95 protein-coding genes, 1 tRNA gene and 2 riboswitches (2 of these 98 cut by a window edge) are annotated in these 115,343 nt (G+C 36.8%); of the genes, 19 read left to right on the top strand and 77 right to left on the bottom strand.

The window, feature by feature from the left end; genetic code table 11:
- The 10 genes from GMB86_RS00770 to GMB86_RS00725 all read right to left on the bottom strand — a co-directional run.
- Positions 1 to 634 carry the 5' portion of an SDR family oxidoreductase gene (locus tag GMB86_RS00770; protein ID WP_155215819.1) on the bottom strand. The gene continues 155 nt to the left of window position 1, outside the view, so 634 of the gene's 789 nt are visible here — the first part of the coding sequence; its start codon is at positions 632 to 634; its stop codon lies off the left edge, out of view.
- A gap of 122 nt (positions 635 to 756) precedes the next feature.
- Positions 757 to 1,392, bottom strand: a complete 636-nt coding sequence (gene folE, locus GMB86_RS00765) for a GTP cyclohydrolase I FolE (protein ID WP_155215981.1) — start codon at positions 1,390 to 1,392, stop codon at positions 757 to 759.
- Between the two features lie 92 nt (positions 1,393 to 1,484).
- Positions 1,485 to 2,162: a helix-turn-helix transcriptional regulator gene (locus GMB86_RS00760; protein WP_155215817.1), complete on the bottom strand. Its 678-nt coding sequence runs from the start codon at positions 2,160 to 2,162 to the stop codon at positions 1,485 to 1,487.
- Between the two features lie 211 nt (positions 2,163 to 2,373).
- A complete protein-coding gene (gene asnB, locus GMB86_RS00755; protein WP_155215815.1) occupies positions 2,374 to 4,224 on the bottom strand; it encodes an asparagine synthase (glutamine-hydrolyzing) in 1,851 nt (616 codons plus the stop codon).
- A gap of 342 nt (positions 4,225 to 4,566) precedes the next feature.
- Complete coding sequence (locus tag GMB86_RS00750) at positions 4,567 to 5,715, bottom strand: cation:proton antiporter (protein ID WP_155215813.1); 1,149 nt, start codon at positions 5,713 to 5,715, stop codon at positions 4,567 to 4,569.
- Positions 5,716 to 5,963: 248 nt separating this feature from the next.
- Complete coding sequence (locus tag GMB86_RS00745; protein WP_155215811.1) at positions 5,964 to 6,314, bottom strand: DUF1516 family protein; 351 nt, start codon at positions 6,312 to 6,314, stop codon at positions 5,964 to 5,966.
- A 195-nt stretch (positions 6,315 to 6,509) separates the two neighbouring features.
- Positions 6,510 to 7,790: an ArsB/NhaD family transporter gene (locus GMB86_RS00740; protein ID WP_155215809.1), complete on the bottom strand. Its 1,281-nt coding sequence runs from the start codon at positions 7,788 to 7,790 to the stop codon at positions 6,510 to 6,512.
- A gap of 266 nt (positions 7,791 to 8,056) precedes the next feature.
- Complete coding sequence (locus tag GMB86_RS00735; RefSeq protein WP_155215807.1) at positions 8,057 to 8,338, bottom strand: hypothetical protein; 282 nt, start codon at positions 8,336 to 8,338, stop codon at positions 8,057 to 8,059.
- 25 nt (positions 8,339 to 8,363) lie between these two features.
- A complete protein-coding gene (locus GMB86_RS00730; protein WP_155215805.1) occupies positions 8,364 to 9,701 on the bottom strand; it encodes a TrkH family potassium uptake protein in 1,338 nt (445 codons plus the stop codon).
- Positions 9,702 to 9,889: 188 nt separating this feature from the next.
- Positions 9,890 to 11,323: an NAD-dependent succinate-semialdehyde dehydrogenase gene (locus GMB86_RS00725; protein WP_155215803.1), complete on the bottom strand. Its 1,434-nt coding sequence runs from the start codon at positions 11,321 to 11,323 to the stop codon at positions 9,890 to 9,892.
- Between the two features lie 318 nt (positions 11,324 to 11,641).
- Between GMB86_RS00725 and GMB86_RS00720 the strand changes: the two genes are divergently transcribed.
- Positions 11,642 to 12,472 carry an aminoglycoside N(3)-acetyltransferase gene (locus tag GMB86_RS00720; RefSeq protein ID WP_155215801.1) on the top strand — a complete coding sequence of 277 codons (831 nt, stop codon included), beginning with the start codon at positions 11,642 to 11,644 and terminating at the stop codon, positions 12,470 to 12,472.
- A 58-nt stretch (positions 12,473 to 12,530) separates the two neighbouring features.
- Here the strand turns inward: GMB86_RS00720 and GMB86_RS00715 are convergent, their stop codons facing one another.
- From GMB86_RS00715 to GMB86_RS00670, 10 genes are all read right to left on the bottom strand, one after another.
- Positions 12,531 to 15,935, bottom strand: a complete 3,405-nt coding sequence (locus tag GMB86_RS00715; RefSeq protein ID WP_155215799.1) for an AAA family ATPase — start codon at positions 15,933 to 15,935, stop codon at positions 12,531 to 12,533.
- On the bottom strand, positions 15,932 to 17,134 hold the full coding sequence (locus tag GMB86_RS00710; RefSeq protein ID WP_155215797.1) for an exonuclease SbcCD subunit D: 1,203 nt from the start codon (positions 17,132 to 17,134) through the stop codon (positions 15,932 to 15,934). Before GMB86_RS00710 ends, GMB86_RS00715 begins: the two co-directional genes overlap by 4 nt.
- A complete protein-coding gene (gene addA, locus GMB86_RS00705) occupies positions 17,131 to 20,880 on the bottom strand; it encodes a helicase-exonuclease AddAB subunit AddA (protein WP_155215795.1) in 3,750 nt (1,249 codons plus the stop codon). The genes GMB86_RS00710 and addA overlap by 4 nt, the downstream gene beginning before the upstream one ends.
- Complete coding sequence (addB, locus tag GMB86_RS00700; RefSeq protein ID WP_155215792.1) at positions 20,873 to 24,355, bottom strand: helicase-exonuclease AddAB subunit AddB; 3,483 nt, start codon at positions 24,353 to 24,355, stop codon at positions 20,873 to 20,875. The genes addA and addB overlap by 8 nt, the downstream gene beginning before the upstream one ends.
- Positions 24,356 to 24,551: 196 nt before the next feature.
- Complete coding sequence (locus tag GMB86_RS00695) at positions 24,552 to 25,388, bottom strand: sulfurtransferase (RefSeq protein ID WP_196220081.1); 837 nt, start codon at positions 25,386 to 25,388, stop codon at positions 24,552 to 24,554.
- A gap of 34 nt (positions 25,389 to 25,422) precedes the next feature.
- The gene (locus tag GMB86_RS00690) at positions 25,423 to 25,713 is read right to left on the bottom strand and encodes a thiamine-binding protein (RefSeq protein ID WP_155215790.1); all 291 of its coding nucleotides are present in this window, start codon (positions 25,711 to 25,713) and stop codon (positions 25,423 to 25,425) included.
- Positions 25,714 to 25,871: 158 nt separating this feature from the next.
- A complete protein-coding gene (locus GMB86_RS00685; RefSeq protein WP_141189043.1) occupies positions 25,872 to 26,306 on the bottom strand; it encodes a peptidylprolyl isomerase in 435 nt (144 codons plus the stop codon).
- Between the two features lie 84 nt (positions 26,307 to 26,390).
- Entirely contained in the window at positions 26,391 to 27,047 is a 657-nt protein-coding gene (locus GMB86_RS00680) for a deoxynucleoside kinase (protein ID WP_268987274.1), read from the bottom strand.
- A 151-nt stretch (positions 27,048 to 27,198) separates the two neighbouring features.
- A complete protein-coding gene (locus GMB86_RS00675) occupies positions 27,199 to 27,645 on the bottom strand; it encodes a Dps family protein (protein WP_155215788.1) in 447 nt (148 codons plus the stop codon).
- A 77-nt stretch (positions 27,646 to 27,722) separates the two neighbouring features.
- A complete protein-coding gene (locus tag GMB86_RS00670; RefSeq protein ID WP_155215786.1) occupies positions 27,723 to 28,343 on the bottom strand; it encodes a phosphatase PAP2 family protein in 621 nt (206 codons plus the stop codon).
- A 139-nt stretch (positions 28,344 to 28,482) separates the two neighbouring features.
- Between GMB86_RS00670 and GMB86_RS00665 the strand changes: the two genes are divergently transcribed.
- Positions 28,483 to 28,926, top strand: a complete 444-nt coding sequence (locus GMB86_RS00665; protein WP_155215784.1) for an OsmC family protein — start codon at positions 28,483 to 28,485, stop codon at positions 28,924 to 28,926.
- Between the two features lie 58 nt (positions 28,927 to 28,984).
- On the opposite strand, the gene GMB86_RS00660 is transcribed toward GMB86_RS00665, so the two are convergent.
- Positions 28,985 to 29,290: a DUF948 domain-containing protein gene (locus GMB86_RS00660; RefSeq protein WP_155215782.1), complete on the bottom strand. Its 306-nt coding sequence runs from the start codon at positions 29,288 to 29,290 to the stop codon at positions 28,985 to 28,987.
- 253 nt (positions 29,291 to 29,543) lie between these two features.
- Here GMB86_RS00660 and fabL point away from each other — a divergent pair, with 253 nt between their 5' ends.
- Positions 29,544 to 30,299, top strand: coding sequence for an enoyl-[acyl-carrier-protein] reductase FabL (fabL, locus tag GMB86_RS00655; RefSeq protein ID WP_155215780.1), 756 nt, complete (start codon positions 29,544 to 29,546; stop codon positions 30,297 to 30,299).
- A gap of 706 nt (positions 30,300 to 31,005) precedes the next feature.
- Here fabL and GMB86_RS00650 read toward each other — a convergent pair.
- Positions 31,006 to 31,551 (bottom strand): NUDIX hydrolase, encoded by a 546-nt coding sequence (locus GMB86_RS00650; RefSeq protein WP_155215778.1) that lies wholly within the window; start codon positions 31,549 to 31,551, stop codon positions 31,006 to 31,008.
- 172 nt (positions 31,552 to 31,723) lie between these two features.
- On the opposite strand from GMB86_RS00650, the gene GMB86_RS00645 reads away from it, so the two are divergent.
- On the top strand, positions 31,724 to 31,972 hold the full coding sequence (locus tag GMB86_RS00645; RefSeq protein WP_155215776.1) for a hypothetical protein: 249 nt from the start codon (positions 31,724 to 31,726) through the stop codon (positions 31,970 to 31,972).
- A 115-nt stretch (positions 31,973 to 32,087) separates the two neighbouring features.
- Here the strand turns inward: GMB86_RS00645 and GMB86_RS00640 are convergent, their stop codons facing one another.
- The 5 genes from GMB86_RS00640 to GMB86_RS00620 all read right to left on the bottom strand — a co-directional run bounded on the left by GMB86_RS00640 (position 32,088) and on the right by GMB86_RS00620 (position 38,609).
- Positions 32,088 to 33,566, bottom strand: a complete 1,479-nt coding sequence (locus GMB86_RS00640; protein WP_155215975.1) for an o-succinylbenzoate--CoA ligase — start codon at positions 33,564 to 33,566, stop codon at positions 32,088 to 32,090.
- A 199-nt stretch (positions 33,567 to 33,765) separates the two neighbouring features.
- Positions 33,766 to 34,584: a 1,4-dihydroxy-2-naphthoyl-CoA synthase gene (gene menB / locus GMB86_RS00635; protein ID WP_155215774.1), complete on the bottom strand. Its 819-nt coding sequence runs from the start codon at positions 34,582 to 34,584 to the stop codon at positions 33,766 to 33,768.
- A complete protein-coding gene (gene menH, locus GMB86_RS00630) occupies positions 34,581 to 35,474 on the bottom strand; it encodes a 2-succinyl-6-hydroxy-2,4-cyclohexadiene-1-carboxylate synthase (RefSeq protein WP_155215772.1) in 894 nt (297 codons plus the stop codon). The genes menB and menH overlap by 4 nt, the downstream gene beginning before the upstream one ends.
- On the bottom strand, positions 35,471 to 37,219 hold the full coding sequence (gene menD, locus GMB86_RS00625) for a 2-succinyl-5-enolpyruvyl-6-hydroxy-3-cyclohexene-1-carboxylic-acid synthase (protein WP_155215770.1): 1,749 nt from the start codon (positions 37,217 to 37,219) through the stop codon (positions 35,471 to 35,473). The genes menH and menD overlap by 4 nt, the downstream gene beginning before the upstream one ends.
- Positions 37,212 to 38,609, bottom strand: coding sequence for an isochorismate synthase (locus GMB86_RS00620; protein ID WP_196220080.1), 1,398 nt, complete (start codon positions 38,607 to 38,609; stop codon positions 37,212 to 37,214). Before GMB86_RS00620 ends, menD begins: the two co-directional genes overlap by 8 nt.
- Positions 38,610 to 39,308: 699 nt before the next feature.
- On the opposite strand from GMB86_RS00620, the gene GMB86_RS00615 reads away from it, so the two are divergent.
- Together GMB86_RS00615 and GMB86_RS00610 are read left to right on the top strand one after the other, a co-directional pair.
- The gene (locus tag GMB86_RS00615; RefSeq protein ID WP_155215766.1) at positions 39,309 to 40,220 is read left to right on the top strand and encodes a 1,4-dihydroxy-2-naphthoate polyprenyltransferase; all 912 of its coding nucleotides are present in this window, start codon (positions 39,309 to 39,311) and stop codon (positions 40,218 to 40,220) included.
- 50 nt (positions 40,221 to 40,270) lie between these two features.
- Positions 40,271 to 40,399, top strand: a riboswitch (FMN riboswitch).
- 163 nt (positions 40,400 to 40,562) lie between these two features.
- A complete protein-coding gene (locus tag GMB86_RS00610; protein WP_155215764.1) occupies positions 40,563 to 41,168 on the top strand; it encodes an ECF transporter S component in 606 nt (201 codons plus the stop codon).
- A 70-nt stretch (positions 41,169 to 41,238) separates the two neighbouring features.
- On the opposite strand, the gene GMB86_RS00605 is transcribed toward GMB86_RS00610, so the two are convergent.
- Both GMB86_RS00605 and GMB86_RS00600 read right to left on the bottom strand, forming a co-directional pair.
- On the bottom strand, positions 41,239 to 41,328 hold the full coding sequence (locus tag GMB86_RS00605; RefSeq protein ID WP_155215762.1) for a YjcZ family sporulation protein: 90 nt from the start codon (positions 41,326 to 41,328) through the stop codon (positions 41,239 to 41,241).
- Between the two features lie 156 nt (positions 41,329 to 41,484).
- Positions 41,485 to 42,000 (bottom strand): acyl-CoA thioesterase, encoded by a 516-nt coding sequence (locus GMB86_RS00600; RefSeq protein ID WP_155215761.1) that lies wholly within the window; start codon positions 41,998 to 42,000, stop codon positions 41,485 to 41,487.
- A gap of 227 nt (positions 42,001 to 42,227) precedes the next feature.
- Between GMB86_RS00600 and GMB86_RS00595 the strand changes: the two genes are divergently transcribed.
- Positions 42,228 to 43,109 carry a 3D domain-containing protein gene (locus GMB86_RS00595; protein ID WP_155215759.1) on the top strand — a complete coding sequence of 294 codons (882 nt, stop codon included), beginning with the start codon at positions 42,228 to 42,230 and terminating at the stop codon, positions 43,107 to 43,109.
- A gap of 354 nt (positions 43,110 to 43,463) precedes the next feature.
- Here GMB86_RS00595 and GMB86_RS00590 read toward each other — a convergent pair whose 3' ends face one another.
- The 13 genes from GMB86_RS00590 to GMB86_RS00530 all read right to left on the bottom strand — a co-directional run bounded on the left by GMB86_RS00590 (position 43,464) and on the right by GMB86_RS00530 (position 60,725).
- Entirely contained in the window at positions 43,464 to 44,555 is a 1,092-nt protein-coding gene (locus GMB86_RS00590) for a D-alanine--D-alanine ligase (RefSeq protein ID WP_155215757.1), read from the bottom strand.
- A 73-nt stretch (positions 44,556 to 44,628) separates the two neighbouring features.
- Positions 44,629 to 45,309 carry a ribose-5-phosphate isomerase RpiA gene (gene rpiA / locus GMB86_RS00585; RefSeq protein ID WP_155215755.1) on the bottom strand — a complete coding sequence of 227 codons (681 nt, stop codon included), beginning with the start codon at positions 45,307 to 45,309 and terminating at the stop codon, positions 44,629 to 44,631.
- Positions 45,310 to 45,734: 425 nt separating this feature from the next.
- Entirely contained in the window at positions 45,735 to 46,997 is a 1,263-nt protein-coding gene (locus GMB86_RS00580) for a M48 family metallopeptidase (protein WP_230458938.1), read from the bottom strand.
- A 223-nt stretch (positions 46,998 to 47,220) separates the two neighbouring features.
- A complete protein-coding gene (locus GMB86_RS00575; protein WP_196220079.1) occupies positions 47,221 to 48,051 on the bottom strand; it encodes an HAD family hydrolase in 831 nt (276 codons plus the stop codon).
- Between the two features lie 35 nt (positions 48,052 to 48,086).
- On the bottom strand, positions 48,087 to 48,893 hold the full coding sequence (locus tag GMB86_RS00570) for a DUF4931 domain-containing protein (RefSeq protein ID WP_155215751.1): 807 nt from the start codon (positions 48,891 to 48,893) through the stop codon (positions 48,087 to 48,089).
- Between the two features lie 128 nt (positions 48,894 to 49,021).
- Positions 49,022 to 50,008 (bottom strand): lipoate--protein ligase, encoded by a 987-nt coding sequence (locus GMB86_RS00565; RefSeq protein WP_155215749.1) that lies wholly within the window; start codon positions 50,006 to 50,008, stop codon positions 49,022 to 49,024.
- Between the two features lie 175 nt (positions 50,009 to 50,183).
- On the bottom strand, positions 50,184 to 51,131 hold the full coding sequence (locus tag GMB86_RS00560; RefSeq protein ID WP_155215747.1) for an ABC transporter permease subunit: 948 nt from the start codon (positions 51,129 to 51,131) through the stop codon (positions 50,184 to 50,186).
- A 1-nt stretch (position 51,132) separates the two neighbouring features.
- Positions 51,133 to 52,050 carry an ABC transporter ATP-binding protein gene (locus tag GMB86_RS00555; RefSeq protein ID WP_155215745.1) on the bottom strand — a complete coding sequence of 306 codons (918 nt, stop codon included), beginning with the start codon at positions 52,048 to 52,050 and terminating at the stop codon, positions 51,133 to 51,135.
- Positions 52,051 to 52,254: 204 nt separating this feature from the next.
- On the bottom strand, positions 52,255 to 54,630 hold the full coding sequence (locus GMB86_RS00550; protein ID WP_196220078.1) for a YhgE/Pip domain-containing protein: 2,376 nt from the start codon (positions 54,628 to 54,630) through the stop codon (positions 52,255 to 52,257).
- 355 nt (positions 54,631 to 54,985) lie between these two features.
- Positions 54,986 to 56,377 (bottom strand): protoporphyrinogen oxidase, encoded by a 1,392-nt coding sequence (gene hemY, locus GMB86_RS00545; protein WP_230458937.1) that lies wholly within the window; start codon positions 56,375 to 56,377, stop codon positions 54,986 to 54,988.
- 9 nt (positions 56,378 to 56,386) lie between these two features.
- Positions 56,387 to 57,316 carry a ferrochelatase gene (gene hemH, locus GMB86_RS00540; RefSeq protein ID WP_155215741.1) on the bottom strand — a complete coding sequence of 310 codons (930 nt, stop codon included), beginning with the start codon at positions 57,314 to 57,316 and terminating at the stop codon, positions 56,387 to 56,389.
- The gene (gene hemE / locus GMB86_RS00535; protein ID WP_155215739.1) at positions 57,309 to 58,358 is read right to left on the bottom strand and encodes a uroporphyrinogen decarboxylase; all 1,050 of its coding nucleotides are present in this window, start codon (positions 58,356 to 58,358) and stop codon (positions 57,309 to 57,311) included. Before hemE ends, hemH begins: the two co-directional genes overlap by 8 nt.
- A gap of 222 nt (positions 58,359 to 58,580) precedes the next feature.
- The gene (locus GMB86_RS00530) at positions 58,581 to 60,725 is read right to left on the bottom strand and encodes a transglycosylase domain-containing protein (protein ID WP_155215737.1); all 2,145 of its coding nucleotides are present in this window, start codon (positions 60,723 to 60,725) and stop codon (positions 58,581 to 58,583) included.
- A gap of 139 nt (positions 60,726 to 60,864) precedes the next feature.
- On the opposite strand from GMB86_RS00530, the gene GMB86_RS15415 reads away from it, so the two are divergent.
- Positions 60,865 to 61,083, top strand: coding sequence for a hypothetical protein (locus GMB86_RS15415; RefSeq protein WP_196220077.1), 219 nt, complete (start codon positions 60,865 to 60,867; stop codon positions 61,081 to 61,083).
- Positions 61,063 to 61,134, top strand: a tRNA-Gln gene (locus tag GMB86_RS00525). Before GMB86_RS15415 ends, GMB86_RS00525 begins: the two co-directional genes overlap by 21 nt.
- Positions 61,135 to 61,285: 151 nt before the next feature.
- Here the strand turns inward: GMB86_RS00525 and GMB86_RS00520 are convergent.
- The 9 genes from GMB86_RS00520 to GMB86_RS00480 all read right to left on the bottom strand — a co-directional run bounded on the left by GMB86_RS00520 (position 61,286) and on the right by GMB86_RS00480 (position 72,543).
- Entirely contained in the window at positions 61,286 to 62,686 is a 1,401-nt protein-coding gene (locus GMB86_RS00520) for an amino acid permease (protein WP_155215735.1), read from the bottom strand.
- A gap of 367 nt (positions 62,687 to 63,053) precedes the next feature.
- A complete protein-coding gene (locus GMB86_RS00515; protein ID WP_155215733.1) occupies positions 63,054 to 63,734 on the bottom strand; it encodes a TerC family protein in 681 nt (226 codons plus the stop codon).
- A 600-nt stretch (positions 63,735 to 64,334) separates the two neighbouring features.
- A complete protein-coding gene (locus GMB86_RS00510) occupies positions 64,335 to 65,963 on the bottom strand; it encodes an ABC transporter substrate-binding protein (protein ID WP_230458936.1) in 1,629 nt (542 codons plus the stop codon).
- Positions 65,964 to 66,105: 142 nt separating this feature from the next.
- Positions 66,106 to 66,969: an oligopeptide ABC transporter permease gene (opp4C, locus tag GMB86_RS00505; RefSeq protein ID WP_155215968.1), complete on the bottom strand. Its 864-nt coding sequence runs from the start codon at positions 66,967 to 66,969 to the stop codon at positions 66,106 to 66,108.
- 79 nt (positions 66,970 to 67,048) lie between these two features.
- The gene (locus GMB86_RS00500; RefSeq protein WP_155215731.1) at positions 67,049 to 67,999 is read right to left on the bottom strand and encodes an ABC transporter permease; all 951 of its coding nucleotides are present in this window, start codon (positions 67,997 to 67,999) and stop codon (positions 67,049 to 67,051) included.
- Positions 68,000 to 68,023: 24 nt separating this feature from the next.
- Positions 68,024 to 69,013 carry an ABC transporter ATP-binding protein gene (locus GMB86_RS00495; protein WP_155215729.1) on the bottom strand — a complete coding sequence of 330 codons (990 nt, stop codon included), beginning with the start codon at positions 69,011 to 69,013 and terminating at the stop codon, positions 68,024 to 68,026.
- On the bottom strand, positions 69,010 to 70,023 hold the full coding sequence (locus GMB86_RS00490) for an ABC transporter ATP-binding protein (RefSeq protein ID WP_155215727.1): 1,014 nt from the start codon (positions 70,021 to 70,023) through the stop codon (positions 69,010 to 69,012). Before GMB86_RS00490 ends, GMB86_RS00495 begins: the two co-directional genes overlap by 4 nt.
- Positions 70,024 to 70,042: 19 nt before the next feature.
- Positions 70,043 to 71,272: an amidohydrolase gene (locus GMB86_RS00485; RefSeq protein WP_155215725.1), complete on the bottom strand. Its 1,230-nt coding sequence runs from the start codon at positions 71,270 to 71,272 to the stop codon at positions 70,043 to 70,045.
- A 47-nt stretch (positions 71,273 to 71,319) separates the two neighbouring features.
- Positions 71,320 to 72,543 carry a M20 family metallopeptidase gene (locus tag GMB86_RS00480; protein WP_155215723.1) on the bottom strand — a complete coding sequence of 408 codons (1,224 nt, stop codon included), beginning with the start codon at positions 72,541 to 72,543 and terminating at the stop codon, positions 71,320 to 71,322.
- A 491-nt stretch (positions 72,544 to 73,034) separates the two neighbouring features.
- Here GMB86_RS00480 and GMB86_RS00475 point away from each other — a divergent pair, with 491 nt between their 5' ends.
- Together GMB86_RS00475 and GMB86_RS00470 are read left to right on the top strand one after the other, a co-directional pair.
- On the top strand, positions 73,035 to 74,432 hold the full coding sequence (locus GMB86_RS00475; RefSeq protein WP_155215721.1) for a hypothetical protein: 1,398 nt from the start codon (positions 73,035 to 73,037) through the stop codon (positions 74,430 to 74,432).
- Between the two features lie 132 nt (positions 74,433 to 74,564).
- Positions 74,565 to 74,999, top strand: a complete 435-nt coding sequence (locus GMB86_RS00470) for a ferritin-like domain-containing protein (protein WP_155215719.1) — start codon at positions 74,565 to 74,567, stop codon at positions 74,997 to 74,999.
- A 99-nt stretch (positions 75,000 to 75,098) separates the two neighbouring features.
- On the opposite strand, the gene GMB86_RS00465 is transcribed toward GMB86_RS00470, so the two are convergent.
- Together GMB86_RS00465 and GMB86_RS00460 are read right to left on the bottom strand one after the other, a co-directional pair.
- A complete protein-coding gene (locus GMB86_RS00465; RefSeq protein ID WP_155215717.1) occupies positions 75,099 to 76,313 on the bottom strand; it encodes an ABC transporter permease in 1,215 nt (404 codons plus the stop codon).
- Positions 76,301 to 77,053 (bottom strand): ABC transporter ATP-binding protein, encoded by a 753-nt coding sequence (locus tag GMB86_RS00460; protein ID WP_155215715.1) that lies wholly within the window; start codon positions 77,051 to 77,053, stop codon positions 76,301 to 76,303. Before GMB86_RS00460 ends, GMB86_RS00465 begins: the two co-directional genes overlap by 13 nt.
- 308 nt (positions 77,054 to 77,361) lie before the next feature.
- Here GMB86_RS00460 and GMB86_RS00455 point away from each other — a divergent pair, with 308 nt between their 5' ends.
- Positions 77,362 to 77,796 (top strand): HIT family protein, encoded by a 435-nt coding sequence (locus tag GMB86_RS00455; protein ID WP_155215713.1) that lies wholly within the window; start codon positions 77,362 to 77,364, stop codon positions 77,794 to 77,796.
- A 7-nt stretch (positions 77,797 to 77,803) separates the two neighbouring features.
- Here GMB86_RS00455 and GMB86_RS00450 read toward each other — a convergent pair whose 3' ends face one another.
- Positions 77,804 to 77,998: a hypothetical protein gene (locus tag GMB86_RS00450; protein ID WP_155215711.1), complete on the bottom strand. Its 195-nt coding sequence runs from the start codon at positions 77,996 to 77,998 to the stop codon at positions 77,804 to 77,806.
- A 167-nt stretch (positions 77,999 to 78,165) separates the two neighbouring features.
- Here GMB86_RS00450 and GMB86_RS00445 point away from each other — a divergent pair, with 167 nt between their 5' ends.
- Positions 78,166 to 78,504, top strand: a complete 339-nt coding sequence (locus GMB86_RS00445; RefSeq protein ID WP_155215709.1) for a YtxH domain-containing protein — start codon at positions 78,166 to 78,168, stop codon at positions 78,502 to 78,504.
- Positions 78,505 to 78,665: 161 nt separating this feature from the next.
- On the opposite strand, the gene GMB86_RS00440 is transcribed toward GMB86_RS00445, so the two are convergent.
- Positions 78,666 to 79,898, bottom strand: coding sequence for an aminopeptidase (locus tag GMB86_RS00440; protein ID WP_155215707.1), 1,233 nt, complete (start codon positions 79,896 to 79,898; stop codon positions 78,666 to 78,668).
- A gap of 58 nt (positions 79,899 to 79,956) precedes the next feature.
- Complete coding sequence (locus tag GMB86_RS00435; RefSeq protein WP_155215705.1) at positions 79,957 to 80,532, bottom strand: YpmS family protein; 576 nt, start codon at positions 80,530 to 80,532, stop codon at positions 79,957 to 79,959.
- A gap of 562 nt (positions 80,533 to 81,094) precedes the next feature.
- Here GMB86_RS00435 and GMB86_RS00430 point away from each other — a divergent pair.
- Entirely contained in the window at positions 81,095 to 81,958 is an 864-nt protein-coding gene (locus GMB86_RS00430; RefSeq protein WP_329602683.1) for a peptidylprolyl isomerase, read from the top strand.
- A gap of 89 nt (positions 81,959 to 82,047) precedes the next feature.
- Here GMB86_RS00430 and GMB86_RS00425 read toward each other — a convergent pair whose 3' ends face one another.
- From GMB86_RS00425 to GMB86_RS00380, 10 genes are all read right to left on the bottom strand, one after another.
- Positions 82,048 to 82,596 carry an NAD(P)H-dependent oxidoreductase gene (locus tag GMB86_RS00425; protein WP_329602682.1) on the bottom strand — a complete coding sequence of 183 codons (549 nt, stop codon included), beginning with the start codon at positions 82,594 to 82,596 and terminating at the stop codon, positions 82,048 to 82,050.
- A gap of 166 nt (positions 82,597 to 82,762) precedes the next feature.
- Positions 82,763 to 83,056 (bottom strand): sporulation YhaL family protein, encoded by a 294-nt coding sequence (locus GMB86_RS00420; protein WP_155215695.1) that lies wholly within the window; start codon positions 83,054 to 83,056, stop codon positions 82,763 to 82,765.
- 68 nt (positions 83,057 to 83,124) lie between these two features.
- Positions 83,125 to 84,096, bottom strand: a complete 972-nt coding sequence (gene yhaM, locus GMB86_RS00415) for a 3'-5' exoribonuclease YhaM (RefSeq protein WP_329602681.1) — start codon at positions 84,094 to 84,096, stop codon at positions 83,125 to 83,127.
- Between the two features lie 19 nt (positions 84,097 to 84,115).
- The gene (locus GMB86_RS00410) at positions 84,116 to 85,477 is read right to left on the bottom strand and encodes a HAMP domain-containing sensor histidine kinase (protein ID WP_155215693.1); all 1,362 of its coding nucleotides are present in this window, start codon (positions 85,475 to 85,477) and stop codon (positions 84,116 to 84,118) included.
- On the bottom strand, positions 85,478 to 86,155 hold the full coding sequence (locus GMB86_RS00405; protein WP_155215691.1) for a response regulator transcription factor: 678 nt from the start codon (positions 86,153 to 86,155) through the stop codon (positions 85,478 to 85,480).
- Positions 86,156 to 86,327: 172 nt separating this feature from the next.
- Complete coding sequence (locus GMB86_RS00400; RefSeq protein ID WP_155215689.1) at positions 86,328 to 89,315, bottom strand: ATP-binding protein; 2,988 nt, start codon at positions 89,313 to 89,315, stop codon at positions 86,328 to 86,330.
- 21 nt (positions 89,316 to 89,336) lie between these two features.
- Positions 89,337 to 90,551, bottom strand: a complete 1,215-nt coding sequence (locus GMB86_RS00395) for a metallophosphoesterase family protein (RefSeq protein WP_196220076.1) — start codon at positions 90,549 to 90,551, stop codon at positions 89,337 to 89,339.
- A 150-nt stretch (positions 90,552 to 90,701) separates the two neighbouring features.
- On the bottom strand, positions 90,702 to 91,349 hold the full coding sequence (locus tag GMB86_RS00390; protein WP_155215685.1) for an HD domain-containing protein: 648 nt from the start codon (positions 91,347 to 91,349) through the stop codon (positions 90,702 to 90,704).
- A 335-nt stretch (positions 91,350 to 91,684) separates the two neighbouring features.
- Positions 91,685 to 92,521: a Cof-type HAD-IIB family hydrolase gene (locus GMB86_RS00385; protein WP_155215683.1), complete on the bottom strand. Its 837-nt coding sequence runs from the start codon at positions 92,519 to 92,521 to the stop codon at positions 91,685 to 91,687.
- A 171-nt stretch (positions 92,522 to 92,692) separates the two neighbouring features.
- On the bottom strand, positions 92,693 to 93,052 hold the full coding sequence (locus GMB86_RS00380) for a YlbF family regulator (protein ID WP_155215681.1): 360 nt from the start codon (positions 93,050 to 93,052) through the stop codon (positions 92,693 to 92,695).
- Between the two features lie 207 nt (positions 93,053 to 93,259).
- On the opposite strand from GMB86_RS00380, the gene GMB86_RS00375 reads away from it, so the two are divergent.
- Positions 93,260 to 94,183, top strand: coding sequence for a helix-turn-helix domain-containing protein (locus tag GMB86_RS00375; RefSeq protein ID WP_230458944.1), 924 nt, complete (start codon positions 93,260 to 93,262; stop codon positions 94,181 to 94,183).
- Positions 94,184 to 94,276: 93 nt separating this feature from the next.
- The gene (locus tag GMB86_RS00370; protein ID WP_155215678.1) at positions 94,277 to 95,374 is read left to right on the top strand and encodes an ABC transporter ATP-binding protein; all 1,098 of its coding nucleotides are present in this window, start codon (positions 94,277 to 94,279) and stop codon (positions 95,372 to 95,374) included.
- Between the two features lie 47 nt (positions 95,375 to 95,421).
- Here the strand turns inward: GMB86_RS00370 and GMB86_RS00365 are convergent, their stop codons facing one another.
- The 5 genes from GMB86_RS00365 to GMB86_RS00345 form a co-directional block, all read right to left on the bottom strand.
- Positions 95,422 to 95,619 carry an alpha/beta-type small acid-soluble spore protein gene (locus GMB86_RS00365; RefSeq protein WP_155215676.1) on the bottom strand — a complete coding sequence of 66 codons (198 nt, stop codon included), beginning with the start codon at positions 95,617 to 95,619 and terminating at the stop codon, positions 95,422 to 95,424.
- A 295-nt stretch (positions 95,620 to 95,914) separates the two neighbouring features.
- Positions 95,915 to 96,283: a DUF2294 domain-containing protein gene (locus tag GMB86_RS00360; protein ID WP_155215674.1), complete on the bottom strand. Its 369-nt coding sequence runs from the start codon at positions 96,281 to 96,283 to the stop codon at positions 95,915 to 95,917.
- A gap of 84 nt (positions 96,284 to 96,367) precedes the next feature.
- On the bottom strand, positions 96,368 to 98,974 hold the full coding sequence (locus GMB86_RS00355; protein ID WP_155215672.1) for a DUF2309 domain-containing protein: 2,607 nt from the start codon (positions 98,972 to 98,974) through the stop codon (positions 96,368 to 96,370).
- The gene (locus GMB86_RS00350; RefSeq protein WP_155215670.1) at positions 98,971 to 100,509 is read right to left on the bottom strand and encodes an NADH dehydrogenase subunit 5; all 1,539 of its coding nucleotides are present in this window, start codon (positions 100,507 to 100,509) and stop codon (positions 98,971 to 98,973) included. The genes GMB86_RS00355 and GMB86_RS00350 overlap by 4 nt, the downstream gene beginning before the upstream one ends.
- Positions 100,510 to 101,080: 571 nt before the next feature.
- A complete protein-coding gene (locus GMB86_RS00345; RefSeq protein ID WP_155215668.1) occupies positions 101,081 to 101,281 on the bottom strand; it encodes a cold-shock protein in 201 nt (66 codons plus the stop codon).
- 710 nt (positions 101,282 to 101,991) lie between these two features.
- Between GMB86_RS00345 and GMB86_RS00340 the strand changes: the two genes are divergently transcribed.
- On the top strand, positions 101,992 to 102,315 hold the full coding sequence (locus tag GMB86_RS00340) for a YnfA family protein (RefSeq protein WP_155215666.1): 324 nt from the start codon (positions 101,992 to 101,994) through the stop codon (positions 102,313 to 102,315).
- Between the two features lie 98 nt (positions 102,316 to 102,413).
- Here the strand turns inward: GMB86_RS00340 and galE are convergent, their stop codons facing one another.
- From galE to GMB86_RS00325, 3 genes are all read right to left on the bottom strand, one after another.
- The gene (galE, locus tag GMB86_RS00335) at positions 102,414 to 103,406 is read right to left on the bottom strand and encodes a UDP-glucose 4-epimerase GalE (RefSeq protein ID WP_155215664.1); all 993 of its coding nucleotides are present in this window, start codon (positions 103,404 to 103,406) and stop codon (positions 102,414 to 102,416) included.
- Between the two features lie 292 nt (positions 103,407 to 103,698).
- Positions 103,699 to 105,123: a SpoVR family protein gene (locus GMB86_RS00330; RefSeq protein ID WP_329602680.1), complete on the bottom strand. Its 1,425-nt coding sequence runs from the start codon at positions 105,121 to 105,123 to the stop codon at positions 103,699 to 103,701.
- A 124-nt stretch (positions 105,124 to 105,247) separates the two neighbouring features.
- Positions 105,248 to 105,724: a GNAT family N-acetyltransferase gene (locus GMB86_RS00325; RefSeq protein WP_408033820.1), complete on the bottom strand. Its 477-nt coding sequence runs from the start codon at positions 105,722 to 105,724 to the stop codon at positions 105,248 to 105,250.
- A 128-nt stretch (positions 105,725 to 105,852) separates the two neighbouring features.
- Positions 105,853 to 105,961, top strand: a riboswitch (SAM riboswitch).
- A gap of 102 nt (positions 105,962 to 106,063) precedes the next feature.
- On the opposite strand from GMB86_RS00325, the gene metE reads away from it, so the two are divergent.
- Positions 106,064 to 108,361, top strand: coding sequence for a 5-methyltetrahydropteroyltriglutamate--homocysteine S-methyltransferase (gene metE, locus GMB86_RS00320; protein ID WP_155215656.1), 2,298 nt, complete (start codon positions 106,064 to 106,066; stop codon positions 108,359 to 108,361).
- Between the two features lie 191 nt (positions 108,362 to 108,552).
- Positions 108,553 to 109,980 carry a DHA2 family efflux MFS transporter permease subunit gene (locus GMB86_RS00315; protein ID WP_155215654.1) on the top strand — a complete coding sequence of 476 codons (1,428 nt, stop codon included), beginning with the start codon at positions 108,553 to 108,555 and terminating at the stop codon, positions 109,978 to 109,980.
- A 230-nt stretch (positions 109,981 to 110,210) separates the two neighbouring features.
- Here GMB86_RS00315 and helD read toward each other — a convergent pair whose 3' ends face one another.
- From helD to GMB86_RS00300, 3 genes are all read right to left on the bottom strand, one after another.
- A complete protein-coding gene (helD, locus tag GMB86_RS00310) occupies positions 110,211 to 112,514 on the bottom strand; it encodes an RNA polymerase recycling motor HelD (RefSeq protein ID WP_155215652.1) in 2,304 nt (767 codons plus the stop codon).
- 176 nt (positions 112,515 to 112,690) lie between these two features.
- Positions 112,691 to 114,277, bottom strand: a complete 1,587-nt coding sequence (locus GMB86_RS00305; protein ID WP_155215650.1) for a peptide chain release factor 3 — start codon at positions 114,275 to 114,277, stop codon at positions 112,691 to 112,693.
- Between the two features lie 331 nt (positions 114,278 to 114,608).
- Positions 114,609 to 115,343, bottom strand: the 3' end of a protein-coding gene (locus GMB86_RS00300) for a phospho-sugar mutase (protein ID WP_155215648.1). Its footprint extends 1,008 nt past the window's final position; only the last 735 of its 1,743 coding nucleotides appear in the window; its start codon lies beyond the right edge, outside the window — the gene reads right to left on this strand; it ends in the stop codon at positions 114,609 to 114,611.

Raw genomic sequence — 115,343 nt, 5'->3', positions numbered from 1 at the left:
GATTATCTAGGTCGTTTTTACCCCGTACATCTTCAATATTCATTTCTTTATACTTGCCTTGAATATCTCCTGGACAAACCATATTAACAGTGATTCCATTTTCAGCTTCTTCGATAGCGAGCGTTTTTGTTAAAGAAGCGGTTCCGGATTTTGCAGCAGCATAAGCAGAACGAAAATTCCATGCTGGGGCTGTTTCCACTCTATCAAATCCAATGGTGATCATTCGTCCCCACCGCTTTGAACGCATCAAGGGAAGAACTTCTTTTGACAAATAAAAAACGCTATTTAAATTCCCATTAATTATAAAGTTCCATTCCTCAATCGTGTATTCACTCATCTTTTTCTGCTTTTTTATAAAAGGCCCAGCATTATGAATTAGGATATCGATTCCCCCCATTACAGAACGAGTCTGACTTACGAGTTTCTGAACATCGTTCAAAAGACCGACATCTGCTTGAATAGCGATAGACCTTACTCCATAGGTTTTAGAAATAAAACGGGAAGTTTCCTTTGCCGTTTCTGAACTGTGAACGTAGTTTAACACAACATCGATTCCGTTTTTAGCTAATTCTACGGCTGTACGTCTTCCCAAACCGGTTGCACTCCCGGTTATTAAAGCTACTTTCTTGTTCATAATATTCACCCTTAAACGTTTCAAGATCTTTAGATAACATTTTATCCCGCCTTAACGGCAAGTAAAGACTCCCACTGATGGAAGTTTCACTTTATGAATCAATAATTTTTAGATCCTCATCTTTATTTATAAAGTAAGGATAAAAACTCAGCCCTGGCTTCTGGTTTATCCGCAAAAATCCCCCGAACAGAAGAAGTGGTAGTGGATGCTCTTGATTTTTTTATACCTCTTCCACACATGCACATGTGCTTTGCTTCGACAACAACCATCGTCCCTTTTGGCTCAAGAACTTCTTCAATAGCTTCAGAGATTTGTGTTGTCAACCGTTCTTGAACCTGAAATCTTTTCGCATATCCTTCAACCATCCTAGCAATTTTGGAAAGTCCAGTAACCTTCTGATTTGGGATATACCCAACATGAGCAACCCCAAAAAAGGGTGCAAAGTGATGTTCGCAAATCGAATAAAATTCAATGTCTTTCACTATAACTAATTCCTTATGGTTAACGTCGAATGTTTTTTCCAAATGGAGTTTGGGATCCTCACGATACCCTTCAGTGTATTCAAAAAATGCCTTAAGTACACGATAAGGCGTTTCTTGGAGGCCATTCCGATTAGGATCATCCCCACATAATTCAATAAGATCTTTGAAAGTCTCCATAATATGATGAACCTGATCCAATTTTTTATTAAATTCCAATGGATTATCAAAGGTCTCAGGAAAATTTTTGGTAATTAGTGTATGCTCTTTTTCAATCATTGAGTTAGTTTCTTTAGTTGTATTCACCGACTCTCACACTCCAGTAATCAAGATAATAAAATAATAGTGCTTACATTTTTTATTTAGAGTCTCTATTCCTCAAAAGTAAAACGGTATGAATTTAAATCAACAGGTTGATCAAGTGATATGCGGAAGACGCATCGTCCATCGCCATTTTGAAATCGTTCTTTTCTATCTACCTTGTACCCTAACAACTGGGTAAGAGTAGAGACCGTGACACTGCATAGTGCGGGTCTTTTCGTTGCAACATTTAGAAAGGGGCAGTTATGCTCAATTAAATAAATAGCATTATCCGATTCTTCGATTCCCATAAACACGTCATCTTGAATATAAAGTCCTTTTAGTACCTCAACACGTTCGTTAACGTCTAACCCTTGTAACTGTGGTTCCCATTTTTTGACACGTGTCTTCGTCATTGTCTCTAAAATCTTTAATAAAGCATCTTGGCCTAGGTTATCTGCCACTGTATCAATAATTTCCATGGTTAATTGATCGTAGTTTTTAGGGAAAAGGTGTTCACCTTCAAGTGTTAAATAGTACTGATTGGCGGGTCGTCCACCTAAAGGATCATGACTCTTTTTACTTTTCCTCTCTACAAAACCATTTTGCCTTAGTTGAAGAAGATGCTGCCTTAGAGCCTCACCCGTCATATCTAATTTTGTTTGAAGCGTAGCAATAGAGGCAGAACCGACTTCTTTTAATATTTTGATTATTGCGCGTTTCGTTTCTGGAAGACTATTAATATTCATCTGTCCACCTCCTTTAAGCCTATTTTCATTATAGGCTCTTCATTTTGGTTTTTCAATTTTTTCATTGGAAAACTTGTTTAACGTTTTCAAGATCGACAACGAAAAATATAGATGAATGACGACGAGTGTTTAACAGGAAATCGTCTCAGTTCGTGATAGGAAATTTACCATTATAAATAAACCCATAAAAAAAGCGCCTCATAGGCACTTTTTAACTTTCAATAATTTGAACATCATATGTTTCTAACCAATAGTTGATTTGCGCGAGATGAGCAATAAGTTGTGGACCTGTCATTAATTGACCGAACCAAGGTACTTTGAATGCTGATCCTTGTGTATCAATAATATCTTGCACCCGTCTTTTATCAATTAATTCTAATATAGGCGAAGACGGTTGATCAATAATTGACTGAAGCCAAGTAGATACAGCTTTTGTGTAAGATGGATTAAATGTTTTAGGATAAGGACTTTTTTTACGGTAGAGGACTTCATTAGGTAGTAATCCTTCTAATGCTTTTCTTAAGATACCTTTTTCACGTCCATCTAACATTTTCATATCCCAAGGCACATTCCAGAGATATTCCACTAAACGATGATCGGCAAACGGTACACGGACTTCAAGGCCACATCCCATGCTCATACGATCTTTACGATCAAGTAAAGCGGTCATAAACCAATTCATGTTTAAATAAAAAAGTTCACGACGTTTGGCATCGACACCCGTTTCTCCTGCTAATTTGGGTGTTTCTTTAACCGTTTCATTATACCTCTCTTGCATATAGCCTTTTAAATTTAATCGACTGCTCCATTTGTCGTTTAACAAGGTTTGTCTTTCTTCCGTTGACCTCATCCATGGAAATCCTTCTTTTGAAGATGTTTCAGGACTATGGAACCAAGGATATCCACCAAATATTTCGTCAGCGCATTCTCCAGATAAAGCAACCGTCGCATCTTTCTTGATTTCTTTGCAAAGCCACAAAAGGGATGAATCAATGTCTGCATAGCCTGGCGTATCCCGAAATTTAATCGCTTCTTTTAAGTGTTCAACCAGTTCCTCCGTTGAAATAATTAAGTCATGATGGTTGGATCCGAGATAATTGACGACCTTTTGAATATACGGTGCATCGGAATTTGGTAAGAATTTACTTGCGGTAAAATATTTTTCATTATCTTGATAATCAATGGAATACGTATCTAATACGCCTTTATGATTATTTTTATTATATAAAGAAGCTATAGAAGAAATCGCACTTGAGTCAACGCCGCCTGAAAGAAAAGTCGCAACGGGGACATCTGCATACATTTGTCTATTTACACCATCAAGAAATAACTCATGTATTTTTTCCACTGTTTCGTCGACACTGTCCGTATGAATATCACTTTTTACATTCCAATAACGCCATATTTTCAGACCGTCTTTTGTGTATGTCAAGGCATGTGCTGGTTTTAAGTCATGTATGCCTTCAAATATCCCATGTCCTGGTGTCTTGGAAGGTCCTAATCCAAAAATCTCTAAGAGTCCTTCTCTTGATACCGCTGGTTGAATGCTTTTGTGTGCAAAAATAGCTTTGATTTCTGAACCAAAAAGAAATGTTCCATTCGATTCATAATAGAAAAAAGGTTTCACACCTAAACGGTCACGAGCAGCAAATAATTTTTGCTTTCCTTCGTCCCAAATGGCAAATGCATAAATTCCATTAAATTTTTCTAAACAAGTTTCGCCCCATTCAATGTACGCGGTTAATAGCACTTCTGTATCAGAATGTCCTTTAAACGTGTATCCTTTTTCTATTAAAGCGTGACGAATTTCTTCCGTGTTATAAAGTTCACCATTATAAACTAAAGAATAAGTACTTCCATGTTCTCTTCTATGCATAGGTTGACATCCACCTGCTGGATCAACTACAACAAGTCTTGCATGCCCAAGAGCGGCATGTGGTGACAGCCACGTATTTAAATCATCTGGGCCTCGGTGTTCAATAGATTTCGCCATTCGATGGATGGTGTCATGTTCACCTGTCAAATCTTTGTGCCAATCAATCCAACCTGTAATTCCGCACATCGTGGTCATCCTCTCTTGATGTCAAAAGTCTATACTTCACTCACTTTACTCTAAACGCCCTTAAAAAAGTTTAAAAGTCTGAAGGTGAAGGTTATTTATCTCGTTATCTTATACGTTATTTGCCTACTTTTTTAACATATGAAGAAGTGCCTGTTTACGTGCTAAATTATCTGCTGAATATCTACAAATAAAAACACATGTCAGTGACATCAATAATTTGATGTCATTTTACATGTGTTATATCGAATCTAAAAGCGAAATTTGAATCAGTGGGTTTCTTTCTTTACCCCTCTGATAGTTAGTAAACCTAGTGAACTTCTGTTGAGGCCTAACTGTCTGTTTTTAGGCTGCCTGCTGCTGTTTCTCACCAATAATTGCTTTTAGTAAAGGTGGTGTAATAAGTGTTGTTAAAATAATAACAATAATGAGTGGTGTATAGTAAGCTTGACTTAATAATTTTGAATCTAACCCTATAGAAGCGATAATTAGGGCTACTTCTCCTCGGGAGATCATTCCTGCGCCGATACCAATGGATGAACGTCTGTCATAACCTGTCATTCGAGCTCCTAATCCAGAACCAACAAACTTGGTCATAATCGCTAATAACGTCATACCAATGAGAAACCACAAATGTTCACCTATACCTGAAAACGAAACTTTAAGCCCAATACTTACAAAAAACACAGGAACAAAGAGAGTATAAGCAATCGGTTCTATTTTACGATCAACTTCTTCTTTAAAAGATGTTTGGCTAATCGCAATTCCCCCAATAAAACTTCCAATAATCCCCGCTACTCCGAGGAGTTCAGCATAATAGGCAGAGAAGAGACAAACAACGAGTCCTGCACTAATGACGGGTTCGGTTATTTTTAATAGGCTCAGCAAACGCATCAACAAAGGAATCCCTTTCCAAGAGATGAGAATAATGGACCCAAAGAATAGGATTTTTTCTCCGATAACAAGACCTAAATTAACATCCGATCCGCCAAAAAGACTCATTGAAAAGGCCAGTAGTACAACAACTATAATATCGTCAAGAACAGCTGCGCCAAGTAATGTTGTGCTTGCCTTAGTTTGCAACTGTCCCATTTCTTTTAAAGTCTGGACAGAAATGCTGACTGAAGTAGCTGATAAGATTAGTCCTAAAAAGACCGCCTTATCCTGATCCATTCCAAGTGATATACCAGCTAAATAACCAAATACAAGAGGAAAAACGATGCCTCCAACCGCTACTGCGGTCGAAGATTTAATATTTTTCTTTAATCCCTCTAGATTTGTCTCTAAACCGGCAATAAACATGAGTAAGATTACACCTATCTCACTAAATACTTCAATGACATGGGAATCATGGATCCAACCTAATATTGCAGGCCCAATCAAGATTCCGACAATAAGTTTACCTAGAACGGCAGGTTGACCTAAGCGGACTGTCAGATCCCCTGCCATTTTGGTTGCGATAATAACAATGGCTAATTCTAAAATAATGTGCATGGTATCTCCTCTTTTCTAGATTTTATTTTCCATTACACGTTCCTTAATATACAACTGTCAAGAAAATGGAAATATTTAACCATTAAAAAAGAGATAAGGTTCCCCATTCCTTATCTCAAAAAAGACAAAGAGGGGCCTGCAGTGGCAGGCTCCTCCGTGTGTTTTCCCATATTCATTTGATGTTATTGTAACATATTATTCTTCAATAAATCAATAAAAATATTTACCACAAAAATTTGACACATGCTTTAGTTTAAAATACCATACCCAATTCCAAAGGTTCCTGTTAAGCCAACTGCAAATATAACCCAGTAAACGCTTGTTCTTTTTTGCTTCCTAAGTCTTACTAGAATACCTTCTATTGATAATATGACAAGTAAACCAAAACACATTTTTATTATCGGCCATACCCAGTCATGTTTATCCATTCCATAGTTAGTGACCAAATGTAATCCGGTTAAAAAAACAACGATATAAAAAATTCTTGTCAAAAGATGAACAATCTTCTTTCCTTGTGTGACTTCTAATGTAGTTAACACGAAACCAAAAAAGAATAAAATTAAAAGAATTGTCCAGGATGCTACGTGTATGTATACCATTTACCCACTCTCCCTTTTAGAAGATGTTCAAAAAGTCACCAAACGATAAGCTACGAATCTCGGCGTTGGCTTGTTTTTTCGGTCCTCATGTAGTAAAAACCTACATTCCGGTCCTCAAAACGGCGCCGCCTTGATCTTCTTGCTTCTAGTTTGTCACCTTTTTGAACACGTATTTTAAGATGATGTTACGAAACACTAAATTAAATATCTTAAATAAATATAAATCATTGAAATGAGGACGGAAATGATCATAACAGGTATCCCAATTTTCATAAATTGGACAAATGAAATTGGATATCCTTCTTTTCCGGAAAGACCGGCTACAATAAGATTTGCACTCGCCCCAATTAACAAACCATTTCCACCTAGACAAGCACCAAGGGAAAGACTCCACCATAAAGGTTCTAAGTTGTTAATTCCCATTTCTCCCATATCTTTAATTAGTGGTATCATTGTTGCAACAAATGGAATATTGTCAATAATAGATGAAGCAAAAGCGCTTAACCAAAGAATGAGAAAGGACGTCGTTGTTATATCGCCACCTGTAATTTTTAAAGCGAACGAAGCTACCTTAGCTATTAACCCTGTTTCAACTAAACCCGAAACTAAAACAAATAACCCAACAAAGAAGAAAATGGTTGTCCATTCAATTCGATTAAACACAAATTCTAAATAACTCTCTCCTGTTATGAGCAATAAAACAAAGGCGCCAGATAAAGCGATTGTTGCCGTTTCAAGTGAAAACGATTGATGAAGGAAAAATCCTACTATCGTTAAAAATAGGACTAATAATGATTTGATTAACAATTTCTTATCCGTTATTTCTTCTTTTTCGTTTAATTCCTGTATTCTTTTCCTAACATCCTCACTTGCATGTAATTGTTTACGAAAGAGTAAGACCAAAAATAGAAGTACGACGACCATAACCAATAGAATGACTGGTGTCAAGTTAATTATAAAATCCATGAAACTAAGCGATTTAACTGCGCTTCCGATCATGATGTTTGGTGGATCACCAATCATGGTCGCTGTACCCCCAATATTGGACATAAATATTTCGCTCATTAAATAGGGAATTGGAGACACATTTAATTCACGCGCAATACTAAATGTGACGGGTACGATAAGTAACACCGTTGTGACATTATCTAAAAATGATGAACCTACAGCTGTAATTAACGAAAATACGACGAGTAATGCAATCGGTCTACCACGAACTTTTTTAGCTGCCCAAATAGCGATAAACCTAAAGACGCCTGTTTCAGCCGTTATTGAAACGATGATCATCATCCCAATGAGTAAACCTAATGTGTTAAAGTCAATATGATGGATGGCTGTTTCTTGATCAACGATTCCAAAAACGATCATCAAGACTGCGCCCAGCATGGCTACTATCGTTCGGTGTATTTTTTCTGAAATAATAAAGGCATATGTAAGTAAAAACACAATTAATGCCACGAATGCTTCATTTCCCAAAACTTTCATTTCCTTTCTATTTTTTTATTATATAATGTCTTCCTTAAATCGATAGTAAAAAAAAGAGAGGTCGCCTATCTGTGACAGACTCCTCCTATAAACCATACTATTCGATTCTTTTTATAGTATAGCATAGTCACAAAATTAATAAAGTGAAGCTTCCATCAGTGGGGGGTTTCCTTCATCCCCCACCTATCTTCTTTGAATACTCAGAAGCTTGAGGTGGGGGTCTTTACTTGCCGTTAAGGCGGGATAAATCACTTTATCTATTTCCACGAAACAGATTTTAATAATTTAAATTGAAACATTTTAACCAAAAATGGAACATATCCTTCATATTTTACGATAACTTTATATTGATGATTTGCATGCGGATAAAAGTAAATATCCGTGTATACTTTGTCACTCTCGTAAAATTCACGTATGTTGCGCATTCTCTTTATTGATTCCTCTGTTTTTAAGTGAATAAGGAATTCGATATCATCCTTGTTTTGACTTTCTTCTAGATCAATCATTGAATGATCGATTTCATAATTTAAATTTTTCAATTCAAACACCCTTTTTTATAGCATTTTAACCAATAAATATTTTTGCATCTGGGTAGTGGAAATGTTTTTGCTTTGATTTCGTTATAAAAAAAACAAGTGATATAGGACCAATCTTTCCGAATATCATCATCACTATAATGACAAACTTCCCAATCAAAGACAAATGACTTGTAATCCCCATGGATAGACCCACTGTCCCAAACGCTGACACAATTTCAAATAGAATAGATAAAAACGATGCTTTTTCTGTAATGGTCAATATAAATAATGAAATAAATATAAAAATGATCGAAAAAAAGGAAATAGCTAATGAACGAGTAATTTTGTCATGACTGAGCCTACGTTTCCCTATTACAACATCTTCATTTCCCCTGAGAAGAGATACAACTGCAAATAGAATGACAAAAAAAGTGGTTAACTTGATGCCACCCCCGGTTGATGTACTCCCAGCTCCAATAAACATTAATAGAATGGTAAAAAGAGCCGTTGAAGGCTCTAGCTTCGTCATATCAATGGTATTAAAACCAGCTGTTCTTGGAGAAATACCTTGAAAATAAGCTGCCCATATCTTATCAGTTGAAGATAATGCTCCCAAAGTCTTTACGTTATGACATTCGAGGAAATATATTGTGAAAATGGCAACTAAGTTAACAACCAGTGTACCAACCAACATCACTTTTGAGTGCAATGTCAATTTTTTATATTTCCTTTTATCCCAGATATCACTCAACACTGTAAAACCTATACCGCCTGTGATAATTAAAAACGTTATGGCTAAATTTACGATGGGATCACCAACGAAATCAGACAAACCGTTTGACCACAATGCGAATCCAGCGTTATTGAAAGCACTGATCGAATGAAACAAACTATAAAATCCGCCTTTTGTCCAACCTAATTCAGGAACAAAACGAAAAGATAATATAACGCTACCTGTCAATTCAATGATGATTGAAAAAATAATGAGATTTCTAACGAGACGGATCACTCCACCAATAGAAGGTTGATTCAATGCTTCTTTCATAATTTGACGTTCTTTGATGCTTATTTTTTTTCCTAATAACATGATAAAAAAAATCGCAAAAGACATAATTCCTAAACCACCAAGTTGAATTAAAAACATAATAACTAGTTTGCCAAAAAGCGTAAAACTAGAGGCTGGATCAACGGTAACAAGCCCAGTTACAGTTGCGGCTGATGTAGCAATAAAAAATGAATCAATCCATGAAATAGAATGATATGTGGAAAAAGGGAGTTTCAAAAGAATTGCACCAGCCGTGATTAAACTGAGGAAAAGTAAGACAAGAAATTGAAAGGGATTTAATTTAAATATCTTAGGAATCTTTTTATGATATAAAGACAAACCAAAAACTCCTTATTATGTAGTTATAGATCCTTGCCAATAATTACTACCCATATCATGGACTATCTTTGTTCATTTTATAATACCATCTAACTTATAGTTTTGAAACTTCTAAATCCAATCTAGTGTAATAAAAATAAACTTAGATGTCATGGCATCTAAGTTTATTTTGATTAATCAGTATTCTCTTAGATTTTCATCGAAATGTATTTTGTTTCAAGATACTCTTCGATCCCTTCCGTTCCTCCTTCAGAACCTAGACCGCTATGTTTAATCCCCCCAAAAGGCGCTTCAGCAGTTGAAGGAAGAGCATCATTCCATCCGACGATTCCATAATCGAGTCCCTCAGATAGCTTGGTTCCGGTCGAAACATTCGTAGTAAAGAAATAAGCCGCAAGACCAAATGGTGTATCATTAGCAAGCTCAAGCGCTTCATCAATGGTCTCAAACTTTTGAATAGGTGCTACAGGGCCAAAGGTTTCAATATTCATAATTTCCATATCGCTTGTAACATCTTTAAGGATGGTAGGTTGATAAAAATAAGCCCCATTTTCTGCTCTTCCTTTTCCACCTAGAACACATGTCGCTCCTTTTTCAATAGCGTCATGAACTTGATGTTCGACCTTTTCATAGCCCTTTTTCTCAATAAGAGGGCCAACATTCACATCTTCTTCTAAACCGTTACCGACTTTTAATGACTTTGCTTTCTCAGCAAATTTCGAAATGAAGGACTCATAAATGCTAGATTGCACATACAATCGGTTTGGTGATACACACACTTGTCCACTATTTCGGAACTTCGCCGCAACAATATTTTCGACTGCTAGATCGACATCTGCATCGTCACAAACAATGAATGGAGCATGACCCCCGAGTTCCATCGATGCTTTTTTAACGCCATCAGCACTTTGTCTTAGTAGTAATTTACCAACTGCAGTGGATCCTGTAAATGTAATTTTTCTCACAACATCTTCCGTCATAAACGCTTCCCCAATCCCCTTAGGATCTCCGCATACAACATTAAATACGCCTTTTGGAATTCCCGCCTCCTCACAACACTCAGCAATTTTCAAGGCCGATAAAGGGGTCAGTTCAGATGGTTTCACAATAAAGGTGCATCCCGCTGCCAAGGCAGGAGCCATCTTACGTGTAATCATGGCAGCTGGAAAATTCCAAGGTGTAATCGCTGCAACGACGCCAACGGGTTGTTTTATGACTGACATTCGATGATTTTCTGTTTTTCCTGGTATGGTTCGTCCATAGATTCGTCTCGCTTCTTCACCAAACCATTGTAAAAATGACGTGGCATATAGAACTTCACCTCTTGCTTCTTTTAGTGGTTTTCCATTTTCCAGCGTCATGATTTTAGCTAATTCCTCTTGTCGATCAAGCATAATCTCTTGCAATTTGAATAAATAGTCTGCTCTTTTAATTGCGGGAAGTGCGGACCAAGAACGAAAAGCAGCATTTGCCCCTTTGATCGCTGCTAAGGCTTCTTCTTTTCCTGCAGATGGAACTGAGCCAATTTTTTCACCCGTTGCCGGATTAACCACCTCGATTTTTTTTAAGTCTTCGCCGGTCCATTCCCCATTTATATAGTTTAGTAAAGAATAGTTTGTCATTAAAATCCTCCCTTTCAACCCTTGTCATGATGAGATAAACGTGTCTATCACGCTACTTCTATCTACAACTATAATCTACTCTATAAAATTAAACTAGATATAAAAGATAAAAAAGACCAAAAAGTTCAATAATTTTGTTAAATAGATAACATTAGTCATTTAAATGGTTTATCTTTTGTTTAAAACAGTTTATTTATATTATTCGAATTGAGAGGTTCAAACGTTTAGGTTAAAATTACAGATGGATGAAATAAAGACCATAAATAGGTCAGAACTTTTATGGTGCAAAAAAAGCTTCATTTCTAATGGAGGATGAACATGGGTAAATCATTAGATCAACAATTTTCTTGTCAAATGCCTCGAACCAGGGAGTCGTTAACTCAAGATTTAATAAAATTAGGTATTAAACCTGGTATGACAATAATTGTACATTCGTCACTCCGTTCGATTGGATGGGTATCCGGCGGACCTGTAACGGTTGTTCAAGCTCTGATGGACGTTATTACCCCTGAAGGGACGCTTGTTATGCCAACCCATAGTGCTGATTATTGTGATCCCGAAACGTGGACTAACCCACCTGTTCCAGAAAATTGGATTCAAATCGTACGCGATACCATGCCTGGGTTTGACCCTGATATCACGCCTACCTATTTCATGGGAAGAATCGTAGAAACATTTAGAACCTTCCCTAACGTTTTGAGGAGCTACCATCCACTTTACTCTTTTGCTGCATGGGGAAAAAAGGCTAAATATATAATAGAAAATCATAGTTTGGACTATGGACTTGGCGATCATTCTCCTCTAGCTAAGCTATATCAGAGTGATGCCCATGTACTGTTATTGGGTGTTGGTTATGACAATAACACGTCCTTTCATTTGTCTGAATATCGATATGGTGGTCGAAAAAAATTAAAAAAGGGCTCCCCTGTTCTAATAGATGGGAAGCGTCGGTGGGTTGATTATCACGATATTGAACTTGATCCACACGATAGTTTTTCTAAAATTGGATATGCTTTTGAGAAAAGTTTCCCGAATGCAGTTATACACGGAAAAATCGGGTCAGCTGCCGCCATTTTTTTTCCGCAAAAAAAGGCGGTTGATTTTGCTGTCTCGTGGCTAAGCCAAGACAATCACAGACAACAATACTAATGTTGATAGCAGAAAAAGTGCATCCAAAAAGATGCACTTTTTCTAACTTTATCATAATTTATAGAAGTTCAAGGTGAACCGTACTTCCTTCACCAGAAGGTTTTGCAGGTTCAACGATGAGTTTTCTTGGTAATCTGGCCCGTAATTCCGGAACATGACTGATCACGCCGATTGATAAACGGTTCATATGAAGCTTTTCAAGAGAGGTGACAACCGTATCTAACAATTCAGGATCGAGTGTTCCAAACCCTTCGTCTAAAAAGAAAAACTGTAGTGGTACGTCACCTGTTAGCTGAATTTGCTCGGATAATGATAAGGCCAAGGCTAATGAGGTCAAAAATGTTTCACCACCAGACAGGGTTGAAACAGGTCTTCTTATGCCTCCATTTGCATCATCTCGAATAATAAAACCTCCAGCCGTATCGACTTCAAGTGCGTAGCGACCATGTGTTAAATCACCAAGTCTTCTTGATGCGGCAATACAAACTTGATGCAGCTGTTCTTCTGCGACAAATTCTACAAATCCATTACCTCTAAAAATTTGTTGCAGCGTCTTCAGTTTTGTGATTTCTTTTTCACATGAGTGTTTCTCTTCTTCAAGAGTGACAAAACGCTGATGATTTTTTTCTATTATGTTCTTTTCCTTGCCACAAGCCGCACGTTCTTCAAGAAGAGTATGATACCTCTCTTTTAATGCTTCAGCTTGGCTCTCCAATTTTACTACCGCTTCTTCAGTCACTTGTCGTCCAGACAACTTCTTCTCAATATCTTGCAAGTCACTTGTTAACTTTTCTTTTCTTCGCTCATACACCTCTAGCTTCTGAACCCAAGCCTTAACTTTTGCCTCTTCAGCGTAGGCATTCAGAAAGGCATCCAGAGTATTGAAGATGGATAATTGATAAACTTCGTCCCATCGTTCCTTTGTCTTTTGTTCTTGTAATTCGATTTGGGCTAATCGAGTTAGACCTTTCTCTTTCGTTTTTTCTTTTTCAAATCGATCTTCTTGTGTTTTCTTAAGTAATTCCTCGAATTTAGTTCGATCAGATAGAAGCGTCTCCATTTTTTGCAGTATGTTTTGGAGGTAGGCATGGAGGTCTGTATTTTCATCAAAATTCAATTTTGATAGACTTTGAATTAAATCCTGCTGAGTTTTCGTTAATGAATCTAGTTGAGCTTTATATGAAGCCTCTTTTTGTTCATCCTGATGGACTTCTTCGGAAAGTTTCTTTATTTTTTCTTCAATTTCATCTTGCTTTGTAAAGACATGATTAAGTTGTTCTTCATATTTTTCAACTTTTTGATCTGCTCGCTTAATAGATTCCTCTTTTTCCTCAATTTCTTCGAGAGGGGGATAAGAAGGAGACCAAGACTTCTTTTTTTCTTCTATTTCTTGTTTTATTTGAGCCGCTTTTTCTTCTAATTCCTTTTGTTTGTTAAGATAAAATTCAAATTCAGAGTGACCCTTAGATTGCTCCACGTCATTCTTCTTTTTACTTTCTATTACCTTCTCTATTTGTTCTTTGAGTTCAATCAAATCTTGATAATACGCTTTGACGTCTAATATGTGTTGTTCCATTAATTTTTCTATTGAGTTGGAATCCATTAATTGCTGAGGGTCATTCTCTTCCTTATCGTACTTCGACATCATTGGAACTTCATTTTCGTCTAATATCATCATTAAATTAGCCGCATGAGATTCACATTGTATTTTATAATTTTCAAGACGATTCGATGATTTCGCCAAGTTGTCCAAGAATTTTTCGTACCTGTTTATTTTTGAAACAATAATGTCTTCACTCTCAATTTTTGTTTTCTTAGCTGGATTCGGATGATGCGTCGAACCACATACTGGACAAGCAGACCCTTCCTGAAGATCATGCACTAGGTTAAGTGAAGCTTTTTGTTTATACGCTTCCATTAAATGCAACCGTTCTTCATTTAACCGGTTTGACATGAAATCTTGTAGTTTTACAGCCTGCTGTTCTGATTTCACCACTTTATGATAAAGGACCTCTTGGCTACTAAATAACCTTCTTGCTTTTTCCTTTAATTGATTAGATTTGGAATGACCGTTTTTTAGTATGTCTTCACTCTTAACGCATTGCCGATGTTGTTGAACCCATTCTTGACGTAAACCTTCTAGTTTTTCATTTAAATATTGAATATCTTTCTTCTCACTTAAAGCCTGCTGGATAATAGTCCGATAAGAGTGATCTATTTTGTTCTCGTTTAAAATATGTTGTAGTTCTTTTCGCTTAGATATCAACGCCTCATGTTGGCTCAGTTCTTCATCAAGGACACGCTTCTTTTGTTTTATATTTATCATTAATTCATTAACTGCCGTTTGTTTTATTGCTAGTTCTGGTTTCATTTCCTGAAGTTTTTCTAAAATGTTCAAGCCTTCTTCAGCGATCGTTTTCTTTTGCTGAAGGATGGGCTCTTGATCAACTTGCTTCTGCTTTGCAGTTTCTAATAGCTGAATGATCCTATTTTCTTCTTGCTGAATGTGATGGAACAATCTCTCCTGTTCTTTTACTGTTTCCTTTACTTCTTTAACTGAAGCCTCAGACTCTCGCCAAGCTTCATATATGGGCATCATTTGAATCGCTTGTTCAGCCTGTTTAACTTGCAGCTTTAGGGCTTGCATCTCTGTATCTTGCCGAATCATTTCTTCTAATTCATGATAGTTTTGATTCCAATCTTTTTGCAACTGCCATAACTTTTTAAGTTCTTCGAGTTTTGTCTCGGTATCCTTATTTTTTCGATTGGATTCATCCACCTGTTTTGTTAACAGGTTATATTCCTTTTGAAGTTTTACGAGGGTTTCCTTTGACGCATCGCCAAGTCCTTGCTCTTCAGCCACTATTTCACTTAATCTTTGGTCAAATGCGGTTAATCTTTTTTTTAACTTCTCGATCATTTCATCGCCATAACGTTCGAGATGAAATAAGCGTTGCAGCATTTTTCGTCTCTCGGCACCTTTTAAAGATAAAAATTCAGCAAATTTACCTTGTGGCAAGACAACCGCACGAGTAAAATCGTCGTGAGTCAAGCCTAAAATATCTTGAATGCCCTGTGTGACATCTCGCTCTTTATCTGCTAAGACTTCCGCCGATTCCCCGTATTTTAACAATCGACAGCTTCCAATCTTTAATCCATTATCTTTCGTTCTTTTATACATTCTTTCAACACGATAAATGGTAGGGTTAGCCCCTCCCATCTCAAAAGTAAATCCGACTTGCAGCTTGTCTTCTGCATGATTCAATATGCCTTGTGTATTCTTAGCGGCTCTTTCAACTTTTCCATATAAGGCAAGCGTGATGGCATCTAACAAAGATGACTTTCCACTGCCTGTTGGACCAAAAATCCCAAATATCCCATCCGCACAGAGCATGTCAAAATCAATCGTCTGTTCCTCTCGAAAACTGTTCAATCCACGAAGCATCAGCTGTTTTGGTTTCATTTTTCATCTCTCCCTGCAGCTACCTCTAATATGGCTTCGTCATAGTTCTCGTTAATCAATTCTAAAAAAAGTTGGAGCAATTCTGGGCTCGGTTCAGCACCGTTCGTTTGCTGTTTAAAGAAACGAATAAACAATTCGTGAATCGGCAGTCCCATGCGTTCCAAACGTTCCTCTTGTTCGATATCGTTCAGATAAATTGGCCTAATATTAACAATGCCATCATGGAGTTTTCTTATTTTCTGTATATCATGAATGCTTAAAGCTTCCGATAATTGAATTTCCAAATCAATCCACGAGTGGGAGTCTCTTCCTTCGTCAAGCCAGTGATGTATTTCATTTAGTCCATTTTTAGCTCTCCACTTAACAAGGGGCTTCCCACTGGATAAATAAATTTCATTCATTGTTGCTTTTTCACCAGGTTCTACGTCTAGTATGGTCACCGATTTCGGTTGATTGGCTTCGGAAAAACTATAGGCTAGCGGTGATCCTGCATAGCGTGTTAATGCACTGCTATGTTTCAAGGTTTGTGGACGATGCAGGTGACCAAGTGCCACGTATTGGGCTGTTTTTGGAAAAGCTTGTGGCGAGACAGTATAAGCCCCGCCAACTTGAATTGGTCTTTCTGAATCCGATTCCTTTCCCCCAGCAACGAATAAATGGCTCATCATAATGTTGACAGCTTCCTTTTGGAAAGATTTCGCATGTTCTTTAAATAGAGTGTGAAGTCGATCATTATAGGCATCTTGTATATGCTCATCATCATTTGATAGACTCAAAACTTCATTTAATCGAGATTCGGATGGATACGGGATGGCACTAATATTGAGATGCATTTGTCTATTCGGAATCTTTATTTTTATAAGATGATCAATAGGGTGCCCAACAAGCGTGATACCTTGATATGAAGCTAATGGGCTACTTGCTTGAATACGTTCTGGACTATCGTGATTTCCAGAGATCACGATTAAGGGCCTGGACCCTTCATTTGATAGTTTATGAGCCGTTTCATAAAATAAGCTTTCAGAAACAGCTGGCGGGTTGACCGTATCATAGACATCCCCCGCCATGATAATGGCATCAACCTTTTGATCATCCGCAATTTGGCAGATTTCATCCATGACGGCTTCCTGTTCATTTTGTCTTGATCGACCCTCTAATGTTTTTCCAAGATGCCAATCGGCCGTATGCAAAATTCTCATGGCTTTTCACCTTCTTCTATTTCTACAAAGTAGCCTCCATCAAAGGCATAGAGACCCATTCGATTAACCTTCCGTTTCCAAATCTTTTCAATTGCTTTTTTATATAGATTTAACTGTAGTTTATAACGTTTAATTAATTCGGCTTTTGCCTCAGTTTCCGTTGGATAGCGTGATGTGATTTTATCTGTTTTGTAGTCTAATAGTGTCATCCCATCGTCGTCAATAATGATGCAATCAACCACCCCTTGGACGATCACACCTTCCTCACAATCATCATTCCAACCTGGATAAACTTCTTTTGCATCTAAAATATAGCTAAATGCACATTCTCGAACGACATTTTGTGCATGAAGCACTTTTAATCCAATTGGTGAGGTGAAAAATTTTGCGATGGCCAGATAATCTAAACTCTCTTCTTGTTCGATGGTTAAGATCTCTTTTTCTACAAGTCTCTTACCTTGCATTTTTATGGTTTCTGGTGTCAGATTAATCGCTAAATCCATGTGTTGCATCATCACATGGAGTGCTGTTCCTTTTTCTGTTGCCGACAACTTCCCTTGTTGCATAAATCTTGGTCGATCAACACTGATCCCTTTATCCGATGGGTCTAACAAATGATCTGCTGCACCTTCACTAAAATACGTTTGTTGGGTTTTTATTTCTGTAACGGTTTGCTTTGCCATTGCTTTTTCTGAATGTTGGTATGGATACACCCAGTTCAACCTTTCTTCCACTGCTTGTTTCCATTCATTTGATACACTGACAGATTCGCCTTGACGTACTTTGTTTAACCTTACATGGTCAATCGCTTGGATAGGATGGGCATCAATAGTGGAAGCTAAGACAATCTTAATATCCCATATCGATGGGTCAAGCGAAATCGCTGTCTTCAAGACATCTTCACCTACAATGTCGTGGAAAACGCTAGCGTCTTGGTGCCTCATGATAGCAGGGCCAATCCAGTCGAGGTATGTTTTGGCTTTGTTCCTTATGTGAGTTGGCAAAATCCACTCTTTTTCAAATAACGCCTCTTTCCAAGAATTAATGGTTTTCTCAACGTCCTTTAAAGCTGAAACTAAAATGAGTTTTTCTTTAGCACGCGTCAAGGCAACATATAATATTCTCATTTCCTCTGCAAGCATTTCTTCTGCTAGTTTTTGCTTTATAGCAATAAAAGGAAGCGTTGGTAAACTGATTCGCTTTACGGGATCAATGTATCTTGTTCCAAATCCTAATTGTTTATGGAGGAGAGCTCGTTGGTTTAAATCTTGCATGTTAAAACGTTTTGTTAAGCCTGCTACAAAAACGACCGGAAATTCGAGTCCTTTACTTTTGTGGATCGTCATGATCCGCACGACATCTTCTTGTTCACTTAGCGCTTTAGCTGCACCTAAATCATCCCCACGGTCACGCATTCTTTCTATAAATTTAAGAAAACGAAATAATCCTCTGAAAGAGGTCTTTTCGTAAACCCTCGCACGATCGTATAATGCTCTGAGATAGGCCTGCCTTTCAGACCCCCCGATAAATCCAGCCACAAAATCATAGTAACCGGTATCCCGGTAAATCTGCCAAATGAGTTCACTTACAGCATGTGCTTTACTCATTGAACGCCAAGACCCAAGTTGATTTAGAAAGGTCCGCATTTTTTGGGCTAACTCTGTATTTTCCTCTTCAGCATATTTTTTTACAGCTTCATAATAGTGAAGGTTATCTTTTTCGTGTAATCGTAGTGTCGTTAATTCATCTCCATTTAGCCCAACGATTGGAGACCTTAGAACACTCACAAGCGGGATATCTTGGTATGGGTTGTCGATGATTTGAAGGACAGATAACATCACGAGAATTTCTGTTGCATCGAAATAGCCTGTTGATAATTCTGCATACGCAGGAATGCCGGCTTCCTTTAATATATCAAGCATTAAAGGAGCTGATTTGTGAGTGGAACGCATCAAGATGACTATATCCCGATACTGAATGGGTCTACTCGTCTTCTTTTTCCGATCATAAATCGGATAGCCTCGGTCAATCATCTGCTTGATCTTTTTCGCAATTTGATAACCTTCTAATTCCGTTGCACTGATTTCATTGATTTGATCATCATCTTCTAACTCTTCATCGCCATGTTCACGATCAATTAAAATCAATTCCGTTGGTTCATCCCCCTCGGGATAATCTTTAGCACCAAATTTAAGTTCCGCAGCATCGTCGTAATCGACGTCACCAACCTCTTCGTTCATGATTTGACGAAAGATAAAATTGGTGCTCGTTAGAATGTTTTGACGGCTTCTGAAATTTCTTGAAAGATCAATTTTTAATCCGTTGGGATTTTCTTTTTGACCTGAGTATTGTTTATATTTGTTAATAAATAAACCTGGTTCGGCTAATCGAAAGCGATAAATACTCTGTTTAACATCTCCTACCATAAAAAGATGACCTTGCTCTGACGCTCCTCCAGATACTAACTTGATAATGGTTTCTTGAACAAGGTTGGTATCTTGATATTCATCAACAAGAACTTCATTAAATAATGAGCGAAACTGTTCTGCTACGACAGATGGAATTTCTTTACCAGGCTCTGATTCGGCGGATCTTAAAATCTTCAGACAATCATGTTCAAGATCAGAAAAGTCTGCAACGCCTCGCTCACGTTTAATTGATTGATAACGATCATCAAAATCTTGTATCAGTTTGACAAGCAATTCAACTGAAGGCGCCATTTCTTTCATATCATTTAGAAAGGATTCTGGAGATCGGCTGAACCACTCATTTTTAAGTGTCGTGAGTTCTTTTTTCACTTGTTCTCTAATGGTTTTAACCTGATCCTTCAAATCATCATCGATCGTTTTATCTCGGCAACTTTTCAATTTAGTAAAAGAGACACTTTGAAAAGCTTGATAAATGTCTTCCCAGCTTTCATTTATATGAGTCATTAATTGATCAATCATAACTCGATCTGCTTGAATCGTTTCACCATAAGGTGCAGGGCCACCAGGACTTTGTATGAGTTCGTCTGCTTGACCAAGTCGCTTCATCATTCCAATAAGTTTATGTTTGACGATTTTTATGAGATCTGGTGTAAACGAAAACGAATCAACTTGAGTTCCAGCTTGAACGTGATAAGAAGCAGCCATTTCATTTAACCACTTATTAGGCCAAGGATGACTTCGTGAGAAATCATGTAATTTTAAAATAAGATCTTGAATATAAGCATCATTACGATCACCTGAATAACGATCAACAAGATCAAAAAAACCATTATCTTGACCATTTGCGTAATAGTCTTCAAATAAGTCGTTTAAAATATCGTCTTTAATTAATGCGGCTTCTGTTTGATCAAGCAGCCGAAAATTAGGATCAAGATCCAGCATATAATAATATTTTTTAATCACAGACATACAGAAAGCATGGCACGTCATAATCGAAGCCTTACCTAACAAGGCTTGTTGTCGTCTTAAAAATAGCGAACTTGGATCCTTTAATAACGCCTCATCAATCGCCTGACTAATACGTGATCGCATTTCGGCTGCAGCGGCATTTGTGAAAGTCACAATTAATAATTGATCCACATTAACTGGATTTTCAGCATCCGTCATTTTTTTAATTATCCGCTCGACTAAAACGGCTGTTTTACCTGATCCTGCTGCTGCTGCAACTAAAATATCTTGTCCATGTTCTGTGATCGCTTGCCATTGTTCATCCGTCCATTGACTATTTGTCGGTTTTACGATCGACGTGTTATTCATGGCTTTCTCCTTTCAATAGTTGTTTCATAATCTCTTCATCTTTTTGTTTTTTCAAAAGACGGTAGTTATTGTCCTTTTGCGATTGATCAAATTGGCAAACAGACCGGAATGAACAGAAATCGCACGGCGTACGATCATTAAGACGATAAGGTGAGATATCGACTTGACCATTCGTTAAGTCCGTCCCCACCTTTTGAATGACTTCTCTGACATGTGTCTTCATAGCATCAAAAGCCTCAGTACTTGCAACTGAAGAGGAAGAGTAAAATTCACCATTTTTTTTCAAAGCTAATGGAAGAAGATCTGAATATCCGGTCGTTAACGTTGTGTCCATTTCTCTTACAACCGATTCTTCCGACAAGACTAATCCCTTCATTTTAAAATCTTTTAGAATGGTTTTCTCAATGGCTTCATCCGTTAAAGGCTCATTTATGGATAAAAGTGGGTCATGTACATGAAAATAGAGAACACCTGCAGGCATGGCTTCTTCCCCAAGCCAAGCTTTTGAGTTTGTGATGATCACATCTAAATACGTTAACATCTGCAAGGCTAATCCATAATAAACCTCTGTCATACTTAAATCTTTACTGCTAGATTTATAATCAATGATTCTCAGTAAGACACCTTGGTCATTCGAGCCTCGGTCCACTCGATCAATTCGTCCAATAATTTCCATTTTACAACCGTTTGGTAGTTCAAATGTTAATGGCGGTAAGGGTTGGTTCGGTCCGAAGGGTAATTCTAAACCGACGGGTGAGAAACCACTCCTCTTAGCATGTGAACTCATCACTTTAGCTACACGGGCAACGACTTGACTTAATTTATGTTGTAAATAGTGATGTCTATTTGAGCTCATTAATATTTGCCGCTGCAATTTGGGTGCAAGCGTAGTAACGACCTCTTCAGCCAGTTGTTCACAAGCTTTCTCTGTGAGATCTGCCCAAGATTTATGTTGTCGCATGATCTGGTCTGTCATGATTCTTAACGCTGAATGAAAAAGTTGACCAATATCCGGAGCTTCTAATCGAAACATACTGCGTTCTTTAAGTTTTAACCCGTAAGAAGCAAATTGTGCAAATGGACAGGCATTAAATAATTCCATCCTAGAGACACTTGCTCTTATGGTTTCTCCATATAACTGTTTCGCTGTTTCCGGTTTAATAGACGCTTGATTCCGATAAAATAAACTGCTGATCATATGCCTACATTTATCTTTCCAATCGGGTGTTTCCATGTACCAATTGTACGTATTCCACCAGACATTTTGAAGAGGGTAACCACGTAACCACTCACGTAATCCACCGGCTAGATAGGCCAACGTTTTATTCGGGCGTGTGACAAAAGGCAAATGATCTTCATCCAATAGTGTTTGTGGTTCTGAATGAATGAGTTTTTCCGTTAAAGTAGGAAATAAATGCTTTAAGCGATGAATAAAAGGAGATGGTAGGAGTCCCTGCCCCTCTTCATTTGCAAGCGGGTAAGATAGAATCAGTTCATCACTTGGGCAAGTCAGTCCTCTAAAAAAGTAATACTCTTCATTCATTATTTGCTCATCAGTACCTTCGGATAAAATGACATCCTCATTTTGCAGTAGAATTCGATCTTGATCTGATAAAATGCCATCCTCTGTCGGTTTTGCTGGTAATATCCCCTCATTTATTCCAAGAATAAAAGCGACTTTAATATTAATCGGACGTGAACGGTCCAAGCTGCCTACCACAACTTGATCAATGGCAGGTGGAACAAGAGCAAACTCTAGGGTATCCAGTCCCGTTTCGATCATTTTGTTGAATAAAGATAAAGAAACCCTCTCTTCTCCTGTAGCTTCAACCATTTGATCCATTAAATCCATGACCGCTTTCCATACTTGACGATGCTCCATAGCATCTTCGAGTCTACCTTCCGCCTCGGCCTCTCTTCTCAAACGTTCAATTTTTTCAGGTACAAAAAGATCCATCAGAAATTTATACAATGCAGTACATTTATCTTGAATAGTAGGGGCTTTTTTCATCTGTTCTTGAAGAGATTGAAGTGGCCGAGCGACTTGTAAACGAACACGATTCAGACGTTTTTCAGCCTCTACATCTTCTTTTGTCTTTGGCATGTCACGGTCTAAGTCTTGATATCTTTGATATAGCCAAGGATCTCTGCTTGTCCATTTCTTTCCATAGATTCCATGTGCAATCACATAGTTTTCGAGAATATCCATCTCTTCACGCTGTTCAAATCGACTTCCCTCATAAGAAAACAGCATATCGGTTTTGACACATCTAAAAACGGCGTCATAGCGCCAGTTTTTCTGTATAACTTCAAGTGCCGACCGAATAAATTCGATCAACGGATGATGACACATTGAACGTTTTTGGTCAATGAAAATAGGAATTTGGTAATCTCCAAAAATGGTTCGTATCATTTCACTATAACTCGATAAATCGCGAATAAACACAGAAATGTCTCTATAACGTAAACCCTCATCACGGACAAAAGTTAAAATTCGTCTTGCTGCTAACTCGATTTCTTCACGCCGGTTCGTAGCCTCAAGTAGTGTTATTCCATCATAATCTGTAATCGGTAAGTAAGGACGTTCGTTATATTGAAGAGCGAGATGACGCAATCCACTTTTTTGACTACGCCGATACTCTGTTAAATAAACATTGGATTCTATCTCAACTTGATTATCTAAAGCCTGCTCTTTTATCTGTTTATAGAGTCTCGCTGGTTGTTGATATACAGATAAGGGATGTGGCAACAAGTCATATTCTTGATCGAGACTAAGCGTTACTGTGGTTCGTTCTGTATGTACCATGAGCTCGGTAACGACTTGTCGTTCTTGCGGCGTCATAACATCAAAGCCATCAATCCAAACTTCGGTATCTTTTAAAAATGGTGTTTCTTTTATTTTATCTGTTAAAAGTTGAAGATAATCTTCACTATCTATGAATTTATCGAATATCGCTTTTTCTAATTCAGAATAAATAAGCTGCAAATCAGCTAATTTATCTTGAAGCAAAACATCATTTTGTTCTTCTGAGACAAAGCCTACAGCCTTATTATGTAATTCCTCAGGGGAAATACAATAGCGCTTAAACTCCGTGATGGCTGTATGAAGCTGATCGAAAAAGCCATGTTGATCGGCCGCCTTTTTATAAAGACGTAGTTTGCCTTTATGTTGCTCTACAATTTTTCTAAGAAGCATACTTACTCCGACAGAAGTCAAGTGATATCTAGCCGCTCCTCCTGATTGTTGAAGTACTCGAAGGGCAAGTCGAGGAAAACTATAGACATTGAGTCGAGTCATCCCACCAAGATCTGGTGTTTTGGCTAATAAATATTCAGTACTAAACGTCATTTGTTCTGGAACAAGTAAAATAAGAGGTTTCCCCATCGGATTTTCCTTGAGCTTTTTAATGATTTCTTCATGGCAATACGTCGTTTTTCCTGTCCCGGGGCTACCTAATATACATCTCAGTGACATATAAACTCATTCCTCCGTCCTCTTTTACAATTATATAACTCTATCATAACACATAGAGAATGTATGTTCTATTCTGGTTTCCTAATTTAAGCAATTAAATTTTTCCAGATTAGACATTCCTTAAGTGCATCTTTATCCACGGACAAAAGTTAAAAGCCATGGCATTAATAGGCCATGGCTTCTTTAGTAGATTGTTTTATTCTTCCGTTTGGATTGGATTATTTTCATAGGATATCCAATCACTCCAACTCCCGCTATAAAGTTTGATATTCTCTATTCCAGCTTCTCTCATAGCGATAATATTTCCACATGCCGTAACTCCTGAGCCGCAATAGACAACAATTTGATCCTTCTGTTTTAATGGCTCAAACCTGCTTTTCAGTTCTTCCGCTGTTTTCCATCTACCTTGCTCAGAACGATTATCTTTCCAGAACCAATTCACGGCTCCAGGGATGTGTCCAGCTTTCTTATCCACGGTTTCTACCTTACCTGAAAATCGTTCAGGTGCTCGTGAATCTATAAGTATTGTCTCTCCTTTTGATACGTCTAAGGCTTTAACATCGGACATCGTTAAAACCCAATCCCGATGAATGTGTGGGATAAAATGAGTTTCTTTTGTTACTGGTATTTCCTGTTCAATAGGATAGCCCTTTTCTTTCCATGTAGTAAATCCCTCGTCCATAATTTGAACGTTAGGATGGCCATAGTATTGAAGAAGCCACCATAAATGGGCTGCCATTGCACCGTCTTGATCATCGTAAGCTATGACCGTTTTTGTTTCATCTATGCCGCTCTTGCCAAGCTTTTTGACAAATTCTTCTTCATCCGGTAAGGGGTGCCGACCTCCATGCTCAGCTACTTTAGCAGATAAATCCTTTTCGAGATCAAAGAAAATCGCTCCAGGCAAGTGTCCTTGCATGTAGTGATATCGTCCTTCATCTGGCTTTTGCAAATTAAAACGACAATCAACTAAGACAACCTTTTCATGACCTAATCGACGATTAACCTGATCCATACTAATAATTGAATTCAATCGCGAAACACCTCACTTGGTCATTTACTGAGAATCATGCACGGTATTTTCCAATTTTATCTTCAATGGTAGTGCCTTGTGGTACGTTTATGATTTTAACATTGGTGATGACACTCTCAGCACCTGCATCAAGACACGCTTGTTGCGCTTTCTTAACGATGTCAATCAAATGATCGAGTTCACCTTCCATCACAGTCTCCAGAGGGCCAACTTCATACTTTACACCTGATTCTTGAACCACTTCAATGGCCTTATCAACCAATTCATACATATTGTCTTCTTTGGTAAAAGGAAGCACTTGAAAACCTACATTGATTGTTGACATGACGATTCCCCATTTCTTATGTAGTAAATAAAAAACATGAATATCCTGAGTCTATTTTTATCATACCTATGTCTTAAAGGTATGTCTAATGTTATATAGCTTCTCACTTTAGAAAGACAAAAGTCACCTCATCCTCGAGGTGACTTTTTGCCTTTCACTTATTCTTCCCAAACTTTTACTTCTTTCATAACATCGCCATTTTTCATTTTCAATACGGTGTCAATGCCACTTGTCACTTGGCCAAAAACAGTATGAATACCGTCTAGATGAGGTTGTGGCTCATGAACGATAAAGAATTGGCTTGAACCTGTGTCTTTACCGGCGTGCGCCATAGATAGAGCCCCTTGCTGGTGTTTATGTGGATTGTTTAATGTTTCACATTTAATCGTATATCCTGCTCCGCCAGTGCCGTTTCCATTAGGATCTCCGCCTTGACTTACGAACCCTGGAATCACTCGGTGAAAAGTTAATCCATTATAGAAACCACTATTGGCTAATTTTTCAAAATTGGCTACTGTGTTTGGTGCTTCTTCTGGGAAAAAATCAATTTTAATTTCTTCTCCATTTTCCATTGTAATTTGACCTTTTTTCATCAATGTATCCTCCTACAAATCTAATCTTGTTCGCCCTATTTTATCATAACTCAGTCTGATGTCCCAATTTCTACCCTCTTAATTTTAATCATCATTATTTTTAATGGCCCTTAATTTAGCATTCACGGTCTTAATTAAATGCTGTGCATCTTCCGGATTATTTATGATATCGATTTGATCCATATCAATAACTAAGGCATCCGATGCCTGGTAATGATAATATAACCAATCATCGTAGCCTTCCCACAATTTTTTATAGTAATCAATTAATGCGGCATCCTGCTCATAGTCCCTGCCTCTTAAATTAATCCGTTTAATAACAGTTTCAAAAGAACCCTTAAGATATATCATCAGATCAGGTGCTTTTTTGGGCAGCCCATCTATTTCCCCTAACATATTATGTAAAAGGTCTTCATAAATTTGAAATTCAAGATCTGAGATTTTCCCTAGATCTTTGTTTACTTTGGCAAAATACCAATCTTCATAGATGGAACGATCCAAGATACTACAAGGATGGTGACTCGCTTTTTTTATACTATCGAACCTTGAATTTAAGAACCATAATTGCAATAAAAATGGATAGCGATTGGCTTGAACCGTATCCACCGTCTCCGAATAAAACAACGGTAAAATAGGATTATCATCAACAGACTCGTAAAAAACTGGACTGTTCAAAGCGTTTCCAAGTAATGTCGATACTGATGTCTTACCTAATCCTATCATTCCACCTACAACAATCAATGTATTAACCCCTCTTCATTATTCTTAGGCATTTTTCAGTATACCTTATGAAGTCAAGTTATGACATGGACTGAGAACTTAAAGTGGAATTGAATTTACAATCTTTAAAAAAAGTGGATACGCATAATGGTATCCACTAAGTTAATTTAACCTATTCTTTAGCAAGAATGGCTCTAAGCATCCAAACATGCTTTTCATACTTTCCTTGAAGTGTGATTAACATGTCAATCGTTGGTTCATCGTGTGCATGTTCGAGTGATTCGATGCCGTCTTTTATTTCTTGAATGAGCTGTTCATAATCCTTTTTTAATCGAGTCAGAATTTCTTCTTCATGACTTTCTGTTTGAGCTTCTTCTAAAGTCGCTATATCTAGAAATTTAGACATCGTGGCAACAGGGATACATTCGATCGATAAAATTCTTTCTGCAACAGTATCTAAGTCTTCAGCTACTTCATTGTATAACTCTTCAAATTTTGCATGCAAAGCAAAAAAATGTGGTCCTTGAATCAGCCAATGATATCGATGTAATTTCACATACATGACGTGAAGATTTGCTAATAATTGATTAAGAAAAGGTCTTGCTTCTTTATTTTCCATTTTGATCCACCTTTGCAAATGTAATTCAACATTTCTAGTGTGGATCGGTATCGATGATTTTATCCATAGAGTATGATCTACGTTGTTTTCTTTAATAAGTTTCGATTAACCATCAAATACATGATTAGTGAAACAATCATACCACTGACACAATATCCAGCTATAACGTCGCTTAAATAATGGACATTCAAAACGAGTCGACTCAATCCGACTAAACAGACAAATGTGAAACCGATAATAAGAATGGTAACACGGAGCCATTGAGATTTAATAAATAAGACGATAATGAGTGTTAATAATCCATATACTGACATGGCGTTCATCGCATGTCCACTTGGGAAACTATAACTCGATGCCAATTCATAATGATGTAATGTAGGTCTGACTCTTTGAATACTATTTTTCAATACGATATTAATGAATTTTTCTAACAAAAAACAAATGACCCAAAGTACCATTACTTTAGGTTTTTTTACGATTAACAAGAAAATGGAGACACCAATTAACACAAATGGAAGAATATGTGCTGAAGAAAGGTATGATATCCATTTAAAAAAAGTCAAGCTTGGTGGTGTACGAAATATCTCTAATTTGGTTAAAATAAAAAGATCAAATTGGTTAAACCAGACTGTTTTTGTTAGAAATAGAAGGATAATAAAGAAAAGGAAAAGAAAAATAAGAAGATATGAAGTTCTCATAAATGGTTTCCTCTGATTCACATCTACAAATCCTTTCTGTTGATTGAAATATTTATGTATCCATTTAAAATAGATTTATGGTGTATGCTAAAATTTATTATTACTCTATTAAAATTATTAGGATAAAAGGAGCAGATGTATGACTTCATTTACATTTCATGCAAAGGGATCCTGGCACGGTAGTTGGACCGGTCAAGGTGAAATTCATACACAAGGATTTCATGAGAAGATTGCAATCGACAAATCCATGAATGGACTTGGAATGGGTACAAATCCCGATGAATTACTCTTAAGTGCTTTATGTTCTTGTTACATGATGACTCTTGGTATTCGACTTAATCATGATAATATACCCTATGAAAACATTCAAATAAACTCAAAAGGCATTGTGAAGAAAAAAGATGGCTTACATTTTGAAAAGATTGAGCTCTATCCAGTTCTTATACTAAAAGAGAAACCAACAGAACAATTCGAAAAAGATCTTTATGAAATGATGTACCATGCTGAGTTTGACTGTATGATAGCAAAAGCCTTAAAAAATAATGTAACTATTTCAATCAATCCGGAAGTAACTCATATTTAATTCTAAAAACGCTTGGTCTAACCAAACGTTTTTTATCTCTTCAAATTATTTAGCCGTATTAATCATGAATACGAACAACATCTTTTAATTTGTTTTTCACATCATTTGCTGACTTTTTTGCTTCTATTATAGTTGATTGTACCATGTATTTTTTATTGGCCACATCTTGTTGTATTTTGTCTAAATTTTTATTTAATACTACCTTTTCTTTTGCAATTTCTTCTGTTCTTTCTCTTACTTTTTCAGTAATTTTCGATGCATCTGCAAGTGTCCCCTTTAATTTCTTACCTGTTCGAATAGCGGAAATAACAAATAGAATAATGGCAATGACAACAAGTGCAAGGCTTAAATAGACTATAATCATTTGAACGACCTCCATTAATAAACTCGTATATGTATAGCTTACCTTAATATACCCATTTTATCTATTTTACATGCTTTTTTTCTCATAGATAGCAATGAGAAAATTAGGTTTTATACATCATTCATAAGAGTAGACAGAACTATATACTCGTTCCTGGATAAGGCCGATAGAGTCTTTATTAACCTTTATTGTTGTATGCCGTCCGTATTATTTGCTATACTGTTCAAGCAAACATACGTGAGGTGAACAAATTATGAGTCAAAAAGTTGCTCTGATTACTGGTGGAACTCGTGGTATTGGGAAAGCCATTGCTGAAAAATTTGCCCAAGACGGTTATCATCTTGTTCTTAACTATATGAGAAAACGTTCGGTAGCAGAAGAAACTAAAACTTACTTTGAAGAAAAATATAACATTAAAGTACATACAGTTAAAGCTAATATTGGTGAGGTAGCTCAAATTAAGAGCCTATTTCAATCCATTAAAGAAACCTTTGGTCGATTGGATGTTTTTATTAGTAATGCGGCTTCAGGAGTACAGCGAAAAGTGATGGATATTGAAGAAAGCCATTGGGACTGGACACAAAATATTAATGCAAAAGCCTATTTATTTGCCGCACAAGAAGCTGCAAAATTAATGGAACTTAATGGAGGAGGAAAAATCGTTGCTCTTTCAAGCCTAGGTTCCATTCGTGCTCTCCCAAATTATGTTGTTGTAGGAGTCTCAAAAGCGGCTGTTGAAGCGATTACCCGCTATTTAGCTGTAGAACTTGCACCAAAAAGAATTGTTGTAAATGCTGTTTCTGGCGGAGCTGTTGACACAGATGCGTTAAAGCATTTTCCAAATCGTGACGAACTTCTCGAAAAAGCCGCCTCTCGAAATCCAGCCGGCAGAATTGTACAACCTGAAGATCTTGCTAACACGGTTCACTTCCTATGCTCGGAAGATGCTTCCATGATACGTGGCCAAACTATTATCGTTGATGGAGGACTTTCTCTGCTTGCCGATTAATCATTAAATTTAAAAAGTTTGGCTTTCACTATATCCTAGTCGAAAGTCGTCAATCTTTTCACAATACAAAAGAGGGTGGATGGCCTTGGCTTTCCATCCTTTTTTGTTAAAAAATCTCTCATAATGACTAAGGTCTAAGGTCATTATCCTTTTGCAAATCCCATATAAAGTGAAACTTCCATCGGTGGGGGGTTCTTCATCCCCCACCGATGGAAAGCCTGAACCAATAGGACCTTTACGGGCAGTTGATCCCCTACCTATCTTCTTTGAATACTCAGAATCTTGAGGTGGGGGGTCTTTACTTGCCGTTAAAGCGGGATAAACGGAGATAAGCTATTCGAAAAAATTAATAAAAATTTTACATTATAAATTCAATATTGTGATATATGTACTATAATAAAATGAAATTATCTCTAATATAAATTCAAGTAACATAAATTTGTTTGATAATGGAGTGGCACGGATATGTTAACCCACACAAATTTACTTATTTACCTGATTGGATTTATTATTCTAATATCAGGACTTTATATATTTATAAAACGAAATCATTTCTATCACTCACTCTCACATTATCAACCTCAAAAAATCAAGTCGTTGATTTCCTTGATGAGTATCATCACGACCATCATTGGATTTTTTACTATTATTGCTCCTTTAATGACTTTTTGCATAGGAATAGATTATTGGGTTCTTTATGCTTTCCTTATTTTAGTGAGTTTACTTTTGATTGTGCGTTCACTTTTAACTTAGTAGAAAGTAACGAAGAAATTTCAGATTCCGTTAGAGCTGTACATACATAATCTTTTAATTCATCATCATTAAAATAACAGTGATAATTAAGAAGATCGTTCTCATTTAAAATATGGGATAAAAACAAACGTATGGTGGGAACGACACCTAAATTTTCATCATTTAACAACCATTCAGGCGATTTAAAATCGAGTATCCCTTCACGCGTTTTAAGTGGTGTCGTGATCACTTGCTCTTCCTTTAAATTAACAAGAAAAAGATACATACCGCCATGATCCTTCCCGTTAACCGTCCAAGATACGGTTCCTTTAAAGATAGGCTTTACTGAATCAATTCCTGTCTCCTCTTTTATTTCTCTCTTTACAGACTGTATAGGTGTTTCACCTTCTTCAAGTTTTCCACCAACACCGTTCCAACATCCTTGCCAAGGAGATTTTTGACGGTTCAACATGAAAATTCTGTGATCATAGGTTAGGAATGCTAAAGTATATTGATACATCTTCTAATCCCCTTTTTTAAAATGGCTAGATAAACAAGCAAGGGAATTCTTCTCCCCTTAATGATCTAATGGTTCGCTATATTATATAAATGATGACCATGGTAGGATCAACCAAACCGTTTCAGGCTATACTTAGTAATAGCACTAAAACGTGATGGAGGATTGATTTAGAATGCCAAAGGAAAGAAAATTAGCTTCTATTTTTTGTTTGTTAAGTGGTGCATCAATGCTGACCGGAATTTGCTTAAAGAATTTTCTACCTGTTGCGTTAATTTGGGGTTATGCTTTAGGTATTATATTTTTATGTTTTGCGACAGTCTACGTCTTTATTGATAATGCCAATGTACCAGATGATGACCAAGAGGAAGATAAAAAGAATAAAACAACTAAGACAAATAATAATACAAATCAACCATCTTAATTGAATGACCCTAATTCCTATCGGATTGTAAGCCTGACCCGATCGGGCTTATACGGCAGTTAGTATCCCCATCTAGGAATGTGCTTTAACACTCATGACCTTAAGGTGGGGGGTCTTACTTGCCGTTAATGTGGGATAATAGATCATATAACTTACGTCTCAATAACTTATTAGATGCATTACGAGGAAGTTTAGATATGGCATGAAATTGTTTTGGAACTTTATAGCTTGCTAAATATTTTTTACAGAAATTTTGTATTTCATCTAAAGTTTCCTCAGAATTTTTAAGTTTCACAAAAGCTACTGGGACTTGTCCCCATTTTGAGTCTTCTATACCAATGACACCTGCTTCTTCAATATTAGGATGCCTTAATAACAAAGCTTCTATTTCAGCAGGATAAATATTTTCTCCACCTGATATGATCAGATCCTTTCTCCGATCTAGGACATACACAAACCCATCATGATCCTTATAACCAATATCCCCAGTAAATAGCCATCCATCTTTTAAGACTTCTTCTGTTGCTTTTTCATTCTTTAGGTATCCAATCGTAACATTTGGACCTTTTACGACAATTTCTCCTTCTTCCATTGGCAATGCTTCGCGTCTGTCCTTTATAATTTTACACTCAGTTGGAAACAATGATTTTCCTGCAGAACCTAATTTACTTACCATATATTCAGGTGATAGAGTAATAATTTGTGAGGCCGACTCGGTTAATCCATAGGTTTGGTAAACTGGAATCCCCTTCTCATGGCATTTCTCGAGAATCACTTTCGGAGCATGGCCACCTCCCAAGAGAACACACCGTAAACTTTTCGAGTATGATTCCTCGCCAAGATGATCAAGCATGCGGATCAGCATCGTTGTCACAACTGATATCGCTGTAATGTCTTCTTTTTGCAACGATAGATTAATTTTACTTGCATCAAAGGAGCTAAATAATCGAACCGTCATGCCGTAGATCACATTTTTCATTAAGATTGAAAGACCACTAACGTGAAATAGTGGAACACAGCATAACCATTTATCATTCGTGTCAAGTCCCAAATTCAGTACGGATCCAATGGCGCTCCACCAATGATTGCCATACGTTAGAAGAACCCCTTTCGGATGTCCGGTTGTTCCTGACGTATAAATAATGGTATGTATTTGGCTTAAGTCTAGATATTCCTTTAATTCTGCCGTTTTGTTTTCTTTTACTTTCGTCAATAAGTCCAGTGAAAGATACGATATTGACGGTAAGAGACGTTGAATTTGTTCCCCCATTTGATCATGGGCTGGATCTCCAATTAAAAGATGGACGTCTGCATCTTGACATTGCCAAGACCATTCATCGAGCGTTAACCTCGTATTTAACGGGACCGAGATTGCCCCAATATAGGAAAAAGCATGGTACATCCGAACAAAATCAAGGGTATTATTAAATAATAAAGCGACTCGTTGTCCCTCTTGTACACCATATGAAATCAATTTCATTGCCAGGGACTTGACTTGATTATCAAGTTCAAGAAAAGTCACCTTTTCATCATCAGTTACATACGCAATACGATTGGGCGTTAAATGAGCACGCTGCTTAAGCCAATGAGGCATGATTCTCTCTTCCACATTGAATATCTCCTTATGCTTTACTTCTCACTTAAGTTTCTATTCAAATAAAGAAATGAGCTGCTCATGTCTTCCGAGCAGCTCTCTATTTCAAGTGAGATCGATTTAAAAAATTTATTAAAGATCCTAGAAACCTGCAAAATCTAAAATTAGTTTACTTAATACCTAATTTAAGGCATTCAAGTCAAGGGAATCTTGGGAATTTATCAAAGTCTGGATCACGTTTCTCTTTGAAAGCATCTCTGCCTTCTTTTGCTTCATCCGTCGTATAATACAATAATGTGGCATCTCCGCCCAATTGTTGAAGGCCTGCTAAACCATCTGTATCAGCATTAAATGATGCTTTTAGGAAACGGATAGCTGTTGAACTTTTTGATAAAATTTCCTTACACCATTTTACCGTTTCTTCTTCAAGCTGCTCTAACGGAACAACCGTATTAACGAGCCCCATATCTAAGGCTTCCTGTGCATTATATTGTCTGCACAAAAACCAAATTTCTCTTGCTTTTTTATGACCGACAATCCGAGCTAAGTAACCCGCTCCGTAACCAGCGTCAAAGCTTCCTACTTTAGGTCCAGTTTGTCCAAAAATAGCGTTATCTGCAGCGATCGTCAAATCACTGACGACATGAAGAACATGTCCTCCCCCAATCGCATACCCAGCAACCATAGCAATAACTGGTTTTGGAATCGTGCGCATGAGGCGTTGTAAATCTAACACATTTAGACGTGGAATGTTATCGTCTCCGACATACCCACCATTACCTCTAATTTTTTGATCACCACCAGAACAAAATGCTTTACCTCCTGCTCCAGTTAAAATGATGACGCCAATACTTGAATCATCACGTGCTCTAGAAAAAGCATCAATCATTTCCATGACCGTTTTAGGAGTAAATGCATTGTGTACGTGTGGGCGATTGATCGTAATCTTAGCAATGCCTTCATAAGTTTCAAATATAATCTCGTCATATGTACGTACCGATTTCCATTCAAAAGTCATTTTATATCCTCACTTTCTAATTCAGTAAACATTTTTTTACTGTTCTTATTCTCCTGTCCTGTGTTGCCCTTAATTTCATTATAGAAACGATCGTAGACAAGTCGACTAAACAAACTGGGTACTTCAATATGAACAGCATGGCCTACATTCTTCATACTAAACCATTTTGTATTTGGAAGCATCTCATACATCTTCCGATTAATATTCATAAATTTTGAGTCTAATGTTCCTGTAACTAAAAACAAATGATGTATTTTAGGAAGATAAGGCCAGAGATTGACCTGCTGTCCTGTGCCCATCCCCATTAAGCTTAAAGAAAGCCTACCACCTTGTTGAGAGCATCTCTCTTTTCTAATCTTAAGCTGTGCTCTGTTTGAAAGTCTCTTTTGAGTATGAAACAAGGGTATATTTTCCCAAAAATCAACAAACGATTCAATCGATTCTTTTTGCAATCTAACCGCTAATTGATGATCCGATTTCCGGCGTTTTTCACGTTCAGATTCACTGTCTAACCCAGGTGAACTACTTTCTAGTAGAACATGATCAACTCTATGTGGATAAGCGTACTTCAAATATAAAGCAAGTCTTCCCCCCATAGAATAACCTACAATATGGGTTGTTGAGACTTCTAATTTGTCTAAAAGTCGAATAATTGATGCAGCCTCGTGATCCATCGCATAATAACTCACATCGTCTGGTGATATGGTTTCACCATGTCCAACTATGTCAATTTGAATCGTATAAAACCGCTTTGACCATTGGTCTATAAAAGGTTGCCATGTCTCCATCGTTCCTGTAAATCCATGTAAAAGAAGTAGTGGGGGGTGGGATTTATCTCCATGGATGTTAACAGCATGTTGAACGCCCATATTTTCAATAAATTGAATCATAGCATGAGTCTCGCTTTGATCAGGTCTTTGATGTCATCCCACAGCTTCCTATGGATGGCTGTATTTTCTTGTCGATTTGTTCGAATCTCAATCACTTTAAGACCTTCTGCCCTGTTCGCTGCTTGAAGTTCTTTCCTAAATGCTTCCCAAGTCGTTGGATTTGAGTACCGTCCATTATACATCCGAACGGCATACTCGAGTTCAAGGTCGGTTGACGTACCAAACAAGGCTTCAAAACGATCAGATTCTTTAGCTTGAGGTAAAAATGAAAATATACCTCCTCCATTATTATTCACTACGACAATGGTAATATCAATATTATAACATTTACTCATCAGTAAACCATTCATGTCATGGTAAAATGATAGATCACCAATCACTAGGGTTAAGGATGGTCTTATAGTTGCAGCTCCAAGAGCCGTTGATATGACACCATCAATTCCATTTGCTCCGCGATTAGCCATTGGATGTATCTTTTTTTCTTGTGATATAAAGAACGTATCTAAATCGCGTACCGGCATGCTATTACCTACAAAAAGGGTCGTTCCAGGATGTGCTTCGTTTAGGACCTCAACAAAGACTTGTCCTTCAAACCAATGCTCATCTTCTGAGTAATCTTCTACTCTTTTTTGGATATCCCGATTAATATCGATCCATTCAGATAGCCAGTGTTCATTTCTTGTCATCTGCAAGGTTGATGTCAGAAGTTGACAGAAAGAGATTGGACTCATACCTATCATCTGTGTCGACAAATGGGTTGGATCACGAAAGCTCCCTTTTTCATCAACGACAAGATAGGTTTTTGGCTCGACCTTTGTTAAATAGTTCAAGAAAGATTTCGATACAGGCATCGCTCCAAAACGGATAACACCGTCCGATGCCAATAAGTCAGGTATACTTGGTTCTCTGAAGATCGCATCATACATATCAATGATCTGTGTTTTATCATGGTCACCTGATCTCATTCCAGATAAAGGATCTGCTAAAATGGGAAATCCACATTGTTGGGCAAACGCATTGATATGTGGTATCGCCTCTTCATTCGTCATCGGTCCTACAACAATCAAACCTTTTTTAATGGATTGAATTTCATGTAACAGAGAGAACAACTGGTGTTCTAGTATACTCCCTTGTTCATTTTCATAATAAAATGGTGAGGCATTAGAATGAACCTTAGTCCAAAGATTATCCATATCTAGAGAAGGAATCAAAGGCTCCTCAAATGGAAAGTTTAAATGAACCGGCCCTTTTGGTGAAGCAGCCGATACTGAATAAGCACGTCTAGCCGTCTTACGAACAAACTGTAATGTATGCTTCTCATCAGACTGTGGAGGCATTTCTTTAAACCACTTCACCTGATCACCATATAGTTTAATTTGGTCTATAGCTTGAGGTGCCCCAACATCTCGGAGGTGGTGCGGGCGATCAGCTGTTAATACGATTAACGGGACCCCGGCAAGTTTTGCTTCTACGATGGCTGGATAATAATTTGCGGCTGCCGTACCCGATGTACATAAGATAGCAACAGGTTCCATGCAAGCTTTTGCCATTCCAAGTGCAAAAAAACCAGCAGATCTCTCATCTACATTCATCCAGACCTTAATATTCGGACAGTTATCAAAAAGCATCGTTAAAGGCGTCGAACGAGAACCGGGACTAACGACAATGTGTCTCAATCCAGAAAGGGCTAACTCATCAATAAATGCCGCACAAAATCTTGTAAGTTTTTCTTGATGCCTAGTCATGTGAACCTCCTAATGCAGAAAAAATAGGTTTAAATTTTGCTCTCGTCTCGATTAACTCCTCCGTTACCGTTGAATCTCCAACGAGCCCACATCCAGCAAATAACCATGCTGTTGAATTTTCGATTAAACCTGAACGTATAGCAACGATGTACTCGCCATCATCTTGTTCATCCATCCAACCTATTGGGGCGCCGTACCAGCCACGATCAGCAACTTCTAGTTCTCTGATCCATTGAAGGGATTCTTTTTGTGGATATCCTCCTAAAGCAGGAGTTGGATGCAAAGCCTGAACAAGTTCAAGAATGGTCTTATCTTCTTTTAGTTTTCCCGAAATCGGCGTACATAAATGCTGAACTTGTCCTGCTTTAAGAACAGATGGATTTTGAGGAACTAACAGTGATTGACAAAAGCGACTTAGAACTTGAGAGATCATATTGACCACCCATTGGTGTTCTTGTAAGTTTTTTTGATCACGACGCAGAAATTCAGCCTTCTCTTTATCTTCTTTTTCTGTTTTACCCCGTGTTGTCGTCCCTGCCAAACACATTGATCGAATGTCATGCCCCTGTTTTTTTACAAGTCTTTCTGGCGAGGCGCCAAGAAACGTTGATTCACCCATTGTAAAAGCAAAGACATAATGACTTGCTTGATCGTCAGTCAATGCTTTTAGAATAGCTACTATGTCATAAGGGACTTGACGATCTACACGCATTGTTCGAGATAAAACAATTTTCTGCATTAAGCCCGACTGAATAATATCGATAGCCTTTTTAACACTTATCTTCCACTCATTTAGATATTCCTCCGTTGGGGTTAACTTCCCTTCATAAGCAGATGTTGTTAGACTTTTTTGAGATTTATTTAGAAGTTGTATGCGTTCAGTTAGACGGTTAAATTCTTCATCCGGTTTCTTATCCTTCGTCATTAAACAATTTATCGTCAAAATACTTTTATTTTCCTTTGTTCTAGTCAGTAAAATTTCAGGCAGGATAAAGGTAGCATCCCCAAACGAATGCCATTTTGGAGATGTTTTTTGATTATCTGGATCAAAAGAGAAACCACCGAATAACAATGGTCCACCTGACAAGCCTTGATCCCATTTTTCGATTATTGCATCATTAAATAGTTTCTTTTTTTGATCAGCAATAGAAGAAACACGAGTTTCTCCTTCCGCTGCTAATTTTAAGGCATAACCTAAACCAACACGTTCAATGCCATCTGGATCTGACCAGTATAAGCGCTGCTCTCTATTCCATTTTTCTCCTATACGAAAGATATCGATGGCATCAAATGAATCAAATTCTCTTGTATAGCTAACAAGAATTGACTTTTTTAATTGCTCTTGCTTTAAGCATCCTTTAGCCAAAAGGTCGAATAGTAACGCATCCATTATCAACAAACTCAAATCCTTCTTTATTTATTCATGACTTACGTAAGTCAATGATTTTCGATAACTTTGATTAAGGTACGTTATCAATATAACATCATTTTCCCTAGCACTTAAGCACTTAGAAACTATTCTTTAGGTTACACCTGTTTATTTTCAAGTGTCAATGAAACTGTTTAAGAGGTCGTTCAAAAAGTCACCAAATGATAAGCGGCGAATCTCGGGCGCCCGCCAAGAGGATCTTCAACTAAAATCGCTCACGTCCTGTGGCGGGCGCCTAAAGCCACCACATCCTGTGGAAGGCGGGTCCTCATGTAGAAAAGCCTACATTCCGGTCCTCAAAACTGCGCCGCTCTTACCTTCTTGCTTCTAATTTGTCGCCATTTTGAACACATATTATAGGAGGTCGTTCAAAAAGCACTTTAAGAATAAACAAGAACAATGTCAAAATATTGATAAATAATTGTCAAAAAGTTGACACTTACCATCCGTTTTTTTAAACTGAAAGTAAGGATCCATATATTAAGGGGAAAGTCTTTTACATCGATCAAAAATGTTATGGGATAATAGTATGAGTCATATCTCCGGATTAACTTGTCATACGGCTGGTTATGAAAAAAACAATTAGAATTACTTAGCTTTTCTATTATTTCATAAATGCCATGTGTAGATACAGAGACTATTTTTTAGGAGAGAAAACAGATGAGTGATCACTTAAAGAAAAATACAGGTTTTAAAAAGTGGTGGACCATGTTACGTCCTCATACGCTAACTGCATCCTTCGTACCGGTGACATTAGGAACTGCCATAGCCCTTCCTATAGGAAGAGTCCATTTACCGCTATTTTTGGCTATGTTAATAGCCTCGATGTTTATACAAATTGCAACGAACTTATTTAATGAATATTTTGATTTTAAACGGGGTCTTGATTCACATGAGTCAGTTGGTATTGGTGGTTCTATCGTTCGTGATGGATTCAAGCCTAAAACCATACTTCATCTAGCCTATGCTTTCTGTTTCGTTAGTGCTCTTATTGGTATCTATATTTGTATAGCGAGTAATTGGTGGATTGCCGTTATTGGGACTATTTGTATGCTCACAGGATATTTTTACTCAGCTGGTCCATACCCAATTGCCTATACACCATTTGGCGAACTTGCGTCTGGTCTATTTATGGGTGTTTTTATAATCCTTATCTCTTTTTTTATTCAAACAAATACCATTACCGTTGATAGTATTTTAATTTCTGTTCCAATTGGACTGCTCGTTGGTGGTATAAATATGGCAAACAACATTCGTGATTTAGATCGAGATAGAGAGAAAGGACGATTAACACTACCTATCTTAATCGGTAGAAAAAAAGCCATTAGTTTATTGGCTGGCCTCTTCATTATTTCCTATTTGTGGATTATTGGATTGATGCTACTTCAAGTTGAATCAGTATGGACATTGGTTGTATTTGCAAGTTTGCCAAAAGCCTACAAAGCGACAAAACTCTTCCGAGGTAAAACAAAGTCCATTCAGCTTATGCCAGCAATGAAAGCCACGGCGCAAATGCAAACGGCTTTTGGATTCTTACTTTCATTAGGCATCGTCTTAGATCATTTTATTTAAATGCTAAGCAATAATATTGTCTTTAATGTATACTAATAATAATTTAATAGACGTTCCTTCAGGGCAGGGTGAAATTCCCGACCGGCGGTGTTGAGTATCGACTCTAAGTCCGCGAGCTTTCGAGCAGATCTGGTTAGATTCCAGAACCGACAGTACAGTCTGGATGGGAGAAGGATGATGCGATGTTTATTTTAATTGAATGTCTTCTATTTTCAAGCATTCATATTATTAAACATGCCTTAAATCCATAACTAATGCCCAAGATAGCTATCTTGGGCATTTTTGTATCATAATCATTCGCATCATCAGGACCTAATTATAATAACAACATGGGGTGATCTGATGAAAAACACATCTTTGAAAAAAATGATTTTTATGGCCTTACTCTCAACAATCGGTTATTTAATGATGACTATAGCTTTTCCATTACCTTTACTACCTGTTTTTTTGACATTAGATTTTAGTGATATACCTGCTCTTATTGGAACCATTTTATTTGGTCCGGTTAGTGGAATTGTCATCGAAGGAATTAAGAACCTGATTCACTATATCTTAAATGGTACACCAACCGTTGTTCCCGTTGGAGAAGTAGCGAATTTCGTTACGGGATCGATTCTCATTGTTGTATTTAACTTGATATTCAAAAAGAGTAGAACCACTCGCTCCTTGACCATTGGTATGTTATTTGGAACCATATTAATGACTATTCTCATGACCATAGCGAACTACTACATTATTTTTCCAAGTTATGCTTTATTTCTAGGGTTAAGTATCGATAGTGCGGTGGCAATGGCCCATTCTGCCAACCATACCATTCATAATTTATTTACATTAGTCATACTTGGTGTTGCTCCATTTAATATTGTTAAGGGTATGATACTAACCATCATTATGATTCCGTTATATATTCGATTGAAATCGTATTTCAAAACTTATGCAATCAAGTGATTCAAACATAAAAATGTTATTGAATTAAAAAGGCCACTCATAATAGAGTGGTCTTTAAATATATTAGTTTTTAATATACGTACGCCGTACCAACAATAACCAACAAAATGAAGAGTACAACGATTAACGCAAATCCGTTTGCTCCACTTGGATAACCCATATCGTCAATCGCTCCTTTATCAATATTGTTGAGACCCTATAAAGCATCTCACACTACATCATATGTTATATGTATGAAATGTTGTGTACAGTTGCCCATTTACCCTCAAATGGTCCTTTCTTTTCTATGTTTGCAGGAATATTAGAGAATATCAACCTAATCTTCCCAAGGTGATTTGAGCGTTAATACTTCGTGAAATTCTCGTCTCTCATGTCTTCTTAATTTCCGATGTTCAAACCGTTTTGGCGCCGTTTCATAAAGCCACTTCTCCTCTTCTGTTTCCGGAACGACTTGGGGTACCGGTGATGGTTTTCCTTCCTCATCTACTGCGACAAAAGTTAGAAATGAGGTTGTACATAGTTTTTTTTCACCAGTAATGAGATCTTCTCCAGTAACTTTCACAAATATTTCCATTGAAGTTCTCTTCGTATAGGTCACAAAAGCTTCTAAACATACCGCTGATCCTGCATTAATTGGATGAATAAAATCCACAGAGTCCGTTGAAGCTGTAACAACAAGCTGCCTCGCATGTCTAGTCGCTGCAACAGCTGCAATGTCATCAATGTACATCATTAATTTTCCACCAAATAAAGTGCCGTGATTGTTTGTATCTGTTGGTAAGACATGTGACGATGTCACAGATCTAGATTGACTAACTTTCTTAACTTCCAATGCCTACACCCCTTGAAAATGATTTTCATTAATCCTAGTATACTAGTTTTTGCAAAACGAAATCCATTAAGACAACTTAAAACTTCTATTACTTACCAATATTACAATTAAGAAAAAGTTTGTTATTAAGATGTCATTTTACTAATACACGCTCGTTATCTTGTAACGTTAAAATAGGTCCCATGGCTTACTAATTTTCTCCTGGCTCATAAAGGAGTTTTACTAATATGAATAGATTTATTAGATTTATCATGATCGCTATCGTTATGGTTGGGTTTAGTGTTCTTTCTCCACACCTATCGAAAGCAGAAGTCAACGAACACAAATTCATTCAAAAACGCTTTAGTCAAAACATAGATACGATTCAAAATATTCTTCAAGGTGAAGGCTATTTAATTTATCCTGATACTACTGGGTTTGCTGGACCACATACCATCAAGTCAATCAAAGCCTTTCAACAAGATCACCATTTATTTCCCGCACAAGAGGAAAAAATCATGGACATGTCATTGAAAAATTATCTTAAAACAGAAGAAATTTTGGATGACCGTCACAAATCTATTATTACCAAAGTACAGAGAAAACTATCTACTTTAGGTTACTCCAATAAACTTCCAAGCGGTAATTTAGACGAAGAGACAAGAAAGGCGATATCAAGCTTCCAAGCAAAAAACCAACTTCAGGATGATGGAGAAGTTGATTTATTAACTGAAATTACATTGTTCTCACATAAAGCCCTACCTAATCATAAAGTCAAACAGTCAAAGCATGTTGATAAAAAGCCATCTCATCATGTATCCTCAAAAAAACCGAGCCAGAAGAAACAAACACTGACTGTAAAAAGTACAGGTTATACAGCAAATGATCCTGGTTGTATTGGGATTACAAAAACAGGGTTAAACTTAAAAGAAAATCCAAATGCCAAAGTCATTGCTGTAGATCCATCCATCATTCCTCTAGGGACAAAGGTATACGTTCCTGGTTATGGAACAGCGATTGCCGCAGATACTGGCGGAGCGATTGATGGACATCATATAGATATTCTATTTAATGAAAAATCTGATGCTCTCAATTGGGGTGTCAAAGAAATTACAGTAACAATCCTATAAGTTTGTGTTCAAAAAGGTGACAAATCAGAAGCAAGAAGATCAAGGCGGCGCAGTTTGGAGGACCGGAATGTAGGTTTTTGCTACATGAGGACCGGAAAAACTAGCCAACGCCGAGATTCGCAGCTTATCATTTGGTGACTTTTTGAACATCCTCTATAAGTATTTAAAGAGGGTGCCTTTAAAAAAGGCACCCTCTTCATTATAGGAGGCATGACATGGTGTGTAACAAAAATGAATTAACAGCGAGAAGGAAAAGACTACTCGTGAACAACTTCATTTCATTGTCCACATTAATACTATATTCATTTCGCTCTATTTGGTAAAAGACATGCGTGGAGAAATTGAAAATAAGTCTTAATCCTCAAGTCGAAAGCGAAGCGTTTGTTTCTCTTGGTGACGATCAATACCTAACTGAATTAACTTCTCAATGAGTTTATCATAAGGTAGCCCTGTATGTTTCCATAATAATGGGAACATGCTAAAGGGTGTAAAACCTGGTAACGTATTAACTTCATTCACCATGACTTTATGATCAGACTCTTGGATAAAGACATCAACTCTCGCTAACCCTTTGCAATTTAACACTTTAAAAACTTTTTTGGCAGTTGTTTTCAACTCAATGAGAACATCTTCAGGTAAATCAGCTGGAATGATCATACGACTCTTACCATCTTGATATTTCGATTGATAATCATAGAAAGTTCCAGTTGTTTGAATTTCGCCTGGTACCGAAACTTCAAGCTCATCATTGCCAATAACGCCGATCTCAACTTCACGACCCACGATTTTTTCTTCAACAATGACTTTTGTATCATATCTAAGAGCTTCATCAACAGCTTTAACGATCGTACTTTCATCTAAGCATTGAGATATACCTACACTTGAACCTAAATTCGCTGGCTTTACAAAATTGGGAAATCCAATCTTCTCTTCTATCATTTTAATCATTTCATCTTGGTTATTAGTCCATTCATATTTTGTAACCGACACATAATGTGGCCCTTGAATACCATGAGCTGCAAAAATGTCTTTCATGATGACTTTATCCATACCAGCGGCTGAACCCATAACACCCGAACCTACATATGCGATGTTTAATAACTCAAGCATACCTTGAACCGTTCCATCCTCTCCATTTGTCCCATGAAGCAAAGGGAACACGATGTCAGGTGTTTGCGAAGAAGATGGATCAGATGTTGGAGTTAACCAGAGTGCTGGACTTACTTTTGCTTGTGGTTCATCCAATAATAATTGATCTTTATAAGCTATTTTTTCAAGTATTTCATGACCTTGTATCCATTTACCGTTATTCGTTATGTGAATGGGCAGAACACGAAATTTATTTAAATCAATCGCATTAATCGCTGAGAATGCGGTCTGGATCGAAATGTCATACTCCGCTGACTTTCCCCCATATAATACAGCGACTGTTTTTTTATTAGCCATGATTTGTCTCTCCCCGTCAGATTTATGTTCTATAGATTATTCGTGATATTCGTTATTGTTGTAGCTTTTTCTTTTATTTTTTAAAAATTTTAACGCCATTATTTTCAGCTAATAGAACTTCATCGGTCATGCCAATGAATAATCCGTTCTCCACAACTCCTGGGATTTGGTTCAGGCGGAAAGATAATGATTTAGCATCCTCAATCGGTCCGGTTAAGCAATCAACAATATAATGGCCACTATCCGTAATGAATAACACGTCATCCATCATTCTTAATTCTGGAGTCAACCCAATTTCTTCAATTTGTCTCATCGTATGTTGGTGACCAAATGGTAATATTTCAATCGGAAGTGGGAAAGTCCCTAATTTTGAAACAAACTTGCTACTATCAGCAATCCAAATATTGCGGTTTGATGCTTTAGCAACGATCTTTTCGTACAATAAAGCCCCGCCTCCACCTTTTATACCAGTAAAATTCACATCAAATTCATCAACACCATCAATCGTAAGATCCACTTGCTTGACTTCATTAAGATCAAACACAGGGATATTTAACGACTGGGCTAGTTTCGTCGTTCTATTGGAAGTCGATACAGTGGTAATATGTAAATTCTCCTCTTGAATTTTCTTTCCAAGACGTTGAACCATATAAGCAATGGTAGTTCCTGTACCTAAGCCGACAATCATACCATCTTCTACAAAATCTGCCGCTCGCTCTCCCACCATCTTCTTCTCATATGCTTTGACGTTCATTAAACTCGCTCCTTATTCAGTCTTCACACTTTAGTTCCTTCTCTTTTTTGTGGTTAGTAAGTTGATATCTTCATATTCATGAATTAATTTTAGTTACATCTGTATATCCGTTTGTTTTTCAGTGGAAAAGAGATACAACCGATACTTATCCAATTCCCTCTTTAAAGGTCGGTATATTGCTTGTTAAGCTAGATCTTACTTTTGGTCATCACATCTATTAGTTTATCACAATCGACAGAAAAGGAGAGAACATTTTTTGATGGAATTTAGGTTCGAACTTCCGTTTAATGAACAATAATAATTATCCATATATCATAAATAGGTCACTAATAATAATGGTATATTGAAAAGGGAGATTTAGGGCAAGTTGAGGCTCATATGGATACCTATGAGCCTAAAGAAATGGGCGTTTTTACAAATAAAAATTACTTGTTTTTCGTCTTCATATGTTCTAAATATTCAATTCTTTCGAGCATTGTCGGATGATCGTAAAGCATAAATTTGACTAAGGCAGGAGGATTTATTTCATCCAGTCCAGATACTGCCAATTTTTGAAACGATGTAATACCTGCTTCAGGATCCTTCGTTAACTGAACAGCATACCTATCTGCTGAGTGCTCGACATATCTCGATATCGTATTTTCAATAGGTCCACCTATAAACGAAAGAAGAGAAAATAATAATAGAAGGACAGGAAGTGAGGCTATGTCTCCTGGATGATTGATTCCCACTTTATAACCAAAGCGACTTACTACCCACAATAAACCCTTAGCACCTATATATAAACCAATAAGGATAAAAATGATCGATCCGACCATCCCCCAAAAGAGGTGATGCTTCACATAGTGTCCCATTTCATGAGCCATGATAAATAAGACTTCTCGATGATCCAATCGGTGGACGGTTGTATCCCATAAAACAATTCGTAAATTTGAACCGATACCGTTAACATAAGCATTCATTGCATTTGTTTTTTTAGACATATCCACTTCATAGACATTATGGGCTGGAATACCTGCCCGATCAGCTAGCTGAAGTATTTCACTTTTCAATTTACCGTCCTGGAGATTTCCAAAGTGATTATACAATGGATCAATTACAACAGGCTGAATAAACATTAAGAAAATGACAAAAGGAATCGATACTAACCATACTGGAAGCCACCAACGCTTCGGATTTCTTCGAATAAACCAGTATACGACCGTCATAGCCGCGAATGATATTAACCAATTCACCCAAAAGGAGGTTAATTGATCTTTAAACCAGCTTGAAAAGGGTTGAACAGAGATACCAAAATGAATCGATACCATATGTGCTCCTATATCAATAGGAAGGACCACGATCCACGCGATAAGGGATAATGTTAGAAAGTAGATGAGCATTTGAATGACGTATAAACGCGAAACACTTTCCGAACGTTTTTTCAGCCACTTTGAAAGTCCAAATATCAATACAAAAAGATAAATACCCCAATCTAATGGTATAGATATGAAATAAATAAAGTTTTGTATTTGGCTGTAAATTTGACTTTGTTGTAATTGATCTTTCGTCATAAATATCGAAGGATCCGCAGCTGTCCCTTTGACCGTTACCGGAATGCTTTGATGTGACCAAAAAAAGAAATAAACAACCATTAGACCAACATATACAAGGTAAATACCGATGAACCAACCTGCTATTTTTTTCAATGATGTTCCTCCTTACACTTGCCTTATCATGATTCCGTAAATTCTTCTCTCTATAGTCTAGTCCAGAAAAACAAAAATTAGAACGAGCCTATCATCTATAAATAACCTCTAGGAATGGCTAGTCTTAAATAGAATGATATTTCTTTATCTCCATTTCACTTCATTTACGAACGGTATCCGGTTAGGCAAGTAAAGTATCAATCGATTGTCAATCATTGAAAAATCAAATCTGATTTGCAAGCGTTTTTACAACGGTGAGATTTGCGCTTTTATAAGGGAAATCATTTTGAGTAATATAGACACCCTTCATTCCAAGTCGCAGAGCGGGAGCGATTTCATTGAAAAAATTATCTCCAACAGAGACCACATCTTCTGGTACTAGATGATACCTTTCTAAAATATTTTTAAAATTTGCCGTTGATTTAAACGGTTTTTTGGCTGACGTTAATAAATAGTTAAAACAGGAGGTCAAACCAAGTGCGTCTAGTAGACGTCTCACATCGGCTTCATCACTATTTGTCATTAAAATTAACGTTTTAGATGCTTTTTTTAAGCGCCATAACCCTTCTTTAAGTCCTTCTGTGATAGGTAATTTGTAATCCTCACCTACCATCTTTTCCTTCACTTGATGATAAACTGCTCTGACAATTTCAGGTGAGAGTCCGTACTGAGCAGCTACGGCTACAGGCGGAGACCACCCATCGCCTATAAAGGTAAATTGGTGAACATTATACTTTATTTTAGAACCATATAGATCTAAAACTTTATCTTCAGACAGTTTATTTCCTAACCAATCTGTCACTTTCTTGATATCAAAAGTAATTGGATCTACCGTTAAAATGTTCCGTCTTTTTTTATCTAATACGGTTCCTATTCTCATAGGATGTTTTCCATTTAAGACATCTCGGACTTCTTGAACATACTGTTTTTTATCCTTTTCTTGGGACAGTTTTTCAGATGTTAGTTTTACATAGAGTTTAAAATGTTCATCGCCTTCATACAACGTTCCATCTAAGTCAAAAATGATTGCTTTTGCTTCATCTAGTGCTTTCACTATTAACCCCTCCATTTCTTGCTAATGAGTAATTATCATGTTAGAGTTTTACGAAAATATAGTGACTTCATTTTTTCTAGTAATTGATGCCGTTGTTTATTTTCGTCGAGGTAACCATATCCAAAAGTCAATGGATCAATAATGGGTCTAGGAAGAATCCGAACGATCATCTTTCCCTTTGATTCATAGAAAAACATATTGTAGCTTTTACCACTCTCATTTAAATGATGAAGTATAAAATGACTCACAGCTTGGCAATAACTTGCGAGCTGATCAATATTGTCGAAAGTTAGTAGTGATTCATCTAATCCTAACCGATCACTGTTTTCCCACAACATCGCTCTATCCTTACCTCGACTTTCCACGGTGATAACAATTAAAAACTCATTTCCCGTGATAACAGGTGTTGACTTCATGTAAAGCTTAACTTGTCCATTTTCATCTATTAGATCCACATTGTTCAAGCTTAAATCTACATAATGATGATAATCAGATCCTTCGTAAGTGATAAGTTGCATATGAGTATATGCGGATCGTTGTCCAGCCTGCGTCCCGTAAGCATACGTTAATGCCACAGAATGATCTGGAAATTTGATGATATGGTCTTTCCACATTTTACAAGCAAAACGATACCATTGAACAAGTTCATATAAAGAACCTCCAATTAAATCCACATTCTTTATTTGATTGGTAATGAGCCTAGCATTCTTTACAGATGCCTTTGACTTCAAATGAGGGAAGTTAATGCAAACCATTTCTCCATCTTGATCAATGACCTTCCAAGAACTTTTATGTAACAACATGTCATTTACTTCAGATTTATAAGCAAGAAGGTTGTTCATAGAATCACTCTCCAATCTTATTTCTATTAACTCTATTCTTCTTGAACGGCAAACTTGCTACTAAGATGTGAAATAGAATAGAGTGATTAAGAAATTGCCCAACAATTTGACTAGAATTAGCCCATTTATTAGAGCATCGAGAGAATATCTTCTTTTGTTATACTTCCAAAATAATAGTTTGTATCAATTTTATTAAACACCGCTTTAATATCTTCATCTGTATATTTAAGACCTTTTAACATCTCTTCAAGCTCTGAGATATCTCCCACAGCAAAAAAATCACCGAATATTTTAGCTGATGAAATATACCCTTTTTTCACATTGAGCCTGATATCCACCCTTCCCCCAGAAAAGCGTTTGGAATATTTTACATTGAATTCTGGTGACCGACCATAGACCCAATCCCAATTACGGTATCGTTTATCAGCTATTTCATATATTTTTTCCCATTCTTTTTTTGAAAGTTTATATTCTGACATTCCCCCTTCTTCTTCGAATATTTTGTTTAAGAGGTGTTGCTTAAACTCCAGAATATCCATATCTTTTGACATGAGTTCACGAATATTGACTACTCGGCTTCGAACTGATTTTATTCCTTTTGATTCAAATTTTTCAATATCAGGATTGAGTGCTTTTGCGACATTATCTAGGTTCACATCAAATAATAAAGTTCCATGGCTAAATATGCGTCCTTTTGTAGCAAATTGAGCATTTCCTGATATTTTCTTACCATCAACAACCAAATCATTTCTTCCTTGAAATGAAGCATTGACACCAAATTGGTGGAGTGCTCTAACGATCGGATCCGTGAATTTGCGATAGTTGGAAAAACTATTGCCATCGTCCTTAGTTATAAAACTAAAGCTTAAATTTCCTTCATCATTGTAAACCGCTCCGCCTCCTGAAAGACGTCTTATGACATTAACATGATGCGATTTTACATAATTCATATTAATTTCTTCTACAGTATTTTGATTTTTCCCAACAATAACCGTTGGCTTCATTCGATAGAAAAGAAAATAGGTTTCGTTTGGATCTAATTCTGTTAATGCGAATTCTTCAATGGCAAAACTCACAGCGATATCTAGATTGTCTTTATTATCAATATATTTCATTGTTCTCCACCTCAATCTTATAAATTCATGTCCGAGTATGATTTACAATCTTATATATAACAGTTCGGATCAAATTAATCGAAAAGTCCTGATTCTATTATAAAGGCAAAAAAAGAGTCTATGCCTTCGAACCTCTGTCCTTAGCATACACCCTTATAGCAAAAAGAATCATTAATTAGGCGACGTCACGTTTTTCAAAAGTTAAAAATGAGACACCCATGAAAATTATAAAGTAAACAAGTAAAATGATAATTGAGAACCCTATCGTCATACCCTTTATGGATGGTGAACCCTCTATATACTGCATGAGATCCGTATTAACAAAGAAGAGATATTTCACATAGTTTTTGCCAAACATTGCAAGAACGCTACCGATGATGGATCCTGCAAATTCAATAAAGATGCTTAACGCGATAGCGAGGGCATTGTTTTTGAACAACGTGGAGACCATAAATGCAAAGGCTGCTATCATGATCATTCCGATATAGTGAGACAATCCAAATAGGAAAAAGTGTGTAAAAACAGACGTTTGATGGATAATTCCGTTTCTTTCATAAACATATTGAAAGCTTGTATCCTTAAACCCAAACACAATGGCACCAACAATGAAGGCTAAAATGCCTAAGAACACAAGAAGTAGAAGGGCATTAAACAGAACAGATAAGTATTTCGAAAGCAAAACCTTCCATCGTTGCACCGGTCGCATTAAAACTAATTTCATGGTCCCCCATGCATATTCTTGTGAGACAATACTCGCAGAAATAATAATAATAAAGAGTGTAATTAAACCAGATGTACCAATGACATTATCCACAAATCCAAGTGCTGTGTCGTCAAAGAGAGGCGCAATATTATGATCTAATCGATACTGATCAACTTTCATTTGTGCCGCAATTTGATCCTTGGCAGCCTTCGGGACCCCTTTTTGATTCATCAATTTTTGGTTTTCCGTAATTTCTTGCTGGGCTGTTTGTTTCCAATTGTCTGGATGTGAATCACTCGTCTTTAGAGTAATAACAAGTGTGAGAATAACGGAAGCAACAATAAGAGCTAACATAATCCAAAGCATTTTTCGTTTATATAATTTCATATTTTCATTTTGAATAAGCCGTAATACTTGCATCTTAGTCACGTCCCCCTTTCGTTTTAGCTAAGAAGCGATCCTCTAGTGAAACGCGGACTTTTTCGATTGTATAAATATTGACACCTTCATTAACTAGTAATCGATGAATATCCGGAAGTTTAGCATACGATGTTTGAATCAAAAGATGATCCTCTTCACTTCTTACAATAACGCCTTGTTCGCTTAAAATATCGACTGCTTTATTTTGTGGTTCACAAGTCAAGGCTACAGTCATTGATTTATCAATAACGTCTTCACTTGGGTGTAATTCTTCGGTATCTGTTATTTGTCCTTTCTGTATAATGACAATTCGATCACAAAGAAGTTCCATTTCAGAAAGTAAATGACTAGATACAAAAACAGCGATACCTGTTTCACGTGTGAGTTTTTTTAAATACTCTCGAATTTCCCTGATACCTTCTGGATCTAAGCCATTCGTCGGTTCATCTAGAATGAGCAATTTGGGATGATCTAATAATGCTTGTGCGATCCCAAGACGTTGTTTCATCCCAAGTGAATATGTACGCACTTTATTTTTGATAGCCTTCTCCAAACCAACTAATTTAACCACTTCTTTAATCCGTTCTCCATTAACTGGCCCATTCATCCGTTGGAAATGGACTAAATTATCATACCCACTTAAAAACTTGTACATTTCCGGATTTTCAATAATCCCGCCAACATGTTTTAAAGCTTGTTCCTTATTTTTTTTCACACTAAAACCGTTGATTTCCACATCTCCGCCGGACATCTTCATTAGCCCAACCATCATCCGCATGGTTGTTGTTTTCCCGGCACCATTAGGCCCCAGAAAACCTAGAATCTCGCCTTGGTTAATATCAAAATTCAAAGATTTGACGAGTTCTTTATTCCCAATTTTCTTGGATAATTGGCGAATTTTCGCAACTGCAACTGTCATTCTTTCACCTCTCAACTAAGTATACGGTTTACCTTTTCATCGTTTTATACGTAAATGAAAAGGTAAAAGTTTCATATTAGACCTGCCAAAAGTAGACCGTTGTTACTAGTATAACTCAAGAACGGCTGAAATTCATAATTTCATAATTTCCTTAATTATAAAAAACAATAAGAGAGATTCATGATTCATCTCTCTTATCGTCTATTAACTAAAATTGGTATCCATGTTAACTTCTTTATTTGTTGTGACATCTCGATACTTAAAGATATAAACTAATTGGGTTAAAACGAACATAGCCACAATGAGGATGATCAGTACAATCACGTTATTGGCTAATAAATGATATTGACCAGCAATGATATTTTTAAATCCATTAATGGTATAGGTCATCGGAAGCCAATTCGGTAACAATTGAAGCGGTGTCGGTAGTAGTTCAATGGCATATGTTCCGCCACTTGTCGTCAACTGTAAAATTAACAATAAAACGGCAATGAATCTTCCGTAGTTACCAAAACCAACCGTTAAAAACTGAATAATAGTTACAAAGGTTAAGCTGGTTAGAATGCTAAAACCTATAAAATATAGAGCATGATCAACGGGTAAACCTAATCCATATAAAATGATGCTATCTGCGATACACGCCTGAAAAATTCCTAACAGACCCATCATAAGGAACTGACTTATTCCTAGACTTAGTCCCGAATAAATTTGGCTAGGTCTTTTCATTAAATCATAGATAACTGTTATGATTAATCCACCAACAAATAAACCTAACGATAAGAAATAAGGGGCAAATCCAATGCCATAGTTTGTTACTTTAGCATGAGTTCCATCTGTTAAGACAACTGGTTTGGCGAATAAATTGGCATGTTTTTCATCTGTAGGTGTGCTCCCCAATTGATCATGTGCCTTTCCTAGATGATCTGATAAAGTTTGACTGCCATCAGTTAGTCTTTTTGTACCATCAAGTAAAGGAGTCGTTGATTGATTAATGTTCCCAATGCCCGTAGATAATTGTGACATACCTTGCTGAAGGTCATTTAAATGACGAGACATAGTCCCGCTACCTTGAGTTAATTCATTTTGTCCATCCTTTAATTTCTGCAAACTCGACACAAGCGTATCCCAATTTTGATTAAGTTGAGCATTTCCATCAGCAATTTGACTTGCCCCTTTAGAAAGTTGATCCGTTATCGTAGGAAGGCGGCTTAAATTCTCTTGAACCTGTTGAATACTGGTAATAAAATTTTGATACTCTTTTTGGGTTCCTTTATCAGTTGAATCAAAGTGTTTTAGTCCTTCTACTAATTCATTTAGTTGATTATCGAACTGGATCATTTGAGGTCTTAGGCGATTAGCTTCATCAAGTTGAAATTGAAGTAAATTTATCGCTTCTTTTGTACTCTGATCATTGAGCATTTCTTCTTTTAATTGACGATACTCAGGATCTTGCTGTAAAGTAGGGTCTTTTAATTCAATATAATTAAATAAGGCTTGGTCACTTTCATTCATTTTCTGACTAGAGGTTTCAAGTAATGAGAGTATATTTGAATAGCTGTTAGTCATCTGATTTAGTAGATTAGAAATTTGAGGCAAAGTTTGCTCCAGTTGCCCTGTTGTTTCGCTGAATGAGTTAAGGTCTTGAGATCCATTACTTTGCTTAGACATGTATGGTTTAATTAAACCTTGAAATAGCGAAACATCTTTGGTTAAGTGATCATTAACCTCTTTAAGGTTTGATGCTTGTGTATTTAACGTCGCCAATTCGGCTGCTAAACGATTTGAACCCTCCGATAGATTTTGAATATCTTTTGCTTTTGCTGATGCTTGGCTGTATAACTGCTCTGTTCCTTTCTTTTCTTGAAGAAGGCCGTTATATAACTTGGTCCCACCTTGACTTAAAGAAGAAGAGCCTTCTTGTAGTATTAAAGTGCCTCCTTCAATCTTTCTCAGGCTTTGACTTAGATCTGTGATGGCTTGGTTAACTTTTTTATTACCTTCAGATAGAGTTAAAGCATTATTATGTGCATCTTGTAGCCCATCTTTCATTTGACCCAGTTGATCGTATATTGATTTTATATACATTTTGGTAATGGTCTTGGATATTTTCAGTCTGATTTCTTTCATTCCCGACTGGCCCATCTTGGCTGCGATGTAATTAAAATCCTGATTGACCTTATAATCGATGTGTGCCGTTTCCGCTCTATTTTTTTGGATGGATACTGTATTTTCTGAAAAGTCATGAGGAATCTGAACGATCATAAAATATTTATTATCGTTAAATCCTTCTACCGCTTTCTTTTCATCTACAAATTTCCAACCAAAATCATTATTTTTCTTTAATATATCAACTAATGTATCACCAACTTGGATATTTTCACCTGAAAGTTTAGAACCATTATCTTGATTAACAACAGCAACTGGTAGGTTTCCCGTTTGACCATATGGATTCCAAAAAGCATAGAGAAACATACCAGAATATAAGATCGGTATTAAAGTCACTCCAATTAATTGGATAAGTACTTTTTTATTTTTCCAAATGCCAATTAGTTCCCCATAAAATTGTCGAAATGGATTCATTCTCGTTCTCCTTTTAACTATTTCTTGTATAAATAGCATCTGTTTGAATTTTCTTGAAAATGAAGCGAAACTTCCATCAGTGGGGGGTTTCTTCATCCCCTACTGATGGTTAGCTGAACCGGGATAAAAATTACAATTATACATTTTGACCTACTTTATCACATGAAAAAACGATTGACAATAGAGGAAATTAATCCGTCTATTACCAACCGTCAAAAAAAATTTATATCATTGACATTGTTAGTTAGTTAATAATGCGTTTTTCATCACTAATCCTGACTCATCCGTGTACATGCCTAAAGGGTCAAAATCATCTTGAATCTTTAATGTAGCCCTATCGATATTTAATTAATCGTTATGCATCAACTAAAAGTTCATTAAAAAGTCGTTTTGCTGCCTTATTCCCCTGACGTATACAATCCGGCAATCCAACTCCATCATAAGATGCTCCAGCAAGATACACATGAGGATAGTCATGTCCTAAAGTTTCTTCAATTTGTTTAAGCCATTGTGTATGACCAACAACGTACTGAGGCATCGACTCACGTAGTCGTGTGACAACTGAAAACTCAGGATTACCATCTATATCAACGACATCTTTCAAATTATCAAGCGAATTTTGAATGATGATTTCATCGGATTCATCGAGAATCGCTTCGTCGCCTTTTTTACCCACATAACATCGGATGAGGGCTTTTCCTGATGGCGTTGTGTGTGGCCATTTAAGATGTGTATAGGTTGCTGCTGTGATCGCTGATGGTTCCTTATTAGAAGCAACAAAACCTGTTCCTTCTTTTTGTATTGTCACTTGCGCAGCATCGAAGGCCATGGCAACCGTCCCAACACTTGTACACGGTTCTGCATTTGGTTGTTTGAGATATGGACAGTCTGACAGGATGTCTTGAGTCTTTTCATGTGGAAGAGTAAAAACAATACCGTCAGCTACCAAAGTTTCACCATTTTTAAGAACGATTTTATAACGTCCATTCATCTTTTCTATTCTTGTAACACATGCATTTTTTAACATTGGAAAACGAATGGCATCGACTAAACGATCAACAAGACTACTTAAACCATTTTTCAAAGTCGCAAACTGGCTTGTTTTCTTTTTATTTTTAGGTAAAACCTGTTTGGCGCCTAGAATAAGACTTCCTGTCCTTTTCTCCAGCTCAATAAATTGTGGCAGTGTTGCTCTTAAACTTAGTTTGTAAAGGTCACCAGCATATATCCCTGAAAGTAGTGGATTAATGATGTCATCCACCATTTCTTGCCCCAATCTTCCAGCAAAAAAATCACCGACTGACATATCATCAAAAGGAGGATATGGTGGGATAAAAAGGTCATTTAAGGCACGCGCTTTTCCATCTTCAGAAAGTAGCGACGAATCGAGGAGTGGCTTGAGTAAGCTTGGCACTCCCATAAAAGAATACTCCGGAATAGGATGTAACTCGCGATTTTTTAAAATATAGGCTTTTCCCAAATTATTAGACACTAATTGATCTGATAATCCGAGCTCTTCTACTAGATCTAATGCTTCTCTTTTACGTTTCAAGAATGAGTCAGGTCCTCTTTCAATTGTAAACCCCTCTCGTTGTAGCGTTTCAATTTTACCGCCAAAACGATTTGAGGCCTCGATGATCGTGACATCAACCTCTTCTTTTGTCTCATCCATCATTTTTTGTAGCCGAAAAGCAGCCGATAAACCTGTTATTCCTCCGCCTATAATAGCCATGTGTTTCTTATTCAATGATATCACCTAGTTTACTTTTTTTAATACGACATCTGCTAGTGCATCGATGAATTCTTGATGACTATTTGGCATTTCAGGACGATGGTAGCTTACCCCAAGTTCTTCCGTTACCACCCTGCATTCATAGTCATTATCGTACAATACTTCAAGATGTTCTGCGATAAATCCAATAGGACAGTAAATAAAATGTTGGTAGTGATGTTCGTTATAAAGTTGTCTCGTTAAATCTTGAACATCTGGACCAATCCAAGGATCGGGTGTATTCCCAGCACTTTGCCATCCAATCGCCGTATGCTTTAGACCCGCTTCTTCCGATATCAATTTCGCCGTCTCTTTTAACTGATCTGGATAGGGATCGTTATTTTGTAATATTTTTTCTGGTAGACTATGTGCTGAGAAAATCACCACAGTTCTGTCGTGTTCAGCTTTTGGTATTTTGTTTAGTGTGATATTGATTTGGTCGACCCAATATTGAATAAACTTCGGTTCTTTATACCAACTTTCAATTGGATGGATGGTCAAACCCCCAAGTTTTTCGGCTTGAGTCACAGCTCTATCATTATAAGATTTCACGCTGAATGACGAATAATGAGGGGCAAGGACAAGGCTAATTGCTTCTTTAATCCCATCATGATGCATTCTTTCAACAGCATCTTCTATGAATGGATGGATGTGTTTAAGACCTAAATAAGCCACAAACTCTACTTTGTCTTGCCGATTATGTAAGGTCTCCTCTAAACTATCGACTTGTTGAGAGGTAATCCTTCCAAGTGGAGAAACGCCACCAATCGCTTGATACCGACTTGTCAAATCATCCAGTAATTCTTGACTTGGTTTTCTTCCATGACGAATATGAGTATAGTAAGGTTCGATGTCCTCTGGTTTATATGGTGTACCATAGGCCATCACGAGTAGACCTATTTTTTTCTTAGTCATTTACAGGATCCTTTCTTGTGTATTGATGAATATAATCCGTTAATTTTTTAAGTGTGTCCACTTTCACACTAGGGAATATTCCATGCCCTAAATTAAAAATAAAACCTGGTTTATCCTTTCCTTGATCTAAGATGGCTTTCGTTCGTTTTTTTATTAAATCAAAAGGAGCTAGAAGTAACGATGGGTCAAGATTTCCTTGTAAGGCTTTATCAATATGCTGATTTCGAACTTCTTCTATCGTCGTACGCCAATCAAGAGAGATCACATCTACTGGAAGTTCGTTCCACTCCTTTAGTAAATGCGTTGCACCACTGGCAAAATAGATCGTCGGTACGCCTGTCTTTTTCAATTCAGAAAAAATATAGTGCATGAATGGAGCGATATATTGATGATAGTCTTCAGAATTTAACGCACCGACCCATGAATCGAAAACTTGGACAATCTGTGCACCAGCTTCAATTTGTGCCTCCAAATAGCTGATTGTCAGATCAGATAAACGTGCCATAAGGTTCTGCCAAAGGTGTGGCTTTGAGTACATAAACCCCTTTGTTATATGGTATCCTTTGGATGGTCCACCTTCAATTAGATAACTTGCAAGAGTAAAAGGAGCTCCCGCAAAACCAATGAGAGGAACGTCTAATTTATCTCGAAGAATTTTTATCGTTTCTTGGACAAATGGAATATCATTTCCGGGATTAAGCAATCGGATACCCTCAAGATCCTTCTCTGAACGGATCGGATTTTCTATTACGGGTCCTATGCCTTCTACGATATCCACATTTATTCCAATCGATTTTAATGGTGTCATAATATCAGCAAATAAAATAGCCGCATCAACTCCGAGTTGCGTTACAGGCAACTTGGTTACCTCAGCACATATCTCAGGATTATGGCTAATTTCAAAAAAAGAATATTTTTGCCTAATCGCTCGGTACTCGGGTTGATAGCGCCCAGCTTGCCTCATATACCATACAGGAACATAAGGCACCGGTTCCTTTAGGCAAGCTTTAAGTAATACATCATTTTTTTTCACTTTAAGCAAATCTATGTCATCCTTTCCACTTCACATATCGGAGAACTTCCGCCTTCAAAGGTTACACTTATTTAGACTAAAGCCCTAATAAAAAGACTTTTAAAAATGAATGAATGATCCATCTTTATGACCTAACTATTCTAATCTTCCCATTCTCATCGCCAAACTGTAAACTTAAACGCTCCTCATTTTCGACATTTTACCTTTCATTGTTCACGTTTTTGACACAATTTAAAATCCAGGGAACCAATCAACTTCAACTTGTTTTGAAGTTTCACCTTTTTTTAATGTTTGACTGTTATAAGGTGTAACAAAATAAGTGGCTGAAGATAGTGGATTCGCATAATTAACAACAAAACTGTTTTTCCCTTTTACTTCCCCAATAAATTCTATTCCGTTTTCATTTTCTTTGTAGATCCGGTAGATGATCCGTTTGTCTTGAATTTTGTCCCACGAAATTTTTACAGCTGGCAAGCCAAAGTGCCCCACGGTCCCTTTAGCTCTGATATTCTTAATCGGTACAAGACGAATTGGTGATTCCAAATCTTTGATACCCTTAGGTTTAATAAAATGATTTCCAGTTTCCCTTGGAACGTTATTGATAATATTTTTAAATAAAGTCGTCGCATTCTCACTTCCACCCGTGACATATTGCTTTTTTGTTGTTTTATCGTAACCAATCCAGACCGCTCCCGTTGATTTTGGTGTATAGCCAACAAACCATGCATCTCGCAGTCCATTGTCAACCCCTTCATACGCTGTAGAACCTGTTTTTCCGGCTAAATCCGTATTAACTGATCCTGCACTCCCAGTACCATTTTTTACAACGGACATAAGCATTTTTGTCATATACCAAGCTGTTTGTTTTGAAAAGACTTGTCGGGTTTTTGGTTTCATAGATCCAACTAAATTTCCCTTGTGATCGACTATCTTTTGGATAAAATAAGGCTCTACCTCTTTTCCTTCATTCGAAAAAGCGGTAAATGACGTTGCCATTTGAAACGGGGTTACACCTTCTTCTAAACCACCGAGCGCAATGGATAAACCTTTGTCTGGAATATTCAAACCTAACTTAGAAAGATACTGCTTACTTTTTGAAATGCCAATTTGATTTAATAGCCAAACAGCCGGAACATTTTCAGATACTGTAATCGCATCATACATCGTCATTTCACCAGGATATTTATGGTTATAATTTTCAGGCTTGTAGTGACCGAACGTGAGCGGTTTATCAACTAACATGGAATATGGGTGAAACTTTTTGGATTCCAAAGCCGGTCCATAAACAGCTAATGGTTTAAAAGCAGAACCAGGTTGTCTTTTGACATTCACTCGATTAAAACTCTTTTTAACGTATGAACGCCCTCCTTGAACGGCTTTCACACCACCCGTTTTATTATCGATTAAAACAAAGGCACCATTCGGTTTTTCTTTAGTATTTGAGCCTCTAAAATAGTGATTTTTCTTAAATTCTTGATAGGAAGCTTCTTGAATTTGAGTATTAATAGGAACAATAATTTTATACCCACCACGCAGTACTTCATCTGCGCTAAGATGATATTTTTTAGCTGCCTCATCTAATACCATATCCACATAGGTATCATACTCAGGATCTTTATTTAACTGATGGACATCAAGACCTAAGGTTTTTCCTTTTAAATGCACTTCTTCTTCTGTCGTGATATATCCTTGATTCTCCATTAATCCTAAGACAATATTCCGCCTTTTCAAAGCTTGATGAGGATGTAGTATTGGTGAATAGGTTGTTGGAGCTTTTGGCATAGCGGCAAGCATAGCTCCCTCTTCAACCGTTAATTGACTCACATCTTTATTAAAGAAAAATTTAGATGCAGATTGAATACCATAAACACCATGGCCAAAATAAATTTGGTTCAAATACATACCAAGAATCTGCTTCTTACTATATTTTCTCTCCAAATTTGTTGCAATAGCCGCTTCCTTGGCTTTTCTAAACCATGACTTTTGATTCGTTAAAAAGACATTTTTACTAAGCTGTTGGGTAATGGTACTACCACCTTCTGCTTTACTACCCGAAAAAATATCACGAGTCAAAGCCCTTACCGTACCACGAAAATCGATTCCAGAATGTTGATAAAAACGTGAGTCTTCCGTAGCAATAAAAGCTTCTTGAACAAATTTAGGTATTTTATTAATAGATACCGTTTCCCGATTTTCTAAATATAATTTAGAGATCTCATGACCTTGCTGATCTTCTATCTTGGTTGTAGCATCCAAAACAAGATGATCTTTATTAGTATAATGATTGCCAATTAATAATAAAATGAGGTACCCACATAACCCAAGAATGATCATTCCTAATAGAATATAGGCACCCATAAATAATTTTTTTGTCATACGGTTCACTCCTTTCTGTCGATCGACAATTTTGAGGTAGGAGAGGATCATGACTTTCCATTCAATTTTAGTGTATATACATTTAATATTCTACAAAAGGAGCAAAAACATGTTATGGAAATGAAGAATCTTTTTATTAGTGCGAGTTCAAAAAGGTGACGAATCAGAAGCAAGAAGGTCAAGGCGGCGCTGTTTTGAGGACCGGAATGTAGGTTTTTACTACATGAGGACCGGAAAAACGAGCCAACGCCGAGATTCGAAGCTTGTTATTTGGTGGCTTTTTGAACATCCTCTAATGTATAATCCTTGTCAATTTGGTTATATTAATAACTGTCGATGGGATATAGCCAAGCGGTAAGGCAACGGGCTTTGACTCCGTTATTCGTAGGTTCGAATCCTGCTATCCCAGTTAAATATAGCAAAAGTCATAAGAATTATATACAGTTAACAAATTTTTTTGACAAAGAAAAAAGAGGATGGATTTAGCCCATCCTCTTTTTCTTATCTCAAAGTTCATAAGTTACGATTCGTAAATAAGTTTTTAAAAGTTTATAACTTAATTAAGCAGATTTCTCTTGATCGTTTAATGTGCTGTTTTTTCTTCCATATAGGAAATATAATACAAGTCCAATGGCTAGCCAAACAACAAAACGAATTATCGTAATTGGGTTTAAAGAAATTAATAAGTAGCCACATGAGATTATAGCAAGAATCGGAATAACTGGTACAAATGGTGTTTTAAATGGTCGATGAAGTTCAGGACGCTTATGTCTCAAGACCATAACACCTATTGATACAATGATGAACGCAGATAGCGTACCAATGTTAGCAAGCTCTGCCACGATAGATATTGGAGTGAAACCAGCACAGACAGCTGTAACAATACCTACAAGTAATGTTGAAGAAACAGGAACCTTTCTTTGTTCACTCACTTTACCAAAGAATTTAGGAAGCAAACCGTCACGGGACATTGCAAAGAAGATTCTAGTTTGTCCGAACATCATGACGAGTAATACAGACGTAATCCCACAAATAGCACCTACGGCAACAATAGCTGAACCCCAATTGATTCCGATTTGTTGAAGAGCATAAGCAACTGGTGCAGACGTATGAGCATAGGCCGTATATTTGACCACTCCTGTTAGGATACCAGAAACGACAATATACAACACAGTACAAATTAAAAGAGAATAAATAATACCTTTTGGTAAATCTTTTTGCGGATTTTTAACTTCTTCAGCAGCCGTTGAAACGGCATCAAAACCTAAATAAGCAAAGAAAATGGTTGCTGCCCCAGCCGCTACTCCACTAAATCCAAATGGCATAAATGGGTGCCAATTAACCGGCTTCACATGCCAAACAGCTAATACAATAAATAATAGAATAACCGCCACTTTTATAACAACGATAATTCCATTTAAACGAGATGTTTCTTTAACTCCAGTTAATAAAAGCCATGTGATCAAACCAATAATGATGATGGCTGGTAAATTAATGAATCCTCCATCACTAGGAGCGACAGTCAATGCTTTAGGTAGTGTTATTCCCATACTATCTAATAAACTGACTGCATAGCCTGACCAACCAATAGCAACGGCTGATATCGCAACAGCATATTCTAAGACGAGATCCCACCCAATGATCCAAGCCCAAAATTCACCGAGCGATGCATAACCATACGTATAAGCACTTCCAGCAACCGGAACCAACGCTGCAAATTCAGCATAACATAAAGCAGCAAAGATACACGCTAAACCAGAGAGAATGAATGATAAAATTAGTGCAGGTCCTGAAAAATTAGCAGCTGCTACTCCGGTTAATACGAATATACCTGTACCAATAACAGCACCAATACCGAGTAATGTAAGGTCAAATGCCCCCAAAGCCTTTTTTAGACCTTGCTTTCCTTCGGTTTCTGCGATTAAAGTACTGATTGGCTTTGTCTTAAAAATACTACTCATGATCCAATCCCCCAGATGATTAAATATTTTTAATATTACTGAACATGCACAATTATACTTTTTTTCTGAAATCAATTCAAGAAAAAATCAACAAAAAGCATCAAATTGTAACAAACTAAGAATAATTTGATTATAAGGTGTTTTATCCACCTTCAAACTGAAACAGTTAAATTGAGTTTTTAAGCTAATAGCAGTTTATGTATTGAAGTTAATTATATAGAGTTGCTAAAAATGGAAAAATCCCTTCAAGCGAAATGAAGGGATATAGAAGCCTTTATTAATAAAACATGTCTTATTACCCAATTGAACCAAAGTTTTGTTTACCATGTGCCTTATACTAATTCTCTAAATTAAAGGAAACCTCAATTTATTCACTAGCATGAGACATTTGTTTTGCATTTTTCCGTAATCCAATTAATATCACACCTACGATGAGTAAACCAATTAAAATCCATTTAATGATCTGAAGATCCTCAAACACATTAACTAAGAAAGGCTCAGCCATGATCATTTTTCCTGCCGTTAAAGCTAGAACGGCTGATCCCACATAAGTAATCCAAGGATACTTATCAACCAATTTTAAAAATAACGTACTTCCCCACATGATGAGCGGTACGCTTATCAATAATCCTAGAATAATGAGTAGATAACTCCCATGTGAAGCACCGGCTACAGCAAGAACATTATCCAAGCCCATTAGTGCATCTGCAATAATGATCGTTCGAATGGCGCCCGATAAAGAATTAGCTTCTTTCACTTCTTTGTGATCATTATGGTCTACAAGCAATTTATAAGCGATCCAAACAAGTAAAATGCCACCTATGAGATGTAGACCTGGTACTTTCAACAACCAAACGACAACAAGTGTTGCAACAGCACGTATCAAGACCGCTCCTACGGTACCGTAAATAATAGCCTTTTTTTGTTGATCTTTAGGAAGTTTACGAGCTGCTAAAGCAATGACAATAGCATTATCACCAGCCAAGATCAAATCAATCCCAATAATTAATAGAAGTGATGTTAAAAATGTTAAGGATAAAATGTCCAACGTTCCACTCTCCTTTTTAATTTTAAATTAAAAAACAGCCCCTCCCACGCTTTGTCGGAAAAGGCTGTTTATAGAAGAGAATATACCTTTACCTGCATAGCGTGCGAGGTAAAGGTCTTGCTAACAACGGAACGTTGCCAACAAAGGCCGGGGACGAATCCCGTAATGACGACACTTTGCTGTAGAGCTACTCCCCTTTAAAGACTATTTTGTTACTTTAATCATATGTGATTATTTCAAAATTGTCAATAAGGTTTTAGTTTAATTTTTTTAAAATTTAATGGTCATCAAACAGATACTGTTAATATGAACAAATTACCGATCGTATTTAGTTGAACCCTGCTAATTTTCCTACCGGATGTCTAACGTGTGTTTGCCAGTAAACCATACCCCAAATTCAGTATTTGTTTTACCTTGTGATACTGACCTGTCATGACTAAAGTCACGAGTGTTCTCGGCTATTTCATAAATTTAAAATCTCATTTTCACGGCCTATCAAATATTTATGTGGTTCAGAGTTTTTTTTTAATGAACGTAATATAAAAGGGATTACCATTTAAAAACTTGGTAATCCCTTTTATTTTAGTTTGGCTAACTTTTTTATTTTGACTTAAGATCCCAGTCTTGTAGATCATATTGTGTACCAAATGGTTTTGGTCCACCATGGGTAACATTTTTCGATACAGCTACAATTTCTTTCATAGAGTAAAGTGTGATAACCGGCATATCTTTTTCCCATAAGTTTTGTAATTTATTATAGATTTCTTTACGTTTTGTTGCATCTGGTTCTGATTTTCCTTGCTTTAGAAGGTCTGTATTTTCTGGATTATCGTATCCCATAAAGTTATATGTCCCGCCTGGTGCATATAGGCTCGACAAATCTGGATCGAGATTCATTGTAAATCCGATGAGGAGGATATCAAAATCCCCTGCTTTCCCTTTTTGCATAATCGTTGGGAAATCATATGTGGTTGTTTTTACTTTTACACCGACAGCCTTTAAGTTTTCAGCAATAATGTTGGCTGAATCTTCACGAATTTTATTTCCGATTGGTACAACAAAGTTGATGGTTTTATTGAAATCAAAACCAGCGTCTTTTAACATTTGTTTAGCTTTATTTGGATCATAAGGAATTGGTTTAATACTTTTATCGAGATAAGGATTTAAAGATGTGTAGGGCCCGTCAACAATTTCACCTTGGCCTTTAAGAAGTTTATCTACGATTTGTTGACGATTAATCGCATAGACAAATGCTTGACGTACTTTGGCATCTTTAATCGTTTTTGTATTAAATTGCATGGTTTGGAAACCGATCTGTTTTTCAACTGATGTATTGACGTTAGATAGTTTTTTAACAGTATCTAAATCTTGGAACGTAATGTCCCCAATACCGAATGACGCGTTCATTTGGATTTCACCCGATTGAAGTTGTGCGACTAAATTTGGAGCAGGCATGATTTTAATATACATGTTTTTAATTTTAGGTTTGCCTAAGTAATATTTATCATTTGATACGTACTGAACATATTGATTCTTGCTATATTTCACAAATTTGTATGGACCTGAAGTTACATTTGGTTTGATCATAAATGGATCTTCGGCTAACTTATCAGGAGCCACATCTTTTAATACATGCTCAGGCAACGTAATGACTTTAGTCCCGATCATTTCTTTAACATAATTTGGATCAACTGGTTTTTGGGTTTTGAACTCGACAGTATGTTCATCAACTGTTTTTAGTCCAGGGATAGTCGTTTGTCCGGCTGGAAGTTTGCCAGCGCCATCAAGTCCTTGAAGCGGTGATAAGTTCCCTCCGACATGTGTTTCAGTTTTTGGGTTTGCAATCAAATTAAATGTAAAGACAACGTCATCTGCAGTGATCGATTGACCATCTGACCATTTAGCTTTAGGATTTAGCTTAATCGTATATGTTTGATTATCTGTTGTATCAATAGAATCTGCTAATTTCGGTTTAAATTCAAGAGCAGATGTCATATCTAGAAAACTATCAAACATAAATCTTTCGGCATATTGTGCAGCAATATCACTTGAGTTAATAGGATTGAAGCTTGCTGGTGGGTTAACCATCCCAATATACATGGTTTTATCTCCTTTATTCGAAGAACCACCAGAACCGCCACATGCTGTTAAAAAAACTAAAGAAATAAGGCTTAAAAATAATACCAATTGCTTCATCATTTTCTTAGATTTTTTCTGGATATAATCCAACTTCTCTTCCCCCTATTGATTAAAGTTGAACTGTCCAAAGGTTCAGGCAAATATTCCAAGATTCCGAGTGAATTCTCATATTCTCATTCCATCTTGCCCTTCACCTTGAACATTTCGTTAAAATTTATATTGTAGTTCATCACTACCTAGATTGATTTGATTCTAAGGCATCTCTTAACCCATCACCGATAAAGTTGATGGATAAAACGGATAATAATATCATGAGTCCAGGTGGAATCCAAAGCCATGGCTGCGAAGATAGTACCGTTAATGACTGGGCTTGCGTTAGCATATTTCCCCAACTTGCCGCTGGAGGTCTAACTCCCATACCTAAGAAACTTAAGGATGCTTCCATAATAATGGCAGAGGCTACACCAAACGTCGCATTAACCAAAATCGGTGCAAAAGCATTGGGTAAAATATGTTGAAAAATAATTTTTGGTGTTGAATAGCCTAATGCTACGCCAGCTTTGACATAATCCATTTCTTTAATCGACAGCACACTCCCTCGCACTAGCCGTGCGACTTGTGGCCAACCGAGAATACCTAGAACCAATGTGATATTAAAAAGATTAGGTCCTATAACACTAACTAGAACAAGAATAACCATCAAATATGGAAATGACATGAAGACATCAGTCACACGCATAATGATATTGTCCACCCATTTACCAAAGTATCCTGCAAGGGCACCAAGAACAGTGCCTATAGCAACATAAATGGCTACAGCACCTAAACCAACAGTAATAGATACACGAGAAGCGTAAACTAAACGGCTAAAGACGTCTCTACCAACCTGATCTGTTCCAAGCAAATGATCGGCTGAGGGAGCTGCTTCAAATGTGTCGGATACAGCATTGGGATGATGTGGTGCAATAACTTGAGCAAAAATGTCCATTAAAATAATTAGAGTAAAGACAATAAGTCCTGCAACGGCCAATTTATGTTTAAAAAATCGCCTAGTCACCAGTCTTAGGTAACTTTCTTCTTTCCCTAGTTCTTCCATAACTAACGTTTTAGATTCGAGGCTTTGTTTTGTTAGAGGCTCATTTATGTTAGGTAAAGACACATTGACTCACTCCTTTCTACTCATATTTAATACGAGGGTCTACAATTGAATAAACCACATCCGTTAATAGGTTAGATACCAAAACAGCGATAGCGGCAATTAAATTTAAAGCCATTAATGCAGAGTAATCTCGTGACCCAATTGATTGAATCGTTAATTGTCCTAATCCAGGCCATTGAAACACTTGTTCAGTAACAACAGCGCCACCGATGAGAAGCGGAATATCCATTCCAATAATCGTGATGATAGGGATTAACGCATTCCTTAAGGCATGTTTATTTGTGACAATAAAATTACGTAGCCCTTTGGCTCGAGCGGTCCGTAAATAATCTTTACCGAGTACATCAATCATGCTGGATCTCACATAACGAACCATATTTCCTGCGATTCCAGTTGCTAGAACGAGAACAGGTAGAATCATATGAAAAAAAGTATCTCCAAAGCCAGTCGTTCCACCCAAGGTATTCATCCCGCCCGTTGGCAATAACTCAAGTTTACTTGCGAAAATATAGATGGCCCCAAGTCCCAAGAAAAAGTGTGGAATTGATACACCTAGGAACGAAAAACCAGTGGTTAAATAATCAATCCAAGAGTATTGACGTGTTGCACTTAGGATACCTAAAGGAATCGCAATTAGGTAAGCCACGATTAACGAAGTTCCCATTAATAATAAGGTAGGCCCTAACCGCTCTATTAGCATACTTGTAACAGGTTCACGTGTAGAATAAGAAAAACCTAAATTCCCTTGGAAAAGTTGTCCTAGCCAATGGCCATATTGAACCCATAACGGATCGTTTAGGCCCAACTGCTCTTTTGCTAGAGCAATTTGCTGCGGCGTTGCAGATGGATTGACATACATATCAACCGGATTACCAGGCGCCATATTGATTACAAAAAATGTAAATACAGTGACCCCAAATAATACCGGGATCGCAATCAGTATTCGGCGGATAATGTATTGAAACAAATGAATTACCCCTCTCTCTTTTATTTAAGTAAGTGGAAAATGGCAAGCGACTTGATGATTTTCACCATCTAATGGTGGCGTTTTTTCTCGGCAAATCGGTTGTGCAAAGGGACAACGTGTATGAAAAGCACACCCTTTTGGCGGATTTGCAGGACTAGGGACATCGCCTTCTACTACGATTTGTTCACGATTACGCATATGCGGATTTGGTACCGGATAGGCACTTAATAAAATCTTCGTATAAGGATGTCTAGGCTGATTAAAAATCTCTTCTGTTGGTGCGATCTCCACAATTTTACCGAGATACATTACTGTAATCCGATCACTAATATATTTCACTGCTCCAAGTCCATGAGCAATGAACACATACGTTAAATTAAATTCTTTTTGAAGATCTTTTAATAAGTTAAGTACCTGCGCTTGAATAGAAACATCTAAAGCTGAAACAGGTTCATCACAAATAATAAGTTTAGGATTTAAGATAAGTGCTCGAGCAATTCCAATTCTTTGTCGTTGCCCACCTGAAAACTCATGAGGGTAACGACTTTTATGGTACTTTGTAAGACCGACGATTTCTAAAATATTGTTAACTTTACGTTCTATTTCTTCTCCTTCTGCTAGCTTGTGAGCTCTTAAAGGTTCAGCTAATAAATCACCAATTCGTTTACGTGGATTAAGAGAAGAGTAAGGATCTTGAAAAATAATTTGCAAATCGGTTCTTAATTTTCTCATCTCATTTTTTGATAGGTTAGCCAAATTCTTATTTTGGAAGATGACGTCACCATCTGTTGGATCATCTAATCGAACTATAGACCTGCCGGTTGTTGATTTTCCGCAACCAGATTCACCAACCAGTCCCATGGTCTCGCCTGGATAAACAGAGAAACTGATGCCATCGACCGCTTTGACGTGACCTACAGTTTTTGAAATAATCCCTTTTTTTATAGGATAGTATTTTTTTAGATTGACAACTTCTAATAACGGTTTTTGTTTCTCTTTTATCTTCGGGCTCATGAGTTCACTTCCTCTCTTACATCTTTATCCAATTGTTCAGAATCATATAAGAAACATCTAACACTATGTGATTCATTTTCCTTAAGTTGAAGTAAGTCAGGTTTTTCATTGATGCAACGCTCTGTAGCAAAAGGACATCTTGTATGAAAACGACAGCCTTTAGGCATATGCTGAAGTGTAGGTACAGTACCTGGAATTGAATCCAAGCGTTCACTTGAATCATTATCAAGATGAGGAATAGATTTTATTAATCCTTTAGTATAAGGGTGTTTTGGGCTATCAAATAGAGTATAAACATCTGCTTCTTCAACAACCTGACCAGCATACATAACAATGACTTTGTCAGCCATTTCAGCTACAACACCTAAATCGTGAGTGATTAAGATAATCGCAGTGTTAAGTTCATTTTTCAATTTTTTCATTAATTTAAGAATTTGGGCTTGGATCGTTACATCTAAAGCTGTTGTAGGTTCATCAGCTAAAATTAAATTGGGTTTACACGATAAAGCCATGGCAATCATGACCCTTTGTCTCATCCCGCCAGATAAGGCATGAGGATACTCATTTATGATGGCTTCAGCCCTTGGAATCCCTACTTTTTTCAACATATCGATAGCGTACAATTTGGCTTGTTTCTTTGAAAGTTTTAAATGAAGACGGATTCCTTCCATTAATTGATTACCAATGGTTAAGAGAGGATTCAACGATGTCATAGGTTCTTGGAATATCATCGAAATATCATTACCTCTTATATTGCGCATCTCCTGTTCAGAAAGATTAGTTAATTCTCGATCCTTAAACTTTACTGAACCATGTTTTACTCGTCCACCTTTACCAAGTAGGCGCATAATCGAAAGTGACGTAACACTTTTTCCACATCCAGATTCTCCTACAATACCTAATGTTTCACCTTCTTTTAATGAGAAGCTGACTTCATCAACTGATGTAACTTCCCCTTTATCCGTTCGAAAGACTGTTTGAAGATTATTCACATCAAGTAAGTTAGCCAAGTTTATCACCTCTTTTGAATTAATGATCTTTTGCGGCATATTCTGCATTAAGATTTTGTATACAATCCTGTATACCATTATGAGAGCCTAAATAATAATGAACGATACTTAAAAAGGCTTTTCCCGTCATTAGCATAGCTCGTTCATCAAAATCAAATTTCGGATGATGATGGGGATATTTTGCTCCTATCTCCGGGTTACCTGCACCCGTGAAAAAGAACATACCAGGTATTTCTTTAACATAGTGGGCAAAATCTTCTCCACCCATTTGAGGCGACATCATAACTGCTACGTCTTTTCCAAAATCTTTATCTATTATTTCTTTAAATTCACGCGTTTCTTTTTCGTGATTATATAAAGCGGGATAACCACGGTTATAGTTCACAATGCCTTTCGCTTGAAAAGCTGAGCATACATTTTCTACTAATCTAGTCAATTCTCGTTCAATCAAGTCACTTTGTTCTTCATTGAATGTTCTAACGGTTCCTCGTAAAGTCGCTGAGTCTGCAATGATATTAAAAGCACTCCCTGAATGAAAAGTTCCAATAGAGACAACGGCAGATTTCAATGGGTCAATTTGTCTACTCACAATAAGTTGAAGTTGAGCAATGATTTGTGAAGCAACAGCAATGGCATCAACTGATTGATGTGGAGCTGATCCATGTCCACCTACCCCTTGTATGATAATTTCTATACGATCAGAGGCTGCCATAATATGGCCTTTATTAAAACCAAATGTGCCATATTGAATGGTACTCCAAAGATGGGCTCCAAAAATGGCATCAACATCTTTTAAACAACCAGCTTGAATCATTTCTTTAGCTCCACCAGGAGGAGTTTCTTCAGCGTGTTGAAAGATTAAAACAAGTTTACCCGCCAATTCATCTCGATGTTTTTGGAGAACCTTAGCTACACCAAGTAATGTAGCAGTATGACCGTCATGACCACACGCATGCATCACGCCGGGTATCGTCGATTTATATGTAACATCCTTTTCATCTTGTATGGGCAGTGCATCAAAATCTGCTCTAAGGGCAATCGTCTTTCCCGGTGACTTCCCTTTAATGACACCTACAATGCCTCCACCAACAGGTTTTGCTTCAATGCCAACGTTTTCTAAACAATGGACTATAAATGCCTTTGTTTTTACTTCTTGAAAAGATAATTCTGGATATTTATGTAGATGCCTTCTCCATTCAACCATTTCATCATAATAAGTGTCTAAAACATCATGCCACTTATTTAACAAGAAAAACACTCCCTATTATTAAGTTAGTTTGAATTTAGCTTTATGATTTATAGATCTGCTTTTTCGAACTTTTCATCTTCTATGGATTGATTATCTTGAGGACAGAGGTAGTAATCAACAATGCTTAGGAATGCTTTTCCAGCCATCAGCATGGCACGTTCATCAAAATTAAATTTAGGATGATGATGTGGATATTTTGCTCCTACCTCTGGATTTCCTGCACCAGTTAAAAAGAACATGCCAGGTCTTTCTTGTAAATAGTATGCAAAATCTTCACCACCCATTAGAGGTGGAACTAACGTAGCGACTCCTTTTCCAAACGTTGAATCAATAATTTTTTTAAATACTTTTGATTCTTTTTCATGGTTAACAACGGCGTCATAGCCTCTAGAATACGTGACTTCACACGTTGCATGAAAAGCTTCACAAACATGTTCTACGATATGTGGAATTTGTTTCTCAATATGGGCTCTTACACTTTCATCAAATGTCCGAACGGTTCCTTTAAATGTTGCTGTATCAGCTATAATATTGGCTGCACTACCTGCTTGAAAAGAACCAAAAGAAATAACGGCAGACTTTAACGGGTCAACTTGTCTACTTACAATTAACTGCAGTTGGTTAATCACTTCGGCGCCAATAACTATAGCATCAACAGATTGGTGTGGAGCAGACCCATGTCCACCTAATCCTTGAATTTTTATTTCTAATGCATCAGCAGCTGCCATAAAATCGCCACTATTATATCCAAATTGACCATACGGGATTGTACTCCATAAATGAGTTCCAAATACCAAGTCAACACCGTCTAAACACCCATCTTGTATCATAGGTTTCGCCCCACCAGGATGCATTTCCTCTGCATGCTGGTGAAGAAGTATGACATTTCCTTCTAGTTCATGACGATGCTCACTTAACACTTGGGCTACATTCAATAAAGTCGAAGTATGCCCGTCATGACCACATGCATGCATCACACCCGGAACAGTTGATTTATATGGGACATCCTTCTCATCTTGGATGAATAAGGCATCAAAATCAGCTCTAAGAGCAATTGTTTTCCCAGGTTTTCCGCCTCGAATGATGCCGACAACTCCCCCTCCACCAACATTATCTTTTACTTCAATACCAAACGACTCTAATTTTTCAACAATAAAAGCGCGAGTTTTAACTTCTTGATAAGAGAGTTCTGGATGTTGATGTAAAAACCGGCGCCATTCTACCATTTGGTCATACAATTCTTCAATTCTTTCATGCCATGTACTAATCAAGCTCAACACTCCTTATTGAGTTTTCATTTTGGAAAGAAGATTGAATGTAAAGCAATTCAGAATATTATTAATGTTTTTCCTTGTTGAAATAAGTATAAAATACATATTTTTAATTGTCAAAACTTTTTTTATATTTACATTTTTCTCTACTTTTTTACATTTTTTGGCGTTACAGTATAAAATCCTCTATTTTTACTTAATTATATATTAGTAGTGCGGATTGCATGATACTTCTGAACTGGAAATAGGCAATTTTGAGGTATATTGAAAATTTAAGGGGTAATCTTTTGCTAAAATCAATCGAAAATTGACATAATTTTTCAACATATTGTCTTGGATCTAAAAATATTTAAGAACTATAAATATCAAATTAAGTAACGTTTTGTCGATCCTTTCTTCTTGTACTCAACTTCTAATTGGGGGCCATTCACACTTGTCAGGACTTTAGCATATTTTATAGGCAAATGACTAACTAATAGGGGAGATATTCCATGTATGCGGCATTAACATCACTTCATTGGGTCTATTTGCTATTTATCATCTTAATTATTGGTGTCATGGTTCTAAGGCGCGATACAACACTTGTTTGTATTATTGGTATTTTTCTGCTTGGTTTAATCGCTACATCTTCCTTGACAACTGCCTTAACCGGTGTTTTTTCCAGTCTAATCTATGCTATCACGCAATTATTAGGAACCATTCTTGTTATTTCTATCATTGTTTCTTTGAGTCATATTATGACCCATACTGGAATCAACGAAGTTATGATTTCTCCATTTACTAGACTTATAAAGACACCGAACCATGCATTTTGGATTATTGGTTTACTTATGATGGTGGTCTCTTTCTTCTTTTGGCCATCTCCTGCCATAGCCTTGTTAGGCGTCGTGCTTTTGCCTGTTGCCCTTCGTGTCGGTCTTCCAGCGCTGGGAGCAGCAATAGCGATGAACTTATTTGGTCATGGCATTGCACTTTCAGGTGATTATGTCATTCAAGGAGCACCAAAACTAACGGCTGATGCCGCTGGGATTCCTGTTGATCAAGTTATTCAAGCAAGCATTCCACTGGTTATTGTCATGGGTTTAGTTACAACCATAACTGCTTTTATCTTTATGAAACGAGACATGAAAAGAGGTATCTTGACAGTAACATCAACTGATTTACAGCATTTTGACGAACAAATGAATCAAAGAAAGGCTCCGTTATCTAAGGGCTTAAGACTTTTCTTTGCCGTTTTAATTCCAATTTTGCTCATTCTTGATGTCGTTGGAATGATTATTTTTCACCTGCAAGGCGGAGATGCGACGGCTCTCATTGGTGGAACCATTATTTTTATACTCATGGCTATATCTTTAACAGCTTATAAAAATAAAGGTTTAGAAAAGATTACGGATTACTTAATAAATGGTTTTCAATTCGGGTTTAAAGTATTTGGTCCAGTTATTCCGATCGCGGCTTTCTTTTATATGGGAGATGCTGGCTTTATCGATGTTTTTGGTAAAACACTCCCCGCACACTCACAAGGGATTGTGAATGACTTAGGAAATGCCTTAGCTCATATTGCTCCTGTAAACACTGAAGTTGCAACGGCAACATTAACGGTTGTTGGTGTCATTACTGGCTTAGATGGATCAGGTTTTTCTGGTATTTCATTAGCTGGATCAATCGCTCACCTATTTTCTGCAACTTTAGGAGAAGGTATCGCCACTTTGACCGCGCTTGGGCAACTTGCAGGTATATGGGTAGGAGGGGGAACGCTCGTTCCTTGGGCGCTCATTCCTGCAGCTGCGATCTGTAACGTTGATGCTTTCGAACTTGCAAGGCGTAACCTCATACCTGTTATTTTTGGCCTTATCGTAACCACCATTGTTGCCATGTTTTTAGTCTAGCTAATCAGAATTCTAAGAAGTTAGTATCGTCATTCTCTAATAAACAATGTTTATAAGTGCATCCTTCCGTTTATTTTATCTAAGTAAGGGTATCTAGATTAATGTGAGGATATAAAAGAAAGGATGACGAAAATGAAACCAGAAATGAAAGAACTAATTGATGGATTAAATGAAGACTTGGCGGCAGAGTATGGTGCTGTTATCCAATATACGTATTATGCAGCAACAGTGACAGGCCTTTACTATCAGGTCTTTAAACCGTTTTTTGAAGAAGAAATTCCTGATGAACAAGGGCATGCCCTCTATTTATCTGAAAAAATATCAACATATGGTGGAACTCCTACGACAACTCCAGCTCCAGTCAAACAAGTGACCGATGTTAAAGATATGTTAACTGAAGCTAGTAAAGCTGAACTTGATACCATCAAACGTTATGAAAAACGAATCGAAAAAGCGAGAGAACTTGGATTGACTGAACTGGCTGTGACATTAGAAGATATGATCACTGATGAGACCCAACACTATGAAAAAATGGAACGGATGTTGAAAGACCCTCGTCTTTCGTAATCCATCCATTTCAACTCTTTTTTAAAGAAGACGTTCCAGGGCCCAAAAAGAAAAAGGATTGCTTAAGTTGCAATCCTTTTTCTTTTTACTTATTTTTCACTAATCATTAATTAATTTTTTGTAATAATATCCATAGCTTAAACCTACACTTACAACCATCGTTATGAGTATTGACAAGAGAACGAACGAAATCCTTAGATGTGAGATAGTTGTGATGATCGATAAAAAGAGCCCCTGAACGATCAAACAAATCAAAATGATAGAACAATAACTCTTTACTTTTACTGTCTTTGTAATTGGGTACATCCCCGCTAATGCTTGAGGCACCGGTCTAGTAAAAATTCCAAAGAGTTGAAGCCCTGTAAGATATAGAACGGAAAGTATAATAAATAAAGCAAATACATCATGGTCTGTATAAAAAGATAAAATCGCTCCAACAAGGGTCAATCTCAGATAAATACCTAGATAATCTTCTGCCCTTAAGAAAATTGAGAAGTATAAGTACCGGAAAACGTGAACCTTATCAAATTTACGGAATTTCAGAAATATATTTAACCAAGGACGGGATTTTACTCGACCCTTCAGCTGCGGGACGTCAACAAATAGGTTCGCAAATCTTAACAGAAGCATCATTTGATGATTTTCCATTGCGATTAGCCTGTCCCAATGTAACACCCCCCCTGCTTTCTGCCGATGAAAAAGAAAGTAAGAGACTAAACCCATCACTATGACATAAGAGATGACAAGGACGATTGATTGCTTACTAAGTACGGCATAGAAAAATAAAAGCGTCAAACAGCTACGAATGACTCTTAATACTAATGGATTCTCCGAATATTGCTCATACCATTTACAATCCATATTCCAGGCTTTAACAAAAAAAGCAAGGATTAACGTTAGCAGATACGACGCTACGCTATGCATCGGATATTTAAGGTAAAGTGGTGAAAATAGAACAAAAACAACGATGAGTGTGGCACACTGCAGCATAAAACTATATCGACAACTTTTATAAAAATAACGTCCCATCTGACTCTCTAACGGGAGTAAAAAAACGACATCTGCCTGTTGAACAAAGGTTCGTATCGGTGTCCTAATTACAAAAAAGCCAAAAATAACAGTTAAAATGAAGGAAACGGGAAATGTTTCTGGTAATTGATCCAATGTTTTTTTATAATAAACGCTTCCTAAAATAATAAGAACATAGAGCGTAAACATGAGTCCACTATTTTTCCCAATAATGCCCCAATAACGGCTCGCCATGGTCCAATAATCTCTTACACGTCTCTGCCATAAAGATATTAATGAATCCATGCCGTATCTCCCTTTGCAATAGCAACATAAATATCGTGAAGGGTCGCATGTCGTTTACCGTACTTTTCCTTAATCTCTTCAAGTTTTCCTTGAACGACGCATTTTCCATCATGTAAAATGATAAAGCGGTCACAATATTGTTCAGCCGTTGATAAAATATGAGTCGACATGAGAATCCCGCATCCTTTTTCTTTCATTTCGATCATTAGATCAAGGAAGGATTGAATGCCAATTGGATCTAACCCAACGAAAGGCTCGTCTACAACATAAAGGGAAGGGTTCACTAGAAAAGCACACATAATCATGACTTTTTGCTTCATCCCTTTTGAAAATTGACCTGGAAACCAATTAAGCCTTTTCTCCATTCGGAAACGAACCGCCAAATCTTCCACACGACGTTCAAAATCGCTCTTATCTATCCCATAAGCCATTGCTGATAATGATAAATGCTCTTTTAAAGTTAGATGCTCGTATAATTCTGGAGTTTCTGGAACATAAGCAATTTGTCTTCGATAGTGTTCCATATTTTCTTTAATACCAACTCCGTTAAGGTTAATGTCTCCTGAATGTGGCTGTAGTAGACCTAAGATATGTTTGATGGTTGTACTTTTCCCAGCACCGTTCAAACCCACAAGTCCAACAAGTTCACCTGGTTTGATTTCAAATGAAATATCATGTAGAACGTCATTTTGCCTACTGTATCCTCCGACCAGATGATTAACTTCCAATATAGAATTCATGTCTATTTCACTCGCTTTCAACTTTATGATTTACCATTCTGTTCTTATGTTCAAGGATATTACTCGCTCAACACTTTCACAAACGGAAAGACTAATGGTTCATCCTTAGAAAGTTGGTAAGGATAAATGGAAGAGCGACTAATTTGACACTCACTTCATAAGCTCATATGTATAGAAAAAATGTTATTCAGGTATACTTCCTTTACTATCTTAACTTAGTTTATCAAAAATAAATGAATTCAGCGAATAGATGAGGTAAAATGGAGATTATAAGATGAGTCCATACATAAAAGAAAGGATGACTTAAAATGTCGCATGATGAAAATTGTGTTTTTTGTAAAATCATAAAAGGTGAAATCCCAAGTGCTAAAGTTTTTGAAAATGAGGATATATATGCTTTCCTTGATTTGAGTCAAGTGACGAAAGGCCATACGCTCGTAATTCCTAAAAAACATCAACAAGATATCTTTCAACTTGATCCAGAAACAGCGGCTGCTATTTACAAAAAAGTTCCTATGATTGCAAATGCAATTAAAGATGCCTTTAAACCAGCTGGTATGAATATCATTAATAATAATGGTTCAATTGCTAGCCAAACTGTTTTTCATTACCATGTACACCTCATACCACGGTATGATGAAACTGATGGGTTCACACCTGTTTTTCAATCCCATATGGATGATTATACTGAGGCTGATCGAAAATCGATTGCAGAGCAAATTAAAACTCATACCGTTAAATAATATTTCTTTATCCTGAACGGAGCAACAACCAGCCAAATAAAACAAAGATGATACCTATTACGCCAATCAACTTAATTTTCTTAACGAGCTTTTGCTGAACGACATTTCTAAAAGGAAGCCGGGGATTATTTAAAATATTAGTAATAGAATAAATAATGCAAGCAAAGCCGAATATGAATAGTAACATAAGCAAGATGATCATAATGCATTCCTCCTGTAGTGATAAGCTATGCAAAATGTATTATAATCATGTTATATTTAAACTATATTTTTTGGGAGCTCAGTTGATGTAGTACCGAATTAAACGTATTAGATATTAGGCTATGTCATAGCTTTAGAAACAACAAATTTAATCATGAGGTGATCAAAATGGGAAAATTTTCGTCCTACCTTCTTGGTTTCAGTATTGGTGGAATCGTTGGTGGAGTAACTGTTCTCTTAACAACCCCCAAAAAAGGGTCAGATCTTCGTCAAGATTTAAAAACAAATATCCAAGAACCAATTAAAGATGTTAAGACCTCGATTGTACAAGTAAAAGATCAAGTCCAGCAGTTAACTCAAGAAAGTATTCCAACCATTAAATCAACGGTAAAGGATGTCAGCGAGCTGGTTAGCACATGGAAAGCAGATGTTCAGCCGCATCTTGTTAAATTAAAAGAAGCGATTGGGCAGTTCGATATACCTAAAATCCCTCATAAAAAAGATTAAAATTAAGTTATAAAGCGAAAAACACCACCTTTTAATTAAGAGGTGGTGTTTTATCGTCTATATTACGAGATATTCATAGTTAATATGTTGCGAACACGGCTACTCAAAAATCACTTTTCAAGGCTTTAACCTTGCCTGCTAGCCATGTTGACATAATCTAATCAAAACGCCCAAAGACCTTGTCGGAATACAGGTTCTCTTTCACCACTGTTCGTTATACCATCAATTGAAAGTTCTTCTGAACCCACCATGAAATCGACATGCACAAGGCTCGTATTTGCTCCATGTTGATCTAATTCTTCTCGGGTCATATTAGCTCCATTCTCTAAACACTTTGGATAGGCTTTCCCTATAGCAAGGTGGCAAGAGGCATTTTCATCAAATAAGGTCATGAAAAAGGTCATGCCTGATTGAGAAATGGGTGAATTATACGGTACAAGAGCAACTTCACCAAGGTAGTGAGAACCATCATCGGTATTTATCAAACGTTTTAACGTCTCTTCTCCCTTATCAGCATGTGCTTCAATAATTCTTCCATCTTTAAATGTTAGCGATATTTTTTCAATTAAAGTTCCATTGTAATTTAATGGCAGAGTACTTGTGACTGTTCCATTTACTCCTGTTTTTAACGGCAAAGTAAAAACTTCTTCTGTCGGTATATTGGGCATAAAATGATGTCCTTCTTGATTCGTCGCTGCACCCCCAGCCCATAGATAGTCTTTGTCAAAAGTTATCGTTAAGTCAGTACCTGGAGCTGTATAATGCAATTGATGATATTTTTTTTCATTCAAGTAATTCATTTTTTCTTCTAACGTTTTTTGATGTTTTTCCCATGCTCCAATCGGATCGTCTTGATCTGCACGTGTCATTTTAAACAAAGTTTTCCATAATTTTTTTGTTGCAGTCTCTAGGTCTTCATTTGGGAACAATTTCAAGGCCCATTGATCCGATGGAACAGCTATGATATTCCAGCTAACCTTATCTGACATTCGATATTCTCTATAGTCAAATAACGCTTGATTTTCTGTTCTAATTTCCGTTTCCAATTTAGTGGGATCAATATCTGAAAATAGGTCCAATGAAGGTGTCCGAATCAGAAGAAACGCCGCTCCTTCTGACGCCAACTTTTCAAATCCTTTCGCTTTCCAAGTTGGGTATTCTTTAAATGTTTCATTTGGTGCATATGTAAGTTTCGTTAATTGAAGGTCATGATCTGTCCAGTCGAAATAGACGTGTTTCGCTCCCTCTTGATACGCTATTTCGGTTACCTTTTCTACAAATTGAATGGCTTTGACTGGGGCAATAATGACAAGATCTTGTCCCTTTTGCAGATTTATCCCTATTTTAATAGCTAGCTTTGCATAGTTCGTAAATTGGTCCTCAAACGATATCATACTTTTTACCTCCTCAATTATTTTAGAATTCCATTTTGAGACAAAGGGCGATTACGACTTATTTTTGATAAACATCAAAATTAATCTTATCCTTTTGAAGTTGAATGTCTTTTGCTTTTAAATAAAATTGATCATTTAGAGGCATTTCATTCAAATTAACATAGATTTGTTTTTTGCTTGACTGAATAACAACCCAGTCAGGGAAATTCGTCCCGTTGTCGATAAATTGCAGGACCTGTTCGTCAGGTAGATTAACTCTTCCCAAGGTTACAGATTTTTCTTTCAGGATAATGTCGCCGCTAGCTGTCACTTTTGGATCAAATGACATAGTAAATGGTATGCCCATTCCTAAAACTTTTAAATCACCTGTTAATGTCACATCATTATTTAATTCTACTTGGTAAGTTAACTGGTCATTTTGGTGGTCCTGAATCTCGCTATTGATCATATCCGTTAACCGTTGTTTATTCGCATTGACGGAGAAGATCGGTCCACCAACATGATGAGGTTCCGTGATAATGTTTTGATGGGAAGTATGTACGACGAAAAGATTGTAAAATAATACTGAAAGTCCAACGCATACCAACACTATAAGTGTGATTAAAGCAAAAAACGCACTTTTCCATTTATTCATTCAGGCTGCCACTCCTCATTAATTATCCAGTTTAAGACTATCATTTTTTCGCCTCTTTTGATAGTCTAATGGTATGCGTTTGTAAATTTACCGGAGGTCTAGGTATGGTTCTCTTATTATTTATTTTATTTGCTATCTTTATTATATATTTATTCAATTACTTAACTAATGAACTCTGCACAAAGAAAAGCATTCCCAAAGAGCGACATGAACTTATTTTTAAAAGAGTAAATGTTAGTATCCTTTTATTGCTAATGTCTAGTTATTACGAATTGTTTTTTTATTAATTGTTGATCACATAGGTTTGTCATCCAATCATTCAGACCTAATGCTACGATATACCATGTGAATTTTCCCATTTTCTCGACAAGTTGGTCATCTATCAGTTAGAATGGGACATAGTTGCTTGATGACCCACCATTATATGTTTTCCAATACATAAATGAATATAGCAACTCGCATTCAAATGAATTTGATTAATTGTATATGATAGGTTTACAATATTAAACTGAATGGGAACCCAAACAGTGGGATAAATATATAACTAGGAGTGAGACAACACGTGAAGAAATTAATTATCATTCTTGCTGCTGTCATTGGTCTCTCAAGCTTAGCTGCTTGTGGCAACAATGATACAATTGTAAGTACAAATGCAGGTAATGTGTCTAAGGATGATCTCTACAATGAGATGAAAGACACTTATGGAAAACAAGTCTTACAACAAATGGTTTATGATAAAATTCTATCTAAACATTATAAAGTTACCAAAAAAGAAATTGATGCTAAAATTAATGAAATTAAAAAATCAGTTGGATCAGATGAGCAGTTTCAATTGGCTCTCCAACAAAATGGGTTGACGGAAAAACAATTTAGAGACAATGTAAGACAACAACTCTTACTCACAAAAGCAGAAACTGATGGGGTTAAAGTCTCGGATAAAGAAGCTAAAGATTATTACAACAAAAACAAAGATCAGCTAAAACAGATTAAAGCAAGTCACATTCTTGTAAAAGACAAAAAGACAGCTGATAGTATCGAAAAACAATTAAAAGAGGGCAAAAAATTCTCAGATCTTGCTAAAAAATACGGTACTGATGCAACAAAAGATAAAGGCGGAGACCTAGGCTGGTTTAAAAAAGGAGCCATGGACGCCGACTTTGAAAAAGCTGCCTTTAAACTTAAAGTTAATGAAGTAAGTTCACCAGTAAAAACCCAATTTGGTTACCATGTCATTAAATTAACAGGTGTTAAAGATTCATACAATGATTTAAAATCAGCAGCTGTTGATGCTGTAAAACAATCAAAATCTAAATCACAAGAGCAGGTTCTCCAAAGTCTTATTAAGAAAAGTGATGTTGACGTGAAAGACAAATCTTTCAAAGGATTATTTGATAGTCCAGCCACAAGCACTTCTACTGGAGAATAAGTTAAGGATAAAAAAGTAACACTCGTTATGAGTGTTATTTTTTTATCTTATTTTTATAAAAATGGGGTAGATTCGTGTGATTAAAACGGTTATTTTATGGTGATCTCTAAATGTTTCTTCAATTCCTCTAAGTAAATGTCGATTTGTGGGTGATGAACAACATCATGTACTGTGAATGTTTCTAACTTTTTCATACCTACGAACTCTTGGGTTTTGTGAAATCCTAAGAAAATGTCATCGACTGTTTTACCACCTAAAAAGGCCGTTTCATTTTGAAATGCCTCTCTTGGAGCATTCCAGGTTGTTGATAGCATATAATGTTTATCCTTAAACAATCCCCCGCGTCCATATTCACCTCTACCAGAGAAGAAAATTCCAGATCTGTAAACTTCATCAATATACGTTTTCAATAAGCCAGGTACATTAAACCAATAAACTGGTGTTTGGAAGATAATCGTATCTGCCCAAACAAACTTCTCTTGCTCGTCACTAATCTTATAGCCTTTATCAATATTAGTTCGTTTAATTTCATGCTTTCCCTTGAGTAATCGTTCCATTTCATCTGCGAGTGTTTCATTCAATTTACCCTTAGGTTCACCATAAGTTTGATAACCATTAATAATCAATATATGACTCACTAGACACCCTCCACTTTTCATTTATTACGCATACAATACCTATTATTCTCTTTCTTCGAATTTATGTAAAGTGTGCACCCGAACGAGCTTATTTCTATTAATATCTAAAGAATGAAAGATAGAGTGGTCAGTGTCATCTCTGAACATAACAAGAAACAACGGATGCTTAATGTATCGCATCCGTTGCTTCATTTGTTTTGCGTTTGGCTTTCTCCATTTCCATTCTTTCAATATAGACATGACCTTGCTCTTCAACCCACTTATCATCAATTTCTTTATCTTTTCGTGATAAAGTAAAGGCTTGATACCCGCTAAATATTATTCCTAAAACAACCATGATCCCCCACCATGGAAGAGTTTCGATTTGCTCTATCATAGACCCAAGTAGATGAAATTGCTGTAAAACGAATAGAGTTAAAATAACCCCAATCAAGAATAGTGACCGTTTTGTCCGTTTCATCAGTAGTCCCTCCATATTAATTTGTTACTCTACTATATGCCTTAGGGGACCAGATTATGAATAGCTTGTCAATTCCGTTCGGGTTGCATTTGACTACTTATAGAAATCGTCTTTGGGCGGTAAAGGGCACGTTGATCCAGGGCAAACAATCGCTCTGTGAATTCACCCGGCTTTACTTTTTCAAGAGCGCGATCCATCATATTCATTTTAGCATCCAAATTATCTAACATATGAATAATCTCGGCCTCTTTAATTAAGGGCGGTTTGGGGCTTCCCCACTCTGGCTTCGAGTGATGGCTTAAGACGATATGTTGTAGAATAACAAGTTCTTCTCCATCGAGTTCTAATTGTCTTGCCATATCGCCAATTTCATTGACCATGATCGTTATATGCCCGAGAAGCTTACCTTCTAATGTGTAACTTGTCGCTGTTGGTCCTGAAAGTTCAATGACTTTTCCCATATCGTGAAGAATAATCCCTGAATAAAGTAAATCAGTGTCTAGAGATGGGTATAACTTCGCTACAGATTCAGCCAATTTAAGCATTGATACAACATGATAAGCGAGTCCCGACATAAACTCATGATGGTTCCGAACGGCAGCCGGGAATTCAAAAAATGCTTCATGATGTTTTTTTAGCAAGGCCCTAGTCAATCTCTGTAAATTAGGATTTTTAATCTCAAACACATATTTGGTTATACTTTCAACCATGTCTTCAATACTTACAGGGGCTGACATAATAAGACTGGATTTCTTTATGTTGTCTTGTTCATTCGTTAAACGGATCGCATGAAGACGCAATTGCTTTTTACCACGATATAGGGTTATTTCGCCATGTATCTTCACAATTTTATCAGCAGCATAATCAACGATATCTTGCTCTGAACAATCCCAAAGTTTGGCATCAATTTCACCCGTACGGTCTTGTAATATCAAGGTTAGAAACGGCTTCCCCGTTGACGTAGTTCCCTTAGTGACAGATTTTATAAGAACAAATTGATTCACCTTGTCTCCTTCATTAAATGAACTAATTCCGCTCACACATGATTCCTCCTCTATTTTATTTATTTAACCATTTGCTCGTTTGTTTATGGCTGATTGTAACAATAAAAGCAACTCCATTTGGTTGTTCATTTTGAATAGAAATGGTACCCGAATGTCGATCTACAATTCGTTTCACGATGGATAATCCTAACCCAAATTGTCCTTGTTTTCCTTTTCTAAAAGGCTCAAAGAGATTCATCATTTCATCATCAGGAATAGAATTGCCATCATTTTTCACAATCAGTCTAGTATATAAATCGGTGCTTTCCGTCGTTAGCCAAACGTTTTCTTTTGCATAACGAAGCGCATTTTCAAGAAGATTTTCTAATAAGATCCTCCATTGTTCTTCGTCCACATACCACTCATTCTTTTCACCCTCAACATGTATCTTGACAGAGGGACGCTGTGTAGCGAAGCGCTCTTTTAATTCATTAGCAAGATCACCAAAAACAACGCGTGTAAAAACAGGTGCTTTTTCTCTCAAAGAATCGACTTTTGCATAATAAATAAGTTTTCTTACTCTTTTCTCCATTTGTGAAGCTTCGTTAATAATGACATCCATCGTATCATCTAAATCCCCTTGTGGGTAGATACCATCTTTTGCAGATTGTGCATAACTCTGGATAATCATAATTGGGGTCTTAAGTTCATGTGAAGCTTGCTGCAAAAAGTATTTTTGAGATTCATCATAGCGTATTAAATTAACACGCATCCGCTCAAATTGGGCGGATAGCTGGCCAAATTCATCATTATTTTTCCATTCAAAAGGCTTTTGCCAATTAAAATGCGCAATCTCATCAAAATGTCGCCCAAGAATATTTAGTGGTCGTTTTAAATAACGAGCAAGCCAAGCGGCAATAAACAAACTAAAGATGCCTGCTAATATAAAAATAAACAACAGTCTAGACCATAATTTATGCATCATAATCTGGGTGTACGTATCCCATGTATACGAAATGAGGTATCCACTCTCCGTATTGACTTCTATTTTTCTAATGACGTAGAAAAGAGTGGTGCCTTTTAAGGTTAATTGATATCGTTTACTTTCCTTTTTTTGATCTTTCGCTTGAAGCATCATCGTTTTTAATACGGAATCATTTTCAGGGATTTCGGCGTCTTTGAGTACAACACGGTTTAAAATTGTTCGTGTGGTTTGCTGATTTTCATTGCCTTCCAGCTCTGGATTACCTGAATAATCATTCGGATTTTGATGATGCAGAATAGTCCACTGTTCTTGTTCGATCGTAGAAAAGGTATCATCTATGAGCGTCTCTTGAATATAAAATGGGTAGACAAATGCAATAATTAAACCAATAAGAACAATAAGAATCGCGAAAGATATCCATATCCTTTGTGAAAGTGTGATGGTCCATTTCATTTATGACACAACCCGATACCCCGCCCCGTAGACGGTTTCTAATGAGAGTCTGCATAATTTTCTTCGGATACGTCTAATCACATCATCAACGGCTCGATCAGAACCGACATAATCTTTTCCCCAAACTTCGTGTAAAATATCTTGTCTTGATTTAGAAACGTTTATGTTTTCAACCAAAAATAAGAGAACATCGAATTCTTTCGATGTCAGTTCAATAAGCTCACCATCGTCATCAAACACTTTCCGTTTATGAATATCAAGGGTATATTTCGAAATTATAATGGTATTTGAACGGGTACCTTGTCCATACACTCGATGGAGCAATTTTTTTGCTCGTATGACAAGTTCTTTTGGTAAAAAAGGTTTAGTTAAATAATCATCGCTTCCCATTTCTAAACCGATAATTTTATCTAAGTCTTGATCTCGTGCCGAAATAAAAATGACAGGTTGATCCGAGTGGTTTTCTTTAATTTTCTTTATGAGATCATAACCAGACATGCCTGGAAGCATAATATCTAGAATCCAAAGATGTACACCGTTGTGTAAGTATTTTATAGCTTCTTCCGCCGTATGGAAGACTGAAACCTCCCATCCTTCTTTTACCATATAGGCCTTTAAAATAGAAGACAGTTTCTCTTCATCTTCAACTAAATTAATTTTAAAAGTCATTTGATTCATTTCTATCACATCCTAAAAAATCTTTTCCAAGTTATAACATAACCTATGATTCTTAAATAATATTAAATTAAGAATGATTAAACTCACGGGGTAAACCCATCTCAGAAGGTTAGTTAAGCGAGTGTTTAAATTATAACATGAAAAAATCTAATTCCTCTAGTTAGCCTATTATTCACACCGTTTTGATGACAGGATCTTCAATCTTTTTTTGTGCTAAATCGAGTGAAATGAAGCTTGATTCAGAAACCTCATGACGCCATTCCTTATGACATGTAAATAATATAACTTGATGTTTTTTTGATACTTCTGTTAGTACCGATAAGACTTGTGATCGTCTCTCCTGATCGAAATTGACTAGACTATCATCGATAATAATAGGTAAAGCTTCTTTCGTTTCAACAATAGAGGCTAGAGCTAGTCTAATAGATAAATACAGTTGCTCACTTGTGCCTCTGCTTAATTGACTAACCTCATATTCATTGCCTTTAGAATCTCGGACAATAAATCCCCGTTCTGTATGTAGAAATACAGCTGTGTAGATTTGATTTGTCATTTTACTAAAATACGTTTCTGCTGCTCTCAATACTTTAGGTAATTTTGTCTTACGGTATTCTTCTTTCACTTTATTTAAACTCGTTAAAGCCAATTGATATATGGCCCATTTCCTAGATTTTTCCTGTAAATTGCTATCTAATCTAGCTATATCATAGACGACATCATCATATCGTTCATCTTGTTCAAGGCTTTGTGCACGAGACAAGTCATCAATTAATTGACGATTTAATCTTTCCTCTTCTAACTCAATTTCCTCTAATGAGGCTATTTCATCTTGTTCTTTTTTTGCATCATAAATGTCCTCTATGGGTTCACTTATATAGTTTTCCGCTTTTTCTTTGCTTCCAACACTATTCAATATTTGCTCATATCGTTCGCTGATTTTTTTCTGTAGTTCATGATATTTATCATGCCGTTTCGCTTCTAAACGAAAGTTTTCTTCATCTTCAACACAAGCTAATTCTAACAGGTATTGACATTCTTTTTGGTAGGTTATCACTTTTTCTTTTAAGCTTTTCTTCTGCTGAAAGAAGAGGTGATATTGTTGTTGATAGTTGTTTAGTTTCTCTTTCTTTTCCTTTTCTGTCTTCAGTTTTTGTTCGAGTTGCTCAGTATCTGCATTTAACGCTAGACTGTTAAAAATCTCATCTTTTGTAGCTTCATAGGCCTTTTTCTCCTGCATTCTTTGATCTATTTTCATATTTAAGTAGCTTATTCGATTCAAAGCCTTTTGAGTTTCTTGAATCACTTGAAAACTTTCATCTATTAGACTTAAAGGGATGGATGGAAATCCGTGATTCTTAAGCCATTCATTAAACGCTTGATCAGCTTTATCAACTGTGTTCATCGCTTGATTTAGTTTAAAAAGGGAAACGTCATATTTCTTTTTTACCGTCTCATATTGTTTTTGTTCCATCTCTTGCATCATGGCAAGTTGCCGATCTTTTTCAAGCTTATGACTTAGTTCTTCGTAACTTGATTTGATCTCTGGTTCTTCATTTAAAATGGCGATAATCTCATTCAATCTTTGTGTTATTTTATCAGGTTCATCTTTTCTACTTGATGGTTTTTTCATCAAAAAAGAGGCACAGATGCTAAAGATTATCCCAAGTGCTAAAGCCACCATACCTACAACATGATCAACTAGAAAAAGAAGGCCCCCAACTAACAGAGATAAAAAAACGCCTAAACTAGTGCTCATTGAGCCTTTATTCTTTAATCCGTTCTGTTGATGATCATGTTGGAGAATTTGACTGTTTTGTTCTAGCCATTCTTTTTCTTTTAACAGATCTTGATCATTTTTAATGCGCTGTATTTCTCTTTCCATCATTTCCCGTTCTGTGGTGTGCATGAGTTGACTTTTTCCTTGTTCAATCCGACCTTTGATCTGTTGTAATTCTTCGGATCTCTGGGCAACTATTTTTTCATAATACGCAACATCTTCTATTGCTCTATGTCTTTCATGAAGCAACCGTTTCATGTCTTGCTTCGTCTCTAGATTTGTATTTACCTGACGAATTCGATCAAGTGACCAGTCTGGGCCAAGAATGCGAAGATTTTCTTCAATCTGCTGTTTCTCATCGGTGATAGTATCATTCAGGCTAGAAATTTGCTCACAAGTATGCTCATATTTTGAGGTGGATTTCAAAAGCGTTACAATCCTTTCCTCCATGGATAAAAGAGAATCATCTATCTTAATTGTGTTCATCTCTTGTTTTAATTGTTTCATTTTCTCGTTAATTTCCGCACATTCACCTTCAAAAGCCACAAATTTTGTTTTCCATTTTTCAAATCGTTCAATACCTTGTTCGGGAAAGGGGTGCTTAGGCTGATAAATCTTTTCTTCATTCTTTAAATAATGGTAGGATACAAGTAATGGATGTAGCGTTTTAGAAAGCTTGTATTCTTCTAAACGGATATAAATTTGGCGCTTTTTGGCTTTCAAATTTTCCTGATATTCCTTCGCCGCCTTTATCCTATTTTGAAGTTCACTAAACGTTTTTCTGCTTTTTTCTAATTGTTTTCGTTGTTGTTCTTTATGGTGTCTTTCGATTAATAATTGATTAATCTCCGGTTTCCTTCCAGCGCGTTTATATAGTTCATCTCGTTTCTTAGATAACTTTTGCTCTAATTCGGATAATTCTGTGCTGCCCATCATTCCTGCATTAAACAAAAATTGATTCAAGTCTTCGGTTTTTACTTGATGTAAATCTCTAAGACCATCTAAATTAAAACAAAAGATAGATTCAAAGAAAGTTCGATCAACACCTTTAAACCCAGGTATTTCGTCAATTTCATGTCCAATTTGCTCTATGTAAGTTTTTAGAAATTCATTGGTTTTATAATCTCTTGTATAGGTCCTCATACCTTCTTTTGTTTCGATTTTCAGAGAACCACTAAGCCTTTTAATATCTTTATCTTTTAAATAATTTGAGAGATGATTTTTTGATGGAAATCCAAACAAAACGGCTTTTATGACCTCAAAAAGTGTTGATTTTCCAGCCTCATTGGGTCCATAAATAATAAGAAAAGGATGGCTTGGGAATTGATATATCTTATGATCAAATTGCCCAAACTGTTGAATTTGAATTTCCCTTATTTTCATCGTTTCCCCTCCTAACTGTATCTAACCTTTATATAGTGCTTGTACAATTAATTTTTCTGCCTCATGTTTGATACTTTGTCTTACTTCATCCGTTATGTTACCCAAATAGCGCTTACCTAAATGATGATGATAGAGAATCGATAAAGCAGATCCCATATTAATAGAATCAATCTCTTTTAGTACATCCCCAATAAAGTAATTATTTTGCTTTAATTCATCAATATCCCACAATGGATCTGTTTGATTTATAATGGATACGATCCAAACAAAGTCATCACGTTCCTCTTCTTCGTCCCGAACGGACTCGAGTAACTCTTCGATTTTCTCATCTACATCTCGTCCCTGCAGAAGAGAGGTAGATCCTTCTATATATAGAGTTAGTAGAGTCCCGTTGGTTTGGCTTCGTTTTTCATCCTTTAATTGATCAATTTGATGGATGACTCGATCAATTTTTTCTGTTCTCTCTATATTTAAGTTTGCTTCATCCCAAACAACATCTGATGTTGGAAAAAAGGATGTATGAACATGCGTATGATCCATTTCAACTAATGAAGCTCCCTTAACTCCAGTTTCCTTTTTTGACAGGCCTTGAATGTTTCCTGGATACCAAATGTCATGGTTTAGGGATAGTTTCTCTCTTTTATGAATATGCCCTAAAGCCCAGTAATCATAGTGTAAATCAATAAGTTCTGACGTTAAAAAAGGGGCATAATGATTCTCATTAGATGGTTCTTTTTCTGCTCCGTGAAGGATGCCTATATGGTAGTGAGAGCCCTCTTTTTCGGGGTAAAAAGGGATCATATTATTTTGTATATGTTTTTCTTTATAGCTAAAACCATATAGATCACAACGGTTGTCTCCCGCTTTGCTAAACGTAAATCTCTTTACTTCAGGAGGAAATACATGGACATTATCTGGAAAAGACAGACGATTCCAATCATCATTTAAATGATCATGATTGCCATAAGAAAGATAGACATGAATTCCAGCTTGATGCAGTTTTCTCATTCCTGTAATAAAACGATTCTGGGCTTTAAAACTTCGGTGACTGCCATCAAAGATATCTCCAGCTATAATAATAAAATCTACTTTTGTTTCAATCGCCTTCTTAATGATCGTATCGAAAGCAGTAAACGTACTTTCCCTCATTCTATGATAAATTTTATTTGGTAAATGAGAAAGGCCAACAAACGGACGATCTAGGTGAAGATCTGCTGTATGAATAAACCGAATCATGTGGGAAACCCCCTTTTTTTCCATTTCCTTTATTTTAGCATATTAAAAAGACGATCACACGTTCTTATAAATATTTATGTATGATCACAGACTATTAATTGAACTTACTCATAAAGCAGTCTATCAACCTTTATTTTTATCAAGGTCAATTTAGCTTAGACCTTCCCATTCCTCAAGAAATTCATGTACAAATCTTTCTAACCGTTCATGGCGTTTAATGGCCATTTTTTTACCTAAACGTGTGTTCATTCTATCTTTTAATTTAAATAATTTTTCATAAAAGTGATTTAAGGTCGTCTGGTCATTTGAACGATAATTACGTTCGTTTAATTCGTAACGGGGCTGTATGGAGGGATCATAGAGGACTCTACTTTTGGCCCCTCCAAATGTCAAAGCTCTTGCAATACCAATGGCGCCCATGGCATCTAATCGATCTGCATCCTGAACGACCTTTCCTTCAATGCTCGTCATAGGAGGTCTGTTTCCACCCTTGAAAGACATCTGCGTAATGATCATCATAATGTGTTTTTTTGTTTTTTCATCGACATGATGTTCAATAAGCCAATGACTGACTTTCTGAATCCCTTCTGATTCACTAGCATTTAATTTTTCATCGGCTATATCATGAAGGAGAGAAGCCATTTCACAAATAAATAAGTTCGCTTGCTCTTCCTCGGCAATTCGCATAGCCATATTTCTTACACGATCGATGTGCCACCAATCATGACCCGTATGGTCCTTTTTCAATTCATTTTTAACATATAACTCGGCTTCTTTAATAATATCTTTTGTACTCAATTGAATCCCTCTATCTATTGATAAAATTTTCTTCTTTATGCAGCCTATCAGCATGGCTGAAAAGTGTGTGTGGCCATGATTCACACGAATTGTCAAAAATAGTGTGTATTAACCTGATTCTTTAACAAAGCCTCTATTTCCTTCTATATTTTTCTTAAGTATACAATACGATTGTTCATTCAAGATAATATTTACATTAATGTGTAAATGGGCCTTACTTTAACTTTATGTACGTGATGAACTGCCTCTTTAAATCCATAAAAAAACAGGGATCAGCTAGACCCCTGTCTTTCATATTCTTTTAATATACTAATATTTCATGTACTAACTTCCTATTATAAACTAACACGTAATTGTTTACGAAATACCTCTTTCACCATATAAGCAACACCATTCATATCATTCGATCGAGTTATCCAATCAGCACGCTCTTTCACGACTTTTGGGGCATTATTCATCGCTACGCCAAGTCCGCATTTTTCAATTAATTCTAAGTCCTCTAGTCCATCGCCCACAGCGACTGTTTCAGCTAATGATATCCCAAGGTGGGACGTTAAATGGACAAGAGCATCAAATCGAGACGTTTGATGGTTGGTTAATAAGAGCTGATTATTCGATACTTTTTTGATATCGATTGAAGGAAAGAAATCTTTTAATGATTCAATAACCTCTTCACTGTCTTTCGAATCTAGAGTCACTTTTACATCAGTTGCACTCTCGAAATTTTCGAGTAGGTATTGGCTTAATGAATCCACGTAAGTAACAGGATAAAAAAGTGGTTCACTCATCCCGATGGTCATTTTTGCGATCAAATTCTTTTGTTTGGGACGATTACTGATTGATAATCGTTCATGAGAGATTTGAATATGGTAAGGATACGTTTCTAAGAATTCTACTAACTGCATTAACACGCCATGCTCAATTTTACTTGTGTAAAGTGGATGATCAATGGATGATGAGACAAATGCCCCATTATGTGCAATGATTGGATGGTTTAGCTTCAAAGCTTTGGCAACTTTTGCTGCTGAGTGAAAATGACGATCCGATACAAGAGTTACTGCAACCCCTTTTCTTTTAGCAAAAGCTATAGCTTCTTTCGTTTGTCTATCCAACTTATGATTGCTTCGTAAAAGGGTACCGTCGATGTCTAAAACTAGTAAGCGATATACCAAGATTAATCCCCCTTTAAAAGTCCGTCTTCTACTCACAATATATGGGCTTATCTTTCACAATAGAACCAAAGCATGGACTTTTATTCTGGAGACGATGCTAATTCAGAAGGATTCTTTTATCAACTAAAAAACGGGCATCCATAAAAAGATACCCATTATAAAATGCTGGTTTTACTTGTTTTCCTCTCCAAGTGTCCCATAAAGTTCTTGAAGTGGCTTAGTAATAATCTGATTCAGATCATTAATCAATAAACTCATTCGTTGTTCAGCTGACATAAGGTCTGTTATTTCTTTGTGTTGCTGAATGTTTTGGAAAGACGTTTCAGCATTCTTTGCTTCCTCTTCAGAAATTGCTTCACCTGACATTTGTTTTTGTTGTAAATCTAATTGTAACTGACGAAACTCATCAAATAATTTTTTAGCTTCATCATGTTCATTTACAGTTTGGTACGCTTGTTTTAATTGTTCATATTCATCGCTTTCTCTGATTTGTTTTTCTAAATCATAAGCAATATCATAAGTAGTTGCCATACCCCTACCTCCTCGTATATTAGATATCATCTATATAACCCTAACACAAACGACAAATATGTTCATCCTTGAATGGATAATCTTCTTGGAACTGAAGCGATCTTATTCTATTTGTCATGTAACCTAATAACTTCTATAATAAAATAAAGTGATACTTGTGAATTTTTAATAAAAAAGACTTTTAGTTCAAGGGAGCGAGTTAAATTGATGGAAATCATAAAGAAGCTATATGGCCAAGATGTTATTAAAATCGATCACCTTGTTCATAATCCCGAAGACTATATTTGGTTTCAAGACAAAAAAAATCATGAAAGATTTGGAATAAAAAAAGAGAGGGTTTCGGAGAGTGAATATCAACTTCTTCTGTTGTCTTTTTCCCCCTATAACATGGCTTCAAGCACTCAAATGACGTTCGAACAACAATCGTGGTCAAACTATATTTTTCATAATAAAAAAAATACATATATAGCTAAGAATTTATCACGTTATCCCTCTGTGTCGCTTATCCATTATCATTTTGATCATCTACTAGAAGGTAAGGATGATTTTAAAGAGGCCATAGAAGCTTTCTTAGGACATCAAATAGTCAGTATCGTTTGGAAAACAGAAACTGATGGAATTATCCTGCTCAACTCACAAGAGCTCGAAACGCCTAGAGAAATTGTAGATACTATTGCAAGCGATCTTTTTGCCGATATCAAAATTATGGCTACACCACTTATCAAGACAGATCTTCTCTATGAAAAATATGCTCAGCAATCACAACTGTTTAAACTTGCAATGAGCCAAAAACCAGAGCAGAAATATTTTCACTTTTACCATACATTCAGTTTAGCTTTACTTCATTTTTGTGAGTCGACGATTGTAAAGACATTATTTGACGATCTATGTTTGGCAATATCAACTTTGGATCAAGAAGTTATCCACAGTGTCAAAGTATTTTTACATCATGGTTTTAATATGACAACAGCTTCAAAAACGTTATTCATACATCGTAATAGCCTATCTTATCGTCTCCAACGTTTTTTTGATGTCACTCAACTTGACCCTAGAAATTTCCAAGATGCAGTAACTATTTCACTTTGTCTTGATTATTTAACTGGAGCAAAAGTAAAAATTGAACAAAAATAAGTTTCTTTTTTTATGCAAAATGACAATAGTAAAATGTAAGCGTTATCATTACAATAGAGTAAGTCTTTCACTATATATCAGGAGGCGTAAGATATGGCTGAAATTTTATTAAAGCATATTAATAAAAAATATGAGAATAGTGACACGTTATCCGTTAAAGACTTTAACTTAGAAATTGATGATAAAGAATTTATTGTTTTTGTAGGTCCTTCAGGCTGCGGAAAATCAACCACACTCAGAATGATCGCGGGTCTTGAAGAAATAACTGAAGGCGAGTTATACATTGGTAATGAACTGGTCAATAACATTCCCCCTAAAGATCGAGACATTGCCATGGTATTTCAAAACTATGCCTTATATCCACACATGAGTGTCTATGATAATATGGCTTTTGGTTTAAAACTCCGAAAATACAAAAAAGAAGAGATTGATACACGAGTGAAGGAAGCCGCTCGTATCTTAGGCCTAGAAGAATACCTACAACGGAAACCAAAAGCATTATCAGGTGGACAAAGACAACGTGTGGCCCTTGGACGTGCGATTGTTCGTCATCCGAAAGTATTTTTAATGGATGAACCTCTTTCGAACTTGGATGCCAAATTACGTGTTCAAATGAGAACGGAAATTGCAAAATTACACCAAAGATTAAATACGACGACCATCTATGTTACACATGACCAAACTGAAGCTATGACGATGGCAACACGTATCGTTATTATGAAAGATGGTATTATCCAACAGGTAGGTTCACCAAAGGATGTGTATGATTTTCCTGTTAATGTTTTTGTAGGTGGTTTCATAGGGTCACCCGCCATGAATTTTATACCTGTAAAACTGACAGATCAGCATTTTGAAATTGGTCAATTATCCATACCCATTCCAGAAGGAAAAATGAAAATACTACGGGAAAAAAATTATGTAGGAAAAAATGTGATTTTAGGTATTCGTCCAGAAGATATTCATGATGAACCTCTTTTTATTAAAGCCTCAGAAAACTCTTCCTTTACCGTGACGATTGATGTAGTTGAACTTATGGGATCTGAAAGTATCCTTTATGCCAAACTCCAAGGGCATGATATTATTGCAAAAATTGATGCAAGAAACAATCCATCAATTGGAGACAACCTATTACTCGCACTCGATATGAATAAAGTACATTTCTTTGACGCTGAATCAGAAGAAAGAATATAGAAGGAAGGAAGCAGAGATTTCTGCTTCCTTTAGCCATTTCAATATTATTATTTAGTAGAACCGCCAAGTTGTGATTGAGCTTGTGCAACAAGACGTTTTGTGATTTCACCACCAACGGAACCGTTAGCTCGAGAAGTCGTGTCAGCGCCAAGATTAACACCAAATTCACTTGCGATTTCAGCTTTCATTTGATCAAGTGCTTGTTCAACACCTGGGACAAGTAATTGATTACTGTTGTTTGCCATGTCTTTCACCTCCCTTGTACTACTATTGTGTTTCAAACCAATATTATTATGCCTAAAAACATCATGGAAAATATTTGTATTTAAATCACAATAGATCTGAGCTTATTAAGGGGGTGAATACAAGTAGCCTTTAACTAAAAAACAAAGAGGCCCTATAAGAACACCTGTTGTTTTGTGCTATTACATAGGTGTATAGGGCTTAGACGAGTGATTAACAACGTCTCAATAAAAAAAAGGCTTGAATTTCTATCTAGAATAAAAGATAACTTTTCTTATTCTGGTGAAAAAGGCTGTTTTACGATAATTTGTTTTGCAAGTTATTGGAAAGTTTAAAGACCATAACGCGTTCACCTGTATGTGTACTTATATCAGTGTGAAAACTAATGACTTCTTGATCTGTTAATGTTAATATTATTTTCTTTAGCTCTTCTAGACCTGACTCGACCAAACTATTCCGATTTCTTTTTACTGATAGTAATCCTTCTTTATCTTTTTCGCATACTGTGTATTCAGCAGGGGTTAGGATCCCACGTAACGTAACAATAATCATATCTCTTAAAATGTCTGATTTAACAGATAATGAGCCGCGTCCAAGATAACTTTTTTCCCATTGAGTTAAAGCTTTACTTATTTCAGCTTCGATGATTCCTTTTGATTTATCCATAATAAAGTCCTTTTCCTTTTTAAAAAGTAAGTCATCTATATTTTTGTAATTATATTTTTTTGGAAGGTTTTCTGGGAAAGTAAGTTAAGACCAACTTATCCAGTTTCCTTCAGGATCAATAGATGCTAGTCGAATCCAGCCATTGTGGACTTTTTGATGAAAGGCTTTGTCATGATCTAGCAACCGTTTCACATACTTGTTTGGTGCTTGGATGACAACCAACAAACGTAGAGGAGCATGATAAGCTTCTTGATCCGATTGCATCACGGACTGCCAAGGAAGTCCAGTTAATAAGTCACTGGAGTTCCCTTGCATGACTCCGATACCGGAAGTCACAGTTTGGGTCGTTTTACTTCCACTTCCATAATAATGTGGGGCAACCGTAGATGCGTAATATTGCAGGTTAATCCATTGGGCAACCGTTCCAGGCCCAGCAATAATAGCGGCAAGTAGATCACCATTCAAATCCTTTTTCCAATTATAGTTATGGAGAAATGATCTCTCATTTAAATTACACTCTTTGGTAAGCTCGCGATCTCCGATGATAAACGAAGCATTACGTGCCAACCCCCATTCCGGACGTATCTCACTCCAGTCTTCTGCTAATCGCTCCGCCTCACGTTTTGGGTTTTTGTGGGATGAGTTAATATTTGGTAATTTTAAAATTCGCTCGGCATTTGCTTCTTCACTCACTTTTGGCATTGTCTTTTCAACAAGTCTAAATGATTTCTCCGCAGCATCTGAAAGTTCAGGAACATAAAGCCAGTGTAACTCGTCAAGTGTTGTAATATGCTCAGCAGCTACGAAAACAGTCTCTTTAGGAATCGAAATACCTTCATCGGCGAGTGCTCGTCTTACCGTCTGAAGATTACACAAGGTTGCCAGTACCCGCGCATTGAATCCACTTGAAGCTCCGCCGCAAGCACCGCAATCCAATGAAGAAGCATATGGGTTGTTCGTACTTTGACTTCCATGACCACAAATGACAACTAAAGGACTAAAATGATCTGTCAGACCCATCATTTTTAATGCCTGACGAGCATAATAAACTTTCTGTTCTCCCGTGAATCCAATCGGCAACTCCGTGTCCGATGTGTGCACATGATCGAGCGAGAGTTCAGTAGAAGGTTTTCGTAACCACGTTTTTCGAATTTTACGGAAAACCCGGCCTGACGTGCGAGGAGCAATGCTGCGAGCCAAGGTTTGCAAGCTAAGCCAAGGACCGCTAACTTCAGGAAGGACAAGGCTCGCAAGCATATTATTTTTCATCGACTTAAACATGCTGCTGATTGAATAATCTGTCTGTTCCCGTTCTTCATATTGTTTTAATTCAAGTTCAGGCAAATATTCTTTTATTTTGAACTGTGGCTTTTTCATAACAGGCAAGGAGCTATGACCATGCATACAGCCTAACTCGTTCGTTTCAATGGGTAATCCGAAAAAGCCAGCCGTTCCGAAAGTTGCAAATGGACCTGCTTTTTCAAGTTTACGTCGAAAAAGTTCTGAACGCACATCAATACAAAAGGCAAATTGTGCGGCTATAGGTTTTACGCTTTCTACTTCTGTCATTTGTTTTGATGTGATCATCTTCTTCAATTGATCTTCGTATGTCATTTCCCATGCTTCCAACCAAAGCTGATTGCGAACAATTTTATCAAAACGAAAAGCCAATATCAATCGTGCTTTTTGTTCTGCAGAAGAGAGCTCAGGCCATGCACCGATTGGCAGGTTCCCAAAGTGGACCCAAGAAGCGATTAAGGGTTCTAAAACCACTTTATCCTCACTTCTTTGCTCAGTCAAGTGAAGAAAAGGTTTAACTAAGATAAGTTCTAAGGATAGTCGTATAGCCAAATAGTCAGATAGCAAAGAACGTTCTTCAGCCCGATGCTGCGAACGCCAAAGCAGCATTCCAGCCCAACCTGGCAAGGCAAGTAAATGAGCTTCCAAATAGCCTTGGATCTCTTCATAAGGGACTTCTAGTAACTGTAATGCCTCCTTTAATGCATGGTCAGCATCTTTTGGTAATGTACTGATCTGTTTGCGTGTCATGCGGTTAAGCGCTGGGTCATGCCGAGCAATGCGCCGCCAAGCCTGGTAAAAGCCTTCTTTACGATTGGGCATTGACCAAACGGCTTGTGATTCATCCAAAAATAATTTACACCACTTAATCATATGACGATTGAGATCATGAGCTACCCGCGCTCCGCCCAATAGCTCCAAACGTTGACTATAGGTTCTTACAGAATAGGTCTCTGTCATCTGGAATTTAAAATGACTTAATTTTTTTGCCAGACTCTTTAATTTTGGATCGTTCACTACGTTTGAAGGTCGCTCTTCTTGCATTAGAGTTGCCCAGCAGAACTGCTCCGCAACATCACGCGAGATCTCTAGATCCTGTAAATCAAGCCAGTGCCTAAGACGGCTTTCCAAAAGGTCCTGATTAATCTCGCCTCGATTCCACGCAGACTGAATCACCGAATCGTTTGGGTATATTTCCACGTCACAAATGTCCTTCAACTTGCGTGCTACTTGTTCAAATGACCGATCTTCCAGGCCAGACCACGGGGTACGTGCCCCAAATTTATTGATAGGACCAAATGGTGCTATAACGTTGCTAGCCGATTTCACCAATTCATCCATGTCATGTCTAAGGAAATTACGCACATTTTCCTGGTGTAATGTTGTATTCATCGAACATACCTCCTCGAGTCCCGTGATTGTGTCAGATACTTTGGATGACTTTCGACCGAACCATTCTGAGGCTCACTCAATCGTAGGAGCCATAAATAAATAACCGCATAGGCAACGGTCGAGCGATTGTGAGATAACCAGGCACCTATAATATGCCCTAAAAGCAAGATCAGCAGAAGCCAAATCGCTGCTGATATAGGCGGCTGTACTCCTTGATTAACTGCACCATGTAAAAGATTATAAAAAGCGTTATGAATGACGCTAAATACGATTGAAGTACCGGCAAATAGTAAAAATCCAACCAGTCGACTAATGGGCCCTTTTCCAAAAGCCATGAATTGCTTCCAAGCAATCGATACAGACCACCCCAAAATGACAGCACTAATAAATTGATAAACTTCTCCATGAGAAGTTAGCCAGAATGCAATACCTATTAAAGTGCCTAAAACACCTCCAGCAATGACCCATAAAAACGTGGAGGATTGGGTTGATCTCTTAGATACTGATTTTTCGGTCGTGATCACGGTACCTGCACGTAAGAAAAGAGTAGATTTAAAAAGACCATGTAAAACAGCATGAGTAATGGCTGCTACATAAGCACCTAAGGCACACTGAATCAGCATGAAACCCATCTGTGCTATTGTAGACCCCACGAGTTGCCGTTTATAGTCAACTTGAACCAACATGATTCCAGTACCTATTAAGACTGAAATACTCGACAAAACAAGCAGAATTATTTGGGCAATATTGCCACTAAAAAGGGGTGCAAAACAAGTCAAGATTATGCCACCAGCATTCACGATACCTGCATGCATGACTGCCGAAATGGGTGTTGGAGCAACGACTGATTCTAATAACCAGCGTTGAAGGGGCCATTGTGCAGCCGGAATGACGACGGCGCCAATTAGCAATAGATTGATACACGTTTTCTCCCATGAGGCAAGTTGAGCTAGGCTATCTTCAGTGAGTATATGCAGCAACCGCCAGTGTCCTGTTGCTTGCGAGAGCCAAATGATGGCAAATAATAGGCTAAGCCAACTAAGGGCAAACAATAGACCAGAAAGGTTTGCTGATTTTCTAGCCACTCGCCATTCCTTTTTTAACCTGATAAGTAAGGTCAGTCCCAAGAGGGTAGCGCCCCAGCATATCAACAGAAAGCGAAGGTCGTCACTCATCCAGGCAACTGAATCGACGACTGTAGTAAGCGTTAGTAAGGCAAAATATTTTCGATAATTTCGATCACCGAATAAATAACGAATAGAATAACGTTGTACAATAAAACCGATAGTAAGGACAAACATCGCCAAGAGCCATGATAAAGAATCAAGACGAAAGGGACCAAACATCGTTCTTTCATTGTTAAAGATAAGTGCGAATAGAGCGATTATTGGTGGCAATATAATGATGCCTGTATGAAAACGAACAAAACCTAAAGGAATTCTTGGGTATAATAAAATCAAGCCACTTAGTACAGAAAATGTCAGCAATATAAAAAATAATGTTGGTAGTGAAATAAAGTCAAGGTTATTTATCATCTAGCTTCCCCTCCCCTTTAAAAAATGAATAAAAACTAAAAACAACGAGCTACAATTTCTAGAGTTTTCCCTCTAATGAATATCATTTGTATTTATATAAAGCAAAAAACCGACAATTTCAAATTTTAATGATCAATTAAAATCATTAAATCTGGAAAATTGTCGGTTTACTATTAACTAACTCACGTGTAGTCTTTTAAATAGTCTACCTTTTATATAGGATTATGTTCCTTACCAAATAAGGATACAATTTTTTATCTCTATTTTTATAGGCTTACTTTTTCATACAGCCAATTTTTTATATTAACGATATGCTAAAGCAACCTATTATCTAATAGAAATCGATTATCCATTTACTCTTATAAAAATGATACTATTCATTAAACATTCCGTCAAGGAAAATATCGTTTGACACATCCAAATGGTCAATGATGAACAGACAGAAGCATAACCTTTCTTATTGTTATATCCTTAAAACTTTTATACATAAAAACGGCACCTAATTGTTAGCTATGTCTAACATTTAGATGCCGTATGATTTTTTAGGCTACTGTTTTATATAAATTATATATTATAATTTAGTAACGTTAGCTGCTTGAGGTCCGCGGTTTCCTTCGACAACTTCGAATTCAACACTTTGTCCTTCTTCTAACGATTTGAAACCGTCACCTTGGATAGCGCTGAAGTGAACGAATACATCGTTACCTTCTTCGATTTCGATAAAACCAAAACCTTTTTCTGCATTAAACCATTTTACTGTACCTGTTTGCATTTAGAGAAAACCTCCTAAAAATTTTAAATATGCTCATGTTTTATCCATAATAGTGCATGTTCAAAAAGGTGACAAATTAGAAGCAAGAAGATCAAGGCGGTGCCGAAATTCGCAGCTTATCATTTGGTGACTTTTTGAACAACCTCTAATAATAAAAATTCACATATTATAAAAAGTACCAAAACCAGTTGATCACTCTTTATAATATATAAATTAAAAACATTAAGCATTATTTTGGACCTAATATAAACACCATATTAACACTAAAACGCTGAAAGCCCTGCCTCTCTTCCACTCATGCGGTTCCTTGACCGCGCCAATACAATTAGTCCACATAGATAATACTTTTTTCAACCATCCTAATTCATTCCTTTTATAGATAGCATCCAACTTAGTTTACTTAAATTAAGTTTTTAAATTCACATTAGGTCAATTAATAACATTACACGCTTTTTCAAATTTTGTCAATCCTAATCAATAAATTTGAAATAGCCTACAAAAAGTCACAATATTCTTTCACAGTTATTATACTAACATAGAATTGTTACAATTCAATGTCATCAATGTTATGATTTGTTAAAGAACTGTTGAGTTTTTTTAAGATGGGGATTCATTCAACCATGTATATATTACCACATTTAGAATAATTTTTCAAAAAATATTAAAATGGATTATAAACTCGTACATACTCAAGGAAAGGTTATGATCTTTTGTCTATCATTTTTATTTTTATTTTAGCTGGCTTTTTTGAAATTGGGGGTGGCTATCTTATCTGGCTTTGTGTTCGTGAAGGGGCTCCCCTATACATTGGGATCATTGGAGGTATAATGATGGTTCTGTATGGTATAATAGCAACCTTCCAGGCTTTTACTTCTTTCGGTCGAGTCTATGCTACATATGGGGGGATATTTATTGTTATGGCCCTCTTATGGGGATGGTGGATTGAGAAAAAGACGCCCGATTTCTACGATTGGTTAGGTGGAGCAATTTGTCTGGTCGGCGTGTTAATTATTATCTTGACTCACCAAAGATAATCGATTCTTACATAGTTATCTTATCCAGTAAAAAAAGCATTATTGGGTTCATTTTCTTGGATTCTCCCAATAATGCCTTTGATAGTCGTTTTTTTAACTTATTTATCCCCATAGCCTTCTGGGTGATTTTTATGCCAATTCCAAGCATCTGTTAATATTTCAGGAATAGATGTATGGGTTGGATTCCAATTCAGGACTTTCTTTGCTTTATCAGAAGAAGCAATTAACGTACTTGGGTCTCCAGCACGTCTTGGTCCTATGACTGCAGGAATTTGGTGTTCAGTCACTTTACGTGCTTCTTCAATAATCTCTTTAACAGAGAATCCCGCACTGCTGCCTAAATTGAATACATTACTATCTCCACCGTCTAGAAGATAATTTAGGGCTAAAATATGTGCTGAGATGAGGTCCTCTATATGAATGTAATCGCGAATACATGTACCATCTTGTGTATTATAATCATCACCATATATCGATACCTTTTCTCGTTGTCCGAGTGCAACCTGCAAAACGATAGGAATAAGGTGAGTTTCTGGATGATGATCTTCTCCTATCTCCCCAGTTTTTCTCGCTCCAGCAACATTGAAATAGCGTAAAGCAACATATTTTATCCCGTATGCCTTGTCGCACCATTTCATCATTTTTTCCATTGTAAGTTTAGTTTCACCATACGTATTAGTCGGTTCGGTTTTCATGCTTTCCGTGATTGGAACGACTTCAGGTTCACCGTATGTTGCGGCCGTTGAAGAAAAAACAATCGCCTTTACCCCAAATTCTTGCATCACCTCAAGCAAGATTTGAGCACCGTAAACATTATTGTTAAAATACATCAATGGTTTTTCCATAGATTCACCAACCAGTGAATTGGCTGCAAAGTGAATGACTCCTGCTAGTTTTTCTTTTTGAAAGACCGAAGTAAGAAAATCTTTGTTACGTATATCACCCTCATAAAAAGTAGCCTTAGGATGAATAGCGTCTCTGTGACCTGTTTGTAAATTATCTACAACAACCACATCATAACCTTTATCAATTAATTGATACACAGCGTGAGAGCCTACATACCCAGCTCCACCAAGAACTAAAATACTCATCTTGATAAACCTCCAGTCGTTCAATTGCAACATTCTACATTTTTTCCATCTTCCATTATAACTTAAATGTTCTCTTAATAGGTCAGTAATTTTACTTTTTACAAAATGTTACACTAAGCAATCCATCTACCACACCCCTGATCGTTAAAAATTTAAATGACCGTACACAAAAAACGAACAGCTTTTTTAAACTGTCCGTCAGAAGGTGGTGCATAACCCCTCCTTACCATGGAGGTTCGCCCTTCATAGGCTTGAAGAAGGGGAATTTTTTCGAAAATCTGTTAAACTCTTATTAATCAAGCCGTTTCCGATTCACTTTCTGATTGCTGTCACAACTAAATAAAACGGGATGATCTTCTATTACAGTTTCAATGTGTACCGGTCTTCCCCATAATTGTAAAATATAATTAAGTACGCCTTCTAAATACTTAACATCAAGCTCTGTACCTTCGTAGCGATGTTTAAGGTATAGTTCACCATTTCTTTTGTAATCCCCATTTTCAACAACAATATAAGGAAACCCACCATTCACTCTCATCGATACGAGTTGATCACGTACATTCTTCCACTCTTTACTTGTAATTTTGTATTCGTTTCCTTTTCTTTCAAATAAAAATAGGTCCTCTCGGTCAACGAGACTTTTTGTTAAGTAATTTCGAATAAAAGATTGATCTGATTCTAGTTCCCTTACTTCAAAAATTTTGTCTCGACCCGAATTTTCTTTTATCCCCATCCGTTTCATTTCTTCTGTTGGATGGTTATAGCGTTCTTCAATATCTTCAAATAGTTTAACACCTAAGTAATAGGGATTAATCCCTTGACGTGACGGTTGTACAACGTTAGCGTTCAAGGTCGCAAATTCAATCGCTTCATTAGAAGTTAGATCTAATTCACGCATAATTCTAGCATGCCAATATGAAGCCCAGCCTTCGTTCATAATTTTGGTTTCTAGTTGTGGCCAAAAATACAACATTTCTTCCCGTAACATTGTTAAAATATCCCGCTGCCAATCCGTTAATTCTTTACTATTTTCCTCGATAAATAATAGAATATCCTTCTGTGGCTTTTTAGGAAACCTAGGAACAAGCACCTCATTATGTTCAACTTGTTCATCATCTAGTGATAATAGGTCTTCATATTCAGATAGAGGTTTCCTTAGTTTCTTTTTAGTTTGAACCTCCTCCGTCATTTCAGATACAGCATCTGATTTTCTTACAATTCTTGGATCCACATGTTCTTGTATTGCAATAACGGCATCAATAAATCGTTCAACTTGCTCTTTTCCAAATTCCTCTTCATAATTATGGATTCGTTCTGCAGTTGCACTCATGCTTTCAACCATATCTCGTCTTGTATTAATAAATCTAACGTTGTTTTTAAAAAAGTCACAGTGTGCCAAAACATGGGCTACAATGAGTTTATTTTGAATCAAACTGTTCGTATTTAATAAAAAGGCATAACATGGATTTGAATTAATAACAAGTTCATAGATTTTACTTAAACCCAAATCATATTGCAATTTCATTTTGTAAAATTGCTTACCAAAACTCCAATGCGAAAATCGTGTTGGCATCCCGTATGCCCCAAAAGTATATATGATTTCAGCTGGACAAATCTCATATCTCATTGGATAGAAATCAAGACCAAAACCCTTTGCAATTTCTGTAATTTCATCAATGGATCGATCAAGTTCGCTTATTTCATCTGAATTTAACACGTCGTCACTCCTTCCATCAAGCCAACGATTTATTATCACTATATGTTGAACAACACGTTGTCATGATTAAATGGAACAAGTTATTCGTATTCTTATGCTAAATTCTCAATTTGTAAAACGGGTCTTATAATTGTTTTATGAGCAATATTTCATCACGTATCGGTATATCGGCATAGCCAACAAGTGGGATGTCCGGTTTTTTCTCCCTCGCCTTTATGACTGCTCCAGGAAATACTTGTGAAATATAATAGTCTCTTTTTTGGTAAAACCGAAGTGCATGTAAGTTATCATTTGTGGTAATAACTTGTATTTGATGCAATCCCTTTTGAATTGCCACTTCTTCTACTTTTTTCAAGAGATGTGTCCCATATCCTCGGTTCTCTTTTAAGCTGTCTAATGAAATGATTTCTAAACTTTTCTGATGTAATGTATATGTTATTAGTCCGATCATTCTTTTATCAGAATCAATGCACACGAAGCCATCCAGATCAGTAACAGTATACGTTCCAGTTGATAGAACCATTTCGGGGCTTCCCCAGTGATCAGTAAAAAAATCATGCAGTTTTTTCTGCATATGGATCGTTGTTGGCTGAATTTCCAATCTTTATTTCCTCCTTCTTTATTTCCAGAATTCATTTTCAGTTAAAACTTATTAACATATCAGAAAACATCTGTTGACACCCTTTTTCTGATATGTTAGTATCTATTATACAATTTAAAATATATAAACTCTTATGAAGAGTGGCGGAGGGACTGGCCCAATGAAGCCCGGCAACCTTTCATTATTTTGAAAAGGTGCTAATTCCAGCAATACCCATGAGGTATTGAGAAATGAGAGATTCGATAGATTAACCTCTCCAATTTCTCTGGAGAGGTTTTCATTTTTTACACCACTTCGGATCCGAGCCACTCACATAGGATACAAACAGGAGGAGAAACAATGTCAAAAGTCAAAAGTTCTAACTTAGGTTACCCTAGAATCGGGGAAAAGAGAGAATGGAAACGGGCTCTCGAACAATTTTGGTCTGAAAAACTAACTGAAGAAGCATTTTTAAAACAGATAAAGGAATTACGCTTAAGCTACTTAGAAAAACAAAAAAATAGCGGAATCGATCTCATTCCGATCGGTGATTTCAGTTTATACGACCACATTTTGGATACATCTGTTCTCTTCGGACTCGTACCTGAACGATTTAACCATAAAAACGGCAAAGTCAGCTTAGATACATACTTCAGCATTGCACGAGGAAGTAAGGATGCCGTTGCTTCAGAAATGACAAAATGGTTCAATACAAATTACCATTACATTGTTCCAGAAATTAAACCAGATGCTAAACCTTATATTACTGAAAATCGATTACTTAAGCTTTATCTTGAGGCTAAGAAAGAACTTAATATTGATGGTAAGCCTGTAATTGTTGGACCGATCACCTTACTAAAACTTTCAAAAGGATTTGAAAAAGAGGACTTCCCGAATCTTTTACGCTCCCTCATTCCACTTTATATAGACGTCTTTACGGATCTTCAAAAGGCGGGAGCAACATGGATTCAAGTCGACGAACCGATCCTTTCTACAACGCTTGCAAAGGAAGACCTTAACTACTTCAAAGAAACTTATGAAGCGTTTAACAACGCTGTTCCTAACGTGAATATTTTACTGCAAACGTACTTTGAATCTGTAGATCATTATCAAGAGGTGATATCTCTACCTGTCCAAGGTATTGGTCTCGATTTTGTCTATGACGATGGCGCTAATCTTAAATCACTTAAAAAATATGGATTCCCAGAAGATAAAGTACTTGCTGCCGGAATTGTGGATGGGCGAAATATTTGGCGTACAGATCTTGATCAGACGTTACACCAAGCGACAGATCTTCTCCAATATGTTGACCAAGAACATCTTTGGATTCAACCATCAAGTAGTTTGCAACATGTTCCAGTCACTGTTCGTCAAGAAAATGAATTAGAATCCGTATTAAAAAATGCAATTAGTTTTGCAGATGAAAAACTTAATGAAGTCGTTACACTTGTAAAAGGGCTCAATGAAGGTCATCAAGCCATCTTAAATGAAATAAAACAAAGCAAAGAAGCTATAAATGCATTAAATCAATCATCCCACCGAAACATTGATTCTGTTAAGAATGAAATCCAATCACTTGGAGAAGACTTGCCAACGCGGCCATTGCCATTTTCTAAGCGTCAAGCTATCCAAGAAAAGAAATGGCAGCTCCCTCTTTTGCCAACGACAACGATCGGAAGTCTACCGCAAACAAAAGAGATTCGTTCGGCTAGGCAAAAATGGCGTAAAGGCGAATGGACGGAAAGCCAATATGAGCAATTCATAGATCAAAACATTGAAAAATGGATTAAAATCCAGGAAGATCTAGACATCGATGTTCTCGTTCATGGTGAATTCGAACGGAATGACATGGTCGAATACTTTGGTGAAAAACTTCGTGGTTTCGCTTTTACCCGTTTTGCCTGGGTTCAATCATATGGTTCTAGATGCGTTAAGCCGCCCATTATTTTTGGCGATGTTGATCTAGAATCTCCAATGACCGTAAAAGAAAGTGCCTATGCCCAAAGTCTGACGAAACGTCCAGTCAAAGGCATGCTCACTGGCCCTGTCACGATTTATAATTGGTCATTCGTTCGAAATGATATCAGTCAATTTGATGTAAATAAGCAAATTGCCCTTGCCTTGAAAAAAGAAATTCACGCCCTTGAGGAGAATAATATTCAAATGATTCAAGTGGATGAACCTGCTATCCGCGAAGGGTTACCATTAAAAGAAGAGAAAAAAAGAAAATATCTTCATGATGCTGTCTATGTTTTCCGTTTAGCCACCGTCTATGTCGAAAACAGCACCCAAATTCATACGCATATGTGCTATTCAGAATTCGATGAAATTATTGATACCATCGATCAATTAGATGCTGATGTTATCTCAATCGAGGCTGCTAGAAGTCACGGAGAAATCATTTCTACTTTTGAAGATTATGAGTATGACAAAGGGATTGGTCTCGGTGTCTATGACATCCATAGTCCAAGAATACCAAGTGTTGAGGAAATCAAAACAAGCATTGAACGTGCCCTTCAAGTTATCAATCCTAAATTATTCTGGATTAATCCTGACTGTGGTCTGAAAACAAGAAATCCGAACGAAACGATTCCTGCTCTTAAAAATCTTGTCCAAGCAACTAAAGAAGTTAGGAAAAAACATTTACAGTTAAACTAAAACTATTTGCCTTATAATTAAAAGAGGATGGGAGCTTGAATGAGCTCTTATCCTCTTTTTTATTTATCATAAAAAACTTCTCTATTTAACGTATTATCTGGAGTATGACACGGTTTAATGTGGTATGTAGAAGTTAGAGCCAAGTTGGCTTAATTAATTAGGCGAAATTTGATGAAGGAGGATGTTCCTTTATGAGCGATAATACACAAGTCATTGACAAATACGTAACCGTACCAAATCGACTTCCTCTTATCACAGTCCTGATAATGGGTAATTTTATTGCACTTATAAATGAAACAGTCATGAACGTAGCTTTACCAAATGTAGAAAAGAGCTTTGCCATTCAAACTTCTACTGCTCAATGGTTATCAACAGGCTATATGCTTACCATCAGTATTTTAATTCCCATAAGTGCTTTCTTAATGCAAAGATTTACAACAAGACAGTTATTGATTACTGCGCTGAGTTTATTTTTCGCAGGTACACTTTTAGCCAGCATAAGTCCAACATTTCTTGTTCTATTTATTGCACGTATTGTTCAGGCGGCAGGATCTGGTATTATGCTTCCGCTTGTTACCACCATTATCATTACGATTACACCGTTAGCCAAACGGGGGTCTATGCTAGGTCTCATGGGGATCGTCGTCTCGTTTGCTCCCGCACTTGGACCCGTTTATTCAGGCATCATTGTTCAGCTTCTTTCCTGGCGGTATGTCTTTATCATTGTCCTGCCAATTTCTGCTTTTTTAACTGTATTCGCAGCTTATTATATACGTAACGTTTTAGAGACACGACCTATTAAAATTGATATTATCTCTGTCATATTAGCCACTATAGGTTTTGGTGGACTCGTGATTGGATTTAGTGAGGCAAGTAAATCAGGTTGGCAAAGTGCCATTGTTTTAATTCTTCTCGGATTAGGTATAGCCAGTCTTGTGAGCTTTGCCATTCGACAGAAGAATATGGAGGATCCACTTCTTAATTTAAAGCCTTTTTTAAATAAAAATTTTCTTATCGCCATCTTGTCGACCATTACGGTCATGATGTGTATGTTCTCCGCGATGATCTTACTTCCCATTTTTATGCAAAATGGTTTAAATATCAATCCATTAACTTCGGGTTTATTATTGTTGCCAGGTGGAATTGTGTTTGCCGTCATCGCCTATATCTCCGGAATATTAACAGATAAGTACGGGGCAAAGCCCATTGCAGGAACAGGTTCAATTATATTAGTTATCACGGTATGGTTACTTTCAAATATTTCTACAAAGACTTCAAATTTCCAATTAATGGTACTGTATGCGGGATTTACTTTCGGAGTGGCTTCGATCCTCATTCCCATGATGACGCTAGGATTAAATCAATTGTCAATAGATCTTTATTCTCATGGTAGCGCAGCTTTAAATGCATGGAATCAAGTATCCGGAGCTATTGGACCAGCCTTATTTATTACATTAATGACGAATGAAAGTAAAACAGTTGCTGCATCTAACTCTTCTGAAGCATTGGCTGCAGGAGTGCAGTTTGCATTCTCTACGGCGATTGCTTTTGCAATAGCAACTGTTCTGTTTATTTTGTTTGTTAAACAGAATCCATCTAGAACCCATACCATCCAATAAATAAAACTTCAATGAGTGGGGGTTTTTCCTCCCCCACTCATTGTAAGCCTGAACCAATCGGTCTCATGCGGGCGGTTATACCCCACCTATCTTCTTTGAATACTCAGAATCTTGAGGTGGGGGTCTTTACTTGCCGTTAAGGCGGGATAATTTGTGTGCTAGTCTGCTGCCCGGTTATAAAATGCCCTTTTAATTTTCTTACTCTATTGATTTATGGTCTTTTCTTTCCCTTAATTCAAGTTTTCTATCATCTGAAGAGAAGCATCACTTTCTAATAAGAAAGAAGATGGATCTTCACTAAACAAATGTAATTGATGGAGTGGTCTTGTCATCGCTACATATAGCAATTTAATCTCAATATCTTCCTTTTTGTAAGACTCTCCCATATTAATAAGAATGACACCATCAAATTCCAAACCTTTAGCTAAGGCGGATGGAACAATGACGACATCCTTTTCTCGCAAGTCTTCATCTTCTTTTAGTAAAGTCGTTTGGAGGTTTGACGCTTCATCTAAAAGTTGTTTTATATGGCCACATGCTTGCTCCGTTTTTCCGATCATCGCAAACGTTTTCAAACCTTCATTTCTCATATTATCGACGGTTTTTTCTAGATCTTTGATTAAAGACTGTTGATCTTTTAGTTTATGAAAATAGGGCTTAAGACCATGTCTGACAACTGGGACCGCTTTGATGGTTCCTGGAATGTTAGCTAAACGAATCACTTCATTGGCTAGAGTCATAATCTCAACGGTTGTCCGATAACTTTGTTTTAATAAGCGAATGTTTGCCTTAGGAAAAATTTCTTTCTGGATCTCTTCCCAGTTAGTTGTCCCACGAAAGCTAAAAATCCCTTGCGATAAGTCTCCTAAAATTGTAAAAAGCGATGTACCAAGGACATGACGCAAGGTATAAAATTGAAAAGGACTATAATCTTGCGCTTCATCAATGACAACATGTTTTATCTCTTGTTTTGTTTTTAATCCAAGGACGTCATGTTGAATCAGAATAATTGGAGCGAGATCCTCTATGGTTACCCGTCTTTTTTTCAGATTTCTCATCGTTTCTTTACTCAAAAGTTCAAGTGTTTGTCGATCTATCTGGTTATCTTGACAAAAAGAAACTAATTTATCCGGATCGGCCATAAGCTCTTTGTATAGAGAAAGAGCATTTTGTTTTTTATACTGAGCCATATACGTTTTTATAGCTGTCTTTGCATCATGCTCAACTTCTTTTATGAGTGCTTCTTGCTTATCCATCAGTTTTAAAATCCGTTCATGACGTTTTTGCGGGTCTTTTGAATGAAATCTAACCTGTTCAATCCGATCATCGTATCTCTTCTGAATATCTCTTACGATCAATTTCTTTTTAGCTTTCAATTGCTCACGTAAGATGCGTTTAATTTTTTCTAGACGTTGATAGAAAGGTAGATAAGCATACTCTACTTGAAATAAACGCTTAATCTTTGAAGCTTTATAAATAATAAACCGACCCACTCGAAAGTGTTCCTCACTGATCATGTGCGTTTCAATATCTTTCAAATATCCTATTAACATATCTTTGAAGCTTAAAGAACTTTTTATCTTACTTAAAAGACGAATTGTTTGTGTTTCATTTGAGTCTTGTGCTTCTATTAATGTTTTTAGATCATGATGAAGTGGGATCAATTTTATTTTAAGTCCTGTCGAATCATAGAAAAAATCAATAAATGTGGTTTGCCAAACAGATTCAACTCCGAGTTCGGGGAGAACTTCTGAGATATATTCAATAAAAAGTCGGTTTGGTGCTAAAATCATTAGATTTTCCGGAATAAAAGAGGTGGCTGAGTAAATATAGAATGAAACCCGGTGAAGGGCAATAGTCGTTTTTCCGCTACCTGCAACTCCTTGAACGATGAGAGGGCGTCTCATATCTGCCCGAATAACTTGGTTTTGTTCTTCTTGTATGGTTGCAACGATATCTGTTAAACGACTGGATGCACTTTGAGATAGTGATTCTTGAAGTAAATCATCTTTTGTTGTAATATCAATGTCTCTAAAATCATTAAGGTGTCCCTCTTCGATCATGTATTGCCTCTTTAATACCAATTCACCATGATGCATCTTTTCTTCAGCTTCATAAGAAACCTCACCTAGCCTGCCTTCATAGTATAAGTTGGCTATCGGTGAGCGCCAATCAACTATAATTTGATCCTGTGTTTCCCGATCATAAAGCGATGTTTTGCCTATGTATATCTTTTCTGGATTCTGATCACGATCTCGTAAGAAATCCATTCGAGCAAAATATGGCTTACCTCTAACGGCTTTCAAATGGCGATACTGCTGTTCATTAAGGTGCATGAAGGTCGCATTCAAGAGCATGTCTTGGTATCCTGCACTACTTTCAGAGAAGTCAAGATCCGCCATAGCGTTTTGCATACGTTCTTTCATATCTCCACCCTGATTTTCTCTAGACTGCAAAATCAAGTCAATGTACGCCGTTGTAAATAATAACCGATCGTTCTCTTCTAGATAATCGGGATGCTGTTTAATTGTCACAATTTCTCTCCCCTCACCCTAGTTTATAAGACTAAGAAAAATAGCCGGTCACGTTCTCTATTGAAAGAGCGCTTACCGGCGCAAAAAGTCAACCTATCACCGATAGTAGGATGACAGGTTGACTCGAGTCTTTAATTTCCAAAGTTCTGTTTCTTCATTTTAAATATTTTATCGTCTTAACGCAAGGAAAAACTGGAATCGACTAATTCAATATCAGGATGCTTTTGTTCGAACCAACGCAGTGAGAAATCATTTTCAAAGATAATCACTGGGCGTTCTTGATGGTCCAGCACAACTAAGTTGTTGGATGACTTTCTAAGTTCATCTGCATCCTCTGGTTTAGTAATCCATTTCGCAATTTGGTGAGGCATCCGTTGCATATCAAGATCAACGCCATATTCTGCCTTCATCCGATAGACAAACACATCAAATTGCAGTTGTCCCACAACTCCTAAAATCGTTTCTTCATAAGGGGTGCGATAGATTTGAATCGCACCTTCTTGAGCAAGCTGATTAACACCTTTTAAAAAGTGCTTTTGCTTCATGGCATTTTTCGCCCGTACTTTTGCAAAATGTTCGGGTGGAAATTGTGGTAATTCACCGTAATTAAAGGTCTCTTTTGATTCACAAACAGAGTCCCCAATTTGATAAAAACCTGGGTCATATAACCCTACAATGTCTCCTGGATAAGCATCATCAATAATTTCTCGACTATCCGCAAAAAATTGTTGTGGCTGTGCGAGCTTAACGGATTTCTTCGTCCGATCTAGCCAAACGGTCATACCTCTCTCAAACTTTCCTGAACAAATTCGTAGGAAAGCAATTCGATCACGGTGAGCAGGATTCATATTGGCTTGAATTTTAAAAACAAAGCCGGAAAATTGTTCGGTATCAGGTGTTACCTTTCCTATGCTGGTTTCTCTAGCTTGAGGGTACGGAGCCATTTTTAAATAATGCTCTAAAAATGTTGGAACACCAAAACTTGAAACAGCACTACCGAAGAAAACAGGTGTTTGTTTCCCTTGTTTAACGGCTTCAAAGTCGAAGGGATTTCCTGCTTCATCAAGCAACATTAAATCTTCTTCTAATTGATGAATCGTACCTTCATCCGCAACACCTTTTAGTATTTCCGTTAAATCGTCATCTTCTGTTAAAACTTGAGTTTGGCGTTCACGTTTTTCATTGTACCATTCAATTTTGTGATCCATTCGATCATAAACCCCGCGGAAAGATTGTCCCATTCCGATGGGATAGTTAATCGGATAAGTTTCAATCCCTAATACTTCTTCTAATTCTTCAAAGAGTTCAAGAGGTTCCTTGCCTTGCCGATCAAGCTTATTAATGAACGTAAAGATCGGAATCCCGCGATCCTTACATACCTTAAATAATTTAATGGTTTGTGGCTCTACCCCTTTAGCCACATCAATAATCATCACGACGCTATCTACCGCCATCAGTGTCCGATACGTATCTTCACTAAAATCTTGGTGTCCAGGTGTATCAAGAATATTAATTTTATAATCTTGATACGTGAATTGCATGACACTTGATGTTACCGAAATACCCCTTTGTTTCTCGAGCTCCATCCAGTCTGATGTTGCAAACTTCTCGGATTTACGTGATTTTACAGATCCTGCCGTTCTTATTGCACCACCAAGGAGTAACAGTTTCTCCGTAAGTGTTGTTTTACCCGCATCCGGGTGTGAAATAATGGCGAACGTTTTTCGCCTTTGAATTTCCTGCTGTAATTGTTTCTGATTCATTTTCATACCTATCCTTTTCTATATATAACTTCCTACATGCATGTCATCTATCTATCGTAAGTCCATGCATGTTTAACAAACAACGTTTCCAGTTGATAAACCTCACATGGATTGTCGCTTAAATTGGAAGCATTTTCTCACAACCCTTTTGTATTTTTACGTAAATGATAACACTTTTTGTTCTGACCTCTAGTTTAGAAGAACACCCTTGATTTAACGATGTTTACATTATCATCAAAGACACGAGAAAAGCATTCGCTCGACTTACCCAATTAGGATCATGATCATCTAAACGAATGCTTTTACTCTTATATCCTATTTAATTATTTTATCACTTGTTCACGATTTTTTGAACTCTTTCCATTACAGCTGTTTTTAAGTCTTTGAATTTAGCATCAGAGTCTTGTTTTGTTTCAGCTTTTACACCAAAATAAAATTTAATTTTTGGCTCTGTGCCTGATGGTCTTAAGCAGAACCATGAACCATCTTCTAGCTGATATTTTAATACATTAGAAACTGGTAATTCAATTTTGGATGTATCCTTATTCAAAACGTCCTTACGTTCCGATGATTGGTAGTCTTCTATAACCGCAATTGAAACGCCCGCCATTTCAACGGGTGGTTGTTGTCTAAACTCAGATAGAATCCCATTGATTTGCTCGACTCCTTGCTTACCTTTTAATGTAAGTGACTCGAGTCCTTCTTGATAATAACCGTATGTTTCAAAAATATCATTCAAGGCATCGTATAACGATTTCCCTTGTTGTTTGTAGTAGGCAGCCGCTTCAGCAGCTAGAAGACATGCTTGAACCGCATCTTTGTCACGGACAAAATCTCCGACGAGATAGCCATAGCTTTCTTCATAACCAAATAAGAATTCATAACGTTGATTTACTTCAAATTCATGAATTTTTTCACCAATAAATTTAAAGCCCGTTAAAGTATCTAGCGTCGGAACATCAAAAGCAGATGCAATAGCACGGCCAATTTCTGATGTTACGATCGTTTTAATAACAATAGGATTTTCAGGCAATAACTGCTTCGCTTTCTTTTGAGTCAAAATATA

Origin of the sequence: Terrilactibacillus tamarindi, from assembly GCF_009718825.1 — a bacterium.
Classification (GTDB): domain Bacteria; phylum Bacillota; class Bacilli; order Bacillales; family Sporolactobacillaceae; genus Terrilactibacillus; species Terrilactibacillus tamarindi.
The sequence above is the reverse complement of the archived record's forward strand: the minus strand, read 5'-3'. Positions and strand labels throughout refer to the sequence as shown.

Coding starts and splice junctions, on each gene's coding strand:
- fabL (WP_155215780.1), top strand. CDS start 29,544: ATGAGTCAAAAAGTTGCTCTGATTACTGGTGGAACTCGTGGTATTGGG.
- GMB86_RS00410 (WP_155215693.1), bottom strand. CDS start 85,477: ATGAAATGGACCATCACACTTTCACAAAGGATATGGATATCTTTCGCG.
- GMB86_RS00365 (WP_155215676.1), bottom strand. CDS start 95,619: ATGGCAAACAACAGTAATCAATTACTTGTCCCAGGTGTTGAACAAGCA.
- rpiA (WP_155215755.1), bottom strand. CDS start 45,309: ATGAACGTCAAAGCATATGAGAAGAAGATGGTGGGAGAGCGAGCGGCA.
- GMB86_RS00405 (WP_155215691.1), bottom strand. CDS start 86,155: ATGAATCAAATGACTTTTAAAATTAATTTAGTTGAAGATGAAGAGAAA.
- GMB86_RS00715 (WP_155215799.1), bottom strand. CDS start 15,935: ATGAAACCAAAACAGCTGATGCTTCGTGGATTGAACAGTTTTCGAGAG.
- folE (WP_155215981.1), bottom strand. CDS start 1,392: ATGATTGAAAAAGAGCATACACTAATTACCAAAAATTTTCCTGAGACC.
- GMB86_RS00590 (WP_155215757.1), bottom strand. CDS start 44,555: ATGGCTAATAAAAAAACAGTCGCTGTATTATATGGGGGAAAGTCAGCG.
- GMB86_RS00760 (WP_155215817.1), bottom strand. CDS start 2,162: ATGAATATTAATAGTCTTCCAGAAACGAAACGCGCAATAATCAAAATA.
- GMB86_RS00725 (WP_155215803.1), bottom strand. CDS start 11,323: ATGACAAACTATTCTTTACTAAACTATATAAATGGGGAATGGACCGGC.
- addA (WP_155215795.1), bottom strand. CDS start 20,880: ATGAATAACACGTCGATCGTAAAACCGACAAATAGTCAATGGACGGAT.
- GMB86_RS00745 (WP_155215811.1), bottom strand. CDS start 6,314: ATGGTATACATACACGTAGCATCCTGGACAATTCTTTTAATTTTATTC.
- GMB86_RS00675 (WP_155215788.1), bottom strand. CDS start 27,645: ATGGAAAATAAAGAAGCAAGACCTTTTCTTAATCAATTATTAGCAAAT.
- GMB86_RS00685 (WP_141189043.1), bottom strand. CDS start 26,306: ATGAAAAAAGGTCAAATTACAATGGAAAATGGAGAAGAAATTAAAATT.
- GMB86_RS00455 (WP_155215713.1), top strand. CDS start 77,362: ATGTCGCATGATGAAAATTGTGTTTTTTGTAAAATCATAAAAGGTGAA.
- GMB86_RS00370 (WP_155215678.1), top strand. CDS start 94,277: ATGGCTGAAATTTTATTAAAGCATATTAATAAAAAATATGAGAATAGT.
- opp4C (WP_155215968.1), bottom strand. CDS start 66,969: ATGGAAGAACTAGGGAAAGAAGAAAGTTACCTAAGACTGGTGACTAGG.
- menD (WP_155215770.1), bottom strand. CDS start 37,219: ATGACTAGGCATCAAGAAAAACTTACAAGATTTTGTGCGGCATTTATT.
- menH (WP_155215772.1), bottom strand. CDS start 35,474: ATGATTCAATTTATTGAAAATATGGGCGTTCAACATGCTGTTAACATC.
- GMB86_RS00710 (WP_155215797.1), bottom strand. CDS start 17,134: ATGAGAATTTTGCATACGGCCGATTGGCATCTTGGAAAAACATTAGAG.
- GMB86_RS00530 (WP_155215737.1), bottom strand. CDS start 60,725: ATGACAAAAAAATTATTTATGGGTGCCTATATTCTATTAGGAATGATC.
- GMB86_RS00375 (WP_230458944.1), top strand. CDS start 93,260: ATGGAAATCATAAAGAAGCTATATGGCCAAGATGTTATTAAAATCGAT.
- GMB86_RS00665 (WP_155215784.1), top strand. CDS start 28,483: ATGACTTCATTTACATTTCATGCAAAGGGATCCTGGCACGGTAGTTGG.
- GMB86_RS00520 (WP_155215735.1), bottom strand. CDS start 62,686: ATGAGTAGTATTTTTAAGACAAAGCCAATCAGTACTTTAATCGCAGAA.
- GMB86_RS00565 (WP_155215749.1), bottom strand. CDS start 50,008: ATGAAATATATTGATAATAAAGACAATCTAGATATCGCTGTGAGTTTT.
- GMB86_RS00645 (WP_155215776.1), top strand. CDS start 31,724: ATGCCAAAGGAAAGAAAATTAGCTTCTATTTTTTGTTTGTTAAGTGGT.
- GMB86_RS00460 (WP_155215715.1), bottom strand. CDS start 77,053: ATGAATTCTATATTGGAAGTTAATCATCTGGTCGGAGGATACAGTAGG.
- GMB86_RS00380 (WP_155215681.1), bottom strand. CDS start 93,052: ATGGCAACTACTTATGATATTGCTTATGATTTAGAAAAACAAATCAGA.
- menB (WP_155215774.1), bottom strand. CDS start 34,584: ATGACTTTTGAATGGAAATCGGTACGTACATATGACGAGATTATATTT.
- GMB86_RS00560 (WP_155215747.1), bottom strand. CDS start 51,131: ATGCAAGTATTACGGCTTATTCAAAATGAAAATATGAAATTATATAAA.
- GMB86_RS00315 (WP_155215654.1), top strand. CDS start 108,553: ATGAGCGATAATACACAAGTCATTGACAAATACGTAACCGTACCAAAT.
- GMB86_RS00475 (WP_155215721.1), top strand. CDS start 73,035: ATGTATGCGGCATTAACATCACTTCATTGGGTCTATTTGCTATTTATC.
- GMB86_RS00445 (WP_155215709.1), top strand. CDS start 78,166: ATGGGAAAATTTTCGTCCTACCTTCTTGGTTTCAGTATTGGTGGAATC.
- GMB86_RS00400 (WP_155215689.1), bottom strand. CDS start 89,315: ATGAAAATAAGGGAAATTCAAATTCAACAGTTTGGGCAATTTGATCAT.
- GMB86_RS00720 (WP_155215801.1), top strand. CDS start 11,642: ATGGGTAAATCATTAGATCAACAATTTTCTTGTCAAATGCCTCGAACC.
- metE (WP_155215656.1), top strand. CDS start 106,064: ATGTCAAAAGTCAAAAGTTCTAACTTAGGTTACCCTAGAATCGGGGAA.
- GMB86_RS00495 (WP_155215729.1), bottom strand. CDS start 69,013: ATGAGCCCGAAGATAAAAGAGAAACAAAAACCGTTATTAGAAGTTGTC.
- asnB (WP_155215815.1), bottom strand. CDS start 4,224: ATGTGCGGAATTACAGGTTGGATTGATTGGCACAAAGATTTGACAGGT.
- GMB86_RS00555 (WP_155215745.1), bottom strand. CDS start 52,050: ATGACAGTTGCAGTTGCGAAAATTCGCCAATTATCCAAGAAAATTGGG.
- GMB86_RS00620 (WP_196220080.1), bottom strand. CDS start 38,609: ATGGATGCGTTACTATTCGACCTTTTGGCTAAAGGATGCTTAAAGCAA.
- GMB86_RS00690 (WP_155215790.1), bottom strand. CDS start 25,713: ATGTCAACAATCAATGTAGGTTTTCAAGTGCTTCCTTTTACCAAAGAA.
- GMB86_RS00435 (WP_155215705.1), bottom strand. CDS start 80,532: ATGAATAAATGGAAAAGTGCGTTTTTTGCTTTAATCACACTTATAGTG.
- GMB86_RS00470 (WP_155215719.1), top strand. CDS start 74,565: ATGAAACCAGAAATGAAAGAACTAATTGATGGATTAAATGAAGACTTG.
- GMB86_RS00670 (WP_155215786.1), bottom strand. CDS start 28,343: ATGAGAACTTCATATCTTCTTATTTTTCTTTTCCTTTTCTTTATTATC.
- GMB86_RS00750 (WP_155215813.1), bottom strand. CDS start 5,715: ATGCACATTATTTTAGAATTAGCCATTGTTATTATCGCAACCAAAATG.
- GMB86_RS00640 (WP_155215975.1), bottom strand. CDS start 33,566: ATGCCTCATTGGCTTAAGCAGCGTGCTCATTTAACGCCCAATCGTATT.
- GMB86_RS00570 (WP_155215751.1), bottom strand. CDS start 48,893: ATGAACAACCTTCTTGCTTATAAATCTGAAGTAAATGACATGTTGTTA.
- GMB86_RS00615 (WP_155215766.1), top strand. CDS start 39,309: ATGAGTGATCACTTAAAGAAAAATACAGGTTTTAAAAAGTGGTGGACC.
- GMB86_RS00450 (WP_155215711.1), bottom strand. CDS start 77,998: ATGATCATCTTGCTTATGTTACTATTCATATTCGGCTTTGCTTGCATT.
- GMB86_RS00605 (WP_155215762.1), bottom strand. CDS start 41,328: ATGGGTTATCCAAGTGGAGCAAACGGATTTGCGTTAATCGTTGTACTC.
- GMB86_RS00595 (WP_155215759.1), top strand. CDS start 42,228: ATGAATAGATTTATTAGATTTATCATGATCGCTATCGTTATGGTTGGG.
- galE (WP_155215664.1), bottom strand. CDS start 103,406: ATGAGTATTTTAGTTCTTGGTGGAGCTGGGTATGTAGGCTCTCACGCT.
- GMB86_RS00660 (WP_155215782.1), bottom strand. CDS start 29,290: ATGATTATAGTCTATTTAAGCCTTGCACTTGTTGTCATTGCCATTATT.
- GMB86_RS00395 (WP_196220076.1), bottom strand. CDS start 90,551: ATGATTCGGTTTATTCATACAGCAGATCTTCACCTAGATCGTCCGTTT.
- GMB86_RS00440 (WP_155215707.1), bottom strand. CDS start 79,898: ATGATATCGTTTGAGGACCAATTTACGAACTATGCAAAGCTAGCTATT.
- GMB86_RS00355 (WP_155215672.1), bottom strand. CDS start 98,974: ATGAATACAACATTACACCAGGAAAATGTGCGTAATTTCCTTAGACAT.
- GMB86_RS00420 (WP_155215695.1), bottom strand. CDS start 83,056: ATGAAACGGACAAAACGGTCACTATTCTTGATTGGGGTTATTTTAACT.
- GMB86_RS00610 (WP_155215764.1), top strand. CDS start 40,563: ATGAAAAACACATCTTTGAAAAAAATGATTTTTATGGCCTTACTCTCA.
- GMB86_RS00550 (WP_196220078.1), bottom strand. CDS start 54,630: ATGAATCCATTTCGACAATTTTATGGGGAACTAATTGGCATTTGGAAA.
- GMB86_RS00305 (WP_155215650.1), bottom strand. CDS start 114,277: ATGAATCAGAAACAATTACAGCAGGAAATTCAAAGGCGAAAAACGTTC.
- GMB86_RS00465 (WP_155215717.1), bottom strand. CDS start 76,313: ATGGATTCATTAATATCTTTATGGCAGAGACGTGTAAGAGATTATTGG.
- hemH (WP_155215741.1), bottom strand. CDS start 57,316: ATGACTAAGAAAAAAATAGGTCTACTCGTGATGGCCTATGGTACACCA.
- GMB86_RS00650 (WP_155215778.1), bottom strand. CDS start 31,551: ATGTATCAATATACTTTAGCATTCCTAACCTATGATCACAGAATTTTC.
- addB (WP_155215792.1), bottom strand. CDS start 24,355: ATGTCACTGAGATGTATATTAGGTAGCCCCGGGACAGGAAAAACGACG.
- GMB86_RS00345 (WP_155215668.1), bottom strand. CDS start 101,281: ATGCAAACAGGTACAGTAAAATGGTTTAATGCAGAAAAAGGTTTTGGT.
- GMB86_RS00350 (WP_155215670.1), bottom strand. CDS start 100,509: ATGATAAATAACCTTGACTTTATTTCACTACCAACATTATTTTTTATA.
- GMB86_RS00360 (WP_155215674.1), bottom strand. CDS start 96,283: ATGGATAAATCAAAAGGAATCATCGAAGCTGAAATAAGTAAAGCTTTA.